The 115,343-nt window shown below is 41.9% G+C and carries 102 protein-coding genes and 2 pseudogenes (2 of these 104 running past the window's edge); 38 read left to right on the forward strand and 66 right to left on the reverse strand.

Translation table 11 applies throughout. The annotated features are described in order from the left end of the window. Positions 1 to 321, reverse strand: the 5' portion of a protein-coding gene (locus ACRWQL_RS08600) for an FxsA family protein (protein ID WP_434930659.1). The gene continues 234 nt to the left of window position 1, outside the view; only the first 321 of its 555 coding nucleotides appear in the window; its start codon is at positions 319 to 321; its stop codon lies off the left edge, out of view. 204 nt (positions 322 to 525) lie between these two features. Here ACRWQL_RS08600 and cutA point away from each other — a divergent pair, with 204 nt between their 5' ends. The 5 genes from cutA to ACRWQL_RS08625 all read left to right on the forward strand — a co-directional run bounded on the left by cutA (position 526) and on the right by ACRWQL_RS08625 (position 6,971). Next, a complete protein-coding gene (gene cutA, locus ACRWQL_RS08605) occupies positions 526 to 849 on the forward strand; it encodes a divalent-cation tolerance protein CutA (RefSeq protein WP_226411661.1) in 324 nt (107 codons plus the stop codon). Next, positions 846 to 2,711 carry a protein-disulfide reductase DsbD gene (locus ACRWQL_RS08610; RefSeq protein ID WP_434953106.1) on the forward strand — a complete coding sequence of 622 codons (1,866 nt, stop codon included), beginning with the start codon at positions 846 to 848 and terminating at the stop codon, positions 2,709 to 2,711. Before cutA ends, ACRWQL_RS08610 begins: the two co-directional genes overlap by 4 nt. Before the next feature lie 170 nt (positions 2,712 to 2,881). Beyond that, positions 2,882 to 4,561: a cation:proton antiporter domain-containing protein gene (locus ACRWQL_RS08615; RefSeq protein WP_434927968.1), complete on the forward strand. Its 1,680-nt coding sequence runs from the start codon at positions 2,882 to 2,884 to the stop codon at positions 4,559 to 4,561. A gap of 194 nt (positions 4,562 to 4,755) precedes the next feature. After that, complete coding sequence (gene galK, locus ACRWQL_RS08620; RefSeq protein WP_434953107.1) at positions 4,756 to 5,901, forward strand: galactokinase; 1,146 nt, start codon at positions 4,756 to 4,758, stop codon at positions 5,899 to 5,901. A 41-nt stretch (positions 5,902 to 5,942) separates the two neighbouring features. Next, a complete protein-coding gene (locus ACRWQL_RS08625; RefSeq protein WP_434953108.1) occupies positions 5,943 to 6,971 on the forward strand; it encodes an aldose epimerase family protein in 1,029 nt (342 codons plus the stop codon). Positions 6,972 to 7,067: 96 nt separating this feature from the next. On the opposite strand, the gene pmbA is transcribed toward ACRWQL_RS08625, so the two are convergent. Then, positions 7,068 to 8,426 (reverse strand): metalloprotease PmbA, encoded by a 1,359-nt coding sequence (pmbA, locus tag ACRWQL_RS08630; RefSeq protein ID WP_434930663.1) that lies wholly within the window; start codon positions 8,424 to 8,426, stop codon positions 7,068 to 7,070. 147 nt (positions 8,427 to 8,573) lie between these two features. Here pmbA and yjgA point away from each other — a divergent pair, with 147 nt between their 5' ends. Together yjgA and ACRWQL_RS08640 are read left to right on the forward strand one after the other, a co-directional pair. Beyond that, positions 8,574 to 9,104, forward strand: coding sequence for a ribosome biogenesis factor YjgA (yjgA, locus tag ACRWQL_RS08635; RefSeq protein WP_226411671.1), 531 nt, complete (start codon positions 8,574 to 8,576; stop codon positions 9,102 to 9,104). 105 nt (positions 9,105 to 9,209) lie between these two features. After that, a complete protein-coding gene (locus ACRWQL_RS08640; protein WP_434953352.1) occupies positions 9,210 to 11,693 on the forward strand; it encodes an Ig-like domain-containing protein in 2,484 nt (827 codons plus the stop codon). A 235-nt stretch (positions 11,694 to 11,928) separates the two neighbouring features. Here ACRWQL_RS08640 and ACRWQL_RS08645 read toward each other — a convergent pair whose 3' ends face one another. The 34 genes from ACRWQL_RS08645 to ACRWQL_RS08810 all read right to left on the reverse strand — a co-directional run bounded on the left by ACRWQL_RS08645 (position 11,929) and on the right by ACRWQL_RS08810 (position 54,099). Beyond that, a complete protein-coding gene (locus ACRWQL_RS08645) occupies positions 11,929 to 13,074 on the reverse strand; it encodes an ABC transporter permease (RefSeq protein ID WP_434953109.1) in 1,146 nt (381 codons plus the stop codon). Continuing rightward, a complete protein-coding gene (locus ACRWQL_RS08650; protein ID WP_434953110.1) occupies positions 13,071 to 14,267 on the reverse strand; it encodes an ABC transporter permease in 1,197 nt (398 codons plus the stop codon). Before ACRWQL_RS08650 ends, ACRWQL_RS08645 begins: the two co-directional genes overlap by 4 nt. 2 nt (positions 14,268 to 14,269) lie before the next feature. Beyond that, positions 14,270 to 15,250, reverse strand: a complete 981-nt coding sequence (locus ACRWQL_RS08655) for an HlyD family secretion protein (RefSeq protein WP_434953111.1) — start codon at positions 15,248 to 15,250, stop codon at positions 14,270 to 14,272. Beyond that, positions 15,237 to 16,583, reverse strand: a complete 1,347-nt coding sequence (locus ACRWQL_RS08660; RefSeq protein ID WP_434953353.1) for a TolC family protein — start codon at positions 16,581 to 16,583, stop codon at positions 15,237 to 15,239. The genes ACRWQL_RS08655 and ACRWQL_RS08660 overlap by 14 nt, the downstream gene beginning before the upstream one ends. A gap of 403 nt (positions 16,584 to 16,986) precedes the next feature. Beyond that, positions 16,987 to 18,435 (reverse strand): metalloprotease TldD, encoded by a 1,449-nt coding sequence (tldD, locus tag ACRWQL_RS08665; RefSeq protein ID WP_434953112.1) that lies wholly within the window; start codon positions 18,433 to 18,435, stop codon positions 16,987 to 16,989. Between the two features lie 38 nt (positions 18,436 to 18,473). Continuing rightward, on the reverse strand, positions 18,474 to 19,307 hold the full coding sequence (locus tag ACRWQL_RS08670) for a carbon-nitrogen hydrolase family protein (RefSeq protein WP_434927959.1): 834 nt from the start codon (positions 19,305 to 19,307) through the stop codon (positions 18,474 to 18,476). After that, a complete protein-coding gene (locus ACRWQL_RS08675) occupies positions 19,231 to 23,502 on the reverse strand; it encodes a YhdP family protein (RefSeq protein ID WP_434953113.1) in 4,272 nt (1,423 codons plus the stop codon). Before ACRWQL_RS08675 ends, ACRWQL_RS08670 begins: the two co-directional genes overlap by 77 nt. Then, the gene (gene rng / locus ACRWQL_RS08680; RefSeq protein WP_226411685.1) at positions 23,502 to 24,992 is read right to left on the reverse strand and encodes a ribonuclease G; all 1,491 of its coding nucleotides are present in this window, start codon (positions 24,990 to 24,992) and stop codon (positions 23,502 to 23,504) included. The genes ACRWQL_RS08675 and rng overlap by 1 nt, the downstream gene beginning before the upstream one ends. A 100-nt stretch (positions 24,993 to 25,092) precedes the next feature. After that, positions 25,093 to 25,677, reverse strand: a complete 585-nt coding sequence (locus tag ACRWQL_RS08685) for a Maf family protein (RefSeq protein WP_434953115.1) — start codon at positions 25,675 to 25,677, stop codon at positions 25,093 to 25,095. Positions 25,678 to 25,756: 79 nt separating this feature from the next. Further along, entirely contained in the window at positions 25,757 to 26,248 is a 492-nt protein-coding gene (mreD, locus tag ACRWQL_RS08690; protein WP_226411689.1) for a rod shape-determining protein MreD, read from the reverse strand. Beyond that, positions 26,245 to 27,330, reverse strand: a complete 1,086-nt coding sequence (gene mreC / locus ACRWQL_RS08695; RefSeq protein WP_434953116.1) for a rod shape-determining protein MreC — start codon at positions 27,328 to 27,330, stop codon at positions 26,245 to 26,247. Before mreC ends, mreD begins: the two co-directional genes overlap by 4 nt. An 83-nt stretch (positions 27,331 to 27,413) precedes the next feature. Further along, the gene (locus ACRWQL_RS08700; RefSeq protein WP_188842525.1) at positions 27,414 to 28,463 is read right to left on the reverse strand and encodes a rod shape-determining protein; all 1,050 of its coding nucleotides are present in this window, start codon (positions 28,461 to 28,463) and stop codon (positions 27,414 to 27,416) included. 179 nt (positions 28,464 to 28,642) lie between these two features. After that, complete coding sequence (locus tag ACRWQL_RS08705) at positions 28,643 to 33,226, reverse strand: DUF6701 domain-containing protein (RefSeq protein WP_434953118.1); 4,584 nt, start codon at positions 33,224 to 33,226, stop codon at positions 28,643 to 28,645. Further along, positions 33,216 to 33,665, reverse strand: a complete 450-nt coding sequence (locus ACRWQL_RS08710) for an MSHA biogenesis protein MshP (protein WP_434953119.1) — start codon at positions 33,663 to 33,665, stop codon at positions 33,216 to 33,218. Before ACRWQL_RS08710 ends, ACRWQL_RS08705 begins: the two co-directional genes overlap by 11 nt. Continuing rightward, entirely contained in the window at positions 33,655 to 34,494 is an 840-nt protein-coding gene (locus ACRWQL_RS08715; RefSeq protein ID WP_434953120.1) for a PilW family protein, read from the reverse strand. The genes ACRWQL_RS08710 and ACRWQL_RS08715 overlap by 11 nt, the downstream gene beginning before the upstream one ends. Continuing rightward, on the reverse strand, positions 34,494 to 35,084 hold the full coding sequence (locus tag ACRWQL_RS08720) for a type IV pilus modification PilV family protein (RefSeq protein WP_434953121.1): 591 nt from the start codon (positions 35,082 to 35,084) through the stop codon (positions 34,494 to 34,496). Before ACRWQL_RS08720 ends, ACRWQL_RS08715 begins: the two co-directional genes overlap by 1 nt. Further along, positions 35,074 to 35,559, reverse strand: coding sequence for a type II secretion system protein (locus ACRWQL_RS08725; protein WP_434953123.1), 486 nt, complete (start codon positions 35,557 to 35,559; stop codon positions 35,074 to 35,076). The genes ACRWQL_RS08720 and ACRWQL_RS08725 overlap by 11 nt, the downstream gene beginning before the upstream one ends. Before the next feature lie 375 nt (positions 35,560 to 35,934). Then, positions 35,935 to 36,450, reverse strand: a complete 516-nt coding sequence (locus tag ACRWQL_RS08730) for a type II secretion system protein (RefSeq protein ID WP_434953355.1) — start codon at positions 36,448 to 36,450, stop codon at positions 35,935 to 35,937. Positions 36,451 to 36,545: 95 nt separating this feature from the next. After that, complete coding sequence (locus ACRWQL_RS08735) at positions 36,546 to 37,151, reverse strand: pilin (protein WP_434953125.1); 606 nt, start codon at positions 37,149 to 37,151, stop codon at positions 36,546 to 36,548. Positions 37,152 to 37,259: 108 nt separating this feature from the next. Further along, positions 37,260 to 37,835 (reverse strand): hypothetical protein, encoded by a 576-nt coding sequence (locus ACRWQL_RS08740; protein WP_434953126.1) that lies wholly within the window; start codon positions 37,833 to 37,835, stop codon positions 37,260 to 37,262. Positions 37,836 to 37,868: 33 nt separating this feature from the next. Continuing rightward, positions 37,869 to 39,083, reverse strand: a complete 1,215-nt coding sequence (locus tag ACRWQL_RS08745; RefSeq protein ID WP_434927943.1) for a type II secretion system F family protein — start codon at positions 39,081 to 39,083, stop codon at positions 37,869 to 37,871. 2 nt (positions 39,084 to 39,085) lie between these two features. Further along, on the reverse strand, positions 39,086 to 40,846 hold the full coding sequence (locus tag ACRWQL_RS08750) for a GspE/PulE family protein (RefSeq protein WP_434927942.1): 1,761 nt from the start codon (positions 40,844 to 40,846) through the stop codon (positions 39,086 to 39,088). Next, entirely contained in the window at positions 40,843 to 42,195 is a 1,353-nt protein-coding gene (locus tag ACRWQL_RS08755) for a tetratricopeptide repeat protein (RefSeq protein ID WP_434953127.1), read from the reverse strand. The genes ACRWQL_RS08750 and ACRWQL_RS08755 overlap by 4 nt, the downstream gene beginning before the upstream one ends. After that, complete coding sequence (locus ACRWQL_RS08760) at positions 42,192 to 43,148, reverse strand: ExeA family protein (protein ID WP_434953128.1); 957 nt, start codon at positions 43,146 to 43,148, stop codon at positions 42,192 to 42,194. Before ACRWQL_RS08760 ends, ACRWQL_RS08755 begins: the two co-directional genes overlap by 4 nt. A 27-nt stretch (positions 43,149 to 43,175) precedes the next feature. Further along, the gene (mshL, locus tag ACRWQL_RS08765) at positions 43,176 to 44,855 is read right to left on the reverse strand and encodes a pilus (MSHA type) biogenesis protein MshL (protein WP_434953129.1); all 1,680 of its coding nucleotides are present in this window, start codon (positions 44,853 to 44,855) and stop codon (positions 43,176 to 43,178) included. Positions 44,856 to 44,868: 13 nt separating this feature from the next. Next, a complete protein-coding gene (locus ACRWQL_RS08770) occupies positions 44,869 to 45,186 on the reverse strand; it encodes an MSHA biogenesis protein MshK (RefSeq protein WP_434927936.1) in 318 nt (105 codons plus the stop codon). Further along, entirely contained in the window at positions 45,167 to 45,829 is a 663-nt protein-coding gene (locus ACRWQL_RS08775; RefSeq protein WP_434927935.1) for an MSHA biogenesis protein MshJ, read from the reverse strand. Before ACRWQL_RS08775 ends, ACRWQL_RS08770 begins: the two co-directional genes overlap by 20 nt. After that, positions 45,826 to 46,434, reverse strand: a complete 609-nt coding sequence (locus ACRWQL_RS08780; protein ID WP_434953130.1) for a fimbrial assembly protein — start codon at positions 46,432 to 46,434, stop codon at positions 45,826 to 45,828. Before ACRWQL_RS08780 ends, ACRWQL_RS08775 begins: the two co-directional genes overlap by 4 nt. Further along, positions 46,431 to 47,312: a biogenesis protein MshI gene (locus tag ACRWQL_RS08785; RefSeq protein ID WP_434953132.1), complete on the reverse strand. Its 882-nt coding sequence runs from the start codon at positions 47,310 to 47,312 to the stop codon at positions 46,431 to 46,433. The genes ACRWQL_RS08780 and ACRWQL_RS08785 overlap by 4 nt, the downstream gene beginning before the upstream one ends. A 360-nt stretch (positions 47,313 to 47,672) precedes the next feature. Then, positions 47,673 to 49,592 (reverse strand): RNase E specificity factor CsrD, encoded by a 1,920-nt coding sequence (gene csrD, locus ACRWQL_RS08790; protein ID WP_434953133.1) that lies wholly within the window; start codon positions 49,590 to 49,592, stop codon positions 47,673 to 47,675. A 159-nt stretch (positions 49,593 to 49,751) separates the two neighbouring features. Further along, complete coding sequence (locus tag ACRWQL_RS08795) at positions 49,752 to 50,990, reverse strand: malic enzyme-like NAD(P)-binding protein (protein WP_434939735.1); 1,239 nt, start codon at positions 50,988 to 50,990, stop codon at positions 49,752 to 49,754. A 418-nt stretch (positions 50,991 to 51,408) separates the two neighbouring features. Then, positions 51,409 to 51,621, reverse strand: a complete 213-nt coding sequence (gene rpmE, locus ACRWQL_RS08800; protein ID WP_226411727.1) for a 50S ribosomal protein L31 — start codon at positions 51,619 to 51,621, stop codon at positions 51,409 to 51,411. Positions 51,622 to 51,791: 170 nt separating this feature from the next. Beyond that, positions 51,792 to 53,114, reverse strand: a complete 1,323-nt coding sequence (locus ACRWQL_RS08805; RefSeq protein ID WP_434953134.1) for a FimV/HubP family polar landmark protein — start codon at positions 53,112 to 53,114, stop codon at positions 51,792 to 51,794. A 184-nt stretch (positions 53,115 to 53,298) separates the two neighbouring features. Beyond that, positions 53,299 to 54,099 carry a FimV/HubP family polar landmark protein gene (locus ACRWQL_RS08810; RefSeq protein ID WP_434953135.1) on the reverse strand — a complete coding sequence of 267 codons (801 nt, stop codon included), beginning with the start codon at positions 54,097 to 54,099 and terminating at the stop codon, positions 53,299 to 53,301. Positions 54,100 to 54,202: 103 nt separating this feature from the next. On the opposite strand from ACRWQL_RS08810, the pseudogene priA reads away from it, so the two are divergent. From priA to ACRWQL_RS08880, 14 genes and pseudogenes are all read left to right on the forward strand, one after another. Then, a pseudogene (gene priA, locus ACRWQL_RS08815) lies at positions 54,203 to 56,397 on the forward strand (primosomal protein N'). A gap of 146 nt (positions 56,398 to 56,543) precedes the next feature. Continuing rightward, the gene (gene argS, locus ACRWQL_RS08820; RefSeq protein ID WP_434953136.1) at positions 56,544 to 58,289 is read left to right on the forward strand and encodes an arginine--tRNA ligase; all 1,746 of its coding nucleotides are present in this window, start codon (positions 56,544 to 56,546) and stop codon (positions 58,287 to 58,289) included. 2 nt (positions 58,290 to 58,291) lie between these two features. Further along, positions 58,292 to 58,885 carry an SPOR domain-containing protein gene (locus ACRWQL_RS08825; protein WP_434953137.1) on the forward strand — a complete coding sequence of 198 codons (594 nt, stop codon included), beginning with the start codon at positions 58,292 to 58,294 and terminating at the stop codon, positions 58,883 to 58,885. A 158-nt stretch (positions 58,886 to 59,043) separates the two neighbouring features. Continuing rightward, positions 59,044 to 59,568 carry an ATP-dependent protease subunit HslV gene (gene hslV / locus ACRWQL_RS08830; protein ID WP_226411739.1) on the forward strand — a complete coding sequence of 175 codons (525 nt, stop codon included), beginning with the start codon at positions 59,044 to 59,046 and terminating at the stop codon, positions 59,566 to 59,568. Positions 59,569 to 59,588: 20 nt separating this feature from the next. Further along, positions 59,589 to 60,914 carry an HslU--HslV peptidase ATPase subunit gene (hslU, locus tag ACRWQL_RS08835; protein ID WP_434927924.1) on the forward strand — a complete coding sequence of 442 codons (1,326 nt, stop codon included), beginning with the start codon at positions 59,589 to 59,591 and terminating at the stop codon, positions 60,912 to 60,914. Positions 60,915 to 61,104: 190 nt separating this feature from the next. Beyond that, positions 61,105 to 61,491, forward strand: a complete 387-nt coding sequence (locus tag ACRWQL_RS08840) for a gamma-butyrobetaine hydroxylase-like domain-containing protein (protein ID WP_434927923.1) — start codon at positions 61,105 to 61,107, stop codon at positions 61,489 to 61,491. 617 nt (positions 61,492 to 62,108) lie between these two features. Then, the gene (locus ACRWQL_RS08845) at positions 62,109 to 63,764 is read left to right on the forward strand and encodes an AMP-binding protein (protein ID WP_434953138.1); all 1,656 of its coding nucleotides are present in this window, start codon (positions 62,109 to 62,111) and stop codon (positions 63,762 to 63,764) included. Positions 63,765 to 63,916: 152 nt separating this feature from the next. Then, the gene (locus tag ACRWQL_RS08850; protein ID WP_434930684.1) at positions 63,917 to 64,849 is read left to right on the forward strand and encodes a calcium/sodium antiporter; all 933 of its coding nucleotides are present in this window, start codon (positions 63,917 to 63,919) and stop codon (positions 64,847 to 64,849) included. A gap of 266 nt (positions 64,850 to 65,115) precedes the next feature. Further along, positions 65,116 to 65,805: a hypothetical protein gene (locus ACRWQL_RS08855; RefSeq protein WP_434953140.1), complete on the forward strand. Its 690-nt coding sequence runs from the start codon at positions 65,116 to 65,118 to the stop codon at positions 65,803 to 65,805. 126 nt (positions 65,806 to 65,931) lie between these two features. Continuing rightward, positions 65,932 to 67,026 carry a sensor histidine kinase gene (locus ACRWQL_RS08860; protein WP_434953142.1) on the forward strand — a complete coding sequence of 365 codons (1,095 nt, stop codon included), beginning with the start codon at positions 65,932 to 65,934 and terminating at the stop codon, positions 67,024 to 67,026. Positions 67,027 to 67,083: 57 nt separating this feature from the next. Continuing rightward, positions 67,084 to 67,710, forward strand: a complete 627-nt coding sequence (locus ACRWQL_RS08865; protein ID WP_434927916.1) for a response regulator transcription factor — start codon at positions 67,084 to 67,086, stop codon at positions 67,708 to 67,710. Between the two features lie 132 nt (positions 67,711 to 67,842). Beyond that, positions 67,843 to 69,918 (forward strand): ATP-dependent DNA helicase RecG, encoded by a 2,076-nt coding sequence (recG, locus tag ACRWQL_RS08870; RefSeq protein ID WP_434953143.1) that lies wholly within the window; start codon positions 67,843 to 67,845, stop codon positions 69,916 to 69,918. Between the two features lie 120 nt (positions 69,919 to 70,038). Next, positions 70,039 to 70,941, forward strand: a complete 903-nt coding sequence (locus tag ACRWQL_RS08875) for a DUF3014 domain-containing protein (RefSeq protein ID WP_434927915.1) — start codon at positions 70,039 to 70,041, stop codon at positions 70,939 to 70,941. A 330-nt stretch (positions 70,942 to 71,271) separates the two neighbouring features. After that, positions 71,272 to 71,520, forward strand: a pseudogene (locus ACRWQL_RS08880) (beta-ketoacyl synthase chain length factor); the annotation flags it as partial. A 283-nt stretch (positions 71,521 to 71,803) separates the two neighbouring features. Here the strand turns inward: ACRWQL_RS08880 and ACRWQL_RS08885 are convergent. The 7 genes from ACRWQL_RS08885 to ACRWQL_RS08915 all read right to left on the reverse strand — a co-directional run bounded on the left by ACRWQL_RS08885 (position 71,804) and on the right by ACRWQL_RS08915 (position 77,822). Continuing rightward, positions 71,804 to 73,306, reverse strand: coding sequence for a methyl-accepting chemotaxis protein (locus ACRWQL_RS08885; RefSeq protein WP_434953144.1), 1,503 nt, complete (start codon positions 73,304 to 73,306; stop codon positions 71,804 to 71,806). A 9-nt stretch (positions 73,307 to 73,315) separates the two neighbouring features. Continuing rightward, positions 73,316 to 73,933, reverse strand: a complete 618-nt coding sequence (locus tag ACRWQL_RS08890) for an SCO family protein (protein ID WP_434953145.1) — start codon at positions 73,931 to 73,933, stop codon at positions 73,316 to 73,318. 126 nt (positions 73,934 to 74,059) lie between these two features. Next, complete coding sequence (locus tag ACRWQL_RS08895; RefSeq protein ID WP_434953146.1) at positions 74,060 to 74,653, reverse strand: FMN-dependent NADH-azoreductase; 594 nt, start codon at positions 74,651 to 74,653, stop codon at positions 74,060 to 74,062. A gap of 161 nt (positions 74,654 to 74,814) precedes the next feature. Then, positions 74,815 to 75,330: a thioesterase domain-containing protein gene (locus ACRWQL_RS08900; RefSeq protein WP_434953147.1), complete on the reverse strand. Its 516-nt coding sequence runs from the start codon at positions 75,328 to 75,330 to the stop codon at positions 74,815 to 74,817. Between the two features lie 3 nt (positions 75,331 to 75,333). Continuing rightward, positions 75,334 to 75,771: a D-aminoacyl-tRNA deacylase gene (gene dtd, locus ACRWQL_RS08905; RefSeq protein ID WP_434927908.1), complete on the reverse strand. Its 438-nt coding sequence runs from the start codon at positions 75,769 to 75,771 to the stop codon at positions 75,334 to 75,336. A gap of 78 nt (positions 75,772 to 75,849) precedes the next feature. Continuing rightward, positions 75,850 to 76,785 (reverse strand): alpha/beta fold hydrolase, encoded by a 936-nt coding sequence (locus ACRWQL_RS08910; RefSeq protein WP_434953149.1) that lies wholly within the window; start codon positions 76,783 to 76,785, stop codon positions 75,850 to 75,852. Further along, positions 76,782 to 77,822: a virulence factor BrkB family protein gene (locus ACRWQL_RS08915; protein WP_434953150.1), complete on the reverse strand. Its 1,041-nt coding sequence runs from the start codon at positions 77,820 to 77,822 to the stop codon at positions 76,782 to 76,784. Before ACRWQL_RS08915 ends, ACRWQL_RS08910 begins: the two co-directional genes overlap by 4 nt. A gap of 104 nt (positions 77,823 to 77,926) precedes the next feature. Here ACRWQL_RS08915 and ACRWQL_RS08920 point away from each other — a divergent pair, with 104 nt between their 5' ends. Continuing rightward, a complete protein-coding gene (locus tag ACRWQL_RS08920) occupies positions 77,927 to 78,151 on the forward strand; it encodes a hypothetical protein (protein ID WP_226411773.1) in 225 nt (74 codons plus the stop codon). Positions 78,152 to 78,183: 32 nt separating this feature from the next. After that, on the forward strand, positions 78,184 to 78,852 hold the full coding sequence (locus ACRWQL_RS08925) for a DUF2959 domain-containing protein (RefSeq protein ID WP_434927904.1): 669 nt from the start codon (positions 78,184 to 78,186) through the stop codon (positions 78,850 to 78,852). A gap of 111 nt (positions 78,853 to 78,963) precedes the next feature. Here ACRWQL_RS08925 and ACRWQL_RS08930 read toward each other — a convergent pair whose 3' ends face one another. The 6 genes from ACRWQL_RS08930 to leuA all read right to left on the reverse strand — a co-directional run bounded on the left by ACRWQL_RS08930 (position 78,964) and on the right by leuA (position 86,192). Then, the gene (locus tag ACRWQL_RS08930; protein ID WP_434927903.1) at positions 78,964 to 79,422 is read right to left on the reverse strand and encodes an Lrp/AsnC family transcriptional regulator; all 459 of its coding nucleotides are present in this window, start codon (positions 79,420 to 79,422) and stop codon (positions 78,964 to 78,966) included. 241 nt (positions 79,423 to 79,663) lie between these two features. Next, entirely contained in the window at positions 79,664 to 81,268 is a 1,605-nt protein-coding gene (locus ACRWQL_RS08935) for a diguanylate cyclase domain-containing protein (RefSeq protein WP_434953151.1), read from the reverse strand. Between the two features lie 227 nt (positions 81,269 to 81,495). Next, positions 81,496 to 82,101, reverse strand: a complete 606-nt coding sequence (gene leuD, locus ACRWQL_RS08940) for a 3-isopropylmalate dehydratase small subunit (RefSeq protein WP_434927899.1) — start codon at positions 82,099 to 82,101, stop codon at positions 81,496 to 81,498. Positions 82,102 to 82,120: 19 nt separating this feature from the next. Continuing rightward, positions 82,121 to 83,533: a 3-isopropylmalate dehydratase large subunit gene (leuC, locus tag ACRWQL_RS08945; RefSeq protein ID WP_434953152.1), complete on the reverse strand. Its 1,413-nt coding sequence runs from the start codon at positions 83,531 to 83,533 to the stop codon at positions 82,121 to 82,123. Further along, positions 83,533 to 84,627 (reverse strand): 3-isopropylmalate dehydrogenase, encoded by a 1,095-nt coding sequence (gene leuB, locus ACRWQL_RS08950; protein WP_434939716.1) that lies wholly within the window; start codon positions 84,625 to 84,627, stop codon positions 83,533 to 83,535. The genes leuC and leuB overlap by 1 nt, the downstream gene beginning before the upstream one ends. Continuing rightward, positions 84,624 to 86,192 carry a 2-isopropylmalate synthase gene (gene leuA / locus ACRWQL_RS08955; protein WP_434927894.1) on the reverse strand — a complete coding sequence of 523 codons (1,569 nt, stop codon included), beginning with the start codon at positions 86,190 to 86,192 and terminating at the stop codon, positions 84,624 to 84,626. Before leuA ends, leuB begins: the two co-directional genes overlap by 4 nt. Positions 86,193 to 86,782: 590 nt before the next feature. On the opposite strand from leuA, the gene ACRWQL_RS08960 reads away from it, so the two are divergent. Next, positions 86,783 to 88,504: a hypothetical protein gene (locus tag ACRWQL_RS08960; RefSeq protein WP_434953153.1), complete on the forward strand. Its 1,722-nt coding sequence runs from the start codon at positions 86,783 to 86,785 to the stop codon at positions 88,502 to 88,504. Positions 88,505 to 88,603: 99 nt separating this feature from the next. Here the strand turns inward: ACRWQL_RS08960 and recQ are convergent, their stop codons facing one another. Then, a complete protein-coding gene (gene recQ, locus ACRWQL_RS08965) occupies positions 88,604 to 90,427 on the reverse strand; it encodes a DNA helicase RecQ (protein WP_434953154.1) in 1,824 nt (607 codons plus the stop codon). Positions 90,428 to 90,594: 167 nt separating this feature from the next. Between recQ and ACRWQL_RS08970 the strand changes: the two genes are divergently transcribed. After that, positions 90,595 to 91,059: a thioesterase family protein gene (locus ACRWQL_RS08970; protein WP_434927891.1), complete on the forward strand. Its 465-nt coding sequence runs from the start codon at positions 90,595 to 90,597 to the stop codon at positions 91,057 to 91,059. Between the two features lie 115 nt (positions 91,060 to 91,174). After that, entirely contained in the window at positions 91,175 to 92,077 is a 903-nt protein-coding gene (gene rarD, locus ACRWQL_RS08975; RefSeq protein WP_434927890.1) for an EamA family transporter RarD, read from the forward strand. Between the two features lie 31 nt (positions 92,078 to 92,108). On the opposite strand, the gene ACRWQL_RS08980 is transcribed toward rarD, so the two are convergent. From ACRWQL_RS08980 to radC, 5 genes are all read right to left on the reverse strand, one after another. Continuing rightward, positions 92,109 to 92,648 carry a PH domain-containing protein gene (locus ACRWQL_RS08980; protein WP_434953156.1) on the reverse strand — a complete coding sequence of 180 codons (540 nt, stop codon included), beginning with the start codon at positions 92,646 to 92,648 and terminating at the stop codon, positions 92,109 to 92,111. Between the two features lie 137 nt (positions 92,649 to 92,785). Further along, positions 92,786 to 94,105, reverse strand: a complete 1,320-nt coding sequence (argA, locus tag ACRWQL_RS08985; protein WP_434927887.1) for an amino-acid N-acetyltransferase — start codon at positions 94,103 to 94,105, stop codon at positions 92,786 to 92,788. A gap of 267 nt (positions 94,106 to 94,372) precedes the next feature. After that, positions 94,373 to 94,546 carry a 50S ribosomal protein L33 gene (gene rpmG, locus ACRWQL_RS08990; protein ID WP_226411801.1) on the reverse strand — a complete coding sequence of 58 codons (174 nt, stop codon included), beginning with the start codon at positions 94,544 to 94,546 and terminating at the stop codon, positions 94,373 to 94,375. A gap of 6 nt (positions 94,547 to 94,552) precedes the next feature. Then, positions 94,553 to 94,789 carry a 50S ribosomal protein L28 gene (gene rpmB / locus ACRWQL_RS08995; RefSeq protein ID WP_235086910.1) on the reverse strand — a complete coding sequence of 79 codons (237 nt, stop codon included), beginning with the start codon at positions 94,787 to 94,789 and terminating at the stop codon, positions 94,553 to 94,555. A 121-nt stretch (positions 94,790 to 94,910) separates the two neighbouring features. After that, positions 94,911 to 95,588, reverse strand: coding sequence for a RadC family protein (radC, locus tag ACRWQL_RS09000; RefSeq protein WP_434953157.1), 678 nt, complete (start codon positions 95,586 to 95,588; stop codon positions 94,911 to 94,913). A gap of 151 nt (positions 95,589 to 95,739) precedes the next feature. On the opposite strand from radC, the gene coaBC reads away from it, so the two are divergent. From coaBC to folE, 5 genes are all read left to right on the forward strand, one after another. Beyond that, a complete protein-coding gene (gene coaBC / locus ACRWQL_RS09005; protein WP_434953158.1) occupies positions 95,740 to 96,933 on the forward strand; it encodes a bifunctional phosphopantothenoylcysteine decarboxylase/phosphopantothenate--cysteine ligase CoaBC in 1,194 nt (397 codons plus the stop codon). Continuing rightward, a complete protein-coding gene (gene dut / locus ACRWQL_RS09010; protein WP_434953159.1) occupies positions 96,930 to 97,388 on the forward strand; it encodes a dUTP diphosphatase in 459 nt (152 codons plus the stop codon). The genes coaBC and dut overlap by 4 nt, the downstream gene beginning before the upstream one ends. A gap of 35 nt (positions 97,389 to 97,423) precedes the next feature. Continuing rightward, entirely contained in the window at positions 97,424 to 98,017 is a 594-nt protein-coding gene (gene slmA, locus ACRWQL_RS09015) for a nucleoid occlusion factor SlmA (protein ID WP_434953161.1), read from the forward strand. Between the two features lie 124 nt (positions 98,018 to 98,141). After that, positions 98,142 to 100,106, forward strand: coding sequence for an alpha/beta hydrolase family protein (locus tag ACRWQL_RS09020; RefSeq protein ID WP_434953163.1), 1,965 nt, complete (start codon positions 98,142 to 98,144; stop codon positions 100,104 to 100,106). A 175-nt stretch (positions 100,107 to 100,281) separates the two neighbouring features. Continuing rightward, the gene (folE, locus tag ACRWQL_RS09025; RefSeq protein WP_434953356.1) at positions 100,282 to 100,932 is read left to right on the forward strand and encodes a GTP cyclohydrolase I FolE; all 651 of its coding nucleotides are present in this window, start codon (positions 100,282 to 100,284) and stop codon (positions 100,930 to 100,932) included. A gap of 107 nt (positions 100,933 to 101,039) precedes the next feature. Here the strand turns inward: folE and pyrE are convergent, their stop codons facing one another. Together pyrE and rph are read right to left on the reverse strand one after the other, a co-directional pair. Further along, positions 101,040 to 101,681: an orotate phosphoribosyltransferase gene (gene pyrE, locus ACRWQL_RS09030; protein WP_434953164.1), complete on the reverse strand. Its 642-nt coding sequence runs from the start codon at positions 101,679 to 101,681 to the stop codon at positions 101,040 to 101,042. Between the two features lie 71 nt (positions 101,682 to 101,752). After that, positions 101,753 to 102,466, reverse strand: coding sequence for a ribonuclease PH (rph, locus tag ACRWQL_RS09035; protein WP_226411819.1), 714 nt, complete (start codon positions 102,464 to 102,466; stop codon positions 101,753 to 101,755). Between the two features lie 166 nt (positions 102,467 to 102,632). Here rph and ACRWQL_RS09040 point away from each other — a divergent pair, with 166 nt between their 5' ends. The 7 genes from ACRWQL_RS09040 to ACRWQL_RS09070 all read left to right on the forward strand — a co-directional run bounded on the left by ACRWQL_RS09040 (position 102,633) and on the right by ACRWQL_RS09070 (position 108,354). Next, complete coding sequence (locus ACRWQL_RS09040; RefSeq protein WP_434953166.1) at positions 102,633 to 103,496, forward strand: YicC/YloC family endoribonuclease; 864 nt, start codon at positions 102,633 to 102,635, stop codon at positions 103,494 to 103,496. A 192-nt stretch (positions 103,497 to 103,688) separates the two neighbouring features. Then, positions 103,689 to 104,951 (forward strand): tyrosine-type recombinase/integrase, encoded by a 1,263-nt coding sequence (locus ACRWQL_RS09045; protein WP_434953168.1) that lies wholly within the window; start codon positions 103,689 to 103,691, stop codon positions 104,949 to 104,951. Between the two features lie 32 nt (positions 104,952 to 104,983). Beyond that, a complete protein-coding gene (locus ACRWQL_RS09050) occupies positions 104,984 to 105,793 on the forward strand; it encodes a hypothetical protein (protein WP_434953169.1) in 810 nt (269 codons plus the stop codon). 94 nt (positions 105,794 to 105,887) lie between these two features. After that, positions 105,888 to 106,103, forward strand: coding sequence for a helix-turn-helix transcriptional regulator (locus ACRWQL_RS09055; RefSeq protein WP_434953171.1), 216 nt, complete (start codon positions 105,888 to 105,890; stop codon positions 106,101 to 106,103). Positions 106,104 to 106,111: 8 nt separating this feature from the next. Then, positions 106,112 to 106,321 carry a helix-turn-helix transcriptional regulator gene (locus tag ACRWQL_RS09060; RefSeq protein ID WP_434953172.1) on the forward strand — a complete coding sequence of 70 codons (210 nt, stop codon included), beginning with the start codon at positions 106,112 to 106,114 and terminating at the stop codon, positions 106,319 to 106,321. Between the two features lie 208 nt (positions 106,322 to 106,529). Continuing rightward, complete coding sequence (locus ACRWQL_RS09065; RefSeq protein ID WP_434953174.1) at positions 106,530 to 107,486, forward strand: YagK/YfjJ domain-containing protein; 957 nt, start codon at positions 106,530 to 106,532, stop codon at positions 107,484 to 107,486. A 214-nt stretch (positions 107,487 to 107,700) separates the two neighbouring features. Continuing rightward, the gene (locus tag ACRWQL_RS09070) at positions 107,701 to 108,354 is read left to right on the forward strand and encodes an HGGxSTG domain-containing protein (RefSeq protein ID WP_434953175.1); all 654 of its coding nucleotides are present in this window, start codon (positions 107,701 to 107,703) and stop codon (positions 108,352 to 108,354) included. Between the two features lie 155 nt (positions 108,355 to 108,509). Here the strand turns inward: ACRWQL_RS09070 and ACRWQL_RS09075 are convergent, their stop codons facing one another. The 9 genes from ACRWQL_RS09075 to ACRWQL_RS09115 form a co-directional block, all read right to left on the reverse strand. Further along, on the reverse strand, positions 108,510 to 108,647 hold the full coding sequence (locus ACRWQL_RS09075; RefSeq protein ID WP_434953177.1) for a hypothetical protein: 138 nt from the start codon (positions 108,645 to 108,647) through the stop codon (positions 108,510 to 108,512). 10 nt (positions 108,648 to 108,657) lie between these two features. After that, on the reverse strand, positions 108,658 to 108,798 hold the full coding sequence (locus ACRWQL_RS09080; RefSeq protein WP_434953178.1) for a hypothetical protein: 141 nt from the start codon (positions 108,796 to 108,798) through the stop codon (positions 108,658 to 108,660). Between the two features lie 63 nt (positions 108,799 to 108,861). Beyond that, on the reverse strand, positions 108,862 to 109,062 hold the full coding sequence (locus tag ACRWQL_RS09085; RefSeq protein ID WP_434953179.1) for a hypothetical protein: 201 nt from the start codon (positions 109,060 to 109,062) through the stop codon (positions 108,862 to 108,864). A 314-nt stretch (positions 109,063 to 109,376) separates the two neighbouring features. Then, positions 109,377 to 110,012: a hypothetical protein gene (locus ACRWQL_RS09090; protein WP_434953181.1), complete on the reverse strand. Its 636-nt coding sequence runs from the start codon at positions 110,010 to 110,012 to the stop codon at positions 109,377 to 109,379. A 31-nt stretch (positions 110,013 to 110,043) separates the two neighbouring features. Further along, a complete protein-coding gene (locus ACRWQL_RS09095; protein WP_434953182.1) occupies positions 110,044 to 110,424 on the reverse strand; it encodes a hypothetical protein in 381 nt (126 codons plus the stop codon). Next, positions 110,421 to 111,074 (reverse strand): hypothetical protein, encoded by a 654-nt coding sequence (locus tag ACRWQL_RS09100; RefSeq protein WP_434953184.1) that lies wholly within the window; start codon positions 111,072 to 111,074, stop codon positions 110,421 to 110,423. Before ACRWQL_RS09100 ends, ACRWQL_RS09095 begins: the two co-directional genes overlap by 4 nt. A gap of 163 nt (positions 111,075 to 111,237) precedes the next feature. Beyond that, complete coding sequence (locus tag ACRWQL_RS09105) at positions 111,238 to 114,228, reverse strand: UvrD-helicase domain-containing protein (RefSeq protein ID WP_434953185.1); 2,991 nt, start codon at positions 114,226 to 114,228, stop codon at positions 111,238 to 111,240. A gap of 14 nt (positions 114,229 to 114,242) precedes the next feature. Beyond that, positions 114,243 to 114,551, reverse strand: a complete 309-nt coding sequence (locus ACRWQL_RS09110) for an HNH endonuclease (protein ID WP_434953186.1) — start codon at positions 114,549 to 114,551, stop codon at positions 114,243 to 114,245. Between the two features lie 40 nt (positions 114,552 to 114,591). Continuing rightward, positions 114,592 to 115,343, reverse strand: partial view of a DUF262 domain-containing protein gene (locus tag ACRWQL_RS09115; protein ID WP_434953187.1) — the 3' portion only. Its footprint extends 1,588 nt past the window's final position; 752 of the gene's 2,340 nt are visible here — the last part of the coding sequence; the start codon falls outside the window, past its right edge; the stop codon is at positions 114,592 to 114,594.

The raw sequence follows: 115,343 nt of genomic DNA on the forward strand, positions 1-115,343 counted from the left end.
AGGCGAGCGGGTAAAAGGGGTTAACAACAATAATCCTATCGCATCAGTGACAAAGCCTGGAATTAACAACAATACACCGGCGGCCGCTAACATCATGCCTTCTACAATTTCTTGTCCTGGCGCTTCGCCACGTGCCATTTTTTGTTGCACTGTCATTAGGGTGTTCAAACCTTGGCTTCTTACCAATGACACACCAACAATGGCAGTAAAAAATACTAGGCCGATGGTTGGCCATACACCAAGTGCATCACCAACTTGAATTAATACCGACAGTTCTAAGGCAGGTACAATAACGAACACTAATAATAAAATCAAAAACATGTAAACCTCGATATAAGAATGATGTTTACCCAATAACTGGCAAATAATCTGCTGTCGATGAAAGCTATATGGGGTTTGTCCGGTCTATTTTCAAGAGACGTCACGAATTTCAAACATAACAGTGAAATCTGTTGCTAAAAATCGTACAGTAAGCCGATATTGACTATTTTAGCTTAAGCTAACGTTAAGTTTAACCGAGATACAATGGAAGCTGATTATTTACTGATTTTTTCAACCTGTCCCGATAAGGCCACTGCCGATAGTATCGCCCAGGCATTGATTAATGCCAAGCTTGCTGCCTGTGTGCAAATTAGCCAACCTATTGTGTCGGTTTATTATTGGGATAACCAAGTGTGTCAGTCTCAAGAGGTACAATTGCAGATAAAATGTCGCGCGTTACATTATCAAGCAATTGAACAATTGGTGATCCAATTGCATCCTTATGAAGTACCAGAGTTAATCGCAACCCCTATTACTCATGGGTTAGCGCCTTATTTAACATGGATAAAAGAAACCACTCAATCATGAAAAAAATATTCGCCTTTGTTTTAACATCTTTACTTTTACTGTCTTCAATCGCTTTCTCACCACTGGTGCAAAGTGAAGGGGTATTTAGTAAAAGTAAGTTTGATTTTTTAAGCAGTGAACCTGAGCTATTGCCGGTTAATGAAGCATTCTCATTCGATTTTAAGCAGCAAGGCAATCAGTTACTCATTAGCTGGGTGATTGCTGACGGTTACTACATGTACCGTGACAAACTGACCTTTAAAGCCGACGGCGCGGTTATTGGTGAGATTAATTTACCCCGCGGAAAAATCCATAACGACGAATACTTTGGCGAACAAGAGGTATTTTACTCGTTTGTCCAAATCCCTGTTGGTATTAAACAAGCCAGTAAAGAAGGCACTTTTAAAGTGACCTTTATGGGTTGTGCGGAAGGGACTTTGTGTTATCCGCCAACCACCCGTGATGTGATTTTAACGGAAGTTGCCGCTAACGATGGCAAAGTGGCTCAAGCTAAAAAAGTCATTGGCGCACCAGAAGTATCGATCAACGACACGGCTGAACAAGCAACTAAAAGCCCAATTACCCAACAAGACACCTTAAGCCAAATGCTTCAAAATGACAGCTTACTGTGGACCTTGGCGATCTTTTTTGGTTTAGGTATTGGTCTAGCGTTAACACCCTGTGTGTTCCCAATGTACCCTATTTTATCGGGTATTATTGTCGGCCAGGGTGAAAAACTGTCTACTGCAAAAGCCTTCACGTTATCGATGGCTTATGTGCAAGGTATGGCGATTACCTATTCATTATTGGGCCTAGTAGTAGCCAGTGCCGGCATGAAGTTTCAAGCTGCGTTGCAACACCCTGCTATTTTGATTTTCTTAGCGGTGATGTTTGTGTTGCTGAGCTTATCTATGTTTGGCATGTATGATTTAAAACTGCCGTCAAAGTGGCAAGAAAAAATGAACGCCATGTCAAACAACCAAAAAGGCGGCAACTTGATTGGCGTATTCTTTATGGGGGTGATTTCAGGCTTGGTGGCATCGCCTTGTACGACTGCACCGTTATCAGGCGCACTCATTTACGTGGCTCAAAGCGGGGACTTATTACAGGGCTTCCTCGCCCTTTATGTATTAAGCATGGGCATGGGCGTGCCGTTATTAGTACTCGGTACTTCCGGTGGCAAAATTCTCCCTCGCGCCGGTGCATGGATGGATGTTATCAAAACTATTTTCGGCTTCTTGCTAATTTCGGTTTCAATCATGATGATTGGTCGTATTTGGGTAGGGCTGGTGTCTGACGTATTGTGGTCAATTTGGGCTGTTAGCTTAGTCGGTTATTTAATGCATCAGAACAAGTTAACCGACTTTAACTGGAAGCAGTCTGTTCGTGGAGTATTATTATTACTCGCGTTACTTGCCAGTTTTTCCTATGGTTTTCAAGCTGTGATGAGTCACTTTGGCTTCCAGGTGCCCGGGGTTAACCAAACGGCGAACAAGGGTACAGCCCAAGCTGATGCGCACCACTTTATTAAGATTAAATCGTTAGATGATTTAGCGGTTGAGTTAGATAAAGCCAGCATCAGTGGTAAAACTGTCATGTTAGATTTGTATGCTGACTGGTGCGTCGCCTGTAAAGAGTTTGAAGCGATTACATTCGCCAATGCAGATGTGCTTGAACGCATGAATAAAATGGTTATCTTGCAAGCCGATGTGACCAAAAGTGATGCTATTGATATCGAGTTACTTGAGCATTACGGTGTGCTTGGTTTACCTACTTTGCTGATGTTTGATAAAAACGGTGATATCCGTGATGATCTTCGTGTCACTGGCTTTATGGGCCCTAAAGATTTCGCTAATCACTTGGATTTACTGCTTAAAGAGTAAACAACCTCTTAGCTAGTGACAATATCGACACAATAAACATCTACCAATGTAAACAAGCGACTTTTCACTCAGGTCGCTTGTTTTGTTTTATGAGCATCATTTTCCCCAAATGCTAGTTTTTCTTATACAATGTTAAGCATCTTTGCCTTAATTCACCATGATGGAGTGCTATGGAACCGGCCATATTAATTATCACCTTACTCTGTGGGCTTTTGGTCAGTAAAGTGGGCTTACCGCCGCTTATTGGTTATTTAGCTGCTGGGTTTGTGCTATTCACTTTTGGTATTCAAGACACCAGCCTGCCTCTTTTACAACAACTCGCTAATTTAGGCGTGACCTTACTGCTATTTTCAATAGGTTTAAAGCTGGATTTAAAAAGCTTATTTAAAGCCGAAGTGTGGGCCACTTCTAGCATTCATTTAATTGGTTCAATTATCTTTTTCATTCCGATATTAAAATTATTAGGCATGGCGGGGTTAGAACAACTAGAAGGCTATACCCTTAATCAACTACTGCTTATTTCGTTCGCATTAAGCTTTTCAAGTACTGTATTTGCGGTAAAAGTGATCGAAGATAATGGTGATATGAAGTCACTGTATGGTCGTGTCGCTATTGGTATCTTGATTATGCAAGATATCTTCGCTGTGGTGTTTTTAACCATATCAAAAGGCGATGTGCCCTCTATTTGGGCGCTAGGATTATTGTTATTACCCTTTGCTCGACCGCTTATTTATAAAGTGTTCGACAAAGTGGGCCACAGTGAAATGTTAGTGCTGTTTGGCCTAGTGATGGCATTAGTGGTCGGCGCTTGGTTATTTGAAGCCGTAGGCTTGAAGCCCGACTTAGGGGCATTAATTATTGGTATTTTACTAGCAGGCCATGCAAAGTCGTCTGAATTAGCTAAATCCATGTACTACTTTAAAGAACTATTTTTAGTCGCCTTCTTCCTCACAATAGGCCTAAATGGGCTACCTACCTGGTCAGATATTGGCTTGGCTGGCATATTAGTCATGCTAGTACCAGTAAAAATAGCCATGTTTATGTATTTACTCACTCGCTTTAAGTTGCGCTCGCGCACCTCACTATTAGCCTCTTTTAATCTGGCTAACTACAGTGAGTTTGGATTAATTGTCGCCGCAGTAGCGGCGCATAAAGGCTGGTTGCCAGCATCATGGTTAATCATTATTGCCGTTGCCTTAAGTATTAGCTTTTTGTTTGCTGCGCCGCTTAACAGCAGTGTGAATAAAATTTATCAGCATTTCCAAAGCCACTTAGTCAAACTTGAGAAACATCCATTACATCCAGAAGATCGTCAAATAAAAATTGGTAATCCGCGATTTTTAATCTTTGGTATGGGCCGTATTGGTAGTGGTGCTTATGATGAATTGCGTCTGCGTTTCGATGGCGAAATATTAGGCATTGAGCATAAACAGGAGTTAGTTGACTTTCACCGCAGCCAGGGCCGTAATGTCGTCCAAGGTGATGCTGGTGACACTGACTTTTGGGAAAAACTAGAACGTGCGCCTAATCTTGAACTGGTATTACTGGCCATCCCCCATCACGTTGGTAATTTGTTTGCCGTAGAGCAACTTAAAAAGCTCAACTACGGTGGAAAAATCAGCGCGATTGTACAATATGCCGAAGATGCAGAAGCCCTTAATGCAGCAGGAGTCGACAGTGCCTATAACCTTTATGAAGCCGCAGGTGCTGGTTTTGTTGATCATGTAATTTACGAGCATCTTGATGAACCTCAAGAAAAGGTTAACCGTGCGGAGCAGGTTGCCAGTGAGGCTATGCAGGATAATGCAACTGATTCAACTAGCAGTTCAACCAATAATGGCCAAGTTTAGTGCTAAACACTTGCGTCATTTAAGGTAGTAATAGTCAATATATAACGCCTCGAATTTTCTCGGGGCGTTTTTGTTTTTGTCAGCGTATTTTCAATTTTCAGATAGTGAAAAAAATCTCAGTTACAGCAGCTACAAAGTCGTGATATAAATCAAAGTAATAACTTAAATCACTGTCTGTCGGAAATTTTTGAAGTATGTCTAACCCTGCTCAACGTGCTACCAAATTATTTGTGCAAACTTTCGGCACAAAAGCGGACGATTTATACCAAGCACCAGGGCGGGTGAATATTATTGGTGAGCATACAGATTACAATGAAGGTTTAGTGCTGCCCGCAGCAATTAATTTTCATACCGTAATTGCAGTAAAACACCGGGAAGATGATTTATTTCGCGCGGTAACAGATGCCTTTCCAGGACAAATTAAGCAATGGCACTTTGGCGAAGAAGGCACTGTGTCTTCTAATGACGATTGGGCTAACTACTTAAAAGGTGTCACCTCAGCGATGCACACCTCTGGCCTGCACGCTAAAGGCTTGGACTTGGCGATTGTGGGCAATGTGCCATTGGGCGCGGGCCTTTCATCATCCGCGGCATTAGAAGTCGCTTTTGGTACCGCCATCAGTTATGCCAGCCAATTACATTTGTCACCATTAGCCATTGCTCAATTATCTCAACGTGGTGAAAGCCAATACATGTGCCATGACTGTGGCATTATGGATCAAATGATCAGCGCGTTAGCCGTTGAAGATCACGCCTTATTAATTGATTGTTTAGAGTTAGAAAGTGAAACTGTATTAATTCCTGAAGAGTTAAGCATTATCGTGATTGACCCCGGCATTAATCGTAAAGCCTTTATGGTGCAGTTTGAGCAACGTAAAAAAGAATGTTCCATCATTACTGATTTATTAGGTTTAGATTCCTTACGCGATTTATCATCCTCATACCTAGAGCAACGCAGAGACACCTTGTCATCTGAGCAATTTAGACGCGCTCGCCACGTTATCACTGAAAATACCCGCGCCAGCAATGTTGCTCGTGCCTTTGAGCAAAATAATATCGCCCGCTTTAGCCAATTAATGACGCAATCTCACCAGTCATTGCGTGATGATTTTGAAGTGATATTACCTGAAGTCGATATATTGGTGTCAATGATAGCCGAGCACATAGGTGAACGCGGCGGTGTGCGTATGAGCGACGGCTGTGTTATCGCGTTAATCGAGCATGAATTAACAGATAATGTGATCAATTTAGTTGAGCAACAATATACCCAAAAAACAGGCTTAGAAGCCAAAATCCATTTATGTTCAGCCAGTGCTGGCGCAGGCAGGATAAGCAAATAATCCCGAAAATAATCTAACACATCATAATAAGAGAGGCCTCAATGGTACGTTTTAGTGTGCTTGAATCTTGGCAAGATCCCCGCGGTGGAGAAGTTGAACGAGTCCGTTTAGACAATGGCACAATCGCAGTGGAAATTTTAAGTTTAGGCGGCATTATCAGATCATTGTGGGTACCGACAAAAAATGGTGAGCGCCAAAACGTGGTACTCGGTTGTGACAGTGTGGCAGATTATCTGACTCAGTCAGCCCACCTTGGGGCTATTGCAGGTCGATACGCCAATCGCATCGCCAATGGCAAAATGTCCCACGGCGGTACTGAGTATCAATTAAGTGTTAACCAGGCAACTAACTGTTTACACGGCGGTATGGAAGGTTTTAACCGTAAGCATTGGCAGCTGGGGACGACAAGTGACGGGGTGCGTTTGACCTTACACAGTCCTGATGGCGATATGGGATTTCCAGGAAATTGCAGAGTCCAATTAGATTACCGATTAGTCGGTAATAATTTGTATGTTGAAATGTTAGCCACAACAGATAAAGCCTGCCCTGTTAGCCTCACCCAGCACAGTTATTTTAATTTAGACGGCGGTGTGACCAATACTACCCATCAAATACAAGTTGATGCTAGGCAATACCTGACCATGAATGAGGTGGGTATACCCACAGAATTACTGACCACCGCGGGCAGCGATTTAGATTTAGCTCACACAACCTCAATGGCAGTACAAACACAACGCCCTGCACTTTTGGCAACCAATGGTTTTGATCATTGCTATGTAATGGATAATACCGGGGGTGAATTACAACGTTTTGGTAAGTTATCCAGTACGGTAAGCGGTACCAGTATGACGGTGTATACCAACCAGCCTGGGGTGCAGTTATACGGTGCTAATTTCCTAAACGGTGTAGTGGCTAAAAAGCAGCAGATATTAGTTGACCATCAAGCGGTATGCATTGAGCCGCAGATGCTACCAGACTCACCTAATCAGCCTGATTTACCGGGTAATGCTTGGCTAATGCCAAATGAAGTTTATCACCATATTTCACGTTATGAGTTTTCAATAGAATAAACCTTTAGTCATCAATAAAATTAAATAAGGGTAAGTTTTCACTTACCCTTATTTGTTTAAATCACTTTTGCTAACGGTCATGTCAGTCAGACCGTATTAGTTACCTGCGATCTTCATTTCACTGAGTAAAATGCCACCAGTGCGAATCGACGATCGTAAATCACGATCCTTACCCACGCCCTGAATCCCCATAAACATGTCTTTTAAATTACCCGCTATGGTGATTTCTTCCACAGGGAACATCACTTGACCGTTCTCAACATAAAACCCTGCAGCGCCACGGGAGTAATCGCCCGTTACGCCATTAACGCCTTGCCCCATCACTTCAGTGACAATCAAACCTGTGTTCATCGCTTTGATTAAATCATCAAAGGTTTGATCTGTATGGCTAAGCGTCCAGTTATAAATACCGCCAGCGTGACCTGTATTGGTCAAACCTAATTTACGCGCCGAGTAACTGGTCAATAAATAGGTCGCTAATGAACCATTATCAATAATTTTTCTACTTTGAGTCGCAACACCTTCACTGTCGTAATTGGCTGACGCTAATGCGCCTATTAAGTGAGGTTGCTCTTCAATATTGAACCACTCAGGAAAAATTTGTGTGTTAATTGAATCGAGCAAGAAGCTCGACTTACGATGCAAACTACTGCCGCTAATTGCACCAATTAAATGTCCCATCAAGCCAGTGGCTATTTCAGGCGCAAACAGTACCGGCATTTTCGCGGTGGCAATTTTACGTGCATCTAAACGGCTAAGGGTTTTATTGGCTGCTTGTTTACCAACCGCTTCAGGGCTTAATAAGTCTTGATACTTACGGGCAACGGTATAGTCATAATCGCGCTGCATATTGCCATCAGACTCTTCACCAATCGCCACGCAACTTAAACTGTAACGCGAACTACAATAGCCATTTAAAAAGCCATGACTATTGCCATACACTTTGGCACTGGTATGGGCATTGGCTGTGGCGCCATCGGAGCTTTTTATACGACGGTCGGTTGATAAGCTGGCTTCTTCTGCCCTAATAGCTAACTCAGCTAACTCTTCAGCGGTTAATGCTTGGGGATGATATAGCTGTAAATCACGAATATCTTGTGCCATCAAGGCTTTATCCGCCAGACCACTGAACGGATCTTCAGAGGTATACTTGGCAATATCATCGGCCGCTTTAACGGCTTGTCTAATTGCCTCTGGGCTTAAATCTGAAGTAGAGGAGTTACCTTTACGGCCATCACGGAATACAGTAATCCCTAAAGCACCATCTTTGTTAAACTCGACGGTCTCAACTTCTTTGTTACGGGTAGAAACTGACAGGCCTTGCTGCTTACTAATGGCGACTTCCGCCGCAGTAGTGCCTAATTCTTTGGCGTATTCAAGCGCAACACTGACTGCTTGCTTTAATGCCGATAATTCACTGTCAATAGTGGCTGGAGGTGCTTGATGAGAAGTCACAAATAGTCTCTTAAATGGCCTAAATTAACGCTAGCATAGCAAATTCATTTCACGATTGATAACAACACGTTTTGCTGACCTTTTTTCCCCGATACAACTGCAAAATAAATGCTATCATTAGCAGATATTTATTTGAGGTTTAAGATTATGAAAATTGTTGGTGATTCTGAGCACTTTCAGCAACCGTATGACAACGATGAAGAATACGTCAGCCGTACTGGATTTAAAAAAGAAAGTGAAGAGGCGCAGGCGTTAGGCATGCGTTTGGTGGCACTAAGTAAAACGCAGTTAGACAGAATGGGGTTAGACGAATTTTTGTACGATGCTGTGCTAAAAAGCAAAGTCATTAAGCAAAAAACTGAAGCTTATCGTCGTCATTTGCAGTACATAGGCAAATTAATGCGTAACTTTGATCACGAACCTATTGAAGCAGCACTGGATAAAGTGTTGAATAAGAACAATAATGAAGCTGCGCAAATACAGATATTCGAAAAAATGCGCGATCGTTTGTTGACTAATGGTGACACTGAAGTTCAAACATTGATGGATGACCATCCACAACTTGATCGTCAAAAGCTTCGTCAATTAGTGCGTCAAGCCAATAAAGAGCTGACCCAAGGCCCTGAGTCTAAATCAGCCAAAGAACTGTTTAAATACTTGCGCAGTGAAATAACTTAGTCATTTTTTGGCTGGGGTGTTATTAAACGGACTGAGTAAGTAGTAAACAGCAATTTACCTTAGATTCTGAATAACAATAATACTAGGATGTTACCCATGCGAATAATGACTTTGAGTCGCAGCATTCCATTAATTTTTGCTTCATCTTTACTTATCAGCGGTTGCAATGGCGCCGCTGATGGCACTGAGACAGAAACAACCACAGAAAACTATGCCATTAGCTTAAGTTTTCAGGCGGTTGTAGATGGGCAATGTAGCGACGCAACAAGCCAGCAATCATTTTATCTTAATGAACAATTTTGTGCGGTTGCCACCCTCAAAAATGGCAATACACTCGCATCGGGACAACTAGTCAATTTTGTTCTACCTTTTGGCAGTGCCTCACCTGCCTCAAAGCTCACCAATGCTAATGGTCAAGCAAGCTCCATCATTAGCTCAAGTACGACCAATGCAGGAGAGCTAAGCGTACAATTCAACCCTGCTAATAGTAATGTGGTCAGTGCCAGTCGTAATTTTGAGTTTTTAGCGTTAACTACTTCACCAACGACAGAGTCGGTCACCATTTCAGCCAGTATTAACCATGCTTCGGGCACAGTCACACGCTTTAAGGTTGATGAAGCGGTTCAGTTACAAGCCACCCTATTAGACAGCAGTAACCAAGGTATCGCCGATCAATTGGTGACTTTTACTGCCGGCAGTGCCAGCTTATCACCCGCAACAGCGCTCACTAATAGTAGCGGTAAAGCTGTGGTGAGCTATACACCCGCCGTAACAGATTTAGGTGCCAGCACCTTAGCGGTGAGCACTAATTACCAAGGCAAGGTGGTCACTAGCTCAAGTTTTTACGAAGTGTTAACCGCAGATGATGTCGCCCAAACAGGTTTGTTAAAAATGGGTCGCTGGGTATCTGCTACCGAATTTTATGAAGGTGAACTGAACACCACATTACCCACAGATACTAACGGTATCTATAAAGTCAGCGCCGGCGGCACATTTGGCGTAACAGCCACCATTGTTACCGACAATAGCGATGGCACTTTTAGCCGTTTACAAACACCGACTAGCGTGGCCTTTAGCTCAGATTGCTCAACTAATAACAAAGCCAGTTTAGACTCGCCTGTAACAACGTTATCAGGCAGTGCTGGTGCGACTTTTTCTGATACCAGTTGCAGCGGCAATAGTGAACGTAGCGATCAAATCATTGCAACAGCAATGGTTGGTACCACAGCATTAACGGCGAGTATAGACTTCACCTTAAGCCGTCAAACCTTAGCAAGCCTAAGCTTTATTTCTGCAGAGCCAGATCAGATTCGCATTAAAGGCGCTGGAGGTACTGGCTCAAGCGAGTCATCATTAGTGACCTTTATGGTCACCAGTGCCAATGGTCAACCGACTGCACAGCAAACCGTTAACTTTAATCTTGATACTGTTATAGGCGGCTTAAGCTTTGCAAATGGCCAGCAAACCGATAAAAGTATTACTAATGCACAGGGTCTAGCCAGCGTTCGAGTATTATCAGGTACTGTACCAACGCCTGTGCGGGTCGTCGCCAAAGCAACCGACATCGACACTAATGAAGTCATTACCAGCCAATCTGAACAGTTAACGGTGAATACTGGTTTACCACAGCAGCTTGGCTTTAGTATTTCACCCTCGGAATACAACCCAGAGGCAGGCAATCAAAATGGCAAGCAAGTCACTATTACGGTTTACGCATCAGATAGTTTTGGTAACCCTGCGCCCGACGACACTGTGGTTAACTTCACCGCTGAAGGCGGCCAAATACAGCCCTCTTGCTCTACTAAAGGTGGAACCTGTAACGTCAGCTGGACATCAGCCAACCCGCGAGTCACTGATAATAGGGTGACAATTTTAGCCTATGCACTAGGCCATGAAACTTTCTTTGATACCGATGGCGATAATATGTTTGGTGATAAAGATGGTGGTGCAATTGCATTAGCTTGTTTAAATGCCAGCAATAATCCAGTTGCCTGTAAAGGTAATGGTATGGACATTGAAACTTATCACCCAGCTGGCTTTATCGATTTAGGCGACGCGTTTAGAGATGATAATGAGACAGGTGCTTTTGATTCCAGCGAAAAATTCTTTAACACTTTAGCCAGTACCTACACTGGTCCCGACGCTAAATTTAATGGACCACAATGTCTTCGCAATGACGGCATATGCGGGATAGGTCAAGCCAATAAAACCTATATCCGTAAGGCTTTTGTGCTTACTATGTCAGGGTCAACTGCAGTGATGCAATTTAACCAAGATGGCACGGCGCTAAATACTAACTTTAGTAATATTACCCCTATCGCTGTCAATGGCCTCTCAACATTCACAATTAAGCTGACCGATACTGCTAACCAAATATTACCTGCCAAGACTACAGTCGCAGTTATCGCGACTGAGGGCGAGGTGTTATTTAACGGTTATACTGTGCCTAACCGCACGCTTGCCGGTGGTACTAGCACTTCATTCATATTAAAACATAACGGTGTAACGGGAGTCAGTAGGGTCACGGTAACAGTGACCACTCCAGGCGGCATTATCACTGAAACCAACTTTAATGTAACTTTGCTGTAGTCAAACTTAGCAAATGCAGATTGAGCTGACACTTAGTGTCTAGCTGGCTAACTCTAAAGCCCACTTCGGTGGGCTTTTTGTTAGGAGGCGATATAAGTGCTTAGTGATGATGAATTAGATGATTATGATGATTATGCCTAATCAATTTAAACTACCTTTGTGTCTAGCTCTTACCTAAGAGCTAAGTTAACTTCAACCTCAATTTAGCACTGCCTATACAAGATATCATTACTTGTTAATGTGCCTGGTTTACTTCTTTTTGGCGACGTCTAATACCCGCTAAAGCAAACCCGCTAAACACCGCAAACATCAACCACATTTGTAACCATTGCGGCATTATTGCCGACCAGTCTGCGCCCATTTGATTCAACGTCAACATGCTATTAATTGCAGGAATGGCTGGAATAACCTGTGACATCCACACGAGTGGCTCTGGAATTAATGCTATTGGCCACACAAAACCTGCAACAAACAAGATTGGCATTGATGACAGTAAAAAGATTTGAGTCGGCAAATCACGTCGGGTAAACAAACAGCTCAGCGCAATACCAGCAGCGGTTGTCGCCAATAAAAAGGGCAGCATCATTAGTGCCGTTTCTGCTAATGTTCCAAGTACAGTGACCTGATAAACATAAAAACAATAACCAATATAAAAGCTGCTAAATACGCTATATAAACTGACAAACATCGCCATTCTCGCGCTGAATATTGCCATAGGTGATTCTTGCTGCCAGTAGCCTTTTTTGCGCCACTGCCCAGCCCCTAAAATACCTGTGCCAATGAGTAATGTTTGATGCAAAATCAATATAAACAACCCAGGCACAACATAAGGCGTATAACCCAAGCTAGGATTAAAAACCGGCACGGCGTTAATATTGACCGAGTTGATATTTTGATCTGCAAGTGTAGGGTTTTCACCACGGGCTAATAAACCCATTAGTTGCACTTGCTTACCCGCATCCATACCCGCAGCGACTAACCCTTCAGCAACGGCTGAGTAAATCAAAAAGTAACTGGCATCACCGCCATAACTCAGCGTAGCGCCTTTGCCTAATAGTAAATTACGTCTAAATCCTTCGGGAATAACCAATAAACCGTAGGCGTTACCTTGCTGTATAAGCTGTTTAGCTTCGTTAATACTATTGGCATGGGCGATGATATGAATTTTGGCGCTGGCATCGGCATGGCGGGTTAACTTTCGGCTCAGCGAAGAGTTGTCCTGATCGACTACCACAATGGTTTGTTCGGTAGGCACTTGATGTAAATAGGGAAGTGGATACAACACAGAGTAAAATACCACGCCACCAAATAGGGTCACCACAATGGCTTTATCGGCGAGAAGTGCTCGCCATTCAGCAAAATAAAGCGCCCAAAATGTCATATAAACTCCGACTTTACTGACGAGCTGCTATCCAGCAAGCCTGTATCCAGTGTGTCATCTGATAATTTAGGTGCGCGATGCCATAACCCAACTATTACAGGAATAATGAAAATAAACATCCAATAGGAAGACAGTTGCTGCAAGACTAAGGCGCTGTCTGCGCCGTAACTCACCACACTGACATGGGAATCAATATAATGGCTCGATGGCATTAACAAGCGCCAATATTGAGCCAATTCTGGCATTTCATTGACCGGAAATGTTATCCCCATAAACGCAAAGGCTGGGGCAAATAATGCGGTACAAAAACTGACACAGCGAGCCGAATCTTTCATCATCAGGAAGATCATCGTCACTATTAACCATAACGCTATTAGCATAATGGCTTGGGCGATGATGAGTACCCCTAATGCACCCGCGTAAGGTAGCTGTAAATATTGGTACAATAACAATAAAATAAAACTACTGTGCAATAGCATGATGGGTAAAAATACTGCGCACTTAGCCAATACTTTTATCCACAAATCCTGCGGTAAGGTGACTTGATTATTTACCGTAATCAGCTCTTTGTTCAGTGCATTAGAAAACACCATCATGGTCAGTAATTGCCATAGTGCGATTAACACTGGCGGCACCAAAAAACCAACATAGTTATTATTGCGATTAAATAAGGCGGTAGTTTGACTCGTTACTGGCGATAGGTTTACCGCAATACTGGCATGATTGACGCCGCTCATTAATAGCTTTTGTTCAGCACTTTTAAACAGTCCGGCACCTAAACTCATCTGTATTTGGCTAGATAATAGTTTACCCACCAGCAAATATTGACTGTTGTAACGAATATCAATTGTAGGAGATTTTGAGGTCAATAATTGGTATTTAAACTGATAAGGAATCACCACCATTGCATACACTTTCGCTTCGCGCATGTCCTTGATGGCGAGATCTAATTGTCCATATGACTCTAGTTTCATCACTGCATTGGCCGACATTTTTCGGGTGAGCATTCTGGACATTTGGCTATTGTCTAAATCAACTACCGCAACGGGTAATTGCCTGGGCAATCCGGCGCTGAATAACCACCATAAGCACAGTACACTCACAATAGGAATATAGGTCACTAAGGCTAATTGCCAAGGTGATTGCCACAGTGTCCGCCACTCTCGCTTAACGAAATCCATCATGGTTAGCATGATTACTCAGCGTCATATTGATACAGTACAGACATACCGACACGAAGATCCGCAATAGGAGTTACTGGGGTTAATTCAACCTCAAAAGTGCGCATATCGAAGTCATGGCCACTTTCTGTTGAACGCCAGGTAGCAAAATGCCCCATCACGCTGACATGATCGACAGTAAAGTCATAGGTTTGCTGTAAAGCTGGCACAGTCAGTTTAATCAGCTGCCCTTGTTTAAAATCGGCTAATTGATCTTCTCTAACCTGTAAAATAGCCCATGAATCTTGCATATCTATCAAACTAACAACAGGGAAACCACTTGGGGCTAATTCACCCGCTTGCAATAACACCTCACTGACTTCAGCATTTTTAGGCGAACGCATCTGGCTATCGGCCATAATAGCATTGACCTCACGTACCGCGCCTTCAGCCATGCGTGCATTACCCGCCGCTGCGGCTTTGGTTTCTACCCGCGCACCCTCTTTTGCCATTTGAAACATCGCCAATGCGGCTTGTTCGGTATATCTTGCAGCCTGCCATTGGGTATAGGCTTCATCGCGCTTTTGTCTAGCAACGACACCTTCGGTGAATAAATTCTCTACCCGCTGATAAGTGGCTTGCATTAACTGATTAGCCGCTTTGGCTTTGCGCCATTGCTCTTCAGCAGCGGTAATTTCTTGTTGTCTGGCACCATTTTGCGCTTCGGTTTGCATTGCTTTAGCGGCATCTCGGCCGCCCTCTGCTTGCATCAATTTCGCATCCAGTTCAGGGCTGCTAATGGCAAATAACAAATCACCTTGAGTCACAATATCACCCCGGCGAACCATCACTTGCTCAACGCGTCCCGGCACCTTGGATGACACATTGTATTCTCGCGCCTCAATTTGGCCCTGTAGCGTCTGTGGCTTAGGCGTATAGGCCAGCCAAAGTCCATAAGCTAGAAATACTCCCAGAAAACATAATGCGATGACCGCTAAAAACTTATTTACTCGCATTATTGTTCTCCGGTGAAGTGATAACTGGGCTGGTTCGTGCAATAAACTCATCTAACTGACCGCTAATCGCCATCAACTTGGCGTAGGTTTGTAGGTAACGGTATTTAGCACCTAACTGCTGGGTTTTAACCGCAGCTAATTTAAGCTCGGCATCGACCCTGTCAATGGATGTCGATAGTCCTTGATTAAAAGCGAGCTCACGTAAGCGCAGGTTTTCCTCTGCTAACGCTAATGAAATATCTAAAGCATCAATCTCTTCAATGGCTTGCATCATTTGGCGGTACTGCTGCTCAACCAGTAGGCTTAAATCAAGTTGAGTTTGTGCTTTGGTGTGTCTTGCTTGTAATAAGGCACTTTTGGCAGCTTGCACCTTACCACTGTGACCATCACGGCTTAATAGTGGCACTTTTATGCCAACGCCAACCATCCAATCGGGTTCCACCTGTGAAAATAAGCTGTCATCTTCGTATAAGGTGTAATTGCCGTATAGAAATACCGTTGGGTAATAGCTGCCCTTCTCTAAATCCACTAGGCCATTGGCTTGTACTTCTTTGGCCTCGAGCAATTTTAACGCTGGATGAGTCGATAAGGTCAATTGACTCAGGCGCGATAACGCAGGTTGAGTATTAAGGATAAATAAAGCCGACGTCGGTGAAATTTGGCGCTGATGCATCATACTGGCAAGGGCTATTTCGGTCATTTCATATTGACGCTTGGCACGGGTCCAATTGACTTTGGCATTCTCTAATGCGACCTGGGCATTTAAGCGTTCAACTTTGGCAATTTGGCCTTGCTGCTCTAACTTTCTAGCATGATCTTCGTGCATTGTTAGTGATTCAACTAATTGATATTGAGTATCAGCTAGTGCTTGGGTCACTGCCACCGCGTAATAGCGGTCAACCAGCTGGGTAAATAAATCACGCTGGCTTAACGCTAGTTGCTGTTGCTCTTCAACAACCTGGGCAGCTTGAATACCTTGAGCAGCGGTAATTCTGCCCCCGGTATAAATTGGCCACATAGCTTGTAGGCTTGAGCGAAACACATCTTGCTCGGTAAAAGGGGTGACAAACGCTGATGCGGGAATGGTGGCTAACATACCGCCTATTGCGGGTGGCAATTGCGCTGGGTCAAGACCGGCTATCGGATTTAAGTCCATTAAATCCAGCTCAATTGGTTTTTCTAAATGGGTATAAGAACCAGCAATATCGACAGCAGGATAATTTAATGACTTACCCGCATCTTGTTTCGCTTGTGCGCGATTCACTTGCTGTTGCTTGGCTTGTAAGGTGTCGCTCACTTTTAATAAGTTTTGCCATGCCTGCTCAAAGCTCATGGTGCTCGAAGCTTGTGTTTGAGCAATACCTATGGGGGAAGTTTGAGGATCTTGCGCTGCACTCACATGGTTGACGCTGGCCAGCAGTAAAATAACAGCAGCCTTGATGAACCCAGACAAACGGGTCAGTGTTGAAGTCGCGAAAACTTGCTGTGAGCTAATCTGTAGATCCATGTCGTTCATCACCGTGTAGAGTTTTTGCTCTAATAATATAAATGAATTATAACCGACTCTTTGATTACTGCCACTCTCTAATGGCTATAGATGTTAAGTCTGTGCACTTAACTCCCTTTAGAGGCAGTTTATGCTTGGACCTGAAAAGTTAAGCTTGCTGTTATGAATATAATCCACCTCAAACACAATCCAGTTTGAGGTGGACGATGACATCAATTATGGCGATAAATTAAGCCGTACCGCCTACAGTGAGCTTGTCTAACTTTAAGGTTGGCTGACCCACACCAACAGGCACACTTTGACCGTCTTTACCACACACGCCAACACCTTTGTCTAATGCAAGATCATTACCCACCATAGATATCTGACTCATGGCTTCTGGGCCGTTGCCAATTAAGGTGGCACCTTTGATCGCTTTGGTCACTTCACCATTTTCAATCAAATAAGCTTCAGAAGCTGAGAACACGAATTTACCTGAAGTAATATCCACTTGCCCACCACCAAAATTAGGCGCGTAAATACCCTTTTTAACTGACTTGATAATGTCGGCTGGGTTAGATTGACCCGCTTCCATGTAAGTATTCGTCATACGTGGCATAGGTAAATGAGCATAAGATTCACGGCGGCCATTACCTGTAGACGCTTCACCCATTAATCGAGCGTTAAGCTTGTCTTGCATATAGCCTTTTAAGATACCGTTTTCAATCAGAGTGGTTTTTTGGGTCGGCACGCCTTCATCATCAATACTTAATGATCCACGGCGATTTTTCATGGTGCCATCATCAACCACTGTCACTAAACTTGATGCTACCGACTGGCCAATTTTGCCACTAAAAGCACTGCTGCCTTTACGGTTAAAGTCACCCTCTAAGCCATGTCCTACTGCTTCATGCAGCAATACCCCAGGCCAGCCATTGCCGAGTACTACGGCCATCTCACCCGCTGGAGCATCGATGGCATGAATATTCACCTGTGCTTGGCGCACTGCTTCACGGGCAAACTCAAAACTGTGTGGCAGTCCTGCATCGTCCGTGGTTAAAAATACGCTGTAATCATGTCGACCACCGCCACCAGCACTGCCGCGTTCACGCTTGCCGTTTTCTTCTAAAATAACACTACAGTTAAAACGCACTAATGGGCGCACATCAGCAGCTAGAGTACCGTCACTGGCCGCGACGAGAATTTCTTCATGCACGCCAGATAAACTGATCACAGCTTGAATAACCCGGCTATCTAAGCTGCGAATATACGCATCCGCTTGCTTTAGCAAATCAATTTTTTTGACTTCATCCATCGCCGCAATAGGGTCAGCACTATCGTACAGTTGAATAGTTTTAGTGCGGCTAAAGGCTTTGACTTTGTGCTGTTCACCGGCAATCGCTATACCACGGGCCGCTCGTGCTACTGCATCTAATGCTGCGGGGCTAATTTCATCTGCATAAGCAAAACCGGTTTTTTCGCCGGTAATGGCGCGCACGCCCACTCCCCGCTCAATATGAAAACTGCCTTCTTTAATGATGCCATCTTCCAGTACCCAAGACTCATGGCGACTGCCTTGAAAATACAGATCAGAGAAGTCAATTTGATGTTGGTGAATGATGGCTAAATAATCTTGCAGGCCATCGATTGTCAGTCCACCTTGAAATAAGCTTTGCTCAACTTGCGATAAAAAAGGCATTCATATTCTCTTTATTCAATCTAATCAACCCGCAGCTTCTATTTAGCCAGCGCGGGAGCAATAAAACGATTATGCCCTAACACAGGCATTTGTTGGCGAATTTCTGTTACTTGTTTTAAATCTATCTCGGCTTGAACCCAACCTAACCCTTCGGGTAGTTCGGCAATCACTTTCCCCCAGGGGTCAACAATCATGCTGTGGCCCCAGGTTTCTCGGCTACCTTCATTATGTTGCCCCCATTGCCCTGCGCCAAGTAGGTAGCATTGGGTTTCAATTGCCCTGGCCTGTAACAATACTTGCCAATGCGCAGCTCCGGTCACTTTAGTGAAGGCCGAAGGTAATGCAATAATATCAGCTCCGGCTAAGCGCAGTGCACGAAACACATCAGGGAAGCGAATGTCGTAACAAATCGCTAGGCCAACCTTGCCAAAAGGAGTATCAACAACCGTAATACGGGAACCTGGGTGGAAGGTATCACTTTCACGATAAGTCTTAGTGCCATCGGCAACCTCTACATCAAATAAGTGCAGCTTATCGTATGAGCCTAAGGTTTCACCACTATCATTGAATAAATAACTGCGGCTATAAACCCTATGGTCATCGGCACGCATTGGAATCGTCCCTGCGACCATATAAACCTGATGCTTTTGTGCTAAATCGGCTAATGCTTGTTTAAGTTCACCGTTGTCATCAGTGCCTGCATATTGTAATTGCTGTGACTCATGACCGCCAAATAACAAACTGCATTCAGGTAAAACCACTAACTGCGGTTGTGAAGGTTGTCGAGGTAATAGGTTAAGCTGCGCGTTGATAAAAGCCAGATTGGCCTGAACGTCTCGACTGCTTTGACATTGTAACAAACTGATTTGCATAACTGTCCCTTTTCAAATATCGCAGATTACTGGCATTAACACTGGGGGCGGTTAATGGTTTATCACCGGTTTCGTTTTCTGATTGAGTTCCAGCGTCTTTTGAGGCTGGCGCTTGAGGCGCAGGACTATTAGCTTCACCCTTTGATGATGGCTCTTGTGTGCCTTTGCCATCGGCAGTCACATCTTCAGCGCCCGGAAAAATACCATTCTCACGTAATATCGACTCTGGAATAACAATCTCTTTGCTTTTGCGCTCTAACTCTTGGAGTTCAGGGTTATCCATGGTGCCTTTTAAGCGAAATCTTATTTCAGAAATAATCTCAATCACTGGCTCCAATACCTTCGTCAGTGCAAATGCACCAATACCTAATGTCCAGGCGCTAGTACTTAAAAATACCACGGTTGGCACACTGGATGCTAATTGAGGCATAAAGCGGATGTCGTAATTTAGGCTTTGAGTGGTTAAATCTGTATAACCGCGCACTTTCATATTGCCCGCCACGGCATCCATTTCTGTGTCGGTGGTTTTAACCACGCCATCTTTAATGTCTAAGTTACCCTTAAAGCTATTAAAATATAAACCTGAACCAAACACGTCTGAAAAATCAAATGACAGTTTGCGTAAAATAGAATCTAAGCTGAAAAGTGAAAATATTCTCGCCCCTTTATCACTTATTTCCGACAAATGCCCTTTACCCATATCAAATTTAATTTTGCCATTTAAGGTTTCAAGCGAAAAGTTATAGGGCGCACCTTGCCATGAAAAATCACCCATAAACCCTAAAGGTGCATCTTGCAAGCCAGGATTAATGCCTAACAATGCTGATAAATCATCAAACTTATCGGCATTCAATTTAACATCAAATTGAGTCATGGTGCCGATGCTATTTTTGGTCCATGCGCCTTTGGCCTGTAAACTAATATTAGATACTGGGTGCGTTAATGACACCGTTTGAAAACGATACCCTTGATCATAAGGATTGGCTTGCATTTGCAGATGACCAAATTGCATATCAAAGACTGTAAAGTCATCAACATCAATAGCCAGCGGCGGCAAACTATCAAGCAGAGTGTCGGGGCTGTATTCTGCATCTTGGCTGTCTTTTACAACGGGTGCTAAGTGCAGCTTGTCGGCCACAATTTTAAGCCCTTGCTCCCGCCAGTTTTTATAAAAATCAACTCGCCCTTCAAACTGTGTCGAGTTGACATTAAATCGCCAGACCTCATCGATGGGACTGGCTGTCAGTTTTAGCTGTTCAAAGTTTTGCGCCAGTAAATTGAACTGATCAATACTGGCATTAATTTGTTTTAAAGCAGGAAACGTCGACTTTGATGCAACCAATGGCTCTGGGTTAGCGCTGACAACAGTTTCTGCTGTCGATGCAGTAAAACCGCGAATAATGGGCAACCATTCGGTTAGATTGGCTTGCTTAAGGTCAATATGAATAACGCCATCTTGTTGGCTCAATGTGTCACCAAACTTAAAGTTTCGCCCTAACATTAAGTCATAAAACTGCAAAGCGTTACCGTCTTTATCCCCTAGGCCACCCCAAAATTCAGCTTGATCGCTCAGCTTAACATTGACTGTAATTTGTTTGTTGTCACCCATAATGTCGGCAGACAATTTTTGCGACTGCTCAACGGTTTTAGCAAAGGGAGCGGGTAACGACACACTTACCCCTTGAAGGTCTGTTTCTGCTTGGGCGCGCAAACTATAGCCTTGATCGCCAAACATCATCATTAACTGGCCTGTCCAATCGAGAGCACCTTGGTAGTAATCGCTCAGCGGATGATTAAAAGATGTCGGTAAAGATGCAATATCCATATTGCCTCTAAAGTCGACATCTAACGCTAGCTGACGGCCTTTTTCTTTAGTGGCAAAGCTAAATTGCAGCGGCTGGCCAAATAGTTTAGCTTTTAGGTTTTTTCCTGTGACCAAGTTATTTTCAAAACTTAAATCACCATTGACTTGCGTTAAATTAACACCTGGCTGGCTAATAAACACCGGATTATTTTCGAAACGGACGATGCCTTTAATTAACGGATTTTCGCCTTTAAATAACGGAATCGACAGATCTAACAACGTATTCAGGTTTTGTTTAACCTGCACCACAGCAAGGGTTGAGCCCACGCTCGATTTAAGTGGTGAGGCGTTAATAACTTGCGCTGCCGCTTGTGCATCCATCCATAAATCAGCATCAACTCGCAACAAAGACTTAGCGCCTAGCTCAGGGATCCACACTTTGGTGCCATCAACAGCCACCTGGCCTAACTTGCCTGAGTTAATGGTGAGATCCATTAGCTTATTTTCAAAAAAAGCATATAAATCTAGCTGTTTTACCGCAGGCCAATCTGGCTGAAACTTAAACTCGGCTTGGTTAATATTGAACTCAGCTTGAAATACCCCATCAAAATCAACATAGGGATAACGATTAAAAGCGCCTCGCCACAGTACATTCGCCTGTTCAATATGCCCTGCCTGTAAGCCGCTGTCTAAATACTCGACAAGACTAGGCGACATCGCCATTAAAGGAAAATAATCACTGGCTTTAGCCACATCGGTAATATCAAGATTAGCCGCTAACGCCATATAAGGATTATCGCCAAGATGAAGATTAAGCGCTGCCTGCAAACGAATGTCATCATTATAAAAGGCAATATCTGGCGCAGTGAGTCGCATGTCTTTAAGATCAAAACTAACCGATAATGTTTGACCTGTTAACTGTAAAGGTTGATTAAAACCGCCTGCAAAATCTATATTATAATCTTGCTCTGGCAGATCTGCCTGTAAGGTGTTATTTGCCCAGGATAAATGTAAATCAACGGGACTAAGACCTGGTAACTGTTCAAATGCTTGCCATGTTAACTGACTTAAGCTGGCTGATGCCGCCCACGGTTTATCTTTAGCTTTATAAAGCTTTATGGGGCCGATATCGCCTTGTACATTAATATCCCGCCACAGCTGCACATCATCATGGCCTACGCTGGGGATTAGCGGTAATAACGGGGCAAGATTATTTAAGTTAATTTTATTCAGTTGGCCAAATAATTGCGCGTTATGATACGCCAGCGATAAACTCAGTTCAGGCCAGGTTTTTTGATTTGACTCAATAGCTAACTGATGACTTTGAATCTGCCATCCTTCAGGGGTATTTTGCCAGGTTAATTGACCATTTTTGATATCGAAACGCTGTGTATTGCGAGCTTCAACTGCATTTACTGCATTTACTGCATTTACTGCATTTTGTGTTATATCTGCTTCTTTATCAGGTTTGGTATTCGATGTGACATCGAAACTGGTGTCAAAAATCCCGCCGGTTTTAGGGCGCTTATCATCCCATTCTAACCAGCTTGGTTGAAATATTAACTGACCATCTTGAATATTACGTTCGGCGAAACTGAACCAGGCTTCAAAATTAACCACACCTTTAAAACTGATATTATTTACATCACTTTGGGGATTAATTCGCCTTGAGGCCCACTCACCAATATCGAGTGCTGCGGCGGCAATATAAATATCACCCTTTATCGATTCAGGCTGATAACCATTACCTTGTAATGCAATTTGTAATGATAACGACTCTTTATCAGATGCTTGATCATCAACAAATAAGCTCCCCTCGCCCCGGTGCTCGCCGCCTTGATTGAGCCAAACTAAGTTATCAATAAAAATAGGCCGAAATTGATGCAAAGAACTGTTCAGTTGTACTGAAACATTATTAATAGAAAAGTGGCCTAATTGTTCGAGTAAAAAAGCATACAGCCAATCCATATTGGTTATGGGTGTTGATGATGTGCTTTGATTGGATAAATTATCTACATCGATTGCGATACGGACCTTATCAAAGCTGACCGTTTCTATTTGCGGCGATAATGTCAGTAATGATTGCCAAAAATCGAGTTTGATATTGACCTGCTCACTGATTAAGGTTATCGGTAGATTATCTTGCGGTGGTAACACTAGGTTAGTGACAGTTAACGCTGGTCCATAGGCTTGCCATTTCGCTGACAATCCTTCCAACTGCAGCTTTACTCCATAGTTTTTTTCCACATAAATCAGTATTTCTTGGCGAACTTCTGGAATATGGGGCAACAAGCCCCGAATAAGACTGACCCCAAGCGCAAAAAGTACTAGCAAAATAGCGAGTACTTGTAAGCTGGTGCGCCCAATAGCTGTCAGACGTGGTAACCACACTACATCATCACCACATCATATTTATTTTGAGTGTACAGGGTTTCATTTTGCAGACGAATACGTTTACCTATATACACCTCAAGCTCAGCCAATAAATGACTTTCATCACCACTAAAGCTCATATAAACCGCAGGTGAACAATACAATAAAAACTCATCTGCTTTGTATGCACGATTGAGACGAATGATTTCTCTGAAAATTTCATAAGAGACGGTTTCTACTGTCTTCATGGAACCTGTGCCTAAACAGGCTGGGCATTCACCACACACAACATGCTCTAAGCTCTCGCGGGTTCGCTTGCGGGTCATTTCCACCAGCCCAAGCCCTGAAAAGCCACTGACACTGGTTTTTACTCTGTCTAGCGCTAATGCGGCATTTAAACTTTCTAATACCCGCGCCTGGTGCTCACTACTGAGCATATCAATAAAGTCGATAATGATAATGCCACCTAAGTTACGTAACCTAAGTTGCTTGGCAATAGCTTGAGTGGCTTCGAGATTGGTATTGAAGATGGTTTCTTCAAGATTTCGATGGCCAACAAATGCACCGGTATTAATATCGACGGTTGTCATAGCTTCGGTTTGATCGATAATCAAATACCCGCCGGATTTAAGCTCAACCTTACGACCTAGCGCTCGCTGAATTTCATTTTCAACATCGTACAGTTCAAAAATGGGCGCAGGACCTTCATAAAGCTCAATCTTTTGCGCGATTTCAGGCATAAACTCCTGTGCAAATTGCTGTAGTTCAGCAAAAGTACGTCTAGAATCGACTTTAATATTGTCAAGATCAGTGCCGACAAAATCGCGAATAATTCTCACCGGTAAAGCTAAGTCTTGGTAAAGTAAACAAGCACCTTTGCGCTTACGGCGCTCACTGACTTTAGCCCACACTCGACGTAAAAAAGCCGCATCTTGTGCCAGTTCGTCTTCACCTATATTTTCCGCGGCGGTGCGAATAATAAAACCACCATCTTCATCAACATAAGGTAAGGTAATATTTTTCAGACGGGCGCGTTCATCTTCAAGCTCAATCCGTTGTGATACACCCACATGGCTTGAACCTGGCATAAAGACTAAGTAACGAGACGGTAAGGTGATATCTGTGGTTAATCGAGCGCCTTTTGTGCCAAGCGGATCTTTAACCACTTGCACCATTATATCTTGCCCCTGGCGCACAAGTTCGGCGATATCACGTACGACAAAGTGGCCTTTTTCAACATCGGCGACACATTCTGTGTGCGGTACTATGTCTGAGGCATGTAAAAATGCGGCTTTATCTAAACCAATATCGACAAAGGCAGCCTGCATGCCGGGTAAAACTCGGCTGATTTTGCCTTTATAGATATTACCAACTAAGCCTCGTTTCATCCGACGCTCAATATGCACTTCTTGTAACACACCATGTTCAATTAAGGCTACGCGCGCCTCTGTAGGTGTGACATTTATCAGTAATTCCGATCCTTTCTTACGCTGTGCTTTGATATTCATAAGCCACCAGTATTCAGGTCACATGCTTGCTCTTGTTCAATTAAATGATGAGTAAAGAGCTAACATGAAAATTAAAATGATTTGTGTGTTATTTCTGTATTCACGGTTGAGCCATTAGCTGCATTAATTGTCGTGTTTCTACTAACGGCAAGCCGACAACGGCAGAATAGCTGCCTTTAATCGTCTCAACAAAACAACCTCCAAGCGCCTGAATACCGTAAGCACCGGCTTTATCCATTGGTTCTTGAGTGGCTATATAAGTGTCAATTTCAGTGTCGGTAATAGTGCAAAAGGTCACATCGGTAACACAAAGTCGGCTATACGCATGTGTACCATCGGTCATGGCGACAGCTGTCATCACTTGATGGGTATGACCTGACAGTTGACGCAAAATATGTTTCGCATCAGCAGCATTTTGCGGTTTACCCAAAATTTTGCCTTCAAGCACTACTGACGTATCTGATCCTAACACCTTGGCATCTGTTAGCGTTGGCACTAATAACAATCCAGCTTGCGCTTTTTCTAACGCAAGACGAACCACATAATCAGCAGCAGACTCGTTCGTTAATGGCGTTTCATCAATATCAGGGGACACCTGCTCAAAGGAAAAGTCAGCAATTGAAAATCCAGCCTGGGCAAACAGTTGTTTTCGTCTAGGTGAAGTGGAAGCTAAAACCCAAGTCATTTGAATTACACTCTCTTTAAAATCAGCCCCTAATGAGCAGCTATAGTATCAACAAATCAATTACGCTGATGTTAAGCAACTAACGTACTTTATACCTACGGCGAATATTTCTCAGTATCCAAAATACCCACCACCAAATTAGTACGCTTGAAAATGCAGGTAAAAACATATCGGTTTTGAAAGGCGTTTTGCCAACGAGCACATATTCGGCCCAATAAATAACAAAATGATAGATACAAATAAACATTGCAATCAGCAGTGTTTGTTGCCAACGGGGAAAATTTCGTAAGCGTTGAAAATGCATCACAACAACATAAGTTATGAGTGCGAAAGCTAACCCTCTTATCCCTAATGTGGCGCCAAGTAATACGTCCAATAGCACGCCTAATACCCAGGCCGTCAAAATACTATAACGGTGCGGCAATGCCATTGCCCAATATATCATCACCATCAACAGCCAATCAGGACGCCATGCAGCAACCACATGGGGCAATGGCATAATCTGGAACATCATGCCAATAAATAATGTAATCCAAACCACCAAACGGCCATTGGGGATGTGAGCGCTCATTGTCTCACCTCTGTGGTTGACTGTGTTTGAGTTGATTGTGTTTGAATTGGCTGTGCTGGGGTTGGTTGCACAGGAATAGACTGTGTTTGCGTTTGTTGCACTTGATTGGGCTGTACTTGATTCGGCTGCATTTCGCTTGAGGGCTCTTGCTGCGTCGCGCTATCGGGAGTGGGCTCGATTGCAACGCCTGAATCAATTTTTGGTTCGACAGTGTTATTGTTATCAGTCTGCTCTACGGCCGGTAAAATAGGCCAAAAAGGCTTATCATCTGCTTCACCGGGCCAAATCAATAACACATAACGAATACGGTCTAAAGCAGCCAAAGGTTGGGCATTTATAACAGCATAACTTTGGCCATCGTCCCGTGACACAGATGTCACCCTAGCAACAGGGTAGCCTTCAGGAAAACGATTACCTAGGCCAGAAGTCACTAATAAGTCACCAGCAATAACATCAGTGCTTTTTGCTACGTGCCGTAACTCAACTTGATCAATTTCACCTGTACCATTTGCAATAGCACGCACATCATTGCGGGTTACACGCACCGGAATACCATGGCTAGCATCTGAAACCAATAACACTCGACTGGTTAATTCACTGACCTCAATGACCTGACCCACAACACCTTTTGCGTCAACCACTGGCTGGCCTACAAACACACCGGTTCGCTGACCATGATTGAGAACCACTAACTGACGAAATGGATCGCTAGCCACTTCCATCACTTCTGCAACCACTTTGCGGGATTCCATATGTACTGGTGACCCTAAAAGTGCTCTTAAGCGGACATTTTCTTGGCGTAAATGCTCAAAACGTTGTAAACGCTCTGACATTAATAACTGCTGATCCATTAGCGTTTTATTTTGTACCGCCAGCATATTACGCGTCGCCAAGGCTTCAGCAGTCCAATCAAGCATCAAACCGGGGACATTAGCTAAATATTGTAATGGACTTAATAAGGAAGAAAGAGATTGGCGAACAGGCTCAAGGCGATCGTTGGCAACAAATAATGCCACCGACAAAATAATAGCCAGTGTGAGACGGAATTGGTGTGAAATACCACGAACAAAAATTGGTTTCATAAAAAATTAGGCGGCAAAGCCAAATAGTCCTTCTTGCCAATAGCCAAAAGCTAACACACTTCGCCGCTTAATGAGGGGATTGATTAGTTCTCTTCAGAGAACAAATCGCCACCATGCATATCGATCATTTCTAACGCTTTACCACCGCCACGCGCAACACACGTCAGTGGATCATCCGCTACCATGACTGGAATGCCGGTTTCTTGCATTAATAAGCGATCTAAATCACGAAGTAATGCGCCGCCACCTGTTAGTACCATACCGCGCTCTGAAATATCAGACGCTAATTCAGGAGGAGATTGCTCAAGGGCAACCATAACGGCACTAACAATACCTGATAATGGCTCTTGCAATGCTTCTAAAATCTCGTTGCTGTTCAACGTAAAGCTTCTTGGAACACCTTCGGCCAAGTTACGACCACGCACTTCAATTTCAAGCACTTCATCACCTGGGTAAGCAGTACCAATAGAGTGCTTGATACGTTCTGCGGTAGCTTCACCAATTAACGAACCATAATTACGACGAACATAATTGATAATGGCATCATCAAACTTGTCACCACCGATACGAACCGATGATGAATACACCACACCATTTAACGAAATGATTGCCACTTCAGTAGTACCACCACCGATATCGACAACCATAGAACCGGTTGCTTCAGATACTGGTAAACCAGCACCAATTGCAGCAGCCATAGGTTCTTCAATTAAGTAAACCTCACGAGCACCTGCACCCATTGCCGATTCACGTATCGCACGACGTTCAACTTGCGTAGCACCAACTGGCACACAAACTAATACGCGAGGACTTGGGCGGAAAAAGCTATTGTTATGCACTTGTTTGATAAAGTGCTGCAACATTTTTTCTGTCACATAAAAATCTGCAATTACGCCATCTTTCATTGGGCGAATAGCTTGAATATTGCCAGGTGTTCGGCCAAGCATTTGTTTTGCTTCGGTTCCGACTGCTGCCACTGATTTGGGCCCATTACCGTTTCGCTCACCACGAATAGCAACTACTGAGGGTTCGTTTAACACGATACCTTCATCGCGAACATAAATAAGAGTGTTTGCCGTACCTAAATCGATCGATAGGTCGTTAGAAAAAATGCCGCGCAGCTTTTTGAACATGTATCAGGCCTGTATTCTGTGAAGTCAGAAGAAAAAAATCAGCTAACTTTATCAATCACACCCACAATCCACAAGACCGTGAGGGTTAACAATTGCTAATCTGACTATATTTTTTTAAAAAGAGCCCTTAAATAGGCTAAATGGTCCAGTGAAAAAGTGAATTAGCACATAAATCGTCATTATTGCCTTACTTCTTCCCAGTAAATAATTCTATCATGGCCTCGATAACGACCAAAAAAAGCACTTGCCTGGGGGTTAACCAATAAATTGACCGAACTCGTGTCGTAATTCCAATACCATTGCAGCCAACTATCAACTTGCGCAGGTGCTTGCACTTGACCACGATAATTATTCGTACCTGTATTTTGCCAGAACAAGGTCATCTTCCCTACAGAAATATTAGTACTATTATTTGTTCTTGTTACCGTTTGACCTGCAACCTTAGTCGGAGTATAAATTTCTGCTCCAGATAAGCTGCCATTAATTACGCTGCAACTATCGCCAACATTGACAACCCACTGACCGCCGTTCCAATATTGTACATAGGTTGGCATGCGTAATATTTCATTTTCAGGTCCATAGGTATTATCCATAGTGACCCTGCCATGACGTAAATCCTGAGTAGTGATGCGTTTGGCACTGCAAGTATTTGATGGCGTAGTGCAATTGCCCGCTGTGTCTGCGCGCATGTCTGGATCGGCGACAAACGCAATATTAGTGTCATTATCAAAAACCTTCACGCCGATATCTAACGCGCTAAAAGGCCCATCAACATTAGGCGCCGTTGTGCGAGCAAATTTAGCACGATAACTTGCATCGACCGTAGCCACACCGGCAACCCATGACGCCGCATTGACAGGTAGGCTACTGAGGCGGTTTGACAGCTCAGTACCATTATTACTATTTTCGCCTACTAACTGAGCCGTCCCTTTTGCAAAGGCGGCTTGATAGTTTTTGGTCACACTCGAAAATATATTGTAAGCCGTAAGATTCATCGACAATGGGAAAGGCTGGTCCATATAACTAAACACGCCACAGGCTGGTAATACACTTACACCGCTCACCACAAATCTATCTGGTACAAAGCGGCCAATATTTGGTGATTGTGCTAAGGGAATATCATAAAAGCTGGAGCCTAAATAATTAGTAGGCGGTTTAGCCGAGAACTTAAATACCCCAACTTCACTGATTGATTGAGGCACAATACTAGTGTTGGTTGTTTGGGCCACTTGAGCATAACTTACGTTAGACACAGTCCCAAGCTCGCCACCTGAAGGCGCAACTATACTATGACCTAATATAATATTGCTGTGGGCATAGTTAGAGGTGTTGAGATTGTCACAGTAATTAGTATCACCATCAATTTGCCAAGCTTTACCTTGAATGAGTAAGTTAAATGATTCCCCGGCTTTTTTATACACATTACAACTGCTGTTGCCTGCTACACATTGGGCACCTGTATCCTGCGGCGTAATACATAAACCTACCGGAAAACTCACAAAGGGATCATTACCTAACATAATTAACCCTTGCTCATTACCCGTGCCGGTATATCTCGCATCGAGTTGAAGCTGGCCCGCATCAGGATAATTCACAGTAATTTTCGCCTTGCCTAAGGCATCAAATGCAAGTGCTATATTGGTTGCAGTCGCGCTTGTTTTACCCACATTGGTACCATTTACTGACACACTTTGGCCATTAATAGGCACTGAGGGGCTGGTATAAGTGCTCCAAAAAGCGACATTTTTAGACACATTGGCAAAACTTGGAATACATTGCTTGGTAATATCACTCTTTTTAACCGCACTAACCACTATGTCTGGCGCAGGTTTATTAGCTAACTTATCGGGCACATCAAAAATAAAACCACTGTCGGCAAACGTCAGTGTGCAATTAGCAGCAGATGCAGTACCGCCAGCAATACGGCATAAGGTCTGGCTGAAAGGTTTAGCACCAGGTGTTGAGCCAGTTACATCAACCACCACTGTGCCTACAGTATTGCGATTCAATTGCAGTGTAGTAGCGCCGCCACTAAAACTGACAACATTACCACCAACCCAGCCTCCGCCGCCAGTCACTGTGGCGGGACTTAGCGTGGCGGTAACAAAATCTGGTACTGTTTGACTACAATCGGCATTGGCACAAGCTTTAAGGGTTAATGTTTCAGGGCCACAGGTTAGCCCGCTGCCACTGTGGGTAAATTCAAAATGATCAATCACTACGCCAATCGGCCTTGAGTCCAGCGCACAAATTTCGACGTTGTCTATTTCATGGTTGTTAGTCGCCCCACCTGTAGAACCGGTCAAAGAGAGTAAGAAGTCTGCGGGCACAGCAGCCTGCGTACTAATAGCTGCGGCATTAAATGCGGGGATGATTTCAACAAAACCACTACCACTGTTCCGTTCAACTTTAACAATCGATTGACCAGCTATTTTCGAGTCAACGGTAATGCGGTAACGATGCGCAGGGGTCACATTATTATTATCCACCGTTGGACTAAGACAGCTTCCCCCCGTATTAGTGGTGCCATTATTACAAGAGCCGCGTAAGTAAGGATAACCTAGCGTGCCAGCCCCGGAACCTCGAACCGCGACAGACTGACGCCTTCTTCCTGGGCCACTTGGTCCGCCTTCAGTTGAAAAGTTACCATATTCATCAATACCAAACCCTAACCAGCCACCAGCAAAACCATTGACGTTCGACCTAGCACCATATCCCAAGGGTCCACCGTACGCGCCAGCCTGTGGGGTAACCGCTGCATCTGAAAGCACAAAGGCGATACCATCGGCGCCACTACCGCCATAGGCATAGTGATCAAATTCAATTTCAACGAGATTATTTGCTGCTGGAAATAAGCGTTGATAGGTTGAAGAGGTGGCTTGATTACCGGCCGCCTGAGTTACCCGCAAGCGATTGTTCACAATAGAAGGGGTAAAACCACCACCACTATTTGACACAACCCAGTCATTGCCCACACTGCTGCGCTGAAAGTCATCAGTAAAACATTGTCTCACTTTGGTTAAGCGCTCAATGGCAACAAAGCTATAATTTTCAAAAATGTGTCTTCTATCTGTATCTCGATAAGTATCCTCATCATTAACCATACTGACCAGGCTATTAGTTAATTGACAACGACGTAACCAACCGCCATCCCCCCCATTACGGCTATTTTTGCCTGCAACTAATACAGGGGGAACAGTGAATCCGATTAACGGTGTTGTGTCGCCACATTGGTAAGCAAGGTCTTGTATGCCACTTGCTGTGAAGGTTTGCGATTTACCAAAATGGTAATTGGTATTTTCACCTGCGAGCACCATTGCTCCGCTGCCTGATTTTAATGATAAATAACCAATGGTCTCATTCTGAATTTGGCTATTATTCAACCCCCCCGGTTGGCAGCGAGCGCTATTATCTCTTACTTCAGAAGTGTCTAATGCCAGTTCAATACCCGTCGAGGTAAATTGTGAGGTACTAGTAAACCAACAATTGTTATTGCGGGTTTGAATTTGATTCAGCAATACATCCTGGCTAGCAGGCAGCGTAACGGGTGTATAAGGTGAGTTAGACCCAAACAATGCTTGATTATAATTAACTGAACCGGCTATAAGCTTAGTGCCATTAGGTAAATCATAATTACCAGGGGTCACGGCTATCCAATGCACCTCTGGCATATTATTAGAAGGAATATATTGATTGGTGGGTGATTCAGGCTCTTGCTTTGACCAGGTAAAACCTTGTGCGGTCACATTACCAAGTAATGCTGACGCGGGACCATCATTATTACTATTACTGGTTGAAACCGTTGGCATTAGAAACACCAAGGGCTTAACACCCGTTGGAAAGGCAGTGGTAAAAGTAATGCTAGTTGTGGTTGCTTTGCCATATTGAATATGAAAAGGCACAGCCACTGAAGCATCATTAATTTGGCCATTTGAGTTAATAGTTAAATATCGCGATGTAACCCGACCATTAATAATTGAGTTATTATCAATGGTTAAGGTTTCATCACTATAAACACGCCCACCAATAATCGCTCCGGAAGTTAAACTCAGATTTTTATAGGCAATTAACTGTAACGAATGAGTATTGGTTTCGTTAATTTTAGCGCCGTTTAATTGAATGTTATTACCAATAAAAATGCGTGCATTTCCCTGTAATATTATCTGTGCATTTTGATTTAATGTTAAAGAATTTATCCAGTAGTCCCCTGCGGGGAAAACCAACTTAGCACCACTTCCGGCTTCTATAGACTGAAATCGATACTCTTGTTGGGTTGAAGAGAGGGTAACAGTACAGGCTGAATACAATGCAATTGAACTGAATTGATTTTGGCCAGTATTACCCAAACTAATATTTTGATTTGCGGTACAAGACCCTACACCACCACCAGCACCATTGCTGGTTTTAAATGCATTGTTGCCGTTTAAGCTCAAGCCTCGGATATCACTGCCTGTGACAGTACAAAAACGATCACCTCCAGAGGCGGTATCGCAGCTATTATTAGGTAAGCCTGAACCACTATTATTAGAGCAATAGGCCAGATCTGCCCCCAAAGTGCCGTTAATGCGAGAGCCCCCCTGCAGAGAGAGTTGCGGGCTAGAGATTTGATGACAACTATTATTGTTGTTTTGATGATGTCCTTGCGCCACTGCAGGCCAGGTCACTGATTCATCAACAACATCAAATGCAAATACGGTCGTAGCAAATAACGTCGTTATTACACCAACACAGGTAAAAATTCGCGATATCAATTTAATTCCCACGGGCTTCTACCTCTACTTGCCTTTGCACTCTTAAACAGTCAGTACTGCTGTTAGCGCCACAGGCTCCGGTTTCACACACGGCCTTACTGCTAATACGGTACTGAGTAAGGGAACTGACTGTAGCGCTATTACAGGTAATGGTGACACTGCAACCATGAAATCCAACCGCATTAGCAGGAGGTGTCCAGGTTGAACTCACATTGGTGCATAATGCAGTTGCGGCATTTAAAGGAAACAGTTGTGCTAACGCAGCATCGGCACCACTGTTGGCACTATTAAGTGCCCGTGCGCCCCATACTTCCATAGAAATAGAGGCATCAGAATCATCAACAATGCGCAGTAAACTTGCCGCGAGTAAAAACATCACTATTAGCACAAAAATACCAATCACTAACGCGCTGCCTTGTTGGTGTGATTTTATCGACAATTTAAGGAACATTGATCACCTGTACCTGATGCTGATATTTAAACGACTCACCATTGACACTAAACCTAGGTTCAATATGCACAATCGCATTAGTGACCAAACTGGATGGTGTTAAGATTATGGCGGGCTCAATTAATAAACTGTTGATAATATTTTGCGCCATTATCACCCTGTTGGCCATTGCTGCCGGGGCTGGCTGACTGTTTTGATAACCATAATTGGCGTAACGGGTTAAGTCTGAGGTGCCATTAGCTTGATTTTCAACACAATAGCTCACAGGTTGCGCGGTTAGATAAAGCCGCTTTAATGGCGAAGCTTCAGTAAATCGAATGGATGCGCCAAAGGTTAAGTCAACTTGATCGCCACTGGTGCTAACATTTGATATTAGAAATCGTTTTGCAGTACTGCCGGTTGGATTATAAATTTCACTTGCGGTTAGCGGATAAATAATCGCCCATTGCCCTGCTAAAATGGTTTGATTAATGACAATTGCACTCAGTGTATTACTTGTTGCAGCCGGTGCGATTGGTGCATTAACGTAGGATGTACTGGCAGTAACAGGAACAAATTCTATACACTGGTAGCTGCCATCTGCTGCTGTCAGTAAACGGGTTGAATTAGGCAGTGCGCTGCGTATCTCTCGAGTCATCCGCTCGACCCCAAAACGACTTTGGCTTAATACTTGATCCACCGCGCTCGATTCCACAAAAATACGCGTGCCAAAAATGACAAAGCTGCTAACACCAACCACAATTATGCCTAAAATAAGAATAACCACGACCATTTCTACAAGCGTAAAAGCGGCTTGTTTAGACCATTTCGATTGAGTAATCACTCGCATCAGTAATTACTCCTTACGGCTTGGTAAGTGATCACTTCATTACTGGGCGTAGTGACATTGACCGAAATCAGCTTAGCAGCCTGAGTGGTGGCATCAACGTACTTCACCTCAACACTCAGACCAAAATTAATATAAACAGCAGCATAGGTTTTGTTTGAGTTAAACATCAATGAATTGATATTCAATCCATTATAATCATCTACATCATTATAATTGTCACGAGTCTCACCATCAGGCCCTAAGGCTAAGACCGGAGAACCCAAGGCTGCAGAGCAAAGCAAGCCTAATGGACTATTACAAGCAGGCACTCCACCATTAGGATTGGTTTGTTGATCATAGCGTTTACCCCAAATCTCATTCATCACAGAATGGGCTAATTCAGCAGAGCGCATCCGGTGCAGTGACTCAACGGATCTATCGGCTTGGGGAAAAAACATCGATGTCATCATCACAATCGCGATGCTGATCACTAACATTCCCACCACTAATTCAATCAGTGAAAAGCCGGTGTTACGCCGATTAAGCGACGTTAGGTGCGAGCGCACTAAACACTGCAACGGCTGACTCAAACAACTCGAGTTATAAAGCATAAATATAACCCTCAGACTCAACCGCCACTTTTAAAATGTCATCGGCATTAATATTGAAACACGCACCAGTACAACTGGGTGATAACATTCGACCTAAACTATCAAAAGTGATGTTAAATGACTGGCTAGCCGATGCGACTAAACTGATGGAAGCGCCACCACTATAGTTTTGTACAGCCTCAGTGCGAATGAGTGTAGCGCAGCTATTACCTGCGCGAGCACTATAATGGCGTAACTGATAACCCGTTGCAGTAACATTGACCTCATAGCATCGGTCGGTGTTATTCAGTGCTCTTAATTGAGCTTGACGAAGCTCTGAAATAAATTCATTACGTAACGTGTATGCACTAAAACTCGAACTGGAAAAAAATCGCGGCAACACCACAACCGAGACAATACCAATCAGTATTATCGTGGTTACCAGCTCGACTAAAGTAAAGCCGTTTAGTCTTGATGTTGAACGATTTAAATCCATATTGCCCTTTCGATAAATTTAGCAAAAAAATAGCAATTAGCACTTGATAGTATGGCAAAATTTTTAAGTATTTGTCTGCCTATTTATAAGTGGATGCACAAACCATCTTTGATAGTAAATCGATTACAAAAAGGTACCGAAGCTAGTTAAGTGGCTCATGGCAACTTAGTATTGGCATGAGTAAAGAAGTTTTTTTACCCTTTTCTAGTTCATTTTTAGTAAAGGTTAATAGTAAGTCGTCTGTAAGATGATTAGTAGGCATTTTTTCAATAGCATCCAGCTGAACCGCCACGATAGTTCACCTTTGCGCTACCCGAATGACAGGTGTAAAAAAGCCTGCAAAAATGCAGGCTTTTTTACTAAACTCAATGTTATTTAGCAATCAGCTGCTGCAGCGCTAATAACATAAGTAGGCAATGTAGTCGCACTTGCTTCTGTGTAAGTAAGCTTACATGCAGCTGGAGCACCTTTCTGCCAAATTTCAACGGTTTTAGGCGTACCAGCGTTCGCTTTAATAATCCATTCAGCTGTTCCAGTTGTCGCCGTTGGTGCGCCATCGGCACCCGCGTCAAACACAACGTCTAATGCTTTCTGTAAATCAACCTGTAGTGCATTAGTATAGCCATACTGAGTAGTTATCGTAACGGGTACCGCTGTTGTGCCACCGATAGTCACCGTTTGAGCAGCCGCTTTTTCTTTTCCAGATAAAGCTGCTTTTGAATAAACTAAAGTATTGCCACCTTGAATAGCCGCTTTCATACCCGCTAGGGCTGACACTCGTGCATCACCTTGCAAGTTAATGAACTTAGGCGCGGCAGTAACCGCTAAAATACCTAAAATAATAATCACGACGACTAATTCAATTAGGGTGAAACCCTGTTGTTTTTGCATTAATTTTTGCATAGTAAGCCTCTCAAAATAAATAAAATAAATTCATGTCTGTTTAGCTGTTATTGTCTAATATAACTTAACAGCCAAATTAAAAATTAGTTGTTGGTAAACGACAATACCTGTCCTGTGCCTGGATTATATGTCACGCCTTTTGCGCCAGCTGTGCTTAAGTCAGGAGCGGGAGTGGCTATACCTGTGGTCTGATTTATCGTCAAAGATGCTATTTGGTGATAAACGCATAAATCAATACCGGCCACACTAGTGCCGTTTATCCCTGTAGCCGAACCGCCGACATTGTCTAATGCTCTAACCGTATAGCGCTGATCTCTTGCGTCTGCTGTATAAAGTAAATTACGCGGTGCACTTTGCAATACGCTATTAAATACTTCCTGGCAGGTTGCATCTGTCATAGAGGTCACGTCAGTATTGGTTGTTCCTGTGGGGAAACCAAAACGAGTATCTAAAGATACACTGGTTCCGTCTAAAATAACCGACGTATTACGACGACCATCGACCTCCCATTGTGCTCTCACAAAACCAACCGCAGTCGCTAAGCCACCCGACACACCGTCAACACTGGCATTTTCAGCATCTTCTGTCACGTTTAAAAAACGCGGAATAGCGGTTGCCGCAAGCAACCCAAGGATCACAATAACAATGACCAACTCGATTAATGAAAAGCCTTTTTGATTCAACTTCATAAGTTATACACTCTTTCAATTGTCCCATCGATTTATCTACACCTTAGCATTACACTAAAATTAAGATATCTCCACTGATATTAGCAGCTTATTGCAACTTGCTAAAATTTATTTACTTTCTATAGCTACTTTTTGAAAAAAAAGTACTTGTCCAGAGGTAAATTGATAATTGATATTAGCGGAATCTTCCGCGGTATATCGACATATTTTATCATTAGCATCATAGCTCACCTCAATGTCGGTTAATTGAGTCGCTAATAATTGATACCATAAACGTTTACATCCTGGAACATCTAAACTGTCGATCACCGGCCATCCTTTATCGGACAGGCTAATCCAATTATCTGTTGCAACAAACTGATTGCCTAACGTATCTACTAAACTTTGCGGTAAAACTTTAGCAGATGCTATAGCACTTTTATTGTCGGGTGCCTTGGGTGCCATGCTTGGCCAGTTAAGCAGTAGTTGTTTCGGTCTACCGCTTGATAGCCACTGGCTTTTTATCATTGTGGTGATATTAAGAAAACGCGTATGCTCAAGGGCTAAGCTTTTACCAGCAATAGCAGGCATGGCGTTAAAATATTTAATTCCTAAAACAGCCAAAACCAATAAAAATATGCTTATTGCTACTATACGACCATAGATTTTCAGTAAGTCATCATCAGCCTTTTGTTGTTTCAGCATAAATGTTCCTCACCTATTGAGGTCATTGATAATCTAGCCTTTAACCACATTGAGCATATCCCACATAGGGAGGTAAATACCTAAGGCGAGGATCAATACGATACAGGCAACAAAGCCAATTAATATAGGTTCTAGTTTAGCGGTGAGATTTTTTAAATCGTAATCAACCTCGCCCTCATAAAAATCAGCAGCGTCAGTTAATAGTTGGTCAATCTGCCCAGTTTCTTCACCAACGGCAACCATTTGCAACACTAATGGTGTAAACAACTTACTTTGATTCGACACTCTAAGCATGGATTCTCCAGACTCGATTCCTCGTCGCATACCTACAATTTTGTCATGCATGTAAGCATTATCTACCGCATCAGCAACGAGACTGAGCGCTTGTGTCATTGGTACACCTGCACTTAACATCATCGAAAAACTGCGGCAATAACGCGCCAGTGTCGAACGCTCAATGATTGAACCTACGGCAGGAATATGTAACTTCCATTTATCCCACTGCTTCTCGCCTTTTTCACTGTGCAACCAATAACGAATACCCACGATTATGCCAATTAAGCCGACTATCATATGTGGCCAAAAATTCACAAATAGACTAGAGGTTGCCATTAAAATTTTAGTTGCCCAGGGGAGTTCGGCACCAAAGCGTGAAAACATATCAGCAAACTTAGGGATAACCATGATATTAAGTATTACCATAGCAATAGCGATCGCAATTAACACAAACATGGGGTAGCGCATAGCCGATTTTATTCGACGACGAGTTTCCTGCTCACGTTCGATATAACCAGATAATTGAATAAAAGCATCTTCTAGCTTACCGGTATTCTCACCAACATGAACCATAGAAATAAATAAAGAATCGAATACATCTTGATGTTGATTCATCGCAGAAGACAAAGGTCTACCAGCGGTTAACTGCGATGATATATCATCCAATGCTTGTTTCATCCGCACTGAATGAGTGGTTTCCGACAGCCCTGCTATTGCCCTTAAAATAGGAATACCAGACCGAGTCAGCGAGTACATTTGCCGTGAAAAAATTTGTAACTCTTCCAATGACACTTTACTGCCAAACAAGCTAGTAATGGAGAATGTCTTTTGAGGCTTTACCACTCTTAGTTCTAACGGAATAATACCACGGCTCATCAAGGCGTCCGCGGCTGAGTTTTCATCCGCTGACTCCAGTTGCGCCGTCACTGACTGACCTTGCGCATTTCTACCTCGATAATGATAAGTGGGCATAATTACGCCTCAGCCGTTTGTTGGTTTATAACATCTTGTGATAACGCAATTGAAGATTCACTAACATCTTCAACCAACTTGGACACCTCTTCCATAGTTGTGGTGCCCTGAAATAAGTATTCCATCGCGGATTTAGCCAAAGGAACAAAATTAGGGCTTTTTAATGCTGCGCGGGCGAAATCCTGTGGATTACCTGTACGCATGGCATCAATCATATTCTCATCAAGTTCTAGTATTTCAAAAATACCGATACGACCTCGGTAACCTGAACCGCTACATGTTTGACAGCCCGTCCCTACTTTAAAGGTGGCCTGTGAAAAATCTTCTTTAGAAACACTTTTCAACCAACTGGTATCAGCTGGGGTTAATTGATAATCGACACTGCAATTATGGCACACTCTGCGCACAAGACGCTGGGCAATGATCACTCTTAAAGCACTGGCGACTAAATAACTGGCCGCGCCCATATCGAGCAAACGTAATGCACTGGTGACCGCATCATTAGTATGCAAAGTCGATAATACAAAGTGACCGGTTAATGCGCCTCGCAAACCAATTTCAACGGTTTCTTGGTCACGCATCTCGCCCACCATTATAATGTCAGGGTCTTGACGTAAGGTGGTGCGAAGCACGTTAGAGAAATCTAAACCAATCTTATGATTCACCTGCACCTGGTTAATGCGCGGTAATTGATATTCCACCGGGTCTTCTACTGTAATAATTTTACGGTCGGCTGTATTTAGCTCTCTTAAAATACCGTACAAAGTGGTGGTTTTACCGCTACCTGTTGGGCCTGTTACCAACAACATGCCATGGGGCCGTTTAATTTGTTTACGAATACGGGCAACAATGTGTGGCGGCATCCCGGTTTCATCTAGTGTGCGTAAACCTGCTGTTTGATCGAGTAGACGCATTACGACTGACTCACCATGATAAATGGGCATAGTAGACATACGAACATCAATTTTATGGCCCTTTATTTCCATGTGAAAGCGACCATCCTGGGGAAGACGTTTTTCAGAAATATCCAGTCCGGCCATCAGCTTTAAGCGCAACACTAAAGCGGAAGCAATATTGACTTCATTTAAAATATTTTCGTGCAGTTGTCCATCAACACGCTGGCGAATACGCAGTACTTTTTCACCCGGTTCAATATGAATATCTGAGGCGCGCATTTGCACTGCATCTTCAAATATTGATTGCAGTAACTTAACAACTGTTGTTTCGTTATCGCTGTCACCTTGGGTTAAATTTGCCAAATCGAACATGTCGTCAGCGGCATATTCTTCATCTAATTTACCGGCAATTTGCGCAATTTGATCTGTACGACGATATAAATTATCAAACGCGTCTAACAGCTGCTGTTCAGGTGCTACCGCAATTCTTAGTTGTTTAGGTGCAACAAGAATTTCCAAATTATCGATTGCTTGAAGGTCTGCAGGGTCACTCATTGCCACTAAGACACTATCGTGGTTGCTCTCAACCACAAGTGCACGATGTCGACGCGCCTGTACTTCTGGAAGAATATTAACCACTTCAGGGGTAATCGGCAGGCGACTAATATCTAAAAAGGGTAAGTTTAATTGCTGTGATAAAAACTGCAGTAATTGCGTTTCACTAATACTTTTTAAATCAATTAAGGTACGGCCGAGTTTTTTACCGGAACTACGTTGCTCTGCTAACGCTTGTTGAAGTTCAGCTTCCGAAATAATGTGTTCTTGGACTAAAAGATCACCTAAACGCATCTTTAACTTAGGTTTCATTGGTTTTCTCCTAGCTGCGCTAAACGCTGCTCAACAAATTTAATCGCAGTATTCGATAATCCTGGATAGCTTAATGCAGACCGATAAGCTTCGGCCGCTTTGACATATTGCTGCTGAGAATCTAATGCATAAGCTAATCCCATCCACCACCGAGCCTGCGTTGACTCAAGGGTTAACAGCGAGCGGTAAGCAGACTCAGCCAAACTATATTGACCTATTTTTTGGGCTACTTCACCTTGAAATACCCACTTATCTTTAACAAAGTGACTACTATCATCAATGTAGCCCAATGATTGCAAAGCGGCGCGATATTCTTGCAAAGCGTTTTCAATATTGGCTTTGATTAAATAAAATTCCCAGTGTGACGGAAACATACCTACGCCGCTTTCAAGTAATCTAATCGCGGTATTAGCATTATTTTGAGCGTAATAAATACTCACTAACTGTTTGCGCGCCGCATGTAAGCTAGGGTCGAGTATTATCGCTTCCAAATACCCGCTTGATGCATCACTTAAGCGTTTTTCTTTTTCTGCCGTTTGCGCCTTTTGAAATAACACCTTAGCTAATTGCGCCTTGGTCAGATTGACTTCAGTTACCTTCATATTACTCGCCACAGCTTGCTGACTTACTGGCCTATTACTGGCCTTTTGCTGCGGTGATTGTTGCTGTTGCGATGTTTGTTGTATTTGAGCTTGTATAGTCGAGTTAGCCTGCGCAGAGCTAGCCACTGCAGGTGCTTCACTCTCGGTTGTTATCGCGGTAGCTTGTACAATATCTGAGCTGGCAGTAACATTGACTGTATCTTGCAGCTCCAAAGTATCGGATTGCGGTGCTAACTCTGATAACTGGGCATCTTGCTTGGCCATAGTAGCCTCTGCTGGTTGCAGCTCGATATTTTGCCCATCTAAAATTTCTGCTGCAATAAAATGGCTGGCGGAGTCATTACCAAGCTCTGTAGATAACGCAAGTTGGGTTAATTGTTCGTCCGACATATCCTGCTTTTGGCTAGTTTCTTCAACTTGCTGGTTATCCGATGTTATCACTGGTGATACAGTTGAAGAAATAAGTGATTGTTCGGGTAAACTGGTATTGTTAGTCGATATTTCAGGCAAAAATTCTGCCGCATCCTCAAGCTGCTCACCTTGCTGAAGTAAACTATACCCAAACCACGCCATAGGAATAGTCAATGCCAGCACTAATAATCCTAAACGTGTTTTTTTTGGTTGTTCAACCTGACTGTTAAACTCTACTTGAGGACGAACAAATTGGCTTGCTGGTGCAGTATCTGCACTAGTCGCATTCTGCTGACGCTGCTCTAAATCTTGCAACATTTTATTAATTACGCTCATAACCACCCACTTATTCGTGCCAGCCAATGACCGCAACATGAAATCGAACTGAAATGTAATCCAACCAAAACACTTAACGCCACCCCGATGAAAACGAGTACTGGTTTAAGGGTAAATAATTGTGATGAGGACACAATACTCTTATTGGCATCTTCGGTATCGTTAATTGCCGCTTTACAATGTGCCAAGGTGACTTTGGTAGCCCCTTCTCCATAAGCAAGTAATAACGTTTTATGGGCGAGTATATTCACCAACCTAGGGATCCCGCGTGCGCCGGAGGCGATTAACTTTGATTCTTTAACGGCAAAAGTGGCCAGACCTTGGTAGCCTGCTATCGTGAGACGATGGTTCATATAGGCTTGAACCTCATCCCAATTTAATGGCCGTAAATGATAACTAAACGTAATCCGCTGTCTTAGCTGGCGTAAATTAGCCTGATTTAATCTGTCATCAAGCTCCTGCTGACCAAATAACACCACTTGCAATAACTTACGGCTTTCGGTTTCAAGGTTGGTAAATAATCGCAGTGCCTCCAAGCTTTCATCCGGTAAAGCTTGTGCTTCATCAATCACTAACACAACTTGAAAACCTTGATCGCTCAGTGCTAATAGCTTTTCATGTATCAACCGGGTCAATTGCTGTTGATCAAGTTTTTCGGCGACATCAATACCTAAATCTGCTGCCACCGCCCAACGTAATTCAGCTGGGGTTAAGTAAGGGTTCGGAATATAAGCACATTGAAACTGCGAAGGTAACTCATTCAATAATTTGCGACAAACTAAAGTCTTGCCAGTGCCAACTTCCCCTGTAACCTTTATAAATCCTTCACCGGTTTCCAGTGCCATTTGCAGCACTTGCAACGCTTCAACATGTGGCGTTAGTCCAAAAAAGAACCCGGTGTTCGGCGTCAATGTGAAAGGTAACTGCCGTAAACCAAAGTGTTGCAAATACATAACTGCTAATTCCTGATCAGCCAAAGGTTACTGCTGAGTCGGATACCAACGCTCAATAAGATCCTGCGAACGTTTTAGCTCATTTGCCCAGGTATCATCACCCACCACGGTAGGTTTTAGCATAATAATTAATTCGGTTTTTCTGGTTGAACTGCTGCGATTTGTAAATGCTTCACCTATAAAGGGAATATCTCCCAATAGCGGCACTTTAGATACAATTTCGATATTATCGCTCTTCATTAAACCACCAATAACTACCACATCGCCCGATGCCGCTTTAATCACAGTGTCAGATTCGCGAATTTCGCTTTGTGCTAGAGGTAATTCTAAGGTGGAATCACTGATTTTAATTAATTTAGTTTGCTCTTTCACATCTATAACTGATGGGTGGACATGTAATAACACATTGCCATCATCATCAATTTGCGGAGTGACATCTAACGCAATGCCAGAAAAGAAAGGCGTTAATTCAACCTGTGGAGTAGTCACTGGTGTGGTGCCTGCAACAGTGGTTGATGACACATCGGTGACAAAATACTCATCACTACCCACTTTTATAACCGCTTTTTGGTTATTAGAAGCGGTCACCCTTGGGCTTGATAACACATTGACGTCACCTTGCGTATCTAGCAGGCTAATCATCGCAGCAAAATCGGTACCTTTGACATTAATTGAGGTCACGCCACCAACTACACTGGTAATAGCATTACTTAATCCCTGACCTGCGCCAGTGCCAAAATCAATGTTAGTACTACCAACATGACCCATGACATTTTCCCATTGAATACCTTGCTGATAACCATCAGATAAGGTCACTTCAATAATTTTAGCTTCTAAAATCACCTGTCGATGTAAATGAGTTTCTGCTTTTTCGATAAAATAGCGTACCTGGCGTAACTCATTTGGAAATGCACGAATCGTCACTAAGCCAGCCTGCGGAGTTACAACCACTTGGCGTCCGCCGCCAGTTTCCCCGATAATAGCGGTTAGGGTTTCTTTTAGTTCACCCCAAAAATCAGTTTTAGTTCTGGAACGGATAAATGTACCATTTGTATTATCGCTGCTATTACTATTACTGCTGTCGTTATTACTGTTGTTACTCGAGCTACTGTTGTTACCTGAATTAGAATTACTGTTATTACTCGAATTTGAACTATTGTCGTTATCAGAAATACGACCTGAACTGACTGAAGTTAACGATAACCCCTCACGTTCCATATATAAGTAATTCAATGAGAAGGTCTCTGTACGCATTCCAGAAGGGAAAACACGTAATATCCGGCCTTCTCGACTCACTTCATAGCCATAAATGTCTTCAACAACCTGGATTGCTTCGGCTAAAGTGACACCCTTTAAAGACAGTGAAATACTGCCTTGTACTTCGGGGTGCACAGCAACACTGAGTGGCGTACCTTCAACTAATGAAGGAAAAAAGACTCTTGCATCAACCTCATGCGCTGAAACATCAAATCGACGCTCTGCTGGAAGCGGCGGCATTGAAGCGCCAATACTGTTTTGACCATTAAGCTCACGTTGCACATCAGCGGGCATGGCAGCAGGAGGAGGCATAACCAATTTGGGCGCTTGCGCTTGCGTTAATGACTCATTAATTGATTGTTTTGATTCAGTTGGATCTGGACGATTGGTGGTTTGACATGCCATCAAACTTAATGCCAACAGAGGGGTGATATAGTTAATCGATTTCATTGTTATTATTGTCCTATCTCTCTGTTACCGACTGGAATAGTTGAAGTTTACGACCATCAGACAAGCTTACCTGGCTTTTACCAATTGCCACAATACGTACTCCTTGTACCCTATCACCAACTTTCATAATTTTATTATTTATCACCGCAAACGAAGATGCGCCATTAATGACGCTACTTAGCACTAACCTTTCTGTCGCATCCGCTATAACGACGGCTTGATAACTCGCGCTTGGTAAAGTCGGATCACGCAATGTCTGCCCATGGGCGGCAAAAACCACCAATGAAAGCAAGCTGCTCATAACGTAAGGATTAATCTTGTTTAGCAACACTGATAAAGTCCTTATTAATGCTTAATGTATATAACTCTAATTCGACATTTGCTGTAGGGTGTTTAGCAACTTGATAATCTAAACGCTTCCAATAAAGCTTATCTGGCATAGATTCAACCGCTTTAACAAAATTCAAAATAGCAAAATAATCGCCCTCAATTTGCAGCTTGATCCCATGGCTGTATAGGTTCATCTGATGCTGCTCGTCCTCACCCACTTGTAAAAGTGCAATTGGGGCAATAGAGCTAAATGAAATTAGCTTGATGCCTTTATCATTTGATAACAGATTAGCCAATACAGTGGGCATATAATCTGCTGGCACCATATCAACCATTTGCGCATCTAGCTCTGCATCAACTACACGCATCTGCTCATTAATTAATGTCAGCCTTTGCTGATAATCTGCATTGGGATCTAACATCAACCTTTGTTGATATAACTCAATCTGCTGTTCAATAATGGAGGTTTCTTGCGCAACGCTATGCAATTGATTATCTAGTTGGGTTATTTTCATCCAACTACCATCGAGTGGCAAAAAAGCCAGCATACCAATAACGATAAACGTTGCCGCAGCAATTAATACTCGTTCACGTTGAGTCAACTGATTAAATTTTTGCTCAATTAACTGCCACTTTTGTTTCATTGAGCCATCTCCTTACTCACCACAGGCATGCTGGTAAGCTTAAAGGCCAAAGGCTGATCTTCGCCTCGATCCATCGTCATAGTGGCAAAGGCAAAACCCTTAAGTGTGTCAGCCGAATTAAGTCGCTCAATCCATCTCGGAATGCTAGAGGGTTGCAGCCCAAAACCTTCAAATTCAATCTGGGTTTGATTAAAATAAATTCGACTCAACCAAACTGATGCGTCAGATACCACTGCCAAGTCAGTTAAAATAGGAGAATAACCTTGACTAATCAAAGCTGTGCGCTGCTCTAGTTCATTCTTAAGCAAGCGCTTTAACACTAAACGTTGCTCCTCAAGCTCAACACGGGCGACTAAATCACGATCGGGAACACGTTGAGCAACCTGTTGTTCTAAGTTGTTTTTGTTTTCGATTAACATTTGCTGCTGAGCATTAGCCTGCTGCAATTCATGCTGCATATTATTCAATTGATGCCAGGCAAGGCCATATAAAAGTATGCTTACACTCAGTAACACTGCTAGGGCTGTCATTAACCTAGTAAAGTTTAACCTTTGCTTGGGAGGTAAAAGCGAAGCGGTATAGAGATTAATTCTGCTTTTAATCACACTTCACTCCTTGATAGTTCTACAAAGGCTAATTTGGCCAAATAAGCTGCAACACCTTGATGTTCGACCATAGTAACTGCTTGATTAAAGTTAGCAGCAACTAGCTTAGTCAGAGCAGCTTGCTTACCCTCTGTCAGCAAGTTAATCGCAGCAACCGGCGCCTGGCGCAGCTGACTTTCGAAATAGTCCATTGAGCGCTGTATTTCTAAACTTAAGTTATCTGCCAACCCAGCACTCAAGTCTTGTTCTTTAACATCTTGCAACTCGTTAAAACCACGTACACGGCGTTGCATTAAAGATTCACCCGCTTTAATGACTGTGAATAACAACTCCTGGTGAGGTAAATGTGTTACTAACATGTGGGCCATATTATCTGCGTCAAATATGTGAGTTAACACTAACTCTTCAATGGTAATACCCGCAATGGTAAAACCAAGTTCTTCACACGCACTCGCAATAGCGACAAGTTTATCTCGAGCGACAACAACGACATTGATTTTAGTGTTAGCGGAAACTGACGATTCAAAATAATCGAGATGAATATTGGCAACAGGTTCGGACACCATGTCTTTAACAGTCCAAATTAATGCTTGGTTAATTTCGGCTGGTTCAACATTAGGTTTTTCGGCTTGCAGTGATTGATAATGGCTAGCTGACATAACTATTTGCACAGTAGCCGTACCAAACTTTTGTTTTATATCGTTAAAAGTTTCGTTCCAGTTCTGTTTTGTTAATGGAAATTTGGTGTACGATTCGGCTTGACCTGACATTTCACTTTGATAGACCCACACTGAGTCAGTGTCGACAAACACGCCCAATTTAGCGGAAGCCTCTGCTGTACGCCAAAAAGCCAATTTATTAACAAAACCACTATTCATCTAAAAACCTTTTTGCGTGTTAAATGGTGTCGATCCCCAACATACTTATTGAGTCTTAAAAAAGTCAATCTAACTCGAATTAAGTGTTGGCGTCGAATCGTGTGTTTACATCCATTTAAACTTTTGACGATACGGCTTTTGAGTACAAATATTAACCGCTAACATTAATTTAACCATAACTGTTAACTAAAACTAAAAACATGGCATTATCCATGATGAACTTCTTCGATACTTTAGCTGCTAATATTTTCTATTTTATAGAAAAATACTAAAAATAGCCCTATTTAGATAAGATAGATTGTCACGCTAAGATAAACAAGTTTTTCACGATATTTGATAACATATAAGTTTACTTACTCATCACCTTTGCCAGACCATAGCATCACCCAAGAACGGCCCCTGGGCGGCACTAACGCCTAATATTTTCAATGTTTGCCACTCTTCAAACATTTCAACTCCTTCCGCTATGACCTGCGCCTTCGAACGTAACAGACCACCAATAAGGCTACGGATATACAACTGATTTTCAGGTCGCTCATGCACCTGACGAATAATTGAACGATCTAATTTTACAAAATCAAAATCTTGGTTTTGAATATATTGTGTGCCAACTACTTGTTTACCTACATGATCTACACTCAATTTAGCGCCTATTTTAGATAACATAGTGAGCGTTTTAGCTAATTGTGGATGTTGCTGATGCTTAATAAAAATATCTTCGGACACTTCAAAAATCAACCTTGCTGCCAATGGCCTGTGCTCAAGCAAAGTAGACTGGATCCAACGAATAAAAGCACGGCTTGTTAGCGTGTCCATACTTAAATTAACACTATAGGTAAGTGTATTGTTTTGCATTAAACCAAATAATACTTTCTCAATAACCTGCCTTTCTATCTGCGGCATCAAGCCACACTTATTGGCCATTGGGATAAATAGTGTTGCTCTTACCTCATTATTCTTATTATCTTTAACACGGCTAAATACTTCATAATGTAGCAGGCTATTATCACTATCCAGCACAGCCTGGGTCATTACAATAAAACGCTTTTGAACGAGTGCATTTTCTAAAAAACTGCGCCACCTAACCGACCCTTTAGCAATTTCGTGGTCCACCGCACCTTTATCGTACATAAACCATGTATTAATTCTTTGCAGCTGAGCAGCGCGCAGCGCCATTTCGGCTTCTTCAATGATTAATAATGGCTGATCTCCAGCTTTATAAAATGCACCACCAAAATGAAGATAGTTGTCGTGGTTGACTATATGGTGATGATCTACCAATAAGCAGTTTCTTAATAATCTGTCAGCCAATAAGTCGGCTTCATCTAACGATAATTGAGGGATCACGATAATAAACTGCAACAGTGTTTTACGTGCAAAAATCACCTCACTGTGCTCATTAATCAACGGCGAAATAGTGGCAACTATTTGGGTTAAAAATATCCGATCGGCTTCAATATCAGCCTTAACATCCATTAATGCATCATCATTGAATTCAAGTAGAAATATCACCCCATGGGCCACCATTTTATTATCATGGCTTAACGCATCAATACGATTATCAAAATACAGCCTATTACCAATATTAGTTATCGGGTCTAGAAAAGTATTGGATCGAATAAATTGATCTAATCTGCCACGCTCTTGTTTGGCATCATCCAATTCATCAAGTAAGCGAGATATAGCGCGATTAATTAGCCGCGGACGTCCATTAGTTGCTTGTGATTTTGCAGCATTAATATCACCGTCTAAAATTAATTTACTCCGCAGTGCAAGTTGCTCGATACCCTCTAACTCATGGCTAATCCACCTTAAACCGTATCGCACAAACACCCCAATGGCACCAAGTCCGATTAACAGAATCAATGTTTCATACCACCCCAGCTGATATGCGCTAAAAGGAGGAGGTACCGCAAGCGTCATACTAAGACCACTATCGGCGTCAATAACATGTTGATATAAATTGAGGTTTGAATAAGGAGTACGGGGGTGATCTGCTTGATAAGTAAATAAGACTTTATCACCAAGACTCAATTGAAAATGTTCGGCATGGTAGGCTTTTAATACGGCCGGCAACCATGTATCTAACTGGCGCTCACTATGTTGTTTATAGTGGACCACAATCATAGATTCCAGTTCAGTGACCTTACTTTGTTGAAAACGGTAGGTCAGCTGAATAAAGCTCATTAAAGCACAAAGTAAAAAAACAAAGGCGACGGCAGCCAAAGACACCAACCAAAAACTGGTCAATTTTTTTGTGAGAATTTGAGTAAGCTTCATTTATCCGCTTCCTGCTGGATTTTTATTCTTTGATAAGTATACATAATCTAAAGGAAATATTTTGCTTTATCCCGATACATTGTTGAAATCAGCAAAAAGGGGCTTAAGCCCCTTGATATAAAGTGATATTCACCTCGATGACCATTTTTATCCGATAAATTAATACGCTGGTACTTTGTTTATTTTAGCGACACCGGAATCAATCGCAGCTTGTGCTACGGCGCGAGCGACATTAACCAGCAACCTTGGATCCATTGGCTTAGGTAAAACATATTCAGGCCCAAAGCTAAGGGACTTAACATTCGGATAGGCAGCTAAAACCTCACTAGGCACAGCTTCTTTGGCTAAATCAGCAATGGCATAAACCGCTGCCAGTTTCATTTCATCATTAATCACTGCTGCACGGACATCTAAAGCACCGCGAAAAATAAACGGAAAGCAAAGCACATTATTAACTTGATTTGGATAGTCACTGCGACCAGTGCCCATGATCAAATCCTGGCGAATATTGTGGGCAATTTCCGGTTTAATTTCAGGGTCAGGATTTGAACAAGCGAAAATAATTGGATTAGGCGCCATAAGCTTCACATCTTCTTCGGTCAGCAAATCGGCTCCAGATAAGCCTAAGAATGCATCGGCCCCCTCAATCACATCTTTCAAAGTGCGTTTGTCAGTGTTATTGGCAAACAATGCTTTATATTCATTTAAATCTTCACGACGAGTATGAATAACACCTTGGCGATCCAACATATAGATGTTTTCACGTAAAGCACCGCATTTTACTATCATGGTCATACAGGCAATCGCGGCCGCGCCAGCACCAAGGCAGACAAATATCGCATCTTTAATATTCTTCCCTTGAATCTCAAGTGAGTTCAGCATGCCTGCAGCAGTTACAATTGCAGTGCCATGTTGATCATCATGAAATACCGGAATATTACAGCGGGCAATTAATTCTTTTTCAATTTCAAAACACTCGGGGGCTTTAATATCTTCAAGGTTAATACCGCCAAAAGTATCCGCAATAGCCGCTACGGTATTAATAAATTCTTCTGGTGTATTGTGAGTCACCTCGATATCAGTAGAGTCAATATTAGCAAAGCGCTTAAATAATAAAGATTTACCTTCCATCACAGGCTTTGAAGCCAAAGGACCTAGATTTCCTAGTCCTAAAATTGCGGTACCGTTGGTAATAACCGCAACGGTATTACCTTTATTAGTATATCGATAAGCATTCTCAGGGTTGGCTGCAATTTCACGCACAGGTTCTGCAACACCAGGGCTGTACGCCAGTGCTAAATCATGACTTGATTGTGCGGGTGTGGTTAAACAAACGGCAGTTTTGCCAGGTACGGGAAATTCATGATAATCGAGGGCTTGTTGGCGAATATCTGACATTTTATCAATCCTGAATGGCTATTGTTGTGAACAGTTATCTTATAAATGCTGGTTTATTCAGCATCGAAGAACCCTAACAATACGCTAATCTAAAGTGGATATAAATCAAAAAATCAAACTTTCACCACACATCTTACCATTACAGTACCTAAGCCATTTAATAATAACTTATCATTTATGAACTTTTAAAAATCAACAAGTTAAAAGTGTAGTAAAATAACAAACATTTAATCAATTAACGCTTAAATTGTCACTAAACCCAATAAAATGTTAGTAAATATAACAACAATACCGGCTAAGTAAACTAAGCTATTGTTTATAACAAAATGATCTTGGGGAAGAGTTATCACGTGAAGATAAATGATTTTCAAAAACAAAAAAGGCGCCTAAGGCGCCTTTGTCATAATTGCACAAGCAATTACTTTTTACCAAGTGCGCCGAAACGCTTGTTGAACTTGTCAATACGACCACCGGTATCAACAATTTTCTGAGTACCAGTATAGAATGGGTGACATGCACCACATACGTCCAAGTGCAAGCTTTTGCCTACAGTTGAATTTACTTTGATGATGTTGCCACAAGTACAAGTTGCGGTAATTTCTGCGTACTCTGGGTGAATACCTGTTTTCATGGGGGTTACCTTAAATTGAAGGCCATGTCGCTATCTCAACCCGAAGTTGGACACCACATGCAGTTAATAACAATATGTTTTAGGCGCAAGATAATACAGCTTCTACACTTTGCACACAAGCGGTTATTTTCACCGCAGTGCACTGGAGACCAAACGATGTTAATTTATTACTAGTTTGCTTGCTGCTTAGCAACCAATTCATCAAACTTTAGCTTATCTGCCTGGGCATTTTGATATTGCTTTAAAATATCCTCAGATGGGCAATCCAATGTAGCATCGGCTCTTAACTGTTGAATATTCTGCCCCGAAAATGCACTAGGATTGACCTCATATATCGCTAATATCGCGCCAAATATACTCGTATTCCATTGCTTATGGTTCGCCGTTGCAACACTCCACAGGCTGTCTTGAGGTAGCTTATTGATGACGCATTCAGATATTAAGTATGGCTCATCTGCTACTGGCTCATTGTCACTCACCCCAATGCTGACAATCTCATCTTCAATTGTTTCAATAACTTCAATAGCTTCAATAGCTTCAATAGCTTCAATAGCTTCAATAGCTTCAGGGAGTGCAGTGACTTCACTTGCTTTAACCCTTTGCGACTGTTGATCATCAGACTGTACCATTTCAACCTGGGCATTAACGTTATTATGCTCAGCTTTGGGTATTTCCCCCGCCACTAACGCATCAAACGACAACTTATCTTGATTCGGACTTTGGAACTGAGCAAGCATCTCACCAGAGGGGCAATTCAGCTTACTATCAGCCTTTAACTTTTGAATATTATGATCAATAAAAGCATCTGGATTAGTTTCATAAATAGCAATCATGGCACCAAACACATTGGTTCCCCATTGTTTTGCATTACTTATACCCAACTTCCATAAGGTATCTTCGACAGATTTATTAATTATACAGTCAGATTGACTCGCGTCTGCTGACGATGAATACCTATTACTGGTACTTGATGAGGTACTAGCTATTGATGAGCTGTAACGACTCTCTGGCTTGGCTTGTGGTTGTGCCACAACATTTTGATGGCGTTGCTTATAAGCTGTCGAAGACTTCATGGTTTTAATCGCTACCGGCTTATCCGCTTGATGACTCGCTGTTTGCTTCCCCAAATCGCCTTTAAATAAGCTTACCGGTGAATATTGCTGCCATTTACCACTGCGATACTCAGATACTATCAGTGAAGAATTAGGGTCAATAATTTTTTCTTCGCCGCGTAAAATAAAAGTATTTTGCTTATGGTCATCAACAATTAACTTCTCTAACACTATAGTATTTTTATATTTTTGACGTATGTAAAAGGTGAGTAGTGAGAGGTCATTATGGTCACTGACCACATTAACATTTAGTTTGGGTAACTCACCAGCTTCAAAGTCCATGGCTTCGATACCGATATGACTTACATCAGCGACTGCAGGTTGAGTGAATACGCTAGCCGCAAATGCCGCTAAAGCGATACATACCTGAAAGGCTTTCATTTATTAATCCTTTGTCTAACTATATTCATACACCAATATTATCGTTGTCATTTTTATCGATGCGTATCCATTATGGCTCTATCTCATTTTTATTATCGATACTTTTTTTTAACAAAGCCTAACAACTATATATAAATACCCTAATCCGCTGCAACTAAATACTGATTTATTAATGTATTAAGCTCTACTGAGCCAGATGCTTAGCTTCAATCACTTCAAATACGCGACGATCGGCTGACTTATCATTATATTCAGTCAAAATTTCGTTAGATGGGCAAATTAATGGCGCATCCTTCAACAATAAATGAATACGTTGTTTAGAAAAAGCAATCAAATTTGATTCAAATATTGCCAGCATTGCCCCATAAACATTGGTATTCCACTGTCCTTTATAACGATTCGCTATTTTCCACAAGGTATCACTTTCATTGCGCTCTATAGTGCAATTCGCTTCAACGTAAGGCGGTGTTTTTTGCGAACTCACTGAAGCAGATTTAACTGGCGAAGATTGAACTGAATCAACAAGCGCCGATGAACTATTTTTAGATGTATCGGCGATTTGATTTACCTTAGCAGATGTAATACCAGTTGAAGTTAAGGCCGCACTTTTATCTGAGATAGGCGCATCAAATAAAGCCAAAGTGATTATGGCTGCCCAATGATCACTGTGTAATCTTGACACAATTAACTCAGCACCAGTGTCCGTAACCTCTTTATTCCCTTGAACATGCAATAAGTAAGGATTAATTTTCTCCGCCATCAATACCTGTATTATAGTCTGCTGATTGTGTGTTTGTTTGATGGCAAATTGATATAAAGATAAATCAGCATGCTGATCAATGAAATTAACCTTTAACACAGGCGGCTGACCTAGTTCAAATTGACGACTATTAATACTGATATGTGATACTTGAGCAGGTAAAACTTGGCTGTATATCAGCACAGCAACGAGCAGGAATTTGATTATCAATCCCATCATATTCATAGCTTCACCTTACTTTTTATTCTGTTTGTTATATTTATTGTCAGTTAACGGTACACTAAGTGCATCTATTGATGAATAATTTAAATTGTCTTTTTGGAACCTTATGCCTGTGTATGTTGAAGTCGCTTTACCTGTGCCACTGCGAAGAAACTTCAGTTATCGCGTCCCAGAAAAGGACATGCCTGCATTAGCAATAGGTTTGCGCGTCAAAGTCCCTTTTGGGCGCCAACAGCTCATTGGTTTAATTACCGCCATTACAGATCAATGTGATCTAGCTGAAAATCAAGTAAAAAATATCACTCAAGTGCTCGACTCAGAAGCTATTTTACCTGAATCTTTATACAAGCTAACTTTATGGGCTGCACGATATTATTTTACCACCCAGGGGCAAATGCTCAGTCAGGCGCTACCGGTTGCGCTTCGTAAAGGGGCCGACACCGCGCCACAAGCCATTATTTATTACGCCTTAAGCGAGCAAGGTCAACAGGCTCAAGTCAGTTTACTCAGCCGCGCACCCGCTCAAAAAAATTATTCGACGCGCTTAAATTACAATCTATCACCCACGATGAGTTTTTAAGTTTGGAGTATAGTAAAGCGGCATTAAAAGCGCTTGAAGATAAAGGTTGGATTGAGCAAAAAACACAAGCTGTCAACATTGATTTAGCTTGGCGTCAGCAGTTAGACATCACTGAAACACCCCATAAACTTAATAAACAGCAAGCCGTTGCAGTATCGATTCTTAATCAGCAACAAGGTTTTAACTGTAGTTTGCTCGAAGGCATTACTGGTTCAGGCAAAACAGAAGTATATTTAGCTGTGCTTGAAACAGTATTAAAGCAAGGTAAACAGGCACTTATTTTAGTACCTGAAATTGGCTTGACCCCACAAACCATTAATCGTTTTAAGCGTCGATTTGCGGTCAATATTGCGGTAATTCATTCAGGGCTTACCGACAATCAACGGCTTGATGCTTGGCGACAAGCTAGAAGCGGTCAAGCGGCGATTATTATTGGCACACGTTCTGCTCTATTTACCCCAATGTCTTTTCCTGGGGTCATTATTTTAGATGAAGAACATGATTCCAGCTTTAAGCAGCAAGAGGGAGTTCGCTATCACGCCCGTGACTTAGCCGTTATGCGAGGCCATTATGAAGATATCCCGGTCATTTTAGGTACTGCTACACCTTCTTTAGAATCATTACAAAATGCCATATCAGGTCGGTACCATCATCTCACGCTAAGTGAACGAGCAGGCGCAGCACAAAAGGTTAAACAGGGAATTATTGATATCACCAACCAGCCGCTTAAGCATGGTATGTCAGCCTCACTGATTAATGAAATGCGCATGCATTTAGATGCAGGTAATCAAGTGCTATTATTTTTAAACCGTCGTGGCTTTGCTCCGGCATTGTTATGCCACGAGTGTGGACATTTGCACGAGTGTGACCGCTGCGATGCCTTTTTTACTGTCCACCAAGGTTTGAATGAGATTTGCTGTCACCATTGCGGCAATCAATACGCTATTCCTAAGCAGTGCCATCAATGTGGCAGCACTATGCTAATGGGTCATGGATTAGGTACTGAGCAACTCGAACAAGCATTAACCACAATGTTTCCCAAATACCCAGTAGTGCGAATAGATCGCGACACCACAAGGCGCAAAGGCTCGTTAGAAAAACAATTGCACGGTATTCATAAAGGGGAATATAAAATTCTAGTTGGTACGCAAATGCTGGCTAAGGGACATCACTTCCCAGATGTTACCTTAGTCGGTTTATTAGATGTCGATGGTGCATTATTCAGTGCTGACTTTCGTGCCCCCGAGCGTTTTGGTCAACTCTACACCCAGGTATCTGGCCGAGCGGGACGTGCGGATAAACCCGGCAAAGTATTACTACAAACTCACCAAAGCGATAATCCATTACTGCGCAGTTTATTACGCCAGGGGTATGGTGACTTTGCCCGCGAGCAACTCAAAGAGCGTCAATTAGCCCTGCTGCCCCCCGCTTGGCACATGGTGCTTATTCGCGCTGAAGCACACCTAGCTGCTGATGCCGACAGTTTTCTTAACCAAGTCAGCCAACTGCTCCCGCAGGATAAAGACTTTGAAATTATTGGTCCGATACCCGCGCCATTAGACAGAAAGGCAGGTAAATATCGCCGCCAGTTAATGTTTCAAGCTAAATCACGTCAGCGGTTACAAATCGAATTTGAAAAAATTCTTGAGTTTATAGAACAACTTCCACAGACCAAAAAGTGCCGTTGGAGCATAGATCGTGACCCACAAGACCTCATGTAGCGGTTAACATTTAGCACATTTATGGCAAGCTTATAATCTGATCTGAAAAAATTCCATCAAGTACATAGCAATTTACCCCCATAAGCGGCTAAAATATGCGGTTCTGTCGCGTCATTCATTAACGAATTTAGTGCAAGCAAAGGCCCATGAAATCACATATTGAATCTTTACTACAACAAACCATCGCCTCGTTTATAGAACAAGGTATTGTACCTGCTGATTTTCAAGCCCGTATTCAGGTGGACCGCACTAAAGATAAAAGCCATGGTGATCTCGCCAGCAACCTAGCAATGATGCTGACTAAAGTTATCGGCAAACCGCCGCGTGATGTTGCCCAGCTGATTATTGATACTTTACCCGCCTCATCTCATGTGGCTAAAGTTGAAATTGCTGGCCCTGGGTTTATTAACTTTTTTATTGATGACAACGCACTGGCTAACCAATTACAGCAAGCGATTAATGATGCCCATTTAGGGGTTAAGCTGCCGAATAAGCAAACTATTGTTGTTGATTACTCCTCACCCAATTTAGCCAAAGAAATGCACGTAGGTCATCTGCGTTCAACCATTATTGGTGACAGTGTGGTGCGCGCGTTAGAATTTTTAGGCCATAACGTTATTCGTCAAAACCATGTCGGTGACTGGGGCACACAGTTCGGCATGTTGTTAGCATATATGGAAGAACTTCGAGCGGCCAATGGTGAACAAGCGACATTAGAATTATCTGACCTAGAAATTTTCTACCGTGCTGCTAAGGTTCGTTTTGATGAGTCTGCTGACTTTGCCACCCGCGCCCGCCAATTAGTGGTTAAACTGCAATCAGGCGATGCCTACTGTAATAAACTGTGGCGTGAGTTTAATGATATTTCATTAAGCCATTGTTTAGAGGTATACCAACGTTTAGGGGTGAGTTTAACCCGTGATGATGTGCATGGTGAAAGTGCTTACAATGCTGATTTAGACCAAGTGGTTGCCGATTTAGATAGCCAGGGTTTATTGACTGAAAGTAATGGCGCTAAAGTTGTTTTCCAGAATGAATTCAAAACAAAAGAAGGCGAGCCACTACCGGTTATTATTAAAAAAGCCGATGGCGGTTACCTGTATGCCACCACAGATTTAGCCGCGATGCGTTATCGTTCTAATGTATTAAAAGCAGATCGCGCGCTGTATTTTGTTGATTTACGTCAAGCACTTCATTTTCAGCAAGTGTTCAAGCTTGCTCGCCTAGCTAAATTCGTTCGCAACGACATGACCTTAGAGCACACAGGTTTTGGCACCATGAACGGTGAAGACGGTCGTCCATTCAAAACCCGAAGTGGTGGCGTGGTTAAGCTAGTCGACTTACTTGATGAAGCAAACGTTCGCGCACTTGATTTGGTTCGCAGTAAAAATCCAGACATGGACGAAGCCACATTAACTGAAATCGCCCGCGTAGTAGGCATTAGCGCGGTTAAATATGCTGATTTATCTAAAAACAGAACCAGTGATTACATTTTTAGCTTTGAGCAAATGTTAAGTTTTGAAGGCAATACTGCGCCTTACCTACTTTATGCTTATACCCGTGTAGCCGGTATTTTCAAACGCGCCGAAGACATTGACTTAAGCCAGGCCGAAATAGTATTAGAGCATGCAAAAGAAAAAGACTTAGGCACCAAACTTGCCCAGTTTAGTGAAGTGCTCACGCGCATGACCGACAAAGGTCAGCCACATGTGCTATGTGCTTACTTGTATGAGCTAGCCAGCGAGTTTTCTAGCTTTTATGAAGCGTGCCCAGTGCTAGCCGCCGACACGGATGCACAAAAACGCAGCCGCTTACTGTTAGCACAATTAACCGCTAACACTTTAAAAACAGGTTTGTCGTTATTAGGCATTGAAACCTTAGAGCGCATGTAAATATGAGCCGAGATTACGCTAACCGTAAACCTAGACCTGCTGCAAAAGCAGCTAAGACTTCGCGTGCTTCAAAACGCAAAGATACGCGCACTATGCCAATCATCCCATGGTTGTTGGCTATTGTATTGGTTTCCGGTTTTGGTTATTTTTTATGGATGATTAACGGCAGCTCTACTGATTCCGCAACAGGAACAGCATCGTCAACGGCCAATAAAACTGACACGCCAATAGCCAAACCAGCAGTCGTTAAAAAAGATCCTAATGAACTGCCGCCTAAGCCTCAAGAAGAATGGACTTATCTTGAAGAATTAGAGAACAAACAGGTTGAGGTTGATGTACCAAACTCTGGTGTGGTGTCTAGCGGCCTATATCAAATGCAATGTGGCTCGTTCCGTCAGGAAAGCCAAGCCAATGAGATGAAAGCGCGTATTGCCTTCATGGGCATGGAAGCACTGGTTAAGCGTTCAGAAGGCGCTAATGGCATTTGGTATCGAGTCGTTTTAGGGCCTTTTGAAAGTAAACGTGATGGAGAGCGTGGTCGTCATAAAATGCAAAAAGGCGGTATAAATACCTGCCAAATTTGGTTATGGCAATAAACCTATTTTAAGAGCCATTTAAATAGCCCGAGCCATCGGGCTTTTTCATAAATGAATGTTCATCTTCTTCACTTGAAAACACTCATCCGCTACCCCATATCCTTTATATCAATCAGCACCCTGTTCAAGGTTGCTGAGTTTAGTGAAGAGGATTAACCGTGACTACTATCGTATCTGTTCGCCGCAATAACCAAGTTGTCATCGCAGGTGATGGCCAAGTTTCCCTAGGCAATACTGTAATGAAAGGTAATGCGCGTAAAGTGCGTCGTCTGTATCACAATAAAGTACTTGCGGGTTTTGCTGGCGGCACCGCTGATGCATTCACCTTGTTCGAGCGCTTTGAAACCAAGCTAGAAATGCATCAAGGTCACCTGCTTAAATCTGCAGTCGAGTTAGCTAAAGACTGGCGTACCGACAAAATGCTGCGTAAGTTAGAAGCCATGTTAGTGGTCGCCGATGAAAAAGAATCATTAATCATCACAGGTAACGGCGATGTCGTGCAGCCAGAATATGATTTAATTGCCATTGGTTCAGGTGGTAACTATGCCCACGCATCAGCACTTGCCCTATTACAAAATACCGAATTAAGCGCCCGTGACATTGCTGAGAAGTCACTGACTATTGCTGGCGATATTTGCGTATTTACCAACCAATTCAAAACTGTCGAAGAGCTGAATTATTAATTCGAGTGAAAGGAAAAACTATGTCTGAAATGACCCCTCGCGAAATTGTCCACGAACTCGATTCGCACATTATTGGCCAGAAAAATGCTAAACGCTCAGTCGCTGTTGCCCTTCGTAATCGCTGGCGCCGGATGCAGCTTGACGCGTCATTGCGCCAAGAAGTGACCCCGAAAAATATTTTAATGATTGGCCCTACTGGCGTAGGTAAAACTGAAATAGCCCGTCGGTTAGCTAAGCTCGCCAACGCCCCGTTTATCAAAGTTGAAGCGACAAAGTTCACTGAAGTCGGTTATGTCGGTAAAGAAGTCGAGCAAATCATTCGTGATTTAACCGACTCTGCGGTAAAAATGACCCGTGAACTGCAAATGAAAAAGTGCCGTTTCCGCGCTGAAGAATTAGCCGAAGAACGCATCTTAGATGCCCTTCTGCCTAAGCCAAAAGAAGACTGGGAAACCGACAAAAAAGAAGATTCGGGTACCCGTCAAATTTTCCGTAAAAAACTGCGTGAAGGCTCTCTCGACGATAAAGAAATCGAGATAGATGTTACTGCACCGCAAATTGGTGTAGAAATCATGTCGCCGCCAGGCATGGAAGAAATGACCAATCAGCTGCAAGGGCTATTTCAAAATCTAGGTCAAAACACTTCAAAGCGTAAGAAGATGAAAATTAAAGACGCTTATAAACAATTAATTGAAGACGAAGCTGCAAAGTTAGTTAATCAAGAAGATTTAAAAGAGCAAGCTATTGAGTTAGTTGAACAGCATGGCATTGTCTTTTTAGATGAAATTGACAAAATTTGTAAACGTGGCGAAACCTCAGGGCCTGATGTGTCCCGTGAAGGTGTGCAACGTGATTTACTGCCATTAGTCGAAGGCTGTACTGTTACTACTAAACACGGCATGGTTAAAACAGACCATATCTTATTTATTGCTTCAGGCGCATTTCAGATGTCAAAACCATCAGATCTTATCCCAGAGCTGCAAGGTCGACTGCCTATTCGCGTTGAGCTAGATGCGCTAACGGCTCATGATTTCAAACGCATTTTAACAGAGCCGCATGCTTCATTGACTGAGCAATATATCGCGTTAATGGGCACCGAAGGCGTAACAGTTGAATTTGCAGAATCGGGTATCGAGCGGATCGCTGAAGCTGCTTGGCAGGTCAACGAGCGCACAGAAAACATTGGTGCCCGCCGTTTACATACTGTGATGGAAAAGCTGATGGAAGATATCTCATACGAGGCTTCTGAAATATCCGGTTCTAGTTTTGTCATTGACGCTGAATACGTTAATAAACACTTAGATGCCTTCGTTCAAGATGAAGATTTAAGCCGCTTTATTTTGTAATTGGCATAATCGATAACAGGTATAAATAGTGGCCTAAGCAAAGCGCGTCACGTTTAGACACGACAAAAATTGGATTAACACTACAATCGAGTATGATTAACATATTGGGTTTAGCGTTAATCCTTTTTTATGGATCAACATTTTTATAGGCCTATCACTTTTTTGGCTAGATATTTTAAAAGGTAATCATATGTCAGCAGCCACACCCGACGTCACGGGTATTAAACTTAAGCGTAAATCTAAGTTATTAGAAGTCAGTTTCGACAATGGCCAAACCCACAGCATTAGTTGTGAGATGTTACGCGTTCACTCGCCATCGGCTGAAGTACAGCGTCATGGTAATCCCGTTTTAGTCACCCATAAAAAAGAGGTTAACATTACTGCCATTGAACCCGTTGGTAATTATGCGGTAAAGATTATCTTTGATGATGGTCATGATACAGGCTTGTTTTCATGGAAGGTTTTATTTGATTTGTGTACTAATCAGGTCGAGCTTTGGCAACAGTATTTAGCCCGACTTCGCGCGGAAAAGGGGTCGCGTGAAGCGCTGATTTCAATGAACATTAAGTACTCATAAACCTTATCTGCCAGGCGTTTTTATTTGAATTATTAATATGGTAGTAATTTAATTATGCTACCGTTAAACGATGGGATAGCACTTACCTGTCTGGAATAAACTGTTAATTATCATGTCTTTATTAGCTCACGCCCATTTGAAACTATACGTACAGGAAAGCCCTAAATAGAAACGCATAAAATCCCCCTCAAAAATAGCATCGCCGCCGTTGTAAATGAACTTTAAAAAACATTCCTGCTGAATTCCTTTGCAGCAAGTTTTTAATTAACCCCATCTTGCGACTATGGCAGATAAACCTCTTAATAAATAAAAGAAATAACGCCGAAGTCACACAAAAACATTAAAAATCAGAAACTTGTGCCACATCAAATCCTAATAAATTACCATCATGTATAGGTAAACTGAAAATATAGCTAACTGAGAGCTTTTCTCTACATACCATTACATTCAATTATAAGACGTCACTTATCTAGCTGGTCAGAGCATTCTATTGATTCATAACGTTTACGATCCTATCAACTCAAACCATTTGCGCCGGCTCATAAAACTCGCCATACTGGTTCAAACGCATGTTTGAACTAATCTTAATTAAAAACAATAAATCAGAGAATAGCCCTATGAATAATGCAATTAAAACACCCGTTGAAATGCTTGCGCATTGGGTTGAAACACACGGCGAAAAAGTCTATTTACGCCAGCCGATTAATGGCAGCTATAACGACTTCACCTGGCGCGAAGTACAACAAAAAGTTCAACAAATCGCAGGCGCATTACGTCATCTGGGTTTATTACCCGGCGATAAAGTCGCTATTTTATCTAAAAACTGTGCCGAATGGTTTATTACAGACTTAGCCTTAATGCTAGGCGGTTACATCAGCGTACCTATTTACCCTACCGCCAATGCCGATACCATTCGCTATGTGTTAGAACACAGTGGTACTAAGGCTATTTTTATCGGTAAGTTAGACTACTGGGCAGACCAAGAAGCCGGTGTCGGTGGTGAAATTTTACGCCTAGCCATGCCCTATGACACTATGCCAGCTCAGTATCAATGGGATCAGTTATTGTCATTGGGTCAGCCTCTTGTTGATGCTGAGTATCCAACGCCCGACACCACTATGACCATCATTTATACCTCAGGCTCAACAGGTAAGCCCAAAGGCGCTATTCATACCTTTGCTAATTACAGCTGGACCTGTGAGGCTGTGGTACGTGACTTACAAACCAATACTGCCGATAGACTGCTGTCTTACTTGCCTCTGGCTCACATCACTGAACGTATTGCCATGGAAGGGTCCTCTTTCTACTCAGGCTCAACGGTGGCGTTTGTTGAAAGCTTAGATAGCTTTGTTGAAGACGTGAAACGTTGCCGTCCAACGGTTTTCTTTTCAGTACCCCGCTTATGGACCTTATTCCAACTTAATATTGTTAATAAAATTGGCCAAAATAAGCTTAATTTCCTGCTTAAATTACCTATTATCAATAGCATTATTAAACGCAAAATTCAGAAAGGCCTTGGCTTAGAACATTGCCGTCTACTCGGCTCAGGCTCAGCGCCTATTCCACCCACGTTACTGAAGTGGTATCACAGTATTGGTATGAATATTTGTGAAGCATGGGGTATGACCGAAAACTGCGCTTATTCGATTATTAACTACCCTTTTAATGCCGATAAGATTGGCACTGTCGGCCGCGCAATTGAAGGCTGCCAAGTTCGCCGCACCGAACAAGGTGAATTATTAGTAAAAAGTCCTGGTTTAATGAAAGGATATTATTTACAAGATGAAGCCACTGCTGCGGCATTTGATGAAGATGGATTTTTCCATACTGGCGATTTATGTGAAATAGACAGTGATGGTTATATAGATATTACCGGTCGTGTGAAAGACAACTTCAAAACATCAAAAGGCAAATACGTTGCGCCAGTGCCTATCGAGCGCAAGCTGGCTCAAGACTCACACGTCGAGTTAATCTGTGTTATCGGTTCAGGTCTACCTCACCCAGTTGCCCTAGTACAATTGTCTGAAGGCGCCAATTTACAACCACGTGAAGAAGTGCGTACCTCATTAAAGGCTACCTTAGACAGCATAAATCCTAATCTTGAATCCCATGAACATGTTGATGCAATTATTGTTGTCAAAGAACCATGGACTATCGAAAATGATGTATTAACCCCAACCCTTAAAATTAAACGTCATGTGCTTGAAAAAGCCTTTAGCGCTAAAGTAGAGGGTGTTCGTGGTGCAAAAATTCGCTGGGAAGATGAGCTATAAATTGATGAACTAAAATTCATTAAATAGACAAAAAAATACACGCTGAATGCGTGTATTTTTTTGACATATTCTGTCAATATACGTCTCATTATGTCTGTAACCCTTAAGTGGCTAATGGTTAATACCGCGCCACTTCATTAAATGAGAGCAACATGTTAATTGCATTAGCCATTCTTGGCGGATTTATTATTTTAACCATTGGGGCTGAAGCCCTAGTTCGTGGCGCAAGTGCTGTTGCACTTAAGCTCGGTATTGCCCCGCTGATTATTGGTTTAACCATTGTGGCTTTTGGTACTAGTGCACCAGAGCTTGCCGTCAGCATAAAGTCTGCTCTTGCTGGCAACCCAGGCATTGCCTTAGGTAACGTTGTTGGTTCAAACATTGTTAACATCGGATTAATTCTGGCTATTACCGCATTAATTAAACCGATCCAAATACAATCACAAATGGTTAAACGTGATATTCCCATCATGATTGCTGCATCTATCTTAGTTTGGTTCTTACTCCTTGACGGTGTAGTGAGCTTTACCGACGGTGCTATTTTATTCAGCTTATTAGTGGGTTACTTAGTATTTAGCTACGTCAGTTCAAAAAATGAACCTGAAGAATTAGATATTGATACCACGCCACAAAACCCATTGCTGTCTGTAGGGCTTATTATTGTCGGTATTGCTATGCTGGTTGGCGGCGGAATTTTATTCGTTGATGGCGCAGTAGATCTCGCCAAAATGTTTGGCATTAGTGAAGTCATTATCGGCTTAACGATTGTGGCTATTGGCACCAGTATGCCAGAGCTAGTCACTTCGGTTATGGCTGCATTAAAGGGCCAAAGTGATATTGCTATCGGTAACGTAGTGGGATCGAACATCTTTAACGTTTTAGGCATATTGGGCGCTACAGCATTAATCCACCCGGTATCTGCAGAGGGGTTTAATCAAATAGACTTCATCGCCATGATCATTTTCGCCATTATGGTATTACCTTTTGCCTGGAGCGGACTGCGTATTGGTCGTCGCGAAGGTGCGGTATTGCTAACGGGCTATATTGGTTATACCGGCTTCTTGATTTCTCAAGTGGTTGCTTAAATTAAACATGCTAATCAGCAGGTGTTGATAAACACCTAAGTAGATTTACTAACAACCAAAATCTCCATCTTGGTGTCCAGCAAAAAAACCGTCTCATTTTATAGGCGGTTTTTTTATGCCTACAAAACTCACCTAAAATTGATGACATTTGTCATATCAAATCCATGACCTATGTGTCTGCCAAGCTTCACTGTTTCTCGACATAATTATCTCAGTTTCAAACCAGTCTGGTTTGGCTTATTAACATGAAACAAATGGAGATTGACATGAAAACACTATTATTGATTGGCAGCTTAACCCTTATTAGCCACGCAAGCTTTGCTGACATAAACCAAATTGATGCCGCGGCCAACACCATGAATATTGAGCAACTAAAACAAATTAGTAGCCAAACTTTTGATTATGAAAAAGCTTATGCAGAGTATCGCTTAGCAATAACCGCTAATATATTGGGGCAGCGACAGCTTGCCAGCACTCACTTAGATTCAGCTCAAGCAAACCTTGCACAGCTGATTAACAGAGAAAATAGTGCCGATGCCAGCGCGCTATTAGCGTCAATCTATGGCATGCAAATCGCCTTTGATAGCAGCAAAGCTGCCACCTTAGGCATGAAGTCATCACGTTTACTGACCCAAGCAGAGCAACTTGATGCGACCAACCCAAGGGTTAAATTAGTGCAAGCCATTAGCGCGTTCAATACCCCATCGATATTTGGTGGCGGTATAGACAAAGCACAAACACTTGCAACAGAAGCCATTACGCTTTTTGAAGCTCCTTGTGAAAGTATTTGCTGGGGGCACGCCGAAGCCTACACATGGCGCGGGCTAGCTAAACAAGAAGATGGCGATCTGGCAGGGGCAATTTCTGACTGGCAAACCGCGTTAACGGTTGATGCGCAATATGGTTGGGCTAAATTTTTACTCAGTCAGCAAACAGCAAAGCAGGTGTCAAAGTAAGCGTCATATTAAAGGCCTTTTTAAATAAAGGCTTGTGCAAATACGCGCAATTAAGGCGCAGTTAACATATGATTAACAGCGCCTTAATTATCAGCACGACCTAATGATTAAACGGGAATGAGCACCATGAGTTACTTTAATAACAACGCCCTAACTGCTGAAAAAAGCTACGAGCAAAAAACGGCTTGGGTATACCTGTTAAACCTAGGTTTTTACTTTGTGCCGCTGTTTTTTATGCAAGGTCAATGGCTCAATATCATAGTCGCACTGTTAATATTAGTGCCCTTTATTTTCGGATATTTTTGGGCATATAACAGCAGTACCCAAAAAGCGCTTTACCCTATCATCTTAATGCTAACATGCGCGATTGTGGCGACACCTTTTACCTCCGGCACTATTTCATTATTCTCATTTGTATGCTTTTTTATTGGCTTTTTCTATACATTACGCACGGCTACTTTAGGGTTTTTGGCAATTTGTTTGTTGTTATTACTATTGAATCAAGTCGTTAATATTGAAGGGTATTACTTCGCTTTTTATGGCATGGGCATTAGTTTAGGTGTAGGGTTTTTTGGTATTATTGAACAAAATCGTCAACGTATTAAGCGTCAGCATAAGCGCTCACAAGACGAGATAACCCAACTGGCAACCGCATTAGAACGTGAACGCATTGCGCGTGATTTACACGACATTATGGGCCACAATTTATCTTCTATTGCCTTAAAAGCCGAACTTGCTGGAAAATTACTTCATGCAAATCAATTAGACTTGGCCCAAACACAATTAAGCCAATTAGCCGAAATAGCACGTGATAGCCTTAGCCAAATTCGTCAAACTGTGTCGAACTACAAACATAAAGGTCTGCAAGCTTGTTTGCCTACATTAATACAATCTTTGCGCGATCAAGGTATAGAAGTAAATGTGGAGGGTGATACTCCCTCATCAACTGATCTTACCGAGTCACAATTAGCGCTCATTCTGACAGAGGCTGTTAATAATTGCCTTAAACATAGTCATGCTGAAAAGGTGAGTCTAATTTTTGCTCAAGATGAACATCATATTCATGTTAGTCTCAGCCAGAATACCGCCGCAAAAGAGATTACCGAAGGTAATGGTTTAAAAGGCATACGTGAGCGGGTAGATTTATTAAATGGCACATTTGAATATCAAACGACACCAGTCTTTCAGCTGAATATCACCCTACCCAATGCAACGCATTAAGGTTAGTAGTCAGTCGCGGTAACAATAAAGAGCTAAAGCAAAGGGAAACGATACCGTATGAAAATTTTACTCGCTGAAGACCAGGCTATGATCCGTGGTGCCTTAGTGGCACTGCTTACGTTGGCCAAAGGCCAATTGCCCCTCGCGCATTTAGCTAATGGCTTTGAAATTACAGAAGCTGAAGACGGTGAGCAAGCTTTAGCTTTGCTGAAAAAACAGTCTTTTGATTTATTACTCACCGACATAGAAATGCCGCATAAAACCGGACTTGATTTAAGCCAATGGCTACAATCACAATCCAGCACAACCAAAGTGATTATTCTAACCACCTTTGGCCGAGCCGGTTACATCAAACGCGCCTTAGAATATGGTGTAAATGGTTTTTTATTAAAAGATGCCCCATCAGATGAGTTAATTAATGCCATTATTAAAGTCATGTCAGGCAAGCGCGTGATTGACCCTGAGCTTGCGTTTGCCGCCATAGGTGAAATTGACCCGCTAAATGATAAAGAACGCCAAGCACTGCGATTAGCCAGCGAAGGTAAAGCCACCAGCGATATTGCCAAATTACTCTTTATTGCCGAAGGTACGGTACGTAATTACTTGTCTGAAGCAATCGCTAAACTCAATGCCAGCAACCGCATTGATGCTGCCCGAATTGCCAAACAAAAAGGTTGGTTATAAATTTAAGCTAATATCTTGATATTGCCTTAGATCTAATCTCTGCTAAGATAGTAAAACATATGTATATAATCACAGTACTATGAAATTGCTTAGCAAATTAAGTTAAGCATAACTTAGTGGAGTAAATAACGTTTGTTGCGTTTAGATTTAGTGCCCATCACCGAGCTAAAAGGTGTGGCTAAAAAAATGGCTGAAAGGCTGCATAAGCTAGGCATTAAAACAGTACAAGATGTGCTGTTTCATTTACCACTGCGTTATGAAGACCGCACTCAAATCGACCCTATTAACGCCCTCTCATTTGGCGGCTACGGCACCATCGAAGCCGAAGTTCAGTCCACGCAAATTATTCAAGGTCGTCGCAGAATGCTTATCTGCAATGTGCGTGATGACACAGGACCAATGACATTACGGTTTTTTAATTTTTCGATGGCACAACGTAATGGTATGCAACAAGGCGCGATGATCCGCGCCTATGGTGAAATTCGTCGTGGTAATCATCATGCTGAAATTGTTCACCCTGAGTATAAAATTATCCAACCCGGTGATGAGAGTAACTTAAGCGAAACCTTAACCCCAATTTATCCGACAACGGAAGGGTTAAAGCAGGCAAGTTGGATTAAGTTAACCGATCAAGCCCTATTAATGTTAAATCAAGGTGGCTTACAAGAGCTTATTCCCGCTAACCTACAACCTAACAACCTGACACTGCCGCAAGCCCTAATGCTACTTCATCGACCGGATAAAAATGTCGATCCATTTATGCTTGAGCAAGGGCAACACCCTGCCCAGCAACGTTTAGTCCAAGAAGAATTGCTCGCCCATAACTTAAGCATGTTACAGCTAAGACAAAAATCACAGCGTGATGCCGCTATTTCAATCGCCGCAAGCGGCCAACTACTTAATCCATTTTTAAAAAATCTCCCTTTTAGGCCAACAGGGGCGCAACAGCGCGTTGTTGCTGAAATAAGCCAAGACTTACAGCAATCGCATCCTATGATGCGATTAGTGCAAGGCGATGTAGGCTCAGGCAAAACATTAGTTGCTGCAATGGCCGCGCTGCAAGTCATAGAAAATGGTTATCAAGTGGCTATGATGGCACCCACTGAGTTATTAGCCGAACAGCATGCGATTAATTTCGCCCAATGGTTTGAACCTTTAGGGGTAAAAGTAGGTTGGTTAGCGGGTAAAATTAAAGGTAAGGCAAGAGCACAATCATTAGAAGATATCGCTTCGGGAGCGGCACAGATAGTCATTGGTACCCATGCAATATTTCAAGAGGCGGTTCACTTTCATAAACTGGCGTTAATAATTATTGATGAACAACACAGATTTGGTGTTCATCAACGTCTAGGCTTACGCGAAAAAGGCGTTAGTCAGGGTTTTCATCCACATCAACTCATCATGACTGCCACCCCAATACCCAGAACCTTAGCCATGACAGCCTATGCGGATTTAGATACCTCGGTGATTGATGAACTCCCCCCTGGTAGAACGCCAGTTACCACGGTAGCCGTATCCGACAGTCGCCGCAATGATGTGATAGAAAGAGTTAGGCAAGCCGCGCTGCAAGATAATCGTCAAGCTTACTGGGTATGCACCTTAATTGAAGAGTCTGAAGTATTAGAATGTCAGGCTGCTGAAGATACCGCGGCGGAACTGACTGAGGTATTACCAGAACTCACTATTGGCTTAGTACATGGGCGAATGAAAAGCGCTGAAAAACAACAGGTCATGGCAAAATTCAAAGCAGGTGAAATACAGCTGCTTGTTGCGACGACTGTGATTGAAGTAGGCGTTGATGTGCCTAATGCTAGCTTGATGATTATTGAAAATCCTGAACGTTTAGGGTTGGCTCAATTACACCAATTAAGGGGACGTGTTGGTCGTGGTGCGGTGGCAAGTCATTGCGTCATGTTATATAAAGCGCCATTGTCACATACTGCGACCAAGCGATTAGGTGTGCTACGTAATAGTAATGACGGCTTTGTTATTGCTCAAAAAGATTTAGAGATCAGAGGCCCTGGTGAAGTATTAGGTACCAAACAAACTGGGTTGGCAGAAATGAAAATTGCTGATTTAATGCGTGACCAACACCTGATCCCAAGCATTCAAAAGCTTGCTGTGCATGTTTATCAACAAGTGCCCGATAACGTCGACTTAATCATTCAACGATGGCTGGGTGAACGACAACAATATGTGCAGGCATAAGATGATTTTTTATTTATATTTTAACCACCCTATGGACATGCAAGCGTAATCTTGCACAATGGAAACAGTATTTACTCTTTCTGTTCCGTATTATCAGCTTTAAACAGCTAAGGAATTACAATGCAGGTTAATAAAGAAGATAGAGCGACACCCGCGACTGAAGCTGAAACAAAACCAAATATGAATAACGCCATTATCGGCGGCGTTATCGTTGCACTGATAGTCGGTGCGGGTTACTTCTATATGAGTGGCGAAGACTCAGCTGAATTAGAACCGGCCATGCCAACACCTATTGAGTTACCAGAACCCGTGCCAATGAACCCTATCGAAGAGGTACCTATTGAAGAGTCGATTACAGATACTGATACAACTGATACATCAGTATCTGATATTGTGCCATTGGGTGGAGAGTCACAAGCCCCTAAAGTCGTTGCAGAACCCTTACCACCATTAGCGGAATCTGATGACTTTGTTGCCAAGAAAACCTTAGCTGTTGCCAATGGAATGAAAATTGAGCCGCTTATTTTGAAAAAAGATATGGCGCGTCAATTTGTGGTCTTTATTGATAACTTAGCTCAGGGTGAGTTGATCCGTAAAGCCAGCCCAATGCAGGGGCCCAGCAATAAGTTTTCGGTGAGTGAAATTACTAATAAAACTTACTTAAACCCAGATAGCTATCATCGCTATGATTTATACGCAGATTTTGTCTCTGGCTTGAACGATCAAGAACTTGCTGCGACTTATCGCGAACTTAAGCCATTATTTGAAGAAGCGTTTACAGAACTGGGTTATACCAATATGACTTTTGATGAACGCATGCAACAAGCTTTTAAAATGATTGCTGACGCCCCCATTGTTGAAGATCCTATTGAATTAACCTCAATATCGGTCAATTATCAGTACGTTGATGCGAATTTAGAAGCACTACCGAATGCACAAAAACTGCTTGTTCGAATGGGACCAGAAAACACCCGTAAAATTAAAAATGCCGTAAAACGATTACAACCTTTATTACCTCAATAGCCAGCCAACACTGTAACATTTGAGTAACCTATAAGAAGCAGCAGCGAAAAAACCTCTTTTCCTGCTGCTTTTTTATGCAAGCAAGACTGTTTAGCCCTTCATACTTTAGTGTAGAGTCAACCTGTCGATTTTTGATTGCCAGTGATCTCTCCTATTTTCACTCGCAAACAAAAATGCCTACTTAGATAAGGACGACTAGGCAACAAAGAAGCAATGTAGTGCAGTTAGCATTTGATATTTTATCATGGAGTGCTTGGACACCTGACTTTCCAAAAAAAAAGTTGGTCGCTCTAGCTGAGACCAAATCAACAAACTGTACTCAATAACGTGTCTCCAGCGCTTTCTCAAATACCTGCAATGCAAAGACGCCGGTTCAGTCGACTAAGCAAAATGATGCTTACTGTCGCATTTGACTGCCAAGCAGAAGTGTCAACTCGCAGTATCTTTCGTCCCGCCACGGTGAGCTCAATCGCACTATTGGCTTGCTTGAAGATGTGGTAGCCAAACAACCTCTTTCCCCCATGGCCTTTAGCCAGTCCGTACATAATATTAGCAGTGGAATTTATGGCATATTAAGCACTAATAAAGATAAAGCCAAGCTAGCCCGTTTAAACGAATTAACTAATGATAAACTGGCGATTGATGCCTATGCCTGGATAACCAAAGTACTTTGAGTCTCTGGCAATGGAGAAATTCAAACCTGTGACAGTGAGGCCGTCTGAAACCGAACCAGAAAAAGCTACGCAGTTACGTATCAGAGCATTTAAACTCTTACCGTTAAGCCTAACTGCTTAGCTTTAACAAAAATGCGACTCATTCGAATCGCATTTTTCCTTAAACACAGACATGTTAAAGCATGTAATTAAACACGATATATCGCCGCTTTGGTTTGATACTCTTCAGTAATTGCTTTCATGCTGGTCACTCCATTAGCTAACTTAGCAATTTGCTCTGATAACAAGGTAACTGTGTTCATGTTGTCGCTCATTTCGCTGCCAATATGACTTAACTGCTTACCCTGCTGTTCTGTATCATCAGCAACATGACGGCTTAAGCTAGCAACTTGCTCAATTTGATTAGCTCGTTCCGCCAGTCCCGATGCAATAACGTTTGTATGGGCCACATTAGCCGTGGTACGTTGCTTGCCTTCATCCATTGACTCAACTGTTTTCAGCATACTGTTATTTAATCGACTTAATACTTTGGCAATTTCATCGGTTGACTGACTAGTTCGTTGTGCTAAAGCGCGCACTTCATCGGCAACCACAGCAAAACCACGGCCACTTTCACCCGCTCTTGCAGCTTCAATCGCCGCGTTTAATGCCAGCAAGTTAGTTTGCTCAGAAATACTGCGAATAGCTTGTAATAAGGTGGTGATGGAAGTGACGTCTTTGGTTAAATCGGTTAAAGATTCGGTTACCTCTGTGGTATTACTTTCTAATAACTGCATGTCCTTCATGATCGACAATGCACTTTGTCTATCTTGCACGCTAGATGAAGCTGCTGTGTGTGCCTGCTCTGCTGATAATTTGCTGTTATCTGTAACCTGGTGAAAATACTGAATCACATTTTGCGCCGTTTGCGAAATTGAATGAGCCTGATGCTGCTGATGATTCATAGCCTCTTGAGTATGCTCGCTTAACATCAGTAATTGATCTGACGTCTTAGTCATCTTCGCGGCAATATCATGGTAATCACTGAACAACTGACTCAGCTCTTCCAACATCAAATTAAATGCACTCTCTGCTGAAGTCGTAGCAGGGCTCAGCCTAATAGATAAGTCTTTATTAGCCGAAATTTGCTCAATAGCATCGGCGATGCGTATATTCGCCGATGAGTCTTCACGCATGAAGAGTGATATTTTAATTAAAATCATCGTTTCAACAGCAGCAAATAAAGCATGGACAAACATAATGCTCCAATTACAATCGCCGGCAAAAATCATTATAGGCGTATCAAAAAAACTACCACCTGAAAGCTGAATATAGGTAAATAGCACGTGATGGGCGGCAACAGTTAATAAAGAGGCTAACAAAGGCTGCCAACGCTGATAAATCAAAAAAATAGCCATAGAAGCAAAGATATGAAAATGCATTTCAATCATACCCATTTGGCTTTGTACTAATAGCGCAGATACCGTCATCATGATTACTGCTGCAACAATACCAAATAACGGCGTACCTTTAAGCATGCTGTAACTTGCCTGCACTAACACTGCGATAGCAACCGCTGAAACACCGGTAAACATGAGCATTTTCGCACCAAAAAAACCACTCAAAATAAGTAACGGTGCTTGCATTAATAATATTCGGTATACATATGCATCATTTTTTAATAATCGTTCAATGGCTTGCGATTCAATCATAGCGATCCTTTATTTCGATGTTATATATTGTCTTAATTCAGCTAACATCTTGTCGGTCGAAAGTTGTTTGGCTGTGTAAATACGAGCAATATGTCCATTCGGTGCAATTAAATATAGATTACCTACGTGATTATTAGTAGGTGAATACGCATGAATATTTTCAGACAAATGCTGGGAAAACCTCAATAGATCAGATTCTGCCAGCGCGGCACTGACAAATCTAGCTGACTGGGCATCAATCATTTGCTGTCGAATTGCTGGAGTATCATTATCAGGGTCAATAGTAATAAACATAAATACTATATCTACTTGGCCCAATTCAGTATCTTGGGCAATGGCATTTTCAAGCTGATGTAATTGCTGAATGCGTATTGGACAGATTTCTGAACAAGACAAAAATCCAGCAAACAAATAAGTGAACTGACCAGAATTAGCAGGAAAAATATGCGTATTAAGCTTAGTATCTTGCCATTGAAAATTTAAGGGTGCTAAATTTTCAGCATTAATACCATATCGGCTTTGGCCATCTGTGCTGGTAATGAATTGTGCTGCAATCATTAATAGAGGCACTAAAAATAGTGCGGTAACAATAAAGCCAACTGCCGACCATTTTTGCGTTTTTGTCATTCACCTCACCGCTTAGCGAAATAATATATCTGGGTAAAAGTTAATACATTATCATAAAAAATGCCCATGATTGAGTATATTCAATCATGGGCATTTACGGGATTTTTTTAATAAGTAATCGAATAATTACAATGATATTGCTTTTAACGCTTGCTTTGCATTTGTCATTGCTGATGCGGCAATATCTGCGCCCATGTTTAACCCTTCAGCATAAATAACTTCTACATCTGTAATGCCAATAAACGCTAATACTGTGGTTAAATAAGGCACGACATGGTTACTGCCAGCATCTTTATGCATACCGCCACTGGAAGCCACAATCACGGCTTTTTTGCCGATTAATAATCCCTGTGGCCCTTTATCTGTATAGGTAAATGTCACACCTGCTCTAGCAATAAAATCAATCCAAGCTTTAAGTTGCGTAGGGATCATAAAGTTATACATAGGAGCAGCTAATACTATGGTGTCATTGTGCTGGAGCTCAGCGACTAATTTATCAGATAACGCTAAGGCATCGAGTTGACGTAAAGATAAATTATCGCCACCACGTAAACCATTTGCCAGTTCGCCATCTAATACAGGTACTGGGTCTAGTGCCAAATCGCGTGTAGTGATTGCTGCACCTTTATCTTTAAATAACATTGCCAAGTCATCTAATAATACTGATGATTGTGAATGCTCGCCTAAAATACTCGATTTCAACATTAATACTTTGTTCATGATTATTCCTTAAAGTCGTGTCGTCATCTTCAGCACTGGACCCCTTTACGTTCAAACACGTTGAATCGCTGCCTTGATGGAATAACAACAGTATACTTACTAATAAATGGAATAATAGCGGAATAAATCGACACTAAGGTTCTAAAAAATAGAATGAACACCTATTTAGCAGAAGGTAAAGATACATAAACGCCACAAAAACGAGCGCATAATACATCCTGACACCAGAGTTCAACCGTAAGCTCGGCTTTAACTCGCCGCCCTCGTGCCAGCGGTGACAAGTCTAATGCAGGCCAAATCACTCTCGCGGTAGGTTGTTGACGCACTGGCGCAATATATTTCACCTGCGCATCAGCAAGCACAATGTCACCCGTGACCGAGGCCAACTGCTGTTGCAGCCATACCATGCCCCAACCCGTTAAGGTCATCAAAGTATAAATACTGCCGGCAAACATGGTTTGATGAAGGTTAATATTGGGTGCTAACGGTGCTGTGGTTATTAGCTCACTGATTTTAGATAAAGGCACCTCAGCACGGGAAGCTGCAGGTTCAATATTTGTTGGTAAATTAATCGCATCAGTAAATGACAACACCTCAATCTGCATAAACTGACTGAGCGGAATGGTTTGATACCAGGTGCTCACCAGTTCTTCTATTAGCGGTTGATGCTGAGTCATACTTTATACCTGTAAACTGAAGGTCACTGGGCCATCGTTAATCAAGGATACTTGCATATCAGCACCAAAACGTCCTGTTTGAGTGTCAAGCCCAAGCTCACCACAGTATGCGACAAAAGCTTCATATAACGTATTGGCTTGTTCAGGGGTCGCCGCACCAGAAAAACTGGGACGTAAGCCTTTGCCAGTATCTGCTGCCAAAGTGAACTGAGAAACCACCAGCAATTGGCCGCCAACCTGGGATATATTCAAATTCATTTTGCCATTTTCATCGCTAAACACTCGATACTTACTGATCTTGGTGGCCAACTTTTGCATTTTATCAATATCATCTTCACGCTCAACACCTAACAACACCAACAAGCCTTGATTAATCTCGCCAGTTGTTTCATCTGCCACAGTCACTTTGGCGTGTTTAACCCTTTGTATCAGTCCAATCATAATGTAATTTCACTCCTTAAAAACGGCTTATAACAGGTATAAATTGGCTGTTCTGCGTTGACTCATATTCGTTATCGTTTAACAAATACTTGCGATACCTTGCATCACTGCACGCAGCATCTTCATATCACTTAAACTATGGTATCCGGACTTTACATGCTCTACCGTTAAATAATGGTGTTGGGCCTTTTGTAAGAAGTCCGTCAGTAAATGAGCCGGACACACCCAATCTAACTCACCTTGAATTAAATGGGTTTTAGCCGAAACTCGTCCCGTAATTTGCTCAAATAACGCTGGGGCTGAAAAATAATGACACATGGCATGATAATGTTCGATATGGGCTATTGAAGTGAGCTCAGGCCCAGTGCCCATCACACGGGGCAGCCCTGGCGAAGCTAAAGTTTGCTCCCATTGATTCCATGCCCAGATGGCTTGCTGTCTTTGTTGCGGGTCAGTTGAATGTAACAGTACGTCATAAGAAGATAATAACTGTTCAGTATCTTCAATCTGAACACTTTCAGCTTGGGCATCTGCTACAGACTTGAATGCTTGATAAGCATCGATAAAAAATTGCGCCGCGCCATTAGGGCCATATAACCAATCACGTGCCGCTGTATTGGCTAAAAATAAGCCCCAATAAACTTGCTCACTCACCCGATGAGGATGAATACCACTGTATAACCACCCTAATGTGGCCCCATAAGAACCGCCCACTAGGGCCCATTTTTCGATAGAAAAATATTGTCGAACTAAGTCAATGTCTGCTATTAACGCCGGTAAAGTATTCGAGGTTAACTCACCGCCAATTGAACGGCCGCATCCTCGTTGATCAATAAAAAATACGTGTAAGTCTAGGTATTCAAACAAAGTCACGTCACTGGCATGACAACCTGCACCAGGGCCACCATGTAAATACAGCACAGGTTTAGCGCCTAGGCGGCCATATTGCGACACCGAAAGCGTGACACCCTCGCCAACATCAACCATTGCATGGCGAATAAACGCTAAGCTCAAGACGTTGACTTAATCTTTTTGTCAGTCGTTTGCGATGACTGATTTGAATGAGATGACTGAGTTGCCGTACTCTCATCTTCATCGGATGCTTCCAAAATATCTTTTTCAACCACTGAATGAACGATGGAGTTATTGTCAGCAGCAGGCTTATCATCCAGCTCTGGGATCATTTGATGCAGTAATTGAGCGACATGCTGATCTAAATACTCAGGTAATGAAGCGGTAATAACCGCACCCAATAACACTATAATCCAAGAGATATAAACCCAAACAAACAAAATAGGGATAACTGCTAGCGCACCATAAATGGCCTCATAGCTAGGAAATTGAGTAACATAAAAAGCAAAACCTTTTTTACCTGCCTCAAACAATACCGCTGCCACGATAGCGCCCAAAAGCGCATGTAAAAAATGCACTTTTTTATAGGGCACAACCATATACAGCAGCAAAATAGAGGCAACAGAAAATATCATCGGTAACTGTGCCATAAGCCAGGGTAAAAAACCTGAAAGCTCGGTATCGCTCAATAGCTCCAAAGAGGCAAGATAGGAAGAAGCCACAATACTGGCCCCCATTAGCACCGGGCCTAAGGTCAGCACCATCCAATACATAGAAAAAGACACCACATAAGAGCGCTTTTCTGTGACCCGCCAAATACTATTCAACGACTTATCAATGGCAGAAATCAGCATAATGGCAACAAAGACTAAGGCTATAATCCCTACAAAGGTCCCTTTAGAAGCATTACTGACAAACTCATTAATATAAATTTGTACTGTATCTCCGGCTGCGGGCAAAAAGTTCTGATACATAAACCCTTCGATATGCTCTCTAATGCCCTCAAACACCGGAAAAGCCGACAACATCGACATAGTCACCGCGACCATAGGCACCAGTGATAATAACGTTACATAGGTTAAATGCCCGGCGCGAATATTAATTTGGTCTTCATCAAGCCGATGCTTGAGATGTAATAAGAATTCCCAACTCCCAATAAAAAACTTCTTTAGGGATGCCATAGTGATACGACTGGCCATATTTATCCTTATTCAACAAACGATAGGTAAGATATTCATTGTAATCACCTTTCAACTTCGTACAATGTTATAACAAATGAGATGCAAACCAAAGGAACGAATTTATGTCACAACAAGGATCTGCTGGCAATGTATTAGCCGCTGTCGCGAGTTTATTTTTCCCTGGACTGGGACAATTATTACAAGGTCGATTTTTAGCTGCTATCGCTTTCTTTTGCATTGTAGGTACTGGATACTTTTTTGGGGTACTCATTGTACCCGCCATCATAGGCGCAATATTTCATTTATGGGCCATTATTGATGCTGCAAAGTTTAAGTCTGCTGCGTAACAATCAATAAGAGAAACAATAAGAGAAACCAAATGAAAACCTCAAAAATAATTAACATCGGACTTGCTTTAACGTTAGCAGCAAGCACCCTTTCATTAGGTGGTTGCCAAAGTGCTTATTATGGCGCGATGGAAAAAGTCGGCTATCACAAGCGTGATATTATGGTCGACCGAGTGCAAGATGCAAAAGAGTCACAGGAAGAAGCGCAAGAGCAATTTAGTTCTGCATTAGCTGAAATGCAGGCTTTACTGGCATTTGATGGCGGCGATTTAGAAAAAGCCTATAACAAAGCTAAAGACGAATATGAGTCAGCGCAGGCTGCCGCTGATGATGTGAGTAATCGTATAGATAAAGTAGAAGATGTAGCTGAAGCATTATTTGAAGAATGGCAATCTGAAATAGATGAAATCAGCAAGGCCAGTTTACGTCGTAACAGCACTAGCAAACTGAAAGAGACTCAGCGTTCATACAACTCTTTAGTGAAAAGTATGCGCAGAGCTGAAGCTAAAATGCCGCCCATTTTAACTGCGATGAAAGATAATATGCTGTATTTAAAACACAACCTTAATGCGCAGGCTATTGGCGCAATTAAAGGCGAATTCAGCAGCCTACAGACTGACATTTCAAGCTTGATTAAAGAGATGAACAAGTCGATTGCTGAATCTAATGCGTTTATTAAATCAATGGAAACAGCTAGCTAAACAACCTCAGCTCTGGATAATATAATTTTATTTAACAGCTGCTTATTGTCTGACGCTGACTAAAATGCCGTATTACTATTAGCAGTAATACGGCATTTTAGTCATGTATGTCTACTGCTCTAACGGCAACATAGTGCGGCTAAACACCGGCTTTAACACCACCGTTGAATGAACTTGAGCAACATTATCAATGTTATTGATATTTTGTTTAATCAAACATTCTAAACTCAACAAATCTTTCGCGACAATTTTAAGCATGTAATCATATTCACCAGTGATCACAGCACATTCCATCACTTGCTTTAGCTTAGTCATCTCTAATTCAAACTTATCCGCTTTAATACTGGTGCAATCAGCCAATCGAACATAGATAAACGCACTGATATTAAGATCGAGTTTTTGCGGATCTAGCTGGGCTTGATAGCCGATAATCACTTTATCTTGTTCCAGCTTCTTCACTCTACGTAAACAAGGGGTATCAGACATATTCATTTTATCAGCTAAGTCGGCTATAGAAATACGGCCCTGATGCTGCAAAATATCAAGTAACTTTAAGTCTTTTTTATCCATTGTATAGCCTATTATCTTTAAAACTGTTTCTAACAGCCATTAACTTGAACCACAATTATAGGAGCCTCTCCCACCACTTGCGGTTGAGAATAACGCACTTCAGATTTATTTGCCGCATAATCTGCATTGGGCCTAATATGTAATCCAACCACTTGCCCAGCGGCACTAAAGGTGGTGATGATAAATTCACCACGACGGGATCAATTAAGGTAGAACCATTAACTGATTGAGTTAAGTTTGGCTAGCTATCACAAAAAACAGCATCTTGCGCAATAGATATTTGATCTTTGCCATTATGCTTGGCTTTGTACATGGCAATATCTGCTCGGTGAATCAAGCTATCTGTATCCACATCATCTCCATGACACAATGCCACCCCAATACAAGCACCTACAAACAAAGTATGCCCCTCTAATTCATAAGGTAACTTTATAATATCCAATACTTTATTGGCAACAAAGTTAGCGGTTTGCGCTTGGTCTTTATTGGGCAACAATACAATAAACTCATCGCCGCCGTAGCGGGCAATAATATCACCGTGAAACAGATCTCGGCTGACCCTCTTAGCCACCTCATTAAGTAATAAGTCACCAATGCCATGCCCATAGTTATCATTGATCAACTTAAAACCATCAAGATCGATAAATAATAATGAAAAGTGACGCTTTTCGGATAATAGGTTTTGGATCATATCTCTAATCGCCATGCGGTTAGGTAACCCTGTGACCATATCATGATTAGCCAAGTGCAGCGCTTTTGTCTGGGCTTGTGCCAAATCTGCTGTTCTATCAGCTACGCGACGCTCTAACTCATAGCGACTTTTTTTAATTTCTTCAGACATATGGTTAAAACTTTCAAAAAGCTGCACAAACTCTTTGGTTGTTAACCGCGATAAAGGCAGCTTTTTTAAGGTGTTAGGGGCAAAGGTTAAACCATTGGTAGTATCAATTAATAACGCAATAGGACGCGTAATTAACCCAGAAATCCACCACGAAATGACAACACAAACAATAAAGGCACTAATTGCTAGCGTTAAAATAATGCCGGCTTGTTCATCTGCACGGGCTAATAATTCACTTTTTGGCTGAGGGATCATCACCCCCCATCCTGTGCTCGGTACCACGGTATAGCCGGCTATCATGTCAGCCTTTACTGCCGGAGAATAGAATGCCATAACGCCTGAGCCACCCATCATCATATTTTGCACTACACTGATGGCGCTGATGTCTTTACTTTCTTGTTGCCATAACTTATTCGGATGGGCTAATACATTACCTTGTTGATCAACAATAGCAGCATGCCCACCTTGACCAAACTTAACTGCAGACTGCAATTGTTGGATATAGCTAGAGTGCATAGTAGCAAGCCATATGCGTTTATCATCACTTTGGCGGATCATATATAAGGTCGGCTGAGTAACACCTTTTTTATGGATTGGCGTAAAGCGGCTACGATTAATATCAATTAAATTAAATGGGTTTAATGACGAGGTTAATGAGGTAGGCTGTGAGTTTTCAGGGCCAAATATAACTGCTTGTAATTTGCCATGCTGATCAAATTCACCTAATGAAATAACATCGACATCCTGCATCAACTGAATAAATTCTGTTGCTAGACTTTGTGATACCACAGAGTCGCTAGCACGAGTAAAAATAGCTAAAGCATCAATGGCATAGCGCTCTAATGCCTGAGAAATATTTTTGGCTAGTAGTAAATGCTTTTCTTCTACCGTCCGATATTCATCTTCAAATACATTATGATTCGACCATACTGCCATAGAAATAATCGGCACTAGCGAGACTAGCACCATCACTAATAATAACGAGCATCTAAAAGATAGTTTCATTAATAACTTGCTCTCATTTAACCCAGCTCCATGTAAGCGAAAAGTCCATTAGCCAAACACAAAAATGAAACACCTTATTCACAAACACTACAAAATGCAACAAAGCTTAATAAGGGCTTAAAGTTGCGCAATAAAGAAAACTTAATGTAATTAAATGGTATCCAATAAAAAAACCTTCTATTGCTAGAAGGTTTTTAAAAAATTAACCCACCTTTTAGCGGTAAGTTTTATGCATACCAAGCTGGAATATTAGCTTCATAATCGGTGATGCTTTGCTCAAACGACAAGGTTAATCCTATGGCATCTAACCCATTGAGTAACTTATGGCGTGCTGATTCAGTAAGACTAAAACTAAACACAGCACCTGTTGGTGAGGTCACTTGCAGCGCTTGTAAATCGACAGTAATTTCAGCACCTTCTTTTGCTGCAACTTCATTCATTAATTGCTGCACTTGATCAGCCGCTAATTTTACCGGTAACAAACCATTGTTAATTGAGTTGCCGTAAAAAATATCAGCAAAACTAGGCGCGATAATCACCCGCAAACCAAAATCCGCTAATGCCCAAGGAGCATGCTCACGGCTTGATCCACAGCCAAAATTTTCTTGGGTGAGTAAAATTGAGGCACCTTTATAACGAGGATGATTTAACACAAACTCAGGATTAGGTTGATCACCTGCATCATCTAAATAACGCCAATCGTGAAATAAATGAACCCCAAAACCATCTCGGGTCACTTTAGACAAAAATTGCTTTGGAATAATTTGGTCGGTATCAATATTGGCACTATCAATGGTTACCGCTAAACCGGTATGGGCAGTAAATGCTTGCATGTTTCTCTCCTTTATCGGTTTAGTAAGGTTTGCGAATATCAACAAAATGACCGGCTATTGCGGCTGCCGCGGCCATGGCCGGGCTCACTAAGTGAGTACGGCTACCCCGGCCCTGACGACCTTCAAAGTTACGATTGCTGGTTGATGCGCAGCGATCGCCGGCTTCTAAACGGTCATCATTCATTGCTAAACACATCGAACAACCCGGTAAACGCCACTCAAAGCCGGCTTCAATAAATATTTTATCTAAGCCTTCAGCTTCTGCTTGTAACTTCACTTGGCCCGACCCCGGCACCACAATGGCCACAACACCTGCCGCCACTTTACGATTTTTAGCATGTGCAGCAGCGGAGCGTAAATCTTCAATGCGCGAATTAGTGCACGAGCCAATAAACACTTTATTGATGGTCACATCGGTCATTTTTGTGCCCGATGTCAGGCCGATATATTCTAATGCCTTAATGATACTGTTGCGCTCAGTGCTATTGGTCTCATCATCTGGATTAGGTACTACGCCATCAATTGCAACCACTTGACCAGGGTTAGTTCCCCAGGTTAACTGCGGCGCAATATCTTTCGCTTCTAGCACTACTTGCGCATCAAACTGGGCATCTAAATCGGTTTTCAATTCAGACCAAGCGGCAACCGCCTTCTCCCAATCTTGGCCTTTTGGTGCAAATTCGCGCCCTTTTAAGTAGTCAAAAGTAGTTTGATCAGGTGCTACCATGCCAGCTTTAGCACCCATTTCAATGGCCATATTACATAAGGTCATACGACCTTCCATTGATAATGCGGCAATTGCATCACCACAAAATTCGACCACATAACCTGTGCCACCGTCCATGCCAAGCTTACCAATAATGGCTAATACGATATCTTTAGCTGTCACGCCGTCAGTGACACTGCCACGCACTTCTACTCGCATGGTTTTGGCTTTTAATTGACGTAAGGTTTGTGTCGCCAATACATGCTCAACTTCAGAGGTACCAATACCAAATGCCAGTGCGCCAAACGCACCATGTGTAGCAGTATGCGAGTCACCACAGACAATAACACTGCCAGGTAATGTAATACCTAACTCAGGCCCCATTACATGCACAATACCTTGGTTGGGATGATGAATATCATATAAGCGCACACCAAAGTCTTTACAGTTTTGCGCTAGAGTTTCAACTTGAATGCGTGCCATTGGGCTTAGCGCATCAAGGCTGGCACTTTTAGTTGAAGTATTGTGATCCATGGTGGCAAAAGTTTTTTCTGGAGCGCGTAATTTACGCCCCGCAACCTTTAAGCCACTAAACGCTTGCGGTGATGTCACTTCATGCACTAAATGACGATCCACATAAATAATTGGCGCCTCAGCTTCTGGGCTGGCGACTATGTGTGCATCCCATACTTTTTCGTACAATGTTTTTGCGCTAGTTTGCGTCATTAGACACCTTCCTTAATAGCATTAGCGATGAAGTCACCCATTTGCTTAGTCGATTTGGCTTGGTCGCGCTTCTCTGCTGTTAATAATTCGCCGGTTAAATAGCCCGCCGACAATGCTTTACTTACGGCACGCTCAATGGCGGTTGCCGCGGCTTCTTCTTTAAAGCTGTGACGTAGCATTAATGCTGCAGATAAAATTTGCGCTACTGGGTTGGCAATACCAAGCCCTGCAATATCAGGCGCACTGCCACCAGCGGGTTCAAACAAACCAAAACCTGTGCTGTTCATGCTGGCCGATGATAATAAGCCCATAGAACCGGTTAACATGGCGATTTCATCAGAGATAATGTCACCAAAAAGGTTTGAACATAACATCACATCGAACTCATTTGGGCGACGTAACAATTGCATGGTCGCATTATCAATATAGATATGTTCCAGCTCAACATCTGGGAAATCGATCGCAACTTCTTCAACCACTTGACGCCATAATACCGAGCACGCTAGCACGTTGGCTTTATCGACCGAGGTGACTTTATTTTTGCGACCGCGGGCCGCTTCAAATGCAATACGGGCAATACGGCTAATTTCGCGGCGGCTATAACGCATAGTGTCAAATGCTTCTTCATCATCCCCTTCGCCCTGGCGCCCTTTTGGCTTACCAAAGTAAATGCCACCGGTTAGCTCACGCACGCACAACACGTCAAAACCACGGGCTGATATGTCACTACGTAATGGTGACATATGCTCTAAGCCATCGTGTAATTTTGCAGGACGTAGATTACAAAACAATTCAAAGTGACCACGAAGCGGTAATAATGCACCGCGCTCAGGTTGGTCGTTAGGCGGTAGTTTTTCCCACTTTGGACCACCAACGCTACCAAATAAAATCGCATCGGCGGCTTCACAGCCTTTTAATGTGGCATCGGGTAATGGGCAGCCATGATTATCAATCGCAATGCCGCCTACATCATATTCGGTGTATTTAATATCGAGGTTAAAGCGTGCTTCGACTTCGACAAGCACTTTACGGGCTTCAGCCATCACTTCTGGACCGATGCCATCACCCGACAATACTGCTACTTGATAACTCATACGCCACCTAACTCCCTATCTTTATGAATCTGTTGTTTAAAATCAGCCACTTTATCGGCACGATAAGTTAAGTTCATCACATGCACTAACGCTTGCGCTGACGACTCAACTACGTCGGTAGCCAAACCAACGCCGTGGAAGTTTTGGCCATTATATTTGGCGGTAATATCCACTTGCCCTAATGCGTTTTGGCCTTCACCTTTAGCACCTAATTTATAGCTAGTAATATTTATCTCACGCCCAGTTGCTCGGGCAATCGCGTTATATGCGGCATCAACTGGACCGTTACCTGTGGCAGCTTCCGTTTTTTGCTCGCCATCAACCATAATACGAATAGTGGCTGTCGCCACACCTTCGGTTGAATCTGAATGCACCATCATGTGTTGTAATTCATAGTTATCATCATCTTGAGCTCGTGATTCCATAAACACTAAGGCTTCAAGGTCATAATCAAATACTTGGCCTTTTTTATCGGCTAATTTTAAGAACTGATCGTACAAACTGTCCATGTCATAATCAGTCGTCAAATAACCCATTTCTTCCATGCGATGCTTAATCACATGACGGCCTGAACGCGAGGTCATATTCAAATTATTACGATTTAAGCCAATGCTTTCTGGGGTCATAATTTCGTAAGTATTTTTGGCTTTTAACATGCCATCCTGGTGAATACCTGACGAATGTGAAAAGGCATTCGCACCAACAATCGCTTTATTGGCCTGAATAGGCATATTACATAACTGGCTAACCAAACTTGAAGTACGATAAATCTCTTTGGCGTTAATGCCACATTCTAGATCTAATAAGCCTTTGCGAGTCGATAAAATCATCGCGATTTCTTCAAGAGAACAGTTACCTGCACGCTCACCAATACCATTAATAGTACACTCAATCTGACGAGCCCCCATTTCAACGGCGGTAATCGAATTGGCAACCGACAATCCTAAGTCGTCGTGGCAATGCACTGAAATTACCGCTTGATCGATATTAGGGACGCGATTAAACAAGGTCTGAATAATGCCGCCGAATTCACTTGGAATGGTATAGCCGACGGTGTCCGGGATATTAATGGTGCGCGCACCCGCAGTAATTGCCGCTTCAACCATACGACATAAATTATCAATCGGTGTACGGCCGGCATCTTCACAGGAAAACTCAACATCATCGGTAAATTTACGCGCATATTTAACCGCGTTAACGGCCATTTCTAGCACATCATCAAAGCTGCGTTTTAATTTGCTTTCAACATGAATTGTTGAAGTAGAAATAAAGGTATGAATACGGAACTGCTCTGCCACAGATAAGGCTTGAGCTGCTGCATCAATGTCTTTTTCTAGGGCACGTGCTAGCGCACAGACACGACTGTTTTTAATGGTTTGGGCAATAGTTTGTACCGACTTGAAATCACCCGGTGATGAAATAGGAAACCCTACTTCCATTACATCTACGCCAAGACGTTCTAATGCTAATGCGATTTGAAGCTTTTCTTTCACCGTCAAACTGGCCGCCAAAGCCTGCTCACCATCTCTTAATGTGGTATCAAAAATTATGACTCTATCAGACATCGACTTTACTCCATTTTTGCCTTTGCTTTTTAAACTAAATCGGCAATTGCTTCTCGGTAATTAATACATTTTCAAATGCGTATAAACAAAAAACCCCGCGACATCATGCGCGGGGTTTGTGATTGGTGAGAAAATTAATTCACATTCAGCACAACAGGCTCCGCGCAGTTTCTGCGAATGAGGAGAAGGAGCCCTAGAAGTACGTTAGTGTTATTCATAATTTTTAAATATCTATTCTATTTTTACAGTTATCAAATTTTCTCTTGGGTTAATAATTACCTTGGCAACGCCTCAGTGTCAACCCCCTTTTTACTAAGTTGAATAATATGAGTGACGATTAAAATGAATAATCATTGAATAAATAGCGTTATAAATTGAGCTATCTCATTGTTTCACTTCTAACTTAGTCACTAATTTTGTGCATTATTTAGCGTGAAATCGGTATACTCAACACTACTCAGACATCTTTTTAACAGTCCCTATAGGTCATCATGTTTTTGTTGCAGCGGTTTATACGTGTGTATTGCTTATTTATCACAGGATCACTGATACTGATTACTGCAGCATTATCCTTAAGCAGCAACACAGCTTTGGCTGCAACTTATCCACCCGCACTAACTCATGCTGATTATCAGCTTAAAACGAAAACAGAAAAGCTCGATTACATCGATTGGCTGTCACCACAGTATCCAGCCCAGGCTAAAAAACTGATTGATGAGCTTGATTCTTTGCATCAAGCAACGCCTTTTTCTGACCGTCATTATTTGAGATTACATTTGTTAAGTTGTTTTAATCTGATTAATTTGGGTTTAAATTCACAAGCCATTAAAGTAGCCAAAGTTGGCGTCGATATGGCTCAAAAAATGCGTATAGATTTAGCCAAACCCTATTTTCTGGCCTGTGAAGCAAGTGCATTGGATTTTGAGGGGGAACAAATTCTGGCCGCACTCGTCAATGAGGAATCGATTAAATTAGCTCAGCTATATAACCAGCCTCAAGCATTAGTTCAGGGCTTAATGACTAGAAGTACCAGAAATAATACTAATGAAACCTTCACACAAGCATCTGAAGATATCAAAGTCGCCATAGACTTATATCCTGTTGCCAAAGCTCAAACTCCTTCATGGTACATGCTGCCCGAACCATACTTGGCACTAGTAATGAGTAATTTAATGTACTCTTCTGGTGATTTATTAGCTGCATTAGCCTATGCAAAAGAAGCACAAGCCTCACATCAGGCTAATGGTGTGATTGCCACCGCAGTGGGGTTTTACTTGGCACGAATTTCTATCTCTTCAGGTGATTTAAAATCTGCAGAGCACTATTTAGCGTTAACTAAAACCCTGTCATCTGAACCAGATAACTTAAATAACCAAGCTAATTTTAATGCCCAAACGGCTTATATCGAACTGCACCTGGGTCACTTACTCTCAGCAGAAACCGCTATTGAAAAAAGCATCAAGCATTTTATCAATACTAATGACAATATTAAATTAATGCGGGCTAAACGTACTTTAGCAATGATTTATTTCGCTCAAGATAAAAACCAGCAAGCGTTATCGCTAATGGATCAAAATATTGCCCAAGCTAATGATAATAATCAATTTTTTGATCTAGTAGAGTTTCATCAAATTCTAAGTCAACATTACAGCAGCAACAATCAATATAAATTAGCGTTCCATCAGCAAGAACTTAAATATGCTGCAAGTCAAAAGGCAAGTGAAAAACTGACTAATACACGCATTGCGCAGCTCAAGGCTAATCGCGAACCCATTGAAAATATTACCCAACAAATAGATCCATCATCGTTAACCTTTCAAGCACAAAATATCGCGCTATTAAGTTTAGCTATTTTTATTTTATTGGCATCGTTTATTTTCTTCATCTCTCGCAAGCCTAAAACTGAACTCAACTTAAGAAATAATGACGACCCATTACAGCAAATAGATGCAATGTTAAGCTTAGCGAAGCAGAGCCATAATCCGCTTACATTGTTGCTCCTGGACACCATCAATATGCGTGATGTGGATATTGCGATAGTACAAGGAGCAATGCAGCAAGTCTTACGAGAGCAAGATAAAATTTTGCGCCAAAAAAGCAACCAAATAGCTGTATTACTGCCCTTCACATCCGATGAAGGCGCTACAAGAGTAGTTAATCAACTTGCGATTACTATTCAGCCATATCAATCAATTAAAGTTAACTTTGGCATTGCCAGCCTGCAGCAGCTGGACAACCTTGATAGCTTAATTAAACGTGCAGAATTAAATCAGCTAGGCAATTTACAGAAGTGGCACCAAAGTAGTAAATAAAATACTAAACAAACTGGATTAGAGGTAATGGCTGTTATTTGAGGTTCAACTTGAACATTTGCTGCTTTAGCAGCATTTTATGGCCTGATAACCGAGACATTAGCTGTTGGCTAAATAGTCACTGATCTCATCAAGAAACTCACCACCGAAGCGGTCTAGTTTAATTTGACCTACGCCATTTACAGCCAGCATTTCACCTGGACTTGTGGGTAACATGGCAGACATTTCAGCTAGCGTTGCATCATTAAACACTAAATAAGGCGGTATATCGTGTTGTTCAGCAAGTTCGCGCCGTAATAGTTTTAAGCGTGCAAACAGCTTACGATCATATTGCTGCACTGAGCGGGTATTAGGCTTACGTTTCACATCTAATAGCTGAATACGTGGTTCAGCCAACATCAATGCCATTTCGGCTTTTAAAATCGGTCGGGCGGCGGGATTTAAGCGAATACTGGAGCCACGGGTAATGTCTTGACTCGCTAAGCCAAGATGAATCAATTGCCTAAGTACACTTAACCAATGTTCGGCGGACTTATCTGCACCAATTCCCCAGGTTGTCAGCTTGTCGTGACCCCTATCCATCACATTGGCAGCTTTAGAACCTCTTAGCACATCAATAATATGATGCATGCCAAAGCGTTGTTGTAATCGAAATACACAGGAAAGCACTTTTTGCGCATCTTCAGTACCGTTGTATCGTTTAGGGGGGTCAAGACAAATATCACAGTTACCACAGGGTTCAGAGGCACTCTCATCAAAATAATGCAGTAGTACCTGACGACGGCAAGTTTGCGCTTCAGCAAACGCTGCCATGGTATGTAACTTATGAAACTCAACCTGTTGCTGTGGACCCGGTTCAGATTGTTCAATCAAGTGTCTAACCCTGCCGATATCGGCGGGGTCAAATAACATATAGGCTTCGGCTTCTAACCCATCTCGACCGGCTCTGCCAGTTTCTTGATAATAGGATTCAATACTTTTAGGAATATCATAATGCACCACAAATCGCACATTCGATTTATTGATCCCCATACCAAATGCCACCGTCGCAACGACTATGTCGACTTGGTCTTTTAAAAATTTATCCTGTATATCCGCTCTGTCATCCTGACTCATGCCCGCATGGTAACCTTGCGCATTAAAACCTTGTAAGCGTAAGCGCTCAGACACTTCATCAACGCGGCGTCGACTGCTGCAATAAATAATCCCACTGGCGCCATTTTGAACTTGGAGGTATTGGCGTAATTGATTCGCTGCATTGAGTTTTTCCGCTACGGTATAGCGAATGTTTGGACGATCAAAACTGGCTAATAGAGTATAGGGCTGAATATGCAAACGCTCACAAATACTCTGACGGGTAGCATGGTCTGCTGTGGCCGTTAATGCCATTAATGGAATGTGGGGGAAATGCTGTTTAAGTGAACCTAATGCGGCATATTCAGGTCGAAAATCATGACCCCATTGACTAATACAATGCGCTTCATCAACGGCAAATAATGAAATGGTAAGCTCATGCATGCGCTCAATAAAGTCCGGTCTTAATAACCGTTCAGGAGACACGTAAAGCAGTTTTATTTCGCCCTGGTGCAACTGACGCAAAATTGCGGCGCTTTGCTCCCGTGGTAAGGATGAATTTAAATACGCCGCACTAACCCCACTTTGCCTTAAGCTATCGACTTGATCTTTCATCAAGGATATTAACGGTGACACCACAATAGTTAACCCAGGCATAACGAGTGCTGGTAACTGATAACACATACTTTTACCACCACCGGTTGGCATTATCACCAAGGTATCGTTGCCGGATAAAGCTTGCTCAATAACCTCACGCTGCCCATCACGAAAATCGCGATAACCAAAGACTTGCTGCAATTGAGCAGCTAATAAATCAGCATGAGTAGATTGAACGGGTTGTGATGTCATTAGCGGAAAATGGTTTATCCATAATTAGTTGAACGGAACAAAATGAGTCGACTATTCTAAAGCACCCATGCACAGATGTCTTGGCTTAAACCACATTCACCTCTATCAAATGATTAGAATTAGCGCTAGATTAAATACTCTACGTTTAATAGAAAGCAAGGACGAACATGACAACACCCATTCAAGCTCAAGTGTTACAGCAGGTTGCAGAGATTTTCGATAAGCATGTCCCGTTTCATAATCTATTAGGGTTAGACATCATACGTTACGATATTCAGGGCGTAGAAGTGGCCATTAAGATGAAACCTGAATTAATTGGCAATATTCATCAAAACATTCTTCATGGCGGAGTAACAGCAACAATACTGGACGTTGTGGGTGGCTTGACGGTGTTTGCAGGGTTAGTTGGCAGTCGAGATAATTGGCAAATTGAAGAATTACAACAACGCCTCACCACCTTAGGTACAATTGATATGCGCATTGATTATCTTCGCCCAGGTAGAGGTCAGGTTTTCACTGGCACAGGCAGTGTTATTCGCTCAGGTAATCGGGTGTCAGTTTGTCGTATGGAATTACATAACGAGGAAGGCACTCATATTGCCTTCGGCACGGGCACCTATATGGTGGGCTAATTTTGAGGCAGAATCTTTACAGCAGCAATCTAATAAGATAAATAAGTTTACTTGAGTCAGGCGACTATCAGGCCTACAATCTCCCGCTCATTTACCTGACAATTCCTGTGAACTTATGCCTGATTTAGAATACCGCAAAGGCGTTATACTTGCTGTGTGCGCCTACGCTATGTGGGGAATTGCTCCGCTTTACTTCAAATTACTTATCCAAGTGTCTCCACTTGAAATCTTGATGCACCGAGTGATTTGGTCATTTGTATTTATGATCCTATTAATGCAATTTATCGGCGGATTTGGACGTTTACGCTTAGTGCTTAAACAACCTAAACAAGTTGCGGTATTAGTTTTCACCTCGATATTAATCGCCGCCAATTGGTTAATCTTTATTTGGGCCATTAATAATGACCGAATGCTAGATGCCAGTTTAGGTTACTTCATTAACCCATTATTTAATGTATTTTTAGCCATGTTATTTCTTGGGGAAAGATTACGTAAATTGCAGTGGGTTGCTGTGAGCCTAGCCTTCATTGGGGTGTTACTACAGTTAATTTCGTTTGGATCTATTCCACTTATATCGCTTGCATTAGCCGCCAGTTTTGGTTTCTATGGCTTACTGCGTAAAAAAGTCAATATCGATGCAAAAACCGGCTTATTAGTTGAAACAGCATTGCTGTTACCCATCGCTTTAGGTTACTTATTAGTGACGCTAGATTCATCTGCTACCAGTATGCTAGTTAACAACCTTAGTTTGAATCTCACCTTAATTGCAGCAGGTATTGTCACCACTATTCCATTACTTTGCTTTGCGGGAGCCGCGGTACGTATCCCATTTTCAATTCTAGGCTTCTTTCAATATATAGGCCCCAGTATTATGTTCATTTTGGCTATCAAGCTGTTTAATGAACCTTTTGATATGGAAAAAGGCCTAACGTTTGGATTCATTTGGTTAGCGCTTGTGGTATTTGTCGGTGACATGTTAGCACAACGTCAAAAACGCATTAATACAGCCAAGGTATAATTAACCTCATCAAGTCCCCACAAGCACTCATTTAATGGGTTAGTTGAGTATGGAGCAAAGCCAGTGCAGTATCTGGCTGCTCCACGCTAATCATGATCACATAATCTTTATCGATAATAGGCACTATTACCACTTTTTTTGTGCCATTTTCCGCAGCAACAACTGACAGTAAGGCCTTATTGCCATTTTGTAATTTAAACCAGCCTAAAGCGTAACCAGGCAATCCTAATCCATTGATACGCCATTTAGGCTGCAATTGGGTTTGAATCGCTAAATCAGCGATGTACGAAGCCTTCCAATCAATGTCACTCGCGGTAAAATCTTGGCTATATAACGGTAAATTAAGTGATACGCCCGTATCATCCCATTTTAGCTCACTGTTATATGACTGATATAAGGTTAATACAAATACCCCAAACACAGCCAATAAGATCCCCATAGAGGCATACTTAGCATTTTTAGGCATAGGTTTACGCAATACTATAACGGCAATAACAAGCAGTCCTGCTAACAAACCTATCAGGCTATATAGCGCTGACGGCCCTAAAGCACTAAGAGAAATAATGTCCATAAAGGTATTCCACTGGATAAAAAGATAATAATAAATTTAATCTGCCAGTAACGACATATTATGTCAATTTAATAAATGGCAGGCATAAAAAATGCCGGACAGACCGGCATATTTAACGAGACAACTAGGTTATTTGATTATAAATCTAGTGCCAATATTTTTGAGCGACGTTGATAGTTATACAACTGCTTTTTCTTACCGGGTAATGCTTCTACTTCTACAATGTTGAAGCCATGCTCTAAAAACCAGTGAATACTGCGCGTTGTTAAGGCAAATAGGCGTGAATAACCACGAACACGCGCTTGACCAATAATGTTGTTTAACAACACGCTGCCTCGGTCTGCATCTCGGTAGTCAGGATGAACAACTAAACAGGCAAACTCACCGGCATTGTCTTCTTCAAATGGATATAACGCGGCACAACCAATAACTAAGTTATCGCGTTCGATCAGCATAAATTGCTCGATTTCCATCTCTAACTGTTCACGTGAGCGACGCACTAAAATACCTTGCTCTTCTAATGGACGAATAAGATTCAATACTCCACCAATATCACCAATAGTTGCGCGGCGTAAGCGCTCTGCGCTTTCTGTGACAATTTGGGTACCAATCCCTTCGCGGGAGAACAGTTCTTGAAGTAAGGCACCATCATCTAAATAACTGACTAAATGACAACGTGGTACACCATTACGACAAGCATCAATACTGGCTTTAACAAACGCTGTAATGCCGGTACAAGCTGAACCATTTTGTTCCATTTTGGCTAAATGCTCTATGGCTTGATTTGGCATCAGTTCAGCAATCGCATTGCCATTTTCATCAGACAGGCCATTGGTTTCACTAAAACCAATAATTTTATCCGCTTTTAGTTTTACAGCAACCTGGGTTGCCACTTCTTCTGCGGTTAAATTAAAGCTTTCGCCCGTAACAGAAGCCGCTATTGGTCCCATTAAAATTATACAATTATTTTCTAACTGGCGCTTTAAGCCTTGAGTGTCGATACGGCGAACTTTGCCGCTTAAACAAAAATCAACACCATCGTCGACCCCTAAAGGCTGAGCAATCACAAAATTACCGCAGACTAAGTTGATTTGTGCATTTTGCATTGGCGTATTGCCAAGGCTCATGGATAAGCGCGCAGTAATATCAAACTGAACGGCTCCGGCAACTTGTTTGATTACCTTTAAGGTATCTTCATCTGTAATACGCACACCATTATGGTAAGCAGGCTCAATCCCCGCGGCCTGAAGGCCCGCATCTATTTGCGGCCTTGCACCATAAACAAGAACAATTTTAATCCCGAGAGAATGTAATAGCGCCACATCATTCAAAATGCCGCGAAAGTGATTATTCGCTAGCGCTTCCCCGCCTAACATGACCACAAACGTTTTACCGCGGTGGGCGTTAACATAAGGAGCAGAATGACGAAATCCATCAACCAGTTCTGTAGTTCTCACAGGCAAATTCACCTCATTAAATAATTAAGTTTCTGTATTGTGATGTAGGACACCCCTAAGACATCACATTTTATGCGATCCTATTGCATTTTAATTCACTAGAACAGCATTTATTATCACTTAGGGGAAAATAAAAATTCGTTAGCAAGTGTAAAAACTATAGGACGGCGATTTAGTTAAAGTCTTTAAGCCATTAGTATAGCTTACTTTATTGCAGACATAAAAAAAGCCCCAATAAAGGGGCTTTTTAAAAGAGGCATAAATCAATTACTTGATTTTAGCTTCTTTGTACATAACGTGCTGACGGATAACAGGATCAAATTTCATGATCTCCATTTTCTCAGGCATGTTACGCTTATTTTTTTCAGTAGTGTAGAAGTGACCAGTTTTAGCACTAGAGACTAATTTGATCTTCTCACGATTACCTTTAGATTTAGCCATTTTCTATTATACCTTTTCGCCACGAGCACGAAGTTCTTTAACAACAACTTCAATGCCTCTTTTGTCGATAATACGGATACCTTTAGTAGATACACGTAGTTGCACGAAGCGTTTTTCTTCTTCTAACCAAAAACGGTGGTTTTGTAGGTTAGGTAAAAAACGACGACGAGTCGAATTTTTAGCGTGCGAACGGTTGTTACCAACCATAGGCTTCTTGCCAGTTACTTGGCATACTCTTGACATGTCAATCTTCTCCAAAACAAATTTTTAACGCTCGAGCATTAATGTGCCTCGTATGGCCGTCGCCCGAGGCACAAAGAGGGCGCATTTTATACACGATTAGCTACATAAGATCAAGTAGTGATTAACACATCCATCCTCGCTCAGCGAAGGATACTATCTCTTTATCACCCACAACCATATGATCTAACAAAGAAACATCGATAGTTTCTAATGCAATTTTTATTCGCTCAGTTATTCGCCGATCAGCTTGGCTGGGCTCTGCAATGCCTGATGGATGGTTGTGGCATACTATTACAGCCGCGGCGTTTTTTTCCAACACTAAGCTCACCACCTCACGGGGGTAAACCGAGGCTGCATTAATAGTGCCGCGGAATAATTCTACAAATTGAATGACTCTATGTTGGTTATCCAACAATAGTAAGGCGAACACTTCATAGGATCGGTCTGCTAATTGTCTCATTAAATAGTCTCGAGTTAAATCAGGATTTGTCAAAATTTGGCCTTTTTGTAGATTTTCTCGTGCAATTCGCTTAGAAATCTCCGCCGCGGCCTGTAATTGAGCATATTTTACCGGTCCAATACCGGCAACTTTACACATTTGCTGCTTGGACGCTGAAAATAATTTACGCAAACCGCCAAATTGCGTAATTAATTGACGTGATAAATCCAGTGCATTTTGTCCCGCCAAACCATTACGTAATATTACTGCTAATAATTCAGCATCCGTTAATTGACCTGCACCATTGAGTAATAGCTTTTCACGCGGTCCTTCGCCTTGCGGCCAATCTTTAATCCCCATAAACAATCCTTGTTTTTAATCGAATAAAATCTGTTCAAATAATTTGTTGCCATCATAGTATGGTCGAATATTTTGATAATGGATCTTCACCCACTTTTGATTGCTTTGTGGTATCGTTAGCCGCATTACGATTTGAAGCGAATTTTTACCCATGCTGACAGATAAGAAAGTGTTATTAGGTATTGGCGGTGGCATTGCGGCATATAAAAGTGCCGACCTTATTCGCCGCTTAAAAGAGCGTGGCGCTGATGTGCGAGTTATCATGACTCAAAGCGCGATGGAGTTCATTACTCCTTTAACCATTCAGGCCTTATCAGGTCATCCCGTAGCGGCTGATTTACTTGACCCAGCTGCGGAAGCCGCTATGGGACATATTGAATTAGCGCGCTGGGCTGATGTTGTACTGCTTGCACCTAGCACAGCAAACTTACTTGCCCGCATTAATGCCGGTATAGCAAACGACCTACTGACAACCACATGCCTAGCAACTAGCGCACCGGTGATCATTTGCCCTGCAATGAATCAGCAAATGTATCAAAATATCGCCACACAAGAAAATATCGCTAATCTAGCTAGAAAAGGCTTTACCCTTTGGGGACCAGCATCTGGCAGCCAGGCCTGCGGTGAAGTCGGCCCAGGACGCATGCTTGAGCCATTAACCATAGCAGAGCAATTGGTTCAATTTTTTGCACCAAAGCTGCTCGCGGGTAAAAAATTGCTATTAACAGCAGGTCCCACCCGTGAAGCCATTGATCCTGTAAGATATATTTCCAACCATAGCTCGGGAAAAATGGGCTTTGCTTTAGCACAAGCAGCGACAGAAATGGGTGCTCAAGTCACACTTGTTAGTGGTCCAGTTAATTTGGCTACCCCAGCCAATGTCAGCCGTATCGATATAGAATCAGCGGAGCAAATGCTAGCAGCGGTTATGGCAAATATTAGCCAGCAAGATATTTTTATTGGTTGTGCCGCTGTGGCGGATTACCGAATTGCAGACATCGCAACTGAAAAAATGAAAAAGTCGGCAGATAAAATGCAACTGTCTATGGTGCAAAACCCAGATATACTCGCCAATGTTGCAGCGTTAGCCAATAAACCCTTTACCGTTGGATTTGCGGCAGAAACTAATAATATTGAACAATATGCCCGCGGTAAACTTGAGCGTAAAAAGTTAGATATGATTGCCGCTAATGATGTGTCTATTCAAGGCCTAGGCTTTAATGCCGATAATAATGCACTACAGGTATTTTGGCATGATGGGCAACACTCATTACCCGCAACAGATAAACTCTCGTTAGCGCGCCAACTGCTGACTTTAATCAATCAACAATTACCGACAACATGAAAACACCTATTGAACTAAAAATTTTAGATTCACGTATTGGTAGTGAGTTCCCACTGCCCGCCTATACCACACCTGGCAGCGCTGGTATGGACTTACGTGCGATGATAGACACCACGATGGAAATTGCCGCGGGTGAAACCGTATTAATTCCAACAGGTATAGCAATTCATGTTGCTGACCCAAGCCTTGCTGCAATCATATTGCCACGCTCGGGATTAGGTCATAAACACGGCATTGTATTAGGTAATTTAGTCGGTTTAATTGATTCTGATTACCAAGGTCCATTAATGGTGTCTTGTTGGAATCGAGGCTCGACATCTTTTACGATAGAAATCGGCGATCGTTTAGCACAACTGGTATTTGTACCTATAGTACAGGCGCAATTTACACTAGTAGATGAATTTAATCACTCGGATCGTGGTGAAGGTGGATTTGGTCATTCTGGCACCAAATAACCCAACTTGCAGTCACTGAGTCAAGGAACATAAGAATGGCGGAAAGCCCTAAAATCAATCGTCGTGAACACATTTTACAATGTTTAGCTCAAATGTTAGAAACCAGCCCAGGTCAACGCATAACCACAGCCAAACTCGCTGCCGAAGTCGGCGTGTCAGAAGCGGCACTTTATCGCCACTTCCCAAGTAAGGCACGCATGTTTGAAGGGTTAATTGAATTTATCGAAGATGCGCTTTTATCTCGCTTAAACATCATAATGGATGAAGAGAAAGACACTATGAAACGCTGCCAATTAGTATTGCACCTTTTATTGGTATTTTCTGAGCGTAATCCAGGTATTTCACGCGTGCTAAATGGAGATGCATTACTGGGCGAGAACGAGCGTCTACGCAGCAGAATAAGTGTGCTATTTTCTAAAATAGAAACTCAAATTAAACAAATTCTGCGTGAAAAAACAGTCCGTGAAGGCCGTGGATTTAATTTAGATGAAGCCGTTTTAGCCAATCTGCTACTAGCCTTTGCTGAAGGACGAATTTCGCAATTTGTTCGCAGTGAGTTTAAGCAAAAACCAACACTGCACTTTGACGAACAATGGACGTTCATTCAGCAACAGCTATTAAGAAGTTAATTAGCGAACAACGCTAAATTATTAAGTCATATGTGTTAAAATTTATTGTACCGTTTGTAAAGGTATTATTTAAAACTCTTTCTTTAAAATAAAAATTTGTATAACAATTATTACAAGGATGTATATGAACCGCGCTGTCTTTCTATTTTTATGCTTTTTATCGTTTTCACCCTCTTACTCCCATGCTGCATCATTATCTACATCTGAAATATTTAGTATGAGCGCTGAATATTCCAATGTTAAAATTTCCCCACAAGGGGACTATATTAGTGCTTTGACTACGCATGATGGAAAAAAGACCCTCTTAATACTTCAAGCTGATACTAAAAAGTTAACTAACGCCATTAGCTTTCCTGGTAACGCTGAAGTTGGTAATTATGAATGGGTTAATAATGAACGCATTGTTTTACAAAAAATGTATCTGAAAGGATGGTCTGAGCAACCTATTTATTACGGTGAATTGATGTCCGTAAATGCCGATGGAACCAATGTAAAGTATCTATTCGGATATAACAGTGGCGAAGAACAAATCGGCAGTAATATCAAAAAAAACACCGCAATTAGGGCAACAGCTTATATTCTAGATCCGCTTCCTAATGACAGTAAATATATGCTAGTAAATGCTATTTCATGGGATACGGGAAGTAGTTTGGACTACAGCAAACAACAACATGTTTATCGCGTTGATGTAAAAACAGGTAAAAGAAAAAGACTCATGACCTCACCGATTGGTTACACCCAATTCTTAACCAACAATGAAGGTGAAGTTAAATTTGCATCTGGGGTAGATAATAACAACAAATTAAAACTATTTTACCGAGAGAATAGCGAGTGGGTTGACACTGTAAACCTCCAGTTAGGATTGGACGATTTTACACCAATCTCTTTTGCTGACAAACCCAATACAATTTTTGCTGCCGGTCGTGTTAAAGGTGAAACATTAGGAGTATATAAAGTTGATTTATCATTGGGTAAGAAAGAGAAAATAATTCAAGATATAAATGTCGATCCTAGTGATTACTGGATTAATAAAAATAGTAAACAATTATATGCTGTCGAATTTAGTGATGGATACCCTGCATATGACTTTGTAAATACTGAAGACTCCCATAGCAAGTTGTTAGAACAACTTTTAGCATCACTACCAGGGCATCAGATTCATATCGTCAGTGAAACATCAAATGCTAATAAGTTTATTATAAAAGCATTTAATGATAGAAATCCTGGTGATTATTATTTATTCAATGTGGATAAAATGAAACTTGAATATCTTGTTTCACAGAAAAGTTGGCTTGACCCTGAGAAAATGGCTGAAGTTAAACCTATTAGTTTTACAAGCCGCGATGGGTTAACCATTCAAGGCTATTTAACTTTGCCAATTGATAAAAAAGCAAAAAATTTACCATTGATCGTCAATCCACATGGTGGGCCACATGGAACACGTGATTGGTGGGGCTTTGATGCCCAGAACCAGTTGCTCGCACAAGAAGGCTTTGCTGTATTGCAAGTCAACTTTAGAGGTTCAGGTGGCTATGGGCGTAAGTTTGAAGAGGCTGGTTATTTAAAATGGGGCAATGAAGTACAATTTGATATTATTGACGGCACGCAATATATTATTGATCAAGGTATTGCAAATAAAGAGAAAATTTGTATTGTCGGCGGCAGTTTTGGAGGTTATAGCGCGTTACAAAGCTCAATTGTAGCGCCTGATTTATTTAAATGTGCGATTGGTTTTTCAGGTTTATATGATCTCCCCCTTTGGAAAGAAGATAGTGATGTATCAAACTCTAAATCAGGCAAAGCTTACCAACACCAAGTTTTAGGTAAAGATATTGCTGCACTGCAATTAATGTCTCCTTCATATAATGTTAATAAATTAAAAGCAAAGTTACTGTTAGTGCACGGAGCAGATGACGAACGTACGCCTTTAACTCAGCTTGAATCACTTGAGAAAAGCTTAAGTGACATAAATTATCCTTATGAAAAACTAGTCATGGATGATGAAGGCCATGGCTTTTATAACGATAAACATCGCGCTAAATATTACAAGGAAATGCTTAAGTTCCTAAAAGATAACTTAGATATTTAGCCTCTTTTTCAAAAAAGTTTCTCATCAAAAGCCGATACCTGACTAAAAGGGTCGGCTTTTTTATGCCAGCAATATTAATTTAGTCCAAACCACGTTATCATCCCTATCCAGCTGCAGTGAGCAGCACCCTCAGTTTTAACGTACACTTTAGTGGTACTTGTTGTAGGAGAATATGATGGCACTGTCTGAAGCCGCCAAGAAAGTTCAAGCCGCATTAGCTGATAGAGGGCTTGAAACCCCTATGCTGCCGCAAACCTCTACACCTGAAGAACGTAAGGTTAAAATTGAGCATCACATGCGTGAAATTCTAACCTTGATGTCATTAGATTTAACGGATGACAGCCTGGCCGATACGCCACGTCGAATTGCAAAAATGTATGTCGATGAGATTTTTTCAGGCCTTGATTACGAGAATTTCCCCAAAATCACCGTCATTGAAAACAAAATGGGCGTTGATGAAATGGTGCGGGTGCAAGACATCAGTTTAACTAGCACCTGTGAGCACCACTTAGTCACCATAGATGGCTTTGCTACAGTTGCTTACTTACCACGCACCAAGATTATCGGCTTGTCAAAAATTAATCGTATAGTGCGATTTTTTTCTCAGCGACCACAGGTACAAGAGCGTTTAACCCAACAAGTGTTAGTGGCATTACAAACCTTGCTTGAAACCAAAGATGTTGCGGTAAAAGTCGATGCGGTGCATTACTGCGTTAAATCCCGTGGTGTAATGGACTCAACCAGCTCCACCACCACCACTGCATTAGGGGGTATTTTCAAATCAAATCCGGCTACCCGTGCTGAGTTTTTACATCAAGTGAAATAGCCACAACAATTACCGATTGTGATACATATTCCAATAAAAAAGCTGCAGCAATATGACTATTGCGCAGCTTTTTTATGCTCAAACTGAAACTAACTCGTCAGTACCAATTAAATCCCGTACTGCTGACGATAGGCTCTCACCGAAGCTAGCTCGGTTTCCATGCCCGACTTTTCAGACAAATAACTGATTAAATCGGCTAATTTAATAATCGATACAATCTGACAACCAAAATCGCGTTCAACTTCTTGAATCGCCGACAGCTCGCCCTTACCTTTTTCTTGACGATCTAGTGCAATCAACACACCAGCAAGTTGGGCATTGTGGGCATTAATAATTTCCATCGACTCACGAATAGCGGTGCCAGCGGTGATCACATCATCAACCAGCATCACCTTACCTCTAAGCTCACTGCCAACTAGGCTGCCACCTTCACCGTGAGTTTTTGCTTCTTTACGGTTAAAACAATAAGGAATATCCACATCATGATGATCACAAAGGGCGACAGCTGTAGTTGTCGCAATAGGAATGCCTTTATAAGCCGGGCCAAACAACAAATCAAATTCAATAGCAGAATCAATTAATGCAGCGGCGTAAAAACGTCCCAAACGGGCTAAATCCTTGCCTGTATTAAACAATCCAGCATTGAAAAAGTACGGGCTAGTACGGCCAGATTTTAAGGTGAACTCACCAAAGCGTAATACTTGGCGTTCTAAGGCAAATTCAATAAACTCACGTTGATAAGCTTTCACTTTCATTCCTCTACAATCAAATTTTAGATTAAAAAAAGGACCACCAAAGGTCCTAATTTTTCAACAGCATATTAACTTAATGCCGCTTTCTGTACATCGACAATTTCACGAATACTGTTTTTAGCTAAGCCAAGCAATTCTAGTAACTCTTCGTGGCTAAATGGCTCACCTTCTGCAGTACCTTGAATTTCAATAATTTTGCCCGTTTCAGTCATCACAACATTCATGTCGGTTTCAGCAGCACTGTCTTCAATGTATTCTAAATCACTGATCGCTTCGCCTTTATAAATACCGACACTTACTGCTGCAATTAAAAACTTAAGCGGGTTAGCTTTAATAATGCCTTTACCACGCGCCCAGTTAAGCGCATCAACCAATGCCACACAGGCACCAGTAATAGCAGCAGTACGCGTGCCGCCATCAGCTTGAATCACATCACAATCGATAACGAGAGTATTTTCGCCTAACAGCTTCATATCAACTGCAGCACGTAATGAGCGACCGATTAAGCGTTGAATTTCTTGTGTACGACCAGACTGCTTACCACGAGCCGCTTCACGGTCCATACGGCTATGGGTCGAACGCGGTAACATACCGTATTCAGCCGTTACCCAACCTTGTCCTTGGCCTTTCAAAAAGCGCGGTACACCTTCAGTAAAGCTAGCGGTACAAAGTACTTTAGTATCACCAAACTCAACCAATACCGAACCTTCCGCATGGGCAGTAAAGTTACGGGTAATAGTAATAGGGCGAGTTTGAGCGGGTGTACGATTGCTTGGGCGCATGAAAAGTCCTGTAGTCGAATTCGTATTTAATTTGGGACAATATTATAGTCGCATAAGCTTACATATGCCATGTAAAGGCGACATTGTGTGAACGAATCCTTTAACCCCATGTGATAAAACCGCTATAATCGAAAATCAATTTGGTTAATATCATATAGGACACTTCATGATCCAAAGCATGACAGCTTACGCTCGTATCGAGCATAAAGCAGACTGGGGCACAGCCTCATGGGAAATTCGTTCAGTCAATCAGCGTTATTTAGAAACCTACCTACGCTTGCCAGAACAATTCCGTAGCTTTGAGCCCGTGCTACGTGATCGCCTGCGTAAACGTTTAAATCGCGGTAAAGTGGAAGTAAACCTACGTTATGAACTAGCCGACAATAGCACAAACGAATTGCAGTTAAATCAAGATTTAGCCAAACAATTACTTAATGCAGCCAATTGGCTAAAACAAGAAGCCGGACAAGGCGAACTAAGCCTTACCGACGTGCTACGCTGGCCTGGCGTGTTAGCTTCAGCAGAACAAGATATGGACAGCATAGGCAGCGAACTGATGACCGCCTTTGACAGCGCCATCGACCAATTCATTGAAGCCCGCGGCCGTGAAGGTTCAGCGATAAAAGATATGCTACTAAGTCGTTTAGATGGCGTGACCGAGCAAATCAAAGTGGTCCGCGACCACATGCCTACTGTTATGCTGTATCAGCGTGAAAAACTGACTAATCGCTTAGCCGAAATTCAAGGTGAATTAGACCCGGCACGAATTGAGCAAGAAATGGTATTACTGGCTCAGAAGCAAGATGTGGCTGAAGAGATGGATCGCCTTGAAGCGCATGTTACCGAAGCCCGCAGAATTCTTAAAAAAGGTGGCAGCGAAGGCCGTCGTTTAGACTTTATGATGCAAGAGTTTAACCGCGAATCAAATACTTTAGCCTCAAAATCAATTAGCGCAGAAATCACTTCTGCAGCAGTAGATCTTAAAGTTTTGATAGAGCAAATGCGGGAGCAGATCCAAAACGTTGAATAGACTTTAAACCCCTTACTACAGCTCACTAAACCCTGTTATAACATCTGTTATAACAGGGTTTTTTATTTTTAAGTTGTTTTTACTTGTTTCATATTGTTTGCTATTGTTTCATAAAAAGTGGGACTAAAATGGTGACTAAACTGATTAGTCCCACTTTTATATCAGATTAGTCACCAATTTGGACTTAAGCGAATGAATGATAAACAGATAAAGGCCTTTATAAAAACTAAAGAGCTTGGACGCAGAGCCGCAGGAGGTGGCCTGTACATTAGAGTGCAGACGGAAGGCACCGCATATTGGGAAGTAAGATACAGCGTTAATGGCAAAAGGCGCTCAATGATGATTGAAGGTGGCACCTACCCTGCCATGCCTTTGGTAGAGGCAAAGGCTGAAGCCGCAAAAGTAAAGCTATTAGCTAAGCAAAGTATAGACTCTCTGGCTGAAAGGGAACGTCAGCAGCAAGAAACCATCATCACTGTTAATGACCTTTTTGCCGATTGGTATCAAACCACAGCCTCACGCTTAAAGCATGACGAAATACCACTGCGAATGTATACGAAAGAAATTAAGCCCACCATAGGCCAACTTAGAGTTGCTGATGTCAATGCTCGCGACATTCGGGCCATCATTCATAAAGTGGCCACCAGCAACCGCCCTACAGTTTCCAATAAAACACTTTTATGCTGTAAACAGCTTTTTAATCATGCCTGTAAGTTAGACCTTATCACAGGTAACCCTGCGGCAGCTTTCAAACCTAATGATGCTGGTGGAGTTGAGAAAAGCCGTGTTCGAGCACTTAAAATGGCTGAGGTGGTTAGCCTATTTAATGTATTGCGAAACAACAGCCATATTTTCACCAGAGACAATTATTTAGCGATTGCATTATTACTTTCATTGGGTGTTAGAAAAGGGGAGTTGATAGCCGCTAAGTGGCAAGAGTTTGAGTTTGATAAACAGCTTTGGCACATGCCAAAAGACCGAAGTAAAACAGGGGTAGCAATTACCATCCCCCTACCAACAGCAACTATCAACTGGCTTAAGGAACTTCATGTTAGAGCTGGTGGATCTGAATTCGTTTTCCCATCACGTCGCGCAAGTAAGCGCAGAGGTTACATATCTAGCGACACCTTAAACCATGCCCTAGCAAAAGTGTTTGGTAAAAAAGTGGATAGCAATAAGGAACCCTATGACAACTTATTAGGTCAAGCTGGAATCGAGCACTTCACGATCCATGATTTACGTAGAACATGTCGGACACTACTTGCCAGCATAAATGTACTGCCTCATGTAGCTGAACGCTGTCTCAATCACAAATTGAAGGGTATTGAAGGAACATACAACCAACATGATTATTTGGATGAGCGAAGTGAGGCCTTGGGGAAATTATCTGATTTAATCGCCCCTGTCATCAATGACTCTCATAACACCATAACCCCTTTTATTAAGCGTGCTTAAACCAGTAAGCTTTCACTTAAAGAGCTCCTAATATGTCAAAAAAGCTTCAGAATAAAATAACAAAAAATTTCGACAAAGCCTTTAGTTTTGAACACTTCACTAGCCAAAGTGAACTAAATGCTGAACCTGTAGGGCGCGATTTCCTTAACCAATTTGTTAGTGAACTCCTACGGTTAAATAGCCTTTCCATCCCATTGGCCAAACATCACATTGAAAGCATCAACGGAGTACCAACTCCTGTAGAGTACCCAACTTATTTTCTACAACTAAAACAGCAGTTCCAATACGTTCAATACCTAACTGATAAGTTGGAACATTTGCAAAATAAGCTGATTGACTATCCAGAAAAAAATGAAGTTCTGGTCGATGACGTTAAATCACTGAATCATTGCCATGAAAAAGTAGCTCAAGCTAAATTTACTCTAGGTATGCTAGTGGGAGCCCATAATCAAGAAATGAATAACGCCTATTTTAATGAGGCTGGCATAACAAAAATGCAGGCCGAACAGCTCAAGGCATTTAATAAATATGATAATACATATGCCAAGGCACTCGAATTAACACAAAAGGTGCTTTCACACTTCTATAGCATTGAAAGCAACCATCCTTTTAAACCTGGTTTAGTAATCGACTACATTGAAATGCTCTGCAATGAAAACAATGTTGATTACCCAAAAGACAGAAAATCTGAAATATTTAAAGATTTAATAAATGCATATCTTAAAGCAATCACCCCTCACCCCAATTGGAAAGGAGCAACAAAAGACGAACATAAACAAATAGATAAAAAGGCTTTTATGAAAGAGTACAAGCCATTCATTAAACTTGTGCTCAAAAGATAAGTAGTAGGTTTCACAGAGACCTATCTATTAATCTTACTCAAAACAGCAAAGTAACTCCTGAAATATTCAGAAACAACCTTAAACAGGAGTTACTATGGAAACAACAACCCCAACATCATCAGACCGTTTAATTCGAGAAGGTGAGCGCAAAATCATCACTTCTATCTCACGATGTACAGCTTGGAGATTAGAGCGTTTGGGGCTTTTCCCAAAACGCCGCAAACTTTACCCTCACAGTCATGCAGTTGTCTGGTTACAGTCAGAGATCAATGAGTGGGTCGCTTCCCGTCAGCCTGTAAATCTAGGGTAGCAAACGATATGACTCAAAAGCACATTGATCATCTCGAAATGTATATTGATGAAAATCGATTAATTAAAAGACCTAAAGTTTTACAGCTACTGAACATCAGCAAGTCCACCTTAAGAAGGCGAATCAAAGCTGGACACTTTCCGCCACCAATTGATGAAGGGGACTATCATCCTAGTTGGCGTTTCAAAGATGTGCAGGAATGGTTATCCAATAAGTGAATGAATGAAAGCAGGTCTAGGCCTGCTTTTTTACAACACCACATGACACACTTTGAACCAATACCCACACAGTCAACGACAATCAGAAAAGCCTAGCAACACAGTGTGAATACATATTTCAGACTAAAACAGGCAGTGAGTTACGCCGGATATTAAATAATATACCGCCACCTGACTAAACGAATGTCAACTAACCAGAATAATAACTATGACTAAAGATACTAATAAACCCAAAGCTAAATCCCCTAAAAAGACATTTTGTATAAATAAACATAACTCGAGATTATTTGCTTACAAAGACCACGCTTATCATGTCTATAAACCTAAGCTGAAGTCCTTAAGCAAACCCTTAGTCAATACCATTATCTCTGATTACGAAATAATGCTTAGTCATTACAGTCGAGTATTCGTTGCCAGAATTGAACTGCACCCGAATGCTTACTCGGCAGACAATAAAGTTATTGGACAGTTCTTAAAACAACTAACAACATTTCTATCTAGCGAATACCGAAGCAAGATTATTTATCATTGTGCCAGAGAACAAGATACAGCGGAGCAAGAGCACTACCATCTTGCACTAATGATTAGCGCTCATAAAGTTAACCACTCCGACAGAATACTATCGCTAGTTAAAGCTATGTGGGAAATGCATGCTAATGGCAGCGTATCATTTGTCGATAATCCTTTTTGTATAGTGCATAGAGGTAATAAGGCCTCGCTCAAACATGCTATTTACCGATCAAGCTATTTGGCTAAAGAACACACCAAAGAACTCAATGGTAAAGCTAAAGGTTTCTTAAGTAATAAGCTTCTAGCAGCAAAGAACTTTGACCCTACGAATGATCTCATGCTGGTGGACCCATACATCACATTGGATAGGAATAGACGAAAGCAGGCAATTGAGGTTACTCAAGCAATAGAATCAGAGCCGAGAAGTAAGATTAGTAAGTCATCAAAATATGGTTGGTTTATTAGCTTTTCCCACAAGCAGCAACTTAAGGAATGTATTGCCTCAAGAACCACCAGTTTAAAGCATTTGATAGCTCCCCTGCCCGCAACTCAGAACAGGCAAGTTTATAGGTACAAGAATGCATTGTTCAATGAACAGTCCGAAGAAGTGATCACTATTAAATTTAATAGTGATCACTCAAGTAGCACCCCATGAACCGAAAAGTGATCACTATTATCTTACGCACTTGGATCGTCAATAATTAAGGCATTCAGCAAACGTAAACAGTATGAAACAACTATCACAGGGGGATTGCAATAATGTGAGTGTTCAACACTCATACATATTTTCAAAATGCAAAACAAAGCCCATGAACCGAAGAAATAACAAAAGGTGATCACTTCAGTGATCAATATAGACTGGAGTAATAATGGCTAAATTTAACTTAGAAAGCCTTGCTAAATGTGGCGCAAAAACAAGAAGTGGAGAACCGTGTAAACGTTATGGTAATAACATCAATGGCCGCTGTAAGCTTCATGGTGGTCGTTCAACTGGTGCGAAAACAAAAGAAGGTAAGTTAGCCGTTAGAGTTAATGCCCTACTAAATCATTTTATGTGGTTTTGTGATAATCACTTTTACATGAAAATCAGTAAATCCGACATGGAAAAAGCAATCAAGGCCTATCTATACCTAGTAGACCTAACCAACTTGAAATCTAACGAAATACAAAACCAAGTTGTCGACATTATCAGTGAATATCGTGTTGAGCTAGAAACAGCCAAATACTACATAGAAAAATATGAGGGGCCGGAAGCCTTCGTTATTATCCAATCTGCTTTAGACCACTATTATAAAGATAACGCTAATGAACACTTACAGTTCCATGTATACACGCCAATATACCCCACCCCTTTTTATCACCGATCCCATGGTTCAAAAGCCGAAGATGATCTGTTTATAAAAATACTGGTTAAAACAATAAGCAAAAAAGGATGCTACTTCTCTGCTCGGGTCCACCCAAACCCTATACCGAAAGAAATAAAGAAACGCATTAAAGAATTAAAGACTATTGCAGTAAAATAGCGACTTCAGCTCGAAGTAGTTTAAAATCCTGAAATAAGGAAATGTATCAATTAATCAAAATACAACTGCTCCAACATAGGAATAACAAAATAAAAAGGTGTGGCATAACCACACCTTTGAATAATCATAAATTTTATTAATTATTTACTTAGAGGCTAATCATCTCCCAAGTAATCATCGTTATTGGGATTGTGAGCATCCGCCCAGTCATCCATATCGGCATCATTGTTAGGATTGTTAATGTCTGCCCAAGTATCAAGCTCATCTTGCGACATTTCAGATGTATTTGGCATATAAACCTCCTTATTTTTTACCATTGTGATTAGGGTTATTAGGATTTAATTGGTTACTACGATTATCCTGCGATTTCTGATAAGCAGTGTTGGTACCTGAAGTCCCCTTATTCGAATTAGCTTGGTTGGCCTTGTGATTACTATTAGACATATTTGTCTCCTAAAATTAATTAATTAATGATGTATCGATTACTAGGGACTTTAACAATTAGAGTCAAAGCCCCTGCAATCGGCGAACATCAAGCTTAAAGTTCATAAACGCTCTACAATCACTTGGTGTGCCTGGAACCGTAAGCTTTCTGCCGCTAGGGGCCGTCAACACAGAATGACGTCCTCGTCTAATTTTCCATTCACCATCTTTTAAAAGATAACTAACTAAATCATTAATATTTTTATCATTACTGTATTTCTTCATAGATAAACGCCACCAGCAAAATTAATCCTAACTGACGTATACCCCAATGCCTTCCGTATTGAATTATCAGAAAAAAAGTAGCCAGCAGGCCTTATTAGAAGAGATTGAATATCTTTTGAGGAGTGGTGTAACTCCGCTTGCAAATCATTGCCTTCCAAGGTGGTATAGCAATATCCGCAGCGGTAATTACAGGCTTCGGTCATATGAAAGTTAATGACCATTTCATTGGTACTTGTCATGGTTAGCTCCGTTTGTTGACGACAAACGTAGAGTCACCTAGTGCAATGCACTATCAAGCCTTCAAACGAAATAAATTACATATTTCTAAATTGCTCCAGCAAATCATTAAATTCGACAGCCTCTCGCACCTTTTTCTCGACATGCTGCTTCAATTGATTTACAGCATCATTATCAGAAGACATCGATGATGCTACCTTAGCGGCTTTCTCTAAATCACCTTGTATATACGCCAGTAGTAGATTATCGGCGGGAGCCATGGCTGCGGATTGTGCTAACAAAGCATGCAACAAATTTATATTTTTACCTAAAGCGACCTGTGGTAATACTGCAAAAGGGTTAGGCAACTTTTCCATATATAAATCAAAATCACCAGCCAATGCATCAGCAAACTCATGCGCTAAAACACTGGTTATAGCGATTCCCATCAAAGAATGACTTTTACCAAAAATAACCCTAACGGCTAAAGCACATTCATGGCGGTAAGCTTTATTATCAAAGATTCGCTTCACATTTTTAGGGTCATGGAATACAGCATTGAGCAATAGCGCATTAAACAGCACTATTAACTGTTCTTTATCGGCTAAAAGAGTTGGAAATCGGTGATCCTCTATTTTAGGTTTTGGCGCAGTCTTAATAAGCTTATTGCGAACAAAAGAATCGGCTTTATTTTTAAGTAGCGGACTCTCCGTCGCAACATCAATATTAAACAATAACCTAATAGCATCTGGTATAGTTAAACCACTACTCACCGCAATACGCCTTCTTAAGTAATGTACTCGCCTGAATTCGATTAAACTCTTCTTGCCCAATTGAAAAGCCTGCAATTGCTTTAGCCATATCAAGCCAATTACTTCTACCGTAAGAAGAATAACAACTATGTGACCGTTTACTATATTGTTGAACGGACCCAATACAGTAACCTGCACGCATAGCCTCGGCCATAGATGTATGTATGGGTGCGTATGCGCCAGGTTGACCTTTGTTATCAAAAATCTCTACAGCATCACGACATGATTGTTGTAACAACCTGGCATCATTACTGTTAAATGATGTCTCTTTGGCTTGTAATGCACCGCTAATGAGTAAACTAAAGCAACACAAACTAATTACTGTAATTTTCATAGTTTTCCCTCAGCAAGACTTGAAGTTAAATCCGTTTGCGTTTCAGTTAAGGGAGGTGATGTAGATGTCGCTTCAGCTTGCCTCTTTGCAGAGGTTTGTGATTCAGGAACAGGCTTCGGGGAATCGGCTTCAACAACATTTACTGGCTGCTTTACAGATGCCTCATCTGATGTATCCGCGGTAACTTTCTTTTGCCATAACTTAGGCAAAGGGGCTGCTGCATAAATAACCAAAATAATTAAAAGGCTGGAAATATACGTATCAAACTTATTAACAGTAGTAAAAAATTCAACATCTAACCGACCATTAACTGAAAATTCGACCCTAATTACCGATAGTGCGATGAATGATAACAATAAAGCCATACTCGAAACGGTAAACACAAAACGCCGAAGCATCTGCCACCTAGTCCAATATAATTGAGAGCCCCGACGATAAAAACGCCAAATCACAATACACAAGCAAGTAAATATAACTATTTCAGCCAGATCCAACTCACTGATACCAGTTCCATATTCAAAAAATTCAATTGGGATAGATATAACAGTGAGAATAGCGACAACACCAAGGCTCAGATAGAGCAAAAAAGTCATAACCCCGGCAGTAAGATGCCCCAGAAAAATATCTAGAGTATTTAAAATTGATTTCATTGTTCATCCTTGATAATACAGAAAAGCTGCTAAGAGAGCGTAATTTTCAAAACGGCCAGTATCATTACGTTTTATACTCAATGAATCAAGTGGATAGCATGGAAATTGATAACTTACATTAAAATAAACTTCCAAATAATGACAAACTAGCACATGGGTAATTTTACCCTGGTAAGCGCAGCTTGGCTTTATTAAAGGTATTACTGCAGCTTGGTATCGACTTACCACGGTAATTTTTACACCCCCAAAAATCACCTCTAGCGCTTTGTCGAAGAGTCATATCGCCGCCACAAACACTGCAAACTGGCGCTGTATGGCTACAAGAGTCATTAAGACATACTTTAAAGCCAGTAAAACGTTTACGCGTCATCGGGCTACCACAAAGCTCACACCCCTCCTCTTTATGGTCACATAAGGGAAAGTGAGAACATGAGAAGAACGACTTAAAGCTGCCAACTCTTGGTTTCAAAGTGCCAGTAGTACAGCGAACACAGCTTATGTCTTCAAAAATTTTCTGCACCAAAGAGGTGTTGAACTCATCTTGCTCGATGGCATAGTTATCTTTCAGCAGTTCGATCACAAATGGGCTAGCGTCAGTCATATCGGCAACTACATATACACGATGCTTTGCACGGGTTAAGGCCACATAAAATAAACGACGTTCCTCTGCAAATTCAAATGCCTCAGTCTTAGGTAGAAACGCATCAAGTATGGGAGGGGTCACTTTCATCGAAGGAAAGCCATGTTTGCCCGTTTGCATCCCCATGATCACCACATAATCAGCCTCTTTACCTTTTGAGGCATGAAAAGACTGACATTCGATAGTCAGCTTTGGGTATTGTCTGTTTAACTGCTTTAGCTTAACGTTGTCGGGTAGTTGAAACCAGAATCGCGCCAGCAGATACACTACAGGCTGGCCCTTAATATCATCTTCAACCTTTTCAACACGCTTGCTAATCGCATTTAAAGCTTGTTCAAGTGAATTGGAACTCGGCTCATCTTTCGATGCGGGCTCTTGCTCGCCTCGCCGTATCAATGACACTGTAGGGTAATCAACCTGAGATACTGAACGGATATCTTTGTTAAGTTGCACGGGGTTCTTAGTCACAAACTTTGTCGCAACATCACCAATGCTACTGTTGAATCTGAACGTTTTATCTAAATACGTTTTAGCTGTAGGGCCGAAATATTCAGTAAACAGAGTGGTTAAACTGACATCTGCTCCGCTAAATCGATAAATTGCCTGCCAATCATCACCCACGCAAAACAGCGATGCTTTTGGTTTGCCCCCAGATAAACAGGAGTCCCTTAACGCTTTAACTAACCGTGCTCTGGGCTCTGAGATATCTTGAAACTCATCGACCATGATATAGCGCCATGGACTAAGAAATTGTCCTTGTTGAATATAGCGTAATGCTTTGCCTATCATGTCCTCGAAATCGATATCACCTGAGGCTGACAATTGCTCCTGGTAACGACTTAATATCGGCTCTAGTAGTTCGAATGCTTTACGAGTCTGCTTTGCATCCGCGGCATTGCTAAATACGGTCTCCAATCCTTTACTATCCAGACAAGCTGATTTATACAAGCCAATTAGCTTACTGAACAATTTGGCTAACTCAGTAACACGACCAAGTTCATTAAGTGTCGCTAGTATTGCTTCATCGGGTAACGGAGACACTTTAATATCTAACGCTTGAATAGCGTGCTCAAGCTGATGAGTGAGCTGACCTTTTTTATGCTGATAGTAAAATAGTTCAAGGCAAACTGTTTCATGCTCTTTATGCAATTGGCGCTTCCACTCCATCGACTCCAAATATTGCTGATTGTCGATATAAGGGGCTGTACTATCATCTTCATCGATGCCGTAATACTCAATATAAACACCGTAGTCAGATAGGAAGAAGTCGGGTTGATATTGGCGAAAATCCACACAACTTACATCATGCTCATACTTAGCTTCGTACTGGTACTCAATGCCATTACTGAATAGCCAGTTTGCAATGTATAGCTCGCCGAAACTTTTTACCCGCTCACCTTTAAGGGTGCGAATATCATTGTCATTTAGGTATTGAAAGTACTCACCCTGAGAGTCAAAATCAAAAGGGCTTTTTTCAACATAATAATATTGACTGAAGTACTCAAATAGCTGTTTACGATAGGACTCATCTTCAATCAATGTTTCAAGGGTGTCTTGTACCCATCTATCTTTAGCTTTTTCGTCTTCAGCCCAAGGCGATAGGCTCGGTGATTTGCCTTCGACTTGAGCAATAATTCTTAAACCTAAACTATGAAAAGTGCTTGCTTTAATGTCATCGGTATCAAGCTTCTCCTTTATGCGCTCGTCCATTTCATCAGCCGCTTTTCTGCCGTAAGCAAGCAGTAATATTTCATCGGTTTGTGCCTGACCACTGTTAATTAAATAGCCTGCACGGCCCACCATTACGCTAGTTTTACCCGTACCAGCCCCTGCTAATAGCAAGTTATTGTTATCATCAATCACACAAGCTCGTTGCTGCATCTCAGTCAGAGGCTTAGATTCAACATGTTCAAAAAAATCTGCAAACTTGAATAGCTGAGCTTTTACATAGTTTTCACGCAGCTGTTCGATGTCTGCTTTGTTCCAGCTATACATCTTCTGTAATTTGGCTAACGCTGCGTTTATATCATTCGCCAATGGCATATTTTCACACCAAGGGAACCAACGCCGATATTCACGATCGATTCTCGCCTGCATCATCTCCAAGCGCGATTGACGCAAATATTCCCTAGAAAGTGTTAACTCAACCCTCGCCACCAGATTATCCAATTGTTGAGCATTGTGGGTAGCCCAACGTTGCGCTATGTCATTATCAAAATGTTTTCGAGCAAAATAGCTGAGAAAAAGGACTTGATAAGCCTTACCTGAAACAGTCAATCCAAGCAGATAACCTAAAGGACTAAAACTAAACTTCGGTGGGCAATCTAATTGTTGCCATAAAAAACTCACTTCAGCTGGTGGCTCTTTAACTGAACCGAACTTAGCTAAAAACTGCCCCTGAGCACGATAAAATGTAATGCCTTTCTCGGTGAGAACCACAGCATTTGGCTTGCCCCTATAAAAATGGCCAAACCAACTGTGCTTAATTGTTTGCGCTGACGGCTTTGATGACAATGTGTAACCTACTGCTAATAAATGGCTTTGATGTTCTCAAGCAACTTGGTTTGATAACTTTTACCGATAGTCGCGATATCAACCTTATGGTGCACATGGATAAAGCCTTTCCCTATTTCGCCATAGGTCTTTTCAAAATCAAAGCCACACACTAGGAAAATGGCACCGAGCTTGGCGATACAAGCCGTTCTTGCTTTGGGATTTCGTTCATAGGCATTGATTAACCCTATATGAGTCCACCAGCGCGCTGTTCGACTGCTGTTGGACTCTACTAAATTAAAGTTGGCGATTATACTGAAAATATCTTCAGAGGAAGTCGACATATGCCTGATGTATGTTCAGAAATTTTTCCTCAGTCCTATGTCATTCCGTAGCAAAAAACAGTGAATCCAGTTGCTTTAACACCCTCTCGATTTCAGAAGGGTTAACCATCAAACCGACGACTCCTGAATGCTCAATAAAACCTGCTAATTTTAGTTTTTGAGCAAGTTGAGGAGTATATATACGAGTGATAACTCCAAAGCTTCCTTTATAAAAATTCAGCTCAAAGACAAATTCATCATCTTCACATTCCCAAACCATTATGACTCTTGGCTTGGTGCTAGTGTCATAAACCGTCACATAATGCAACTTTACGGAATCGCTTAACAGTTTGCTGGTTAATAATTTGTGATAAAGACAGTAGGTATATAAATCAGCATACTCGCCATTCATTTGGCTGCGCTTAAGAATGTAAATCTCATCATGCGACTCAAAGCGAATAGCCATGTTTGAACAGAATTCAATAACCTCTGGCGTATCAATAATTAGCTGTAGCCATTCAGGTTGTGGAGAGCATGCTGCAATTATTCCAGTTAATTGTTCCATAGGGTTTAGTTCAGGTTCTATTTCGTCCCATAAAGACTTCAAATAACTTCGCTTTACACCTTGATCTCTCAACAACCTTTTCCAGCAGGCTTCTTTGCTAGAATCATTTACTAGGAAAGATAGGTTTCTACCTTGCGGTAGTAGATAATCTCCGATACATAATAAAGCACGCTGCCATAAGTTCTTATCTGATTTTCGCAAACCAAACTTGTCAAACATCATGTTGGCTCTAGTAAAATAGTACGAGA

Origin of the sequence: Shewanella sp. HL-SH4 (assembly GCF_051164845.1) — a bacterium.
In the GTDB taxonomy this organism is placed as follows: Bacteria; Pseudomonadota; Gammaproteobacteria; order Enterobacterales; family Shewanellaceae; genus Shewanella; species Shewanella glacialimarina.

What these genes read in the sequence shown, in the direction of transcription:
- ACRWQL_RS08890 (WP_434953145.1), bottom strand. Translation starts at nt 73,933, where the DNA reads ATGACAAAAACGCAAAAATGGTCGGCAGTTGGCTTTATTGTTACCGCA.
- rph (WP_226411819.1), bottom strand. Translation starts at nt 102,466, where the DNA reads ATGCGCCCAAGCAATCGTACACCCGCTCAAACTCGCCCTATTACTATT.
- ACRWQL_RS08625 (WP_434953108.1), top strand. Translation starts at nt 5,943, where the DNA reads ATGGTACGTTTTAGTGTGCTTGAATCTTGGCAAGATCCCCGCGGTGGA.
- yjgA (WP_226411671.1), top strand. Translation starts at nt 8,574, where the DNA reads ATGAAAATTGTTGGTGATTCTGAGCACTTTCAGCAACCGTATGACAAC.
- ACRWQL_RS08865 (WP_434927916.1), top strand. Translation starts at nt 67,084, where the DNA reads ATGAAAATTTTACTCGCTGAAGACCAGGCTATGATCCGTGGTGCCTTA.
- ACRWQL_RS08825 (WP_434953137.1), top strand. Translation starts at nt 58,292, where the DNA reads ATGAGCCGAGATTACGCTAACCGTAAACCTAGACCTGCTGCAAAAGCA.
- ACRWQL_RS08920 (WP_226411773.1), top strand. Translation starts at nt 77,927, where the DNA reads ATGTCACAACAAGGATCTGCTGGCAATGTATTAGCCGCTGTCGCGAGT.
- ACRWQL_RS08645 (WP_434953109.1), bottom strand. Translation starts at nt 13,074, where the DNA reads ATGACATTTTGGGCGCTTTATTTTGCTGAATGGCGAGCACTTCTCGCC.
- ACRWQL_RS08715 (WP_434953120.1), bottom strand. Translation starts at nt 34,494, where the DNA reads ATGCGAGTGATTACTCAATCGAAATGGTCTAAACAAGCCGCTTTTACG.
- ACRWQL_RS09085 (WP_434953179.1), bottom strand. Translation starts at nt 109,062, where the DNA reads ATGAAGAAATACAGTAATGATAAAAATATTAATGATTTAGTTAGTTAT.
- mreC (WP_434953116.1), bottom strand. Translation starts at nt 27,330, where the DNA reads ATGAAACCAATTTTTGTTCGTGGTATTTCACACCAATTCCGTCTCACA.
- ACRWQL_RS08930 (WP_434927903.1), bottom strand. Translation starts at nt 79,422, where the DNA reads ATGGATAAAAAAGACTTAAAGTTACTTGATATTTTGCAGCATCAGGGC.
- ACRWQL_RS09100 (WP_434953184.1), bottom strand. Translation starts at nt 111,074, where the DNA reads ATGAAATCAATTTTAAATACTCTAGATATTTTTCTGGGGCATCTTACT.
- mshL (WP_434953129.1), bottom strand. Translation starts at nt 44,855, where the DNA reads ATGAAATCGATTAACTATATCACCCCTCTGTTGGCATTAAGTTTGATG.
- ACRWQL_RS09055 (WP_434953171.1), top strand. Translation starts at nt 105,888, where the DNA reads ATGGAAACAACAACCCCAACATCATCAGACCGTTTAATTCGAGAAGGT.
- ACRWQL_RS08895 (WP_434953146.1), bottom strand. Translation starts at nt 74,653, where the DNA reads ATGAACAAAGTATTAATGTTGAAATCGAGTATTTTAGGCGAGCATTCA.
- ACRWQL_RS08810 (WP_434953135.1), bottom strand. Translation starts at nt 54,099, where the DNA reads ATGAATATGATGGGATTGATAATCAAATTCCTGCTCGTTGCTGTGCTG.
- tldD (WP_434953112.1), bottom strand. Translation starts at nt 18,435, where the DNA reads ATGCCTTTTTTATCGCAAGTTGAGCAAAGCTTATTTCAAGGTGGACTG.
- ACRWQL_RS08925 (WP_434927904.1), top strand. Translation starts at nt 78,184, where the DNA reads ATGAAAACCTCAAAAATAATTAACATCGGACTTGCTTTAACGTTAGCA.
- ACRWQL_RS08795 (WP_434939735.1), bottom strand. Translation starts at nt 50,990, where the DNA reads ATGTCAGATATTCGCCAACAAGCCCTCGATTATCATGAATTTCCCGTA.
- hslU (WP_434927924.1), top strand. Translation starts at nt 59,589, where the DNA reads ATGTCTGAAATGACCCCTCGCGAAATTGTCCACGAACTCGATTCGCAC.
- slmA (WP_434953161.1), top strand. Translation starts at nt 97,424, where the DNA reads ATGGCGGAAAGCCCTAAAATCAATCGTCGTGAACACATTTTACAATGT.
- ACRWQL_RS08875 (WP_434927915.1), top strand. Translation starts at nt 70,039, where the DNA reads ATGCAGGTTAATAAAGAAGATAGAGCGACACCCGCGACTGAAGCTGAA.
- leuA (WP_434927894.1), bottom strand. Translation starts at nt 86,192, where the DNA reads ATGTCTGATAGAGTCATAATTTTTGATACCACATTAAGAGATGGTGAG.
- ACRWQL_RS09095 (WP_434953182.1), bottom strand. Translation starts at nt 110,424, where the DNA reads ATGAAAATTACAGTAATTAGTTTGTGTTGCTTTAGTTTACTCATTAGC.
- leuD (WP_434927899.1), bottom strand. Translation starts at nt 82,101, where the DNA reads ATGCAAGCATTTACTGCCCATACCGGTTTAGCGGTAACCATTGATAGT.
- ACRWQL_RS09020 (WP_434953163.1), top strand. Translation starts at nt 98,142, where the DNA reads ATGAACCGCGCTGTCTTTCTATTTTTATGCTTTTTATCGTTTTCACCC.
- ACRWQL_RS09040 (WP_434953166.1), top strand. Translation starts at nt 102,633, where the DNA reads ATGATCCAAAGCATGACAGCTTACGCTCGTATCGAGCATAAAGCAGAC.
- ACRWQL_RS08660 (WP_434953353.1), bottom strand. Translation starts at nt 16,583, where the DNA reads ATGAGCTTTGAGCAGGCATGGCAAAACTTATTAAAAGTGAGCGACACC.
- ACRWQL_RS08785 (WP_434953132.1), bottom strand. Translation starts at nt 47,312, where the DNA reads ATGAATAGTGGTTTTGTTAATAAATTGGCTTTTTGGCGTACAGCAGAG.
- ACRWQL_RS09060 (WP_434953172.1), top strand. Translation starts at nt 106,112, where the DNA reads ATGACTCAAAAGCACATTGATCATCTCGAAATGTATATTGATGAAAAT.
- ACRWQL_RS08970 (WP_434927891.1), top strand. Translation starts at nt 90,595, where the DNA reads ATGACAACACCCATTCAAGCTCAAGTGTTACAGCAGGTTGCAGAGATT.
- ACRWQL_RS08725 (WP_434953123.1), bottom strand. Translation starts at nt 35,559, where the DNA reads ATGGATTTAAATCGTTCAACATCAAGACTAAACGGCTTTACTTTAGTC.
- ACRWQL_RS08885 (WP_434953144.1), bottom strand. Translation starts at nt 73,306, where the DNA reads ATGATTGAATCGCAAGCCATTGAACGATTATTAAAAAATGATGCATAT.
- ACRWQL_RS08840 (WP_434927923.1), top strand. Translation starts at nt 61,105, where the DNA reads ATGTCAGCAGCCACACCCGACGTCACGGGTATTAAACTTAAGCGTAAA.
- dtd (WP_434927908.1), bottom strand. Translation starts at nt 75,771, where the DNA reads ATGATTGGACTGATACAAAGGGTTAAACACGCCAAAGTGACTGTGGCA.
- leuB (WP_434939716.1), bottom strand. Translation starts at nt 84,627, where the DNA reads ATGAGTTATCAAGTAGCAGTATTGTCGGGTGATGGCATCGGTCCAGAA.
- csrD (WP_434953133.1), bottom strand. Translation starts at nt 49,592, where the DNA reads ATGAAGCTTACTCAAATTCTCACAAAAAAATTGACCAGTTTTTGGTTG.
- ACRWQL_RS08860 (WP_434953142.1), top strand. Translation starts at nt 65,932, where the DNA reads ATGAGTTACTTTAATAACAACGCCCTAACTGCTGAAAAAAGCTACGAG.
- ACRWQL_RS09050 (WP_434953169.1), top strand. Translation starts at nt 104,984, where the DNA reads ATGTCAAAAAAGCTTCAGAATAAAATAACAAAAAATTTCGACAAAGCC.
- ACRWQL_RS09110 (WP_434953186.1), bottom strand. Translation starts at nt 114,551, where the DNA reads ATGTCGACTTCCTCTGAAGATATTTTCAGTATAATCGCCAACTTTAAT.
- ACRWQL_RS08640 (WP_434953352.1), top strand. Translation starts at nt 9,210, where the DNA reads ATGACTTTGAGTCGCAGCATTCCATTAATTTTTGCTTCATCTTTACTT.
- rpmG (WP_226411801.1), bottom strand. Translation starts at nt 94,546, where the DNA reads ATGGCTAAATCTAAAGGTAATCGTGAGAAGATCAAATTAGTCTCTAGT.
- ACRWQL_RS08850 (WP_434930684.1), top strand. Translation starts at nt 63,917, where the DNA reads ATGTTAATTGCATTAGCCATTCTTGGCGGATTTATTATTTTAACCATT.
- ACRWQL_RS09045 (WP_434953168.1), top strand. Translation starts at nt 103,689, where the DNA reads ATGAATGATAAACAGATAAAGGCCTTTATAAAAACTAAAGAGCTTGGA.
- ACRWQL_RS08845 (WP_434953138.1), top strand. Translation starts at nt 62,109, where the DNA reads ATGAATAATGCAATTAAAACACCCGTTGAAATGCTTGCGCATTGGGTT.
- mreD (WP_226411689.1), bottom strand. Translation starts at nt 26,248, where the DNA reads ATGAGCGCTCACATCCCCAATGGCCGTTTGGTGGTTTGGATTACATTA.
- ACRWQL_RS08805 (WP_434953134.1), bottom strand. Translation starts at nt 53,114, where the DNA reads ATGAAAGCCTTTCAGGTATGTATCGCTTTAGCGGCATTTGCGGCTAGC.
- ACRWQL_RS08745 (WP_434927943.1), bottom strand. Translation starts at nt 39,083, where the DNA reads ATGCCCACTTATCATTATCGAGGTAGAAATGCGCAAGGTCAGTCAGTG.
- recQ (WP_434953154.1), bottom strand. Translation starts at nt 90,427, where the DNA reads ATGACATCACAACCCGTTCAATCTACTCATGCTGATTTATTAGCTGCT.
- ACRWQL_RS08700 (WP_188842525.1), bottom strand. Translation starts at nt 28,463, where the DNA reads ATGTTCAAAAAGCTGCGCGGCATTTTTTCTAACGACCTATCGATCGAT.
- coaBC (WP_434953158.1), top strand. Translation starts at nt 95,740, where the DNA reads ATGCTGACAGATAAGAAAGTGTTATTAGGTATTGGCGGTGGCATTGCG.
- ACRWQL_RS09070 (WP_434953175.1), top strand. Translation starts at nt 107,701, where the DNA reads ATGGCTAAATTTAACTTAGAAAGCCTTGCTAAATGTGGCGCAAAAACA.
- ACRWQL_RS08685 (WP_434953115.1), bottom strand. Translation starts at nt 25,677, where the DNA reads ATGACTTGGGTTTTAGCTTCCACTTCACCTAGACGAAAACAACTGTTT.
- cutA (WP_226411661.1), top strand. Translation starts at nt 526, where the DNA reads ATGGAAGCTGATTATTTACTGATTTTTTCAACCTGTCCCGATAAGGCC.
- ACRWQL_RS08775 (WP_434927935.1), bottom strand. Translation starts at nt 45,829, where the DNA reads ATGAAACAAAAGTGGCAGTTAATTGAGCAAAAATTTAATCAGTTGACT.
- ACRWQL_RS08855 (WP_434953140.1), top strand. Translation starts at nt 65,116, where the DNA reads ATGAAAACACTATTATTGATTGGCAGCTTAACCCTTATTAGCCACGCA.
- ACRWQL_RS08935 (WP_434953151.1), bottom strand. Translation starts at nt 81,268, where the DNA reads ATGAAACTATCTTTTAGATGCTCGTTATTATTAGTGATGGTGCTAGTC.
- galK (WP_434953107.1), top strand. Translation starts at nt 4,756, where the DNA reads ATGTCTAACCCTGCTCAACGTGCTACCAAATTATTTGTGCAAACTTTC.
- rpmE (WP_226411727.1), bottom strand. Translation starts at nt 51,621, where the DNA reads ATGAAAACAGGTATTCACCCAGAGTACGCAGAAATTACCGCAACTTGT.
- ACRWQL_RS08980 (WP_434953156.1), bottom strand. Translation starts at nt 92,648, where the DNA reads ATGGACATTATTTCTCTTAGTGCTTTAGGGCCGTCAGCGCTATATAGC.
- ACRWQL_RS08610 (WP_434953106.1), top strand. Translation starts at nt 846, where the DNA reads ATGAAAAAAATATTCGCCTTTGTTTTAACATCTTTACTTTTACTGTCT.
- ACRWQL_RS08915 (WP_434953150.1), bottom strand. Translation starts at nt 77,822, where the DNA reads ATGGCCAGTCGTATCACTATGGCATCCCTAAAGAAGTTTTTTATTGGG.
- rarD (WP_434927890.1), top strand. Translation starts at nt 91,175, where the DNA reads ATGCCTGATTTAGAATACCGCAAAGGCGTTATACTTGCTGTGTGCGCC.
- ACRWQL_RS08740 (WP_434953126.1), bottom strand. Translation starts at nt 37,835, where the DNA reads ATGCTGAAACAACAAAAGGCTGATGATGACTTACTGAAAATCTATGGT.
- ACRWQL_RS09075 (WP_434953177.1), bottom strand. Translation starts at nt 108,647, where the DNA reads ATGCCAAATACATCTGAAATGTCGCAAGATGAGCTTGATACTTGGGCA.
- radC (WP_434953157.1), bottom strand. Translation starts at nt 95,588, where the DNA reads ATGGGGATTAAAGATTGGCCGCAAGGCGAAGGACCGCGTGAAAAGCTA.
- ACRWQL_RS08670 (WP_434927959.1), bottom strand. Translation starts at nt 19,307, where the DNA reads ATGCAAATCAGTTTGTTACAATGTCAAAGCAGTCGAGACGTTCAGGCC.
- ACRWQL_RS08720 (WP_434953121.1), bottom strand. Translation starts at nt 35,084, where the DNA reads ATGCTTTATAACTCGAGTTGTTTGAGTCAGCCGTTGCAGTGTTTAGTG.
- ACRWQL_RS08615 (WP_434927968.1), top strand. Translation starts at nt 2,882, where the DNA reads ATGGAACCGGCCATATTAATTATCACCTTACTCTGTGGGCTTTTGGTC.
- ACRWQL_RS08900 (WP_434953147.1), bottom strand. Translation starts at nt 75,330, where the DNA reads ATGACTCAGCATCAACCGCTAATAGAAGAACTGGTGAGCACCTGGTAT.
- rpmB (WP_235086910.1), bottom strand. Translation starts at nt 94,789, where the DNA reads ATGTCAAGAGTATGCCAAGTAACTGGCAAGAAGCCTATGGTTGGTAAC.
- ACRWQL_RS08710 (WP_434953119.1), bottom strand. Translation starts at nt 33,665, where the DNA reads ATGTTCCTTAAATTGTCGATAAAATCACACCAACAAGGCAGCGCGTTA.
- ACRWQL_RS08750 (WP_434927942.1), bottom strand. Translation starts at nt 40,846, where the DNA reads ATGAAACCTAAGTTAAAGATGCGTTTAGGTGATCTTTTAGTCCAAGAA.
- ACRWQL_RS08650 (WP_434953110.1), bottom strand. Translation starts at nt 14,267, where the DNA reads ATGCTAACCATGATGGATTTCGTTAAGCGAGAGTGGCGGACACTGTGG.
- argS (WP_434953136.1), top strand. Translation starts at nt 56,544, where the DNA reads ATGAAATCACATATTGAATCTTTACTACAACAAACCATCGCCTCGTTT.
- ACRWQL_RS08655 (WP_434953111.1), bottom strand. Translation starts at nt 15,250, where the DNA reads ATGCGAGTAAATAAGTTTTTAGCGGTCATCGCATTATGTTTTCTGGGA.
- ACRWQL_RS08730 (WP_434953355.1), bottom strand. Translation starts at nt 36,450, where the DNA reads ATGCAAAAACAACAGGGTTTCACCCTAATTGAATTAGTCGTCGTGATT.
- dut (WP_434953159.1), top strand. Translation starts at nt 96,930, where the DNA reads ATGAAAACACCTATTGAACTAAAAATTTTAGATTCACGTATTGGTAGT.
- ACRWQL_RS08755 (WP_434953127.1), bottom strand. Translation starts at nt 42,195, where the DNA reads ATGAGCGTAATTAATAAAATGTTGCAAGATTTAGAGCAGCGTCAGCAG.
- ACRWQL_RS09080 (WP_434953178.1), bottom strand. Translation starts at nt 108,798, where the DNA reads ATGTCTAATAGTAATCACAAGGCCAACCAAGCTAATTCGAATAAGGGG.
- ACRWQL_RS09065 (WP_434953174.1), top strand. Translation starts at nt 106,530, where the DNA reads ATGACTAAAGATACTAATAAACCCAAAGCTAAATCCCCTAAAAAGACA.
- rng (WP_226411685.1), bottom strand. Translation starts at nt 24,992, where the DNA reads ATGAATATCAAAGCACAGCGTAAGAAAGGATCGGAATTACTGATAAAT.
- ACRWQL_RS08760 (WP_434953128.1), bottom strand. Translation starts at nt 43,148, where the DNA reads ATGTATTTGCAACACTTTGGTTTACGGCAGTTACCTTTCACATTGACG.
- leuC (WP_434953152.1), bottom strand. Translation starts at nt 83,533, where the DNA reads ATGACGCAAACTAGCGCAAAAACATTGTACGAAAAAGTATGGGATGCA.
- folE (WP_434953356.1), top strand. Translation starts at nt 100,282, where the DNA reads ATGGCACTGTCTGAAGCCGCCAAGAAAGTTCAAGCCGCATTAGCTGAT.
- ACRWQL_RS08735 (WP_434953125.1), bottom strand. Translation starts at nt 37,151, where the DNA reads ATGAAGTTGAATCAAAAAGGCTTTTCATTAATCGAGTTGGTCATTGTT.